Raw genomic sequence first — 103,927 nt, forward strand, 5'->3', positions numbered from 1 at the left:
CCCCCCCCCCCCCCCCCGGGGTGGTCAGCAACTGACTGGCGTAGGTGTGCCGGCACTGCCCGGGTCCCCGGTAGCGAACGGCGGCAGCGAGCAAATGCGCCTTGAAGAAACGATCGCGCACCACGAAATCATTGGCGTGCGGCAGGCCGTTTTGGTGTTCAGGAACACAAAGTGCAGCTTGTCGTTTCTGGCGTCTGGATTTTAATCCGCTGCGCAAGTCATGCGCGCAAGTGCTCGGTCTGATGTGCCATCGCACATTACAATCGCCACTTTATCCGCAGAAAAAGGACGGTTCCCATGATCATCTCCACCACCCACGCCATCGAAGGCCGCCAGATCACCGCGTACCTGGACATTGTCAGCGCGGAGTCGGTGCAGGGCGTCAATGTGATTCGTGACCTGTTTGCCGGCATGCGCGACTTTTTCGGTGGGCGCTCGCAGACGCTGGAGCGGGCGTTGAAAGAGGCGCGGGTTCAGGCGACTGACGAGATCAAGGAGCGGGCTCGAGCTTTGCAGGCGGATGCGGTGGTCGGGCTGGATTTCGAGATCAGCATGCCGGCGGGCAAGGGCGGCATGGTTGTGGTGTTCGCGACCGGCACAGCGGTCAAGTTGCGTTGAGGTTGTGCAGGTCAGCACCATGGCTTGGATCCCACAAGCTTCAGGGCGTCTTCGGGTAATGGGATGTTGAAGAGGTGTAGGCCATTCGTCGGGCATCGGTCGAACTGAACCGCAAGTCCAGTAATGACCGGCTAGTCTCAAAAGCCTTGGAGGTCGATATTTTTTCGGGCAAAAGGGCTTTGCCGGTGTCGATCTATTGCAAAGGGGAGAGGCTATGACTGATCCGTATATCGAAGACGATGGAGCCGAGTTTTCATTCAATAACTGTGTCCGTTGCGGCCAGACGGAGTATCAATCGGGCTTTGGCGAGGACCCGGTGCAGACCGGCAAGATCAAGTCCACCACGCCCAAGGGGCCGAAAGCCAAATTCCTTCCGAAGGTTTCGGCCCGGTCAAGAAAGTAAGGTGAGACCAAACAACCCCGTCTATGAACGGGGTTTTTTATGCCTGATGTTTATGAAAGGAAATCTCCTACAAGTGATCGGGCAGATTCGGTTTTTTTTCACAAACTTTTCACGTCCACGGACGTAGGGTGAAGCCATCCGTTAGAAAGCAAGTCTCCAGCCCGTCTCCCCAGCGGGCTTTTTTTTGCCTGCGATAAAACCTTTTGCCAAATCGCTGTCCAATCGGCGCCAAGTGCTCGGCGGCAGCTGATTTTTCTGGACTTCAGCGCGTCGGCAGCTTTCAATCTCGGCCCCTTTTGATCTCCCTATTTTTGAGGTTTTTGTCATGCGTCTAACATTGCCCGCTCTGGTTCTGGGGCTTCTGGTTGCTCAAGGTGCGGTGGCTGGTGAAGGCACTGCGGCACTCGGCGGCGGTCTGGGTGGCGCGCTGGGTAATGTGGTCGGCCAGAAAATGGGCGGCAGCACCGGCGCAGCGATTGGTGCCGGTGTTGCAGGCGCGGCTGGCAGTGCGATGGCCGCCGGCAAAGGCAGCCGCACCAAGGCGGCTATCGGCGGTGGTGTCGGCGCGGCCGGTGGTTCGGTGATCGGCAACAGCCTGGGCGGCCGAAATGGCGCGACCATTGGCGCCGGCTTGGGTGGCGCTGCGGGTGGTGCCGTCGGCGCCAACCTGTCCAAAGGTCACAAGCGTCACTGATTGCGAATGTTTGTCAGAAAAAGCCCGGCTCGACGCCGGGCTTTTTCATGGCTGAACGTTTTTCCGAAAAATGTCTCCAATCTGACATAGGCCCTGTGGGCATACCGTCCCGATTCGGGAACTGTGAGGTTCAAATGCGTTTGTCATTATCTGCACTGTTTTTCGGATTACTGGTCGCCCAAGGTGCGATGGCCGCCGGCGATGGTAGCGCCGCCGTCGGTGGCGGACTGGGCGGTGTGCTCGGTAACGTGGTCGGTGGCCAGCTCGGCGGCAGCACTGGTGCCGCGGTTGGCGCAGGCGTCGGTGGCGCAGCAGGCAGCGCGGTCGGAGCGAATAAACACAATCGCACCGAAGCCGCCATCGGCGGTGGTCTCGGCGCTGCCGGCGGCTCGGTGGTTGGTAATAGCCTGGGCGGCTCCACCGGCTCCGCCATCGGTGCCGGTTTGGGCGGCGCAGCGGGTGGTGCGGTGGGCAACAACCTGGGTGACGACGGCGGAAGCGGGCATTCCGGCGGGGGTCACAAGCACAACAAGTACAAACACAAAAACCGCCATCATTGATTGAATATTCGAAAGCAAACCCGGCCTGGTGCCGGGTTTTTCGTGTCTGGCGGTCGGACACTGGAACGATTGGCTGTAGGGCTTCTCGAACGTTATACAACCCACCAGACGTAGAGGTTTGCCATGACGCCCGAAACCGAAGGCAAGGAAGAAAAAGGCCCGAGCGGTCTGCCGTTTATCAATGATCCTGGGAACGAGGATCCGGGGTCGCTGATGGATGATGCGACGGTGCCGTTGAATGATGCGGATGAGGCTTTGGATGATTATGAAGAGGAGGAGGATGAGCAGTGATTGCTTGTCTGTCCGAAGCCCGGCTTCTCAGTCGCGCACTCAAAAAAAAGTGCGCGGACTTTGCGGGGATCACGAGGTAAAAAAATCGGGAAATCAGGCGTTATCTGTAGGGCTTTTCGCTAAACATCAGCGAGTCATTCCACGGCTCGTAAACATTGCCCGTTGCTCAATGTCCGCTGGCCTCGCTATGCTGCTGAACCCATTAATCAGATCCAAGCAGCGGCGCCAGCTGGGCCGCCCGGGATGTTTTTGATAACGGATCCGATGATGAATGCACCGATGAAGACGTTTGGCCCGATCAAGGCCGTGATTTTCGACATGGACGGTTTGCTGCTGGACACCGAAGGCATCTACACCGAGGTCACCTCGCTCATTGCCGAGCGTTACGGGCGGACCTTCGACTGGAGCGTTAAACAGAACATCATCGGTCGCGGCGCCAATGATCTGGCGAACTACGTGGTGCAGGCGCTGGATCTGCCGATCAGCGCTGAAGAGTTTCTGGTGATCCGCGAGCCGCTGATGCGTGAACGCTTTCCCAGGGCCCAGGCGATGCCGGGCGCGGAGGAGCTGATTCGCCACCTCAAGGCACACAACATTCCGATCGCCGTGGGCACCAGTTCGTCGCGGCAGTCGTTCGGCCAGAAAACCACCCTGCACCGCGACTGGTTTGCGCTGTTCGACTTCATTGTCACGGCGGACGACCCGGAAGTCGGCGCAGCCAAGCCGGCGCCGGACATCTTCCTCACTGCGGCCCGGCGTCTGGGTGTCGCGCCTGAGGATTGCCTGGTGTTCGAGGATTCGCCGTTTGGCGTTACTGCGGCGAAAGCGGCGGGAATGACTGCCATTGCGATTCCCGACGCGGCCATGGCCGATGAAAAATACGCGCATGCCGACGGGATTCTGCGAACGCTCAAGGCGTTTACCCCGGGTGCCTGCGGTTTGCCGGCGCTGGAGTGGGCTTGATCAGCCAATAAGCGCCGATAAAAAACGCCGCCCTCTGCAAAGAGGTGCGGCGTTTTTTGTATCCGGGATTCAGCGCAATCAGGCGCCGAAACCACCGTCGATGGTCAGGCTGGCACCGGTGATGTAACCGGCTTCCGGGCCCACCAGATAGGCGACGAAACCGGCGATTTCATCGGCAGTGCCGTAACGGCCCACCGCCATCAGCGGGATCAGGCTTTCAGCGAAATCACCGTGCGCGGGGTTCATGTCGGTGTCGACCGGGCCGGGTTGCACATTGTTGATGGTGATGCCGCGCGGGCCGAGGTCGCGGGCCAGGCCTTTGGTCAGACCGACCAGTGCTGATTTGCTCATCGCGTACACACCGCCACCGCCGAAGGGCATGCGGTCAGCGTTGGTGCTGCCGATGTTGACGATGCGCGAGCCTTCGCTCATGTGCTTGGCGGCTTCCTGAGACGCGATGAACACGCTGCGTACGTTGATCGCCAGCGTCTGGTCGAAGTCTTCCAGTTTGAAGTCTTCCAGCGGCGCGATGGCCAGGACGCCGGCGTTGTTCACCAGAATATCCAGGCGGCCAAAGGCTTCGACGGTGGCGCTGACGGCGTTGCGGATAGCACCTTCGTCGGCGCTGTCGGCCTTGATCGCCAACGCTTTGCCGCCGTTGGCGGTGATGCTGTGCTGCAACTCTTCGGCCTTGGCGGTGGAGCTGACGTAGGTGAATGCGACAGCGGCGCCTTCGGCGGCCAGACGTTTGACGATGGCGGCGCCGATACCACGGGAACCGCCTTGAATCAGAGCGACTTTGCCGCTGAGGTGTTGAATGGTCATGTTCGATCTCCAGAAAATTCAAGGCGGGGTGCCTTGTTGTTGGAGCCGAGTATCGGCCTCGCATCGACAACCGTGTAGACCATGATTGCTATAGTCTGTGTAAACCAGAAGTTTATAGTGGCGATCATGGAAACTTTCAGCAGTATCGAATGCTTCGTGCGCAGCGCCGAAGTCGGCAGCTTTGCCGAAGCCGCCCGGCGCTTGAGCCTGACCCCGGCCGCCGTCGGCAAGAGTGTGGCGAAGCTCGAGGTGCGGCTCGGTGTACGGCTGTTCCAGCGTAGTACACGCAGCCTGACCCTGACCGAGGCCGGCCAGCTGTTTTTGAGTCAGGTCAGTGGCAGTCTGACGACGATTCAGAATGCGGTGGCCAATCTGTCGAGTGTGGAAGGACTGCCGGCGGGGACGTTGAAAGTCAGCATGGGCACGGTATTCGGGCGTTTGTACATCGTGCCGTTGCTGCAAGAGTTTTTACGTCGGTTTCCGGCGATCAACCCTGACTGGCATTTTGATAACCGTCAGGTCGACTTGATTGGGCAGGGTTTCGATGCGGCGATTGGCGGGGGCTTTGAATTGCCCCAAGGCGTGGTCGCACGCAGATTGGCACCCGCGCATCGTGTGTTGGTGGCGTCTGCTGACTACTTGCAAAAGCACGAGGCGATTGCCGAACCGGACGATCTGCAACGTCACGATGGCATCCTGATTCGTTCGCCGCAAACCGGTCGTGTGCGCTCCTGGCAGTTGATCAGTAGCGGCAGTCAGCTCTGTCAGCCCTTGACCCTGAAGACGCGAATGACCATGAGCGACTCCGAAGCCGCCTGCGCCACGGCAGCGCAGGGGCTGGGGATCGCGCTGGTTAGCATGCCGTTTGCCGTGGGGTATCTGGAGGCTGGCACATTGCAGCGCGTACTGCCGGACTGGTACATCGATGACGGCAACATTTCGATCTACTACGCCGAGCATAAATTGTTGCCAGGCAAGACTCGGGCGTTTGTCGATTTTGTGATTGAGCAGTTTGCGCAGCAGGGGTTGGCTCGGCGGTTCAGTGCTGTTTGAGCAGGACTTTGGGACCGAGGTGTGGCCATCGCGGGCAAGCCACGCTCCCACAGGTTCTTCGTCGTTCACATGATGGTGATACAACGCGAAACCTGTGGGCGCGAGGCTTGCCCGCGATGAACGATAACGCGGTCTACCGGGCAAACCGCTCCGCCCAGCCTATGATCTGCTTCGGCCGGGGCGTCGCATAAGTCCGCACCTTGGACGTCGACAACCCCAGTCGCACCAGCGATTCAGCAATGGTCACCGCCGCCGTCACGCCATCCACCACCGGTACCCCGGTACGGCGGCGGATCTGTTCGTCCAGCCCGGCCATGCCGCCGCAACCCAGGCAAATCACTTCGGCCTTGTCCTGGGTGACTGCCAGTTCCGCCTGTTGCACGATGGCTTCCAGCGCCCGTTGTGGCTCGTGCTCCAGTTCCAGCACCGCCAGACCGCTGGCCCGCACCGATGCACAGCGATCCCACAAGCCGGACAGTTTCAGCCGATCCTCGATCAGCGGCACAGTGCGATCCAGCGTCGTGACCACCGAATAGGCGTGGCCGAGAAACATCGCAGTGCTGGCGGCGGCGTCGGTGATGTCCACCACCGGCACGTTGAGCAGTTCCTGCAAACCTTCGCGACCGTGTTCGCCGTAACCCGCTTGAATCACCGCGTCGAAAGGCTGGTCGTAGGACATCACCCGATCCATCACGGCGATGGCCGCCAGATAACTTTCGAAATTGCCTTCCACCGAGTCGGCGCCGAAGAACGGCGTCAAGCCGACGATTTCCGTGCCGGGAGACGCGACCGTCTGCGCCGAGCGGGCGATGGCCTGGGTGATGGATTCGGTGGTGTTGACGTTGACCACAAGAATACGCATGAGAAGTCCTTATTGCGGGCAGTTCAGCGGCCCAAACCCGGGCCGCAAGGAAGTTAATGGCTGACGTTGTCGACGGCGATCGATTCGCCGCTGACGTCGGCGTAGTGCGGCTGACGTTTGGCGATGATCAGATAGAGCATCGCGGCAATGCCGGCACCCACCAGCCAGGAGAACGGCGAAATGCTGTGGAAACCCGGCACCAGCGCCAGGACAATGGCGATCAACGCTGCTGGAATGAACGCCGCCACCGCGCGGAAATTCACTCCGTGGCTGTAGTAATAAGCGCCGTTGGGATCTTCGCTGTACAACTGCGGGACGTTGATCCGGCCTTTGCGGATCAGCCAGTAGTCGACCATGATCACCCCGTACAGCGGGCCGAGCAGGGCGCCGAGACCTGAGAGGAAATACACGATCACCAGCGGGCTGTTGTAGAGGTTCCACGGCAGGATCAGCACGGCGATGGTCGCGCTGATCAGCCCGGCGCGGCGGAAGGTCAGGTACTTCGGCGCCAGGTTGCTGAGGACGAAGGCCGGGGCGACGAAGTTGGCCATGATGTTCACCGCAACGGTGACGATCAGGAACGCCAGGCAACCGAGCACCAGAAAGAACGTATTTGGAATCGAGGCGATGATTTCGGTCGGGCTTTCGATGATCCGCCCGTTGATCTGAAATTGCGCACCGCAGAGCAGGACGGTGATGGCAGCGAACACCAGAATATTCACCGGCAGGCCCCAGAAATTGCCGACCTTGATGGTCTTGCGGCATGGCGAGGAGCGGGCGAAGTCGCAGAAATTGAGGATCAGCGTGCCGTAGATCGCCAGCCACAGGGCGCCGCCGGCAAAGATATTGCGCCACATCTCGCCACCGGTCAGCGGGTCGCGGATCGACCAGGCAATGGTCGCGTTGGCCTGGGTGTACATCCACGCAGCGAGCGCCGCAACGGTCAGCAGAATCACCGGGCCGGCAAAAGCTTCGTAACGGCGGACCATTTCCATGCCATAGGCGAGGATCGCCAGTTGCACGAACCAGATCACCACGAAGCACACCCAGCCCAGCGTTGACAGGCCGAGAATCGAGTTGTGGTCGTAATCGGCGAACCCGGGGTGAATCGCTGTCAGCAACACGCGAAATACCACCGACGCCAGATACGTCTGAATGCCGAACCAGGCGATGGCGATCACCGCGCGAATCAACGCCGGAATCTGCGCGCCGTGAATGCCGAAACTGATCCGGCTGATCACCGGAAACGGCACCCCGGTTTTCTGCCCCATATAGCCGGACAGGTTCATGAAGAAGTACACCAGCGCCGCGCCGATCCCCAGCGACAGCAGAATCTGCCAGCCGCCCAGGCCCAACGCATACAGGCCGATGGCGAACGAGTAGTTGGCGATGTTGTGCACATCGTTGGTCCACAGGGCGAAGATGCTGTACTTGCCCCAGCGCCGCCCTTCGGCCCGGGTCGGTGCGAGGTCGCTGTTGTGCAGGCGTGGGCTCAGTTGACACGGGTCGGCCAGACCCGCGTCGGGCGATGGCTGGTCGAGGGCAGAGGCGGGCAGATTCAACGCGATGTTGTTGGAGAGACTTGTACGCATTCCGGCAGGCTCCTGATGGGCGGGGCCACGATGACTGTGCATGAGCTCAGGGCTCGACAAATCTTCGTCGCGGCCAGCAGACATCACTGGTTACGGGGCATCTGCAGCCTGTACGGGATAGGGCGCTTCAGGCTTGCGGATCGAAAGTGTGGATAGATGTTTTGCAGTTTTGTATACAAAACATGTATGCACCAAAGCCAGATCTGTGCCAGTTAGCGATCTATGGAGCGCTGCGCTCATTTCGAAAAGTTATCGATGAGCGCTAAGTGGTTGAAAATATTTGGTTATAAATTGACCGATTGAACAGGTATTTATTTTTTTCTGAGGATTTTGCGTAGGTGGAAGAGCGCAGGGGAATTCAGCAGGGATGTAACTTTTCAGGGCGTGAAAGCAAAAAGTGCACACATAAATGGCACCGATGGTGACATTCGTGTGTACACATTTTTTCATGGCACCACGAAGCAAATGTGGGAGCGAGCTTGCTCGCGAAGGCGTCTTTCCAGTCAACAAATCCGGTGACTGTCAGAACGCTTTCGCGAGCAAGCTCGCTCCCACAGGGGGCATCATTGAGGCAGAGATTTACGCCTTGCTGATGATATTCCCCGCATGCAGCCCGCACTCTTTCTGCGTGGCTTCTTCCCACCACCAGCGGCCTTCGCGTTCGTGCTGGTTCGGCAGGACCGGGCGGGTGCACGGTTCGCAGCCGATGCTGATGAAGCCGCGCTCATGCAGGCTGTTGTACGGCAGTTCGAGCATGCGGATGTAACCCCAGATCTCTTCGCTGGTCATTTGCGCCAGCGGGTTGAATTTGTACAGGGTGCGTTCCGGGGTGGAGAACGCGGTGTCGATCTCCAGCACCGCCACGGCGCTGCGGGTGCCCGGGCTCTGATCGCGGCGCTGGCCGGTGGCCCAGGCTTTGACGCCGGACAGTTTGCGGCGCAGCGGCTCGATCTTGCGGATGCCGCAGCATTCGCCATGACCGTCCTTGTAGAAACTGAACAGGCCTTTTTCCTTCACGAACGGTTCGAGTTTCGTGTAGTCCGGCGACACCAGTTCGATGTCGATCTTGTAGTGCTCGCGCACCTGATCGATGAAGCGATAGGTTTCCGGATGCAGGCGGCCGGTATCGAGGCTGAACACCTTGACGTTCTTGTTCAGCTTCCAGGCCATGTCCACCAGCACCACATCCTCGGCGCCACTGAAAGAGATCCACAATTCATCACCGAACTCGGCGAACGCGAGTTTCAGGATGTCCTGGGCGGATTTGTTGGCATAGGTCGTGGCGAGTTCCACGACATCGAACGTTGGGCTCATCAGGGCGGCTTCCTACAGGTCGGTGGCGCTGGGCGCTCTATATGGCGCCGATGGTAACAAAAAGCGGTGGAGTAAGGGGCGCCCGCTGCGTTGCGCGGTCGCGGGGGAGTCGCTAGAGTTCGGGCTCGCTCGACTCAATAATCACTACAAACGGGAGTGTCTTGTGGAAATTGCTTGCCTGGATCTTGAAGGGGTACTGGTACCGGAAATCTGGATCGCCTTCGCCGAAAAAACCGGAATCGAATCCCTCAAGGCCACGACCCGGGACATTCCCGATTACGACGTGCTGATGAAGCAGCGTCTGCGCATCCTTGACGAGCACGGCCTGAAACTCTCGGACATTCAGGAAGTGATCGCCACCCTCAAGCCGCTGGATGGCGCGGTGGAGTTCGTTGACTGGCTGCGCGAGCGCTTCCAGGTGGTGATTCTCTCGGACACCTTTTACGAATTCTCCCAGCCGCTCATGCGCCAACTGGGCTTCCCGACCTTGCTCTGCCATCGCCTGATCACTGACGACAGTGGGCGGGTGACCAGTTATCAACTGCGTCAGAAAGACCCCAAGCGTCAGTCGGTGCTGGCATTCAAGAGCCTGTACTACCGAGTGATTGCGGCAGGCGATTCGTACAACGATACGAGCATGCTCGGCGAGGCGGACGCGGGGATTCTGTTCCATGCGCCGGACAACGTGATTCGCGAATTCCCGCAGTTCCCGGCGGTGCATACGTTTGCCGAGTTGAAGCAGGAGTTCCTCAAGGCTTCGAACCGCGACCTGTCCTTGTAACCCTCAATCCCTCTGTAGGAGCTGCCGAAGGCTGCGATCTTTTGATCTTGATTGTTTAAAAACAGGATCAAAAGATCGCAGCCTTCGGCAGCTCCTACAGGGGTTGCGTCATTCAGAGGTTTTGCAGGGTTTCGAGGAGGATTCGGACCTTGGTAATCGACTCCTGATACTCCGCCTGCCAATCCGAATCAGCCACGATCCCGCCACCCCCCCAGCAACATACCTGCCCATCCTTGACCAACAGACTGCGAATCGCGATGGAGCTGTCCATCTCGCCGCGTACGTCCAGGTACAGCAGCGAGCCGCAATACAACCCGCGTCGCGTCGGCTCCAGTTCGTCGATGATTTGCATCGCGCGGATCTTCGGTGCGCCGGTGATCGAGCCACCGGGGAAACTGCCGGCGATCAGGTCGAGTGCGTCGCGGTCATCCGCCAGTTCCCCGGTCACGCTGCTGACCAGATGATGCACGTTGGGGTAGCTTTCCAGGCTGAACAGCTCCGGTACCCGCACCGAGCCGATGCGGCAGGTGCGGCCGAGATCATTGCGCAGCAGGTCGACGATCATCAGGTTTTCCGCGCGATCCTTGGGGCTGGCCAGCAGTTCGGCGGCGTTGGCCGCGTCTTCGGCAGGCGTCAGGCCGCGCGGGCGAGTGCCTTTGATCGGGCGGGTTTCCACCTGGCGCTGGCTGACTTTGACGAAGCGCTCTGGCGACAGACTCAACACCGCGTCGCCGTCGGGCAGGCTCTGGAAACCGGAAAACGGTGTCGGGCAAGCCTCGCGCAGCGCGCAGTAGGCCAGCCATGGATCGCCTTGGCAGGTTGCGCGGAAACGCTGGGCGAAGTTGACCTGATAGCAGTCGCCGGCCTGGATGTATTGATGAATGCGCTCCAGCGCTTGGCGATAGTCGTCCGGCGAAAGATCGGCAGTCATCGGCGTGTGCAACTTGAACGGCGTCAGCGGCGCTGAGGTCGGTTGGCTGAACAGCGCGATCAGCCTTTGCCGCTCGCTGTCGGCCAGTGACGGGTGAAACACCAATTGACTGGTGGCGGTCTGGTGATCGCTGATCAGCGCCCAGTCATACAGGCCGAACCGCGCGTCGGGCAGTTGCAGATCGTCCCGGGCCAGGCTCGGCAGATCCTCCAGATGTCGGCCGAAGTCGTAGCTCAGATAGCCGATCAGGCCACCGGCGAAAGGCAGGTCGTATTCGGCAGGCAGTTGCGCGTCGCCCAGGCGAGTCAGATTATCCCGCAGGCGTTGCAGGAAAACGTCGCCGCTCTCATCGGGCAACACCGCCAGTTGTGCCAGCGGCCAGGCGCTGAGCAGGTCATAACGGCCACGGTCGGCACTCGGCCGGCCGCTGTCGAGCAGCACCGCACCGGGCGCATGGCGGATGGCCGCGAAGTAATCGGCGGGGTTGGCACGGTAGGGCAGCGGGTGTACGGAACAGGTCAACATGGGCGGGGCAGATCGGCCATCGAGGCGGGGTGGGGATTGTAGTCCTCTGCGGGAATTGCTCCTAGAGGGGATGTCGGGGATTGGCAGATCCGCAGCGGCTGACGAGCAACCTGTGGCGAGGGAGCTTGCTCCCGCTGGAGTGCGAAGCGCTCCCCAAAAATCTTACGACTGCTGCGCAGCCGAGCGGGAGCGAGCTCCCTCGCCACGGGGATCAGCCCTCGACCGCCGGAATATGCCCAAACATCTCCTGAGTAAACGCCACCCGCTCTTCAACCGACTCGGTCACACCACGCGCCTTCAGCTCCTCCAGGTGTGCCTCGACCGCATGCGTACGCTGAGTCAGCCCGCAGTCGTTGGCAATCTGGATATTCAGCCCCGGCCGCGCATTCAGTTCGAGAATCAGCGGGCCTTTTTCCTGGTCCAGCACCATGTCCACACCGATGTAGCCCAGGCCGCACAGTTCATAACAGCCGGCGGCGAGTTTCATGAAACCGTCCCAGTAGGGCAGTTGCACGCCATCCACCGCGTTGGTGGTGTCGGGGTGTTTGTTGATGATGTTGTTCAGCCAGGTGCCGCGCAGGGTCAGGCCGGTGGCGAGATCGACACCGACGCCGATGGCGCCCTGGTGCAGGTTGGCCTTGCCGCCGGACTGACGGGTTGGCAGGCGCAGCATGGCCATCACTGGATAGCCCATCAACACGATGATGCGGATGTCCGGCACGCCTTCGTAGCTGATGCTCTTGAAGATCTGATCCGGGGTCACCCGGTATTCGATCAGTGCACGGTCGCGGTGACCGCCCAGCGAATACAGGCCGGTGAGAATGCTCGAGATGTGGTGCTCGAGCTCTTCGTGGGCAAGGATCTTGCCCGAGACCGTGCGATAGCGGCCTTCGAAGCGGTCGGCGATGACGATGATGCCGTCACCGCCCGCACCTTGAGCCGGCTTGATCACGAAATCGTTGCGCCCGCCGATGATCGCGTCGAGCTTGTCGATTTCCTTCTCCGTGGAGATCACGCCGTACAGTTCCGGCACATGAATGCCGGCCTCGATCGCGCGCTCCTTGGTGATGATCTTGTCATCGACGATCGGGTACAGGCTGCGCTTGTTGTACTTGAGCACGTAGTCGGCGTTACGCCGATTGATGCCCATGATGCCCCGCGCCTCCAGAGCCTTCCAGGTCTTCCAGAAACCGAACATCAGGCGTCAGCCTTCTTCAGGAAAGCCTTGAAGCGCACCAGTTCGGTCAGGCGGTAACCGCGATAGCGACCCATCGCCAGCATGAAACCGACCAGAATCAGCAGGATCGCCGGGAAGGTAAACACGAAGTACACCAGCTCCGGCACGGTCATGATCAGGTGGGCCAGCGAGGCGGCGAACAGGGTGCCGATCGCCACTTTCATGGCATGGCTGGCGCCGCGTTCTTCCCAGGTGATCGACAGGCGTTCGATGGTCATGGTCAGAATCACCATCGGGAACAGCGCCACCGACAAGCCACGCTCCAGCCCCAGCTTGTGGCTGAACAGGCTGATGGCGGCAATCAGCACCACCACGAAGGTCAACACCACCGACAGGCGCGGCAGCATCTGCAGCTTCAAATGTTCCAGATACGACCGCAAGGACAGGCCCAGCGCGGTGATCACGGTAAACAGCAGGATGCCGAAGCCCAGTTGCGTTTCGCGGAAGGCCAGGGCGATCAGCACCGGGGTAAAGGTGCCGAGGGTCTGCAGGCCGATCAGGTTGCGCAGGATCAGGATCACCAGCACGCCGATCGGGATCATCACCATGATCATGAACGTCTGCTGGGTCTGCAGCGGCAGGCCGTAGAGCGAGTATTCGAGGAAGTTGGCGTCGGTGTTTTCGTCGGTCAGCTTGGCCAGACGAATCGCGTTCATCTCGCTGTTGTTCAGGCTGAAGGTCACGTTGGCTTTCTTCGCGCCGTCGACGGTGATCAGGTTTTCATCACCGGTCCACCACAGCAGACGGTCGGTCGGCAGGCCTTGCTCACCGGTTTCCGGATTGAAGTACAGCCAGTCGTTGCCATTGAAGCTGCGCAGCCACAGCTCCGGGGTTTGCGGTTGATCGGCAACGAGGCGGATGGTGTGGACTTTTTCTACCGGTACGTGGGCGATCGACAACAGCAGTTCGACGATCTTCGCCTTGTGCGGCGTCGACGGATCGCCGGCCAGCAGCAGTTTGACGTTGTCGTCGTTGACGTTGTTGACGCGTTTGATCGCTTCGCCGATGAATGTCTCGACGTCGGCCGAGTGCTGGCGGATCGGTGCGAGCAGGGCTTCGGCGGCGATTTTTTCCGGGCCTTCGATGGCGATGCTGTCGCGGAAGGTCGGGCCTTTGATCTTGGATTTTTCTGCGGTATAGCGTTTGGTCAGCACCAGACGGTAATAAAGGGTCTGGTTGCCCTTGGCCCGGCGCGCCGACCAGGTGACCTTGCGGTTGCCGTCGACGCGGTTGACCGCCACGCCGTAATTATTGGAGATAAAGCTTTCGTTGAGGCTGACGTAATCGCGGCTCAGCGGCGGCACGAACATCTGGACTTTCACCGGATCCTTGGTGCTGGCGACGAACTCGACTTTGGCGTCGATGTTCCACAGGTCGTCGGTAGCGTCTTCGGTCACCGGGATGCCGAGCACGAAAATCTGATAGGCCGTAACCGAAACGCCCAAGAGCACCAGAATGGTGATCAGGATTTTCAGGTGGAAGGTTAGAGAACGCATGGAAATTACTCGGCGGTATGAGCGGCGATGGTGCAGGCGGGTTTGCCGGCAGCGTATTTAAGACTGGGGTCGACCAGCGCGTCGAAGCGTTTCAGCGCTTCGGAGCCGATCAAAAGCGGGTATTGGAACGCACTACGGTCGGTCAGGTTCACTTCGATGCTGCGCAACGCCGTGCCCATGCAGATGTCCAGCTCGATCACCGGACGCGCGGTGTATTTCTTGCCTTCTTCCGGGTCGTAGTCGCCGGCGCGGCGTTTGATCTTGCTGACCCGGGCCAGCGGCCGTTCGATCGGATGCGAATGCGCAGCGTCGATCGCCAGGTAGAAACGCACCCAGGACTCGCCGTTGCGTTTGAAGCGTTTGATGTCGCGGGCACTCAGTGAGGCGGTTTTGGCGCCGGTGTCGAGTTTGGCCGCGACTTGCAGATTGATGCCGTCAAGCGATGCATATTCGTTGAGGCCGTACACGGTTTTTTCCCCCGCCGCGGCGAGGCCGGGCAGGCAAAACAGCGCAAAAAATGTGGGGAAGGGCTTGAGTCTCATAAATCCTGGTGCGCAGCGTTCCGTTTTCGGTTCAGGTTCCTGGCAAAACTTGCGCAAGCGCCTGCGTGTGCCTATCAGCTTTTTATGACAAGCCGTACAAATGGCCAGCAAATGCGGGCGGCATTCTAGCACGGTGGTTTTATGGCGCCAGCGCTCGCGCCGGTCTATAACCCTTGGGGTTGTTGGAGAGGGTTATTAGACGATTGTCGACAATGTGGATTTACCCTTTGACTGATGCGGGCTAATTGGCTAGTTTTTGCCGCATTGGATTTGAAGGTGTCGACAATCATGCTGGATCAACTCGATCCCCCGGTCATCAGCGGCGACGATTCCGAGACGCTCTCGGAAAACGTCTTCCGGCGCATCCAGGCGGCCATCGTCAAAGGTGAGATCGCCCCCGGCAGCAAGATCTCCGAGCCGGAGCTGGCGCGCACCTACGGCATCAGTCGCGGGCCGCTGCGCGAGGCCATTCATCGGCTCGAAGGCCAACGCCTGCTGGTGCGCGTACCGCATGTCGGCGCGCGAGTGGTGTCGCTCAGCCACGCCGAATTGCTTGAGCTCTACGAAATCCGCGAATCGCTCGAAGGTATGGCCTGCCGTCTGGCGGCCGAGCGCATGAGCGTCGAAGACATCGACGAACTGCGCCGGGTGCTGGAAACCCACGAGCGCGACGCGGCGTTTCAGGCCGGCGTCGGCTATTACCAGCAGGAAGGCGATTTCGACTTTCACTATCGAATCATTCAGGGCAGCGGCAATCGCACCCTGACCCAGATGCTCTGCGGCGAGTTGTATCAACTGGTGCGCATGTACCGCATCCAGTTTTCCACCACGCCCAATCGGCCACGTCAGGCCTTTGCCGAACACCACCGGATTCTCGATGCCATCGCCGACCGTGACGGCGAACTCGCGGAATTGTTGATGCGCCGCCACATCGGCGCCTCGAAACGCAACATCGCCCGTCATTACCAGGACGGCGCCGACAATAAGACAGCCACTGAACGAGGTGAGTCATGAGTTCCAAGCAGAACACTCCAGGCCAGCGTTTCCGCGATGCGGTCGCCAGCGAGCATCCATTGCAGGTGGTCGGCGCGATCAACGCCAACCACGCGCTGTTGGCCAAGCGTGCCGGTTTCAAGGCGATCTACCTGTCCGGTGGCGGGGTGGCCGCAGGCTCGCTCGGCGTGCCGGACCTGGGCATCACCGGCCTGGATGACGTGCTCACCGACGTGCGGCGCATTACCGACGTCTGCGACTTGCCGCTGCTGGTGGACGTCGACACCGGTTTCGGCGCCTCGGCGTTCAACGTGGCGCGCACCGTGAAGTCGATGATCAAGTTCGGCGCGGCGGCGATTCACATCGAAGACCAGGTTGGCGCCAAGCGCTGCGGCCACCGTCCGAACAAGGAAATCGTCACCCAGCAGGAAATGGTCGACCGCATCAAGGCAGCGGTCGATGCCCGTACCGATGACAGCTTCGTGATCATGGCGCGCACCGATGCGCTGGCGGTGGAAGGTCTGGAGTCGGCACTGGATCGCGCCGCGGCGTGCATCGAGGCCGGCGCCGACATGATTTTCCCGGAAGCCATCACCGAGCTTGAGATGTACAAGCTGTTCGCCAACCGGGTGAAGGCGCCGATCCTCGCCAACATCACCGAGTTCGGCTCCACTCCGCTGTACACCACCGAGCAACTGGCTGGCGCCGATGTGTCGCTGGTGCTGTACCCGCTGTCGGCGTTCCGCGCGATGAACAAGGCAGCGGAAAACGTCTACACCGCGATCCGCCGCGACGGCACCCAGCAGAATGTCATCGACACCATGCAAACACGCATGGAGCTTTACGATCGCATCGACTACCACACCTTCGAGCAGAAGCTCGATGCGTTGTTTGCCGCTAAAAAATAAAGGCGAAGATCAAAAGATCGCAGCCTCGTTTCACTCGACAGCTCCTACAGGAACGCGGTCGATGTAGGAGCTGCCGAAGGCTGCGATCTTTTGCCTACAACACCGTAATTGCAGATTCCCTAACAAATTCAAGATTGGAGACAGCAATGGCCGAAGCAAAAGTACTCAGTGGCGCCGGGCTCCGGGGCCAGGTTGCCGGGCAAACCGCACTGTCCACCGTGGGCCAGGCCGGTGCCGGGCTGACCTATCGCGGCTACGACGTGCGTGATCTGGCAGCCGACGCGCAGTTCGAAGAAGTGGCGTACCTGCTGCTGTACGGCGAACTGCCGACCCAGGCGCAACTCGACGCTTACCAGCAAAAGCTGAGCAAGCTGCGCGACCTGCCGCCAGCACTGAAAGAAGTGCTCGAACGCATCCCTGCCGACGCTCACCCGATGGACGTCATGCGCACCGGTTGCTCGTTCCTCGGCAACCTCGAACCGGAAAAAGACTTCTCCGAGCAGCGCGACAAGACCGACCGTCTGCTCGCCGCTTTCCCGGCGATCATGTGCTACTGGTATCGCTTCAGTCACGACGGCAAACGCATCAACTGCGTCAGTGATGAGCCAACGATTGGCGGCCACTTCTTGCACCTGTTGCACGACAAGAAACCGAGCGAGCTGCACGTCAAAGTGATGAACGTGTCGCTGATCCTCTACGCCGAACACGAATTCAACGCCTCGACGTTTACCGCTCGCGTTTGCGCCTCGACCCTGTCCGACCTGTATTCCTGCGTCACCGCGGCCATCGGTTCGTTGCGCGGCCCGCTGCACGGTGGCGCCAACGAAGCGGCGATGGAAATGATCGAGCGCTTCTCGTCGCCGGAAGAGGCGATCAAGGGCACCCTCGGCATGCTCGAGCGCAAGGACAAGATCATGGGCTTCGGCCACGCGATCTATAAAGACAGTGATCCGCGCAACGAGGTGATCAAGGGCTGGTCGAAAAAACTCGCTGACGAAGTCGGTGACAAGGTGCTGTTCCCTGTCTCCGAAGCCATCGACAAGACCATGTGGGAGCAGAAAAAACTGTTCCCCAACGCCGACTTCTACCATGCCTCGGCGTACCACTTCATGGGCATCCCGACCAAGCTGTTCACGCCGATCTTCGTCTGCTCGCGCCTGACCGGCTGGGCCGCGCACGTGTTCGAACAGCGCGCCAACAACCGCATCATCCGTCCAAGCGCCGAGTACATCGGCGTCGAACAGCGCAAGTTCGTGCCAATCGAACGTCGCTGAATGGTGAGGACTGAACACTGATCCAGAGGTTCACCGAGGACCCTGTGGGAGCTGGCTTGCCAGCGATGACTGAGTCACATCCAACCTTGATGTCGACTGACCCACCGCTATCGCTGGCAAGCCAGCTCCCACAGGGTTTGGTGTGAACTTCAAGATCAGTGTCCAGCTCACCCTTTGAAACCACCGTGACCCGAGTCCTGACCCGATGAACACAGCATTCCGCAAAAACCTGCCCGGCAGTTCCCTGGATTATTTCGACGTCCGTGCGGCGGTCGAGGCGATTCAGCCCGGCAGTTACGACACCCTGCCGTACACCTCCCGCGTGCTGGCGGAAAACCTGGTGCGTCGCTGCGACCCGGCCACGCTCACCGATTCCCTCAAGCAACTGATCGAACGCAAGCGCGACCTCGACTTCCCGTGGTTCCCGGCGCGCGTGGTCTGCCACGACATTCTCGGCCAGACCGCGCTCGTGGACCTCGCCGGCCTGCGTGACGCGATTGCCCAGCAGGGTGGCGACCCGGCGCAGGTCAACCCGGTGGTGCCGACGCAACTGATCGTCGACCACTCGCTGGCGGTGGAAGCGGGCGGTTTCGACAAGCAGGCGTTCGAGAAGAACCGCGCCATCGAAGACCGGCGCAACGAAGACCGTTTTCACTTCATCAACTGGACCAAAAAGGCCTTCAAGAACGTCGACGTGATCCCGCCGGGCAACGGCATCATGCACCAGATCAACCTGGAGAAAATGTCCCCGGTGATTCAGGTGCGCGACGGCGTGGCGTTCCCCGACACCTGCGTCGGCACCGACAGCCACACCCCGCACGTCGATGCGCTGGGCGTGATCGCCATCGGCGTCGGTGGCCTCGAAGCCGAGAGCGTGATGCTCGGCCGCGCCTCGTGGATGCGCCTGCCGGAGAGCGTCGGCGTCGAACTGACCGGCAAGCTGCAACCGGGCATCACCGCCACCGACATGGTGCTGGCGTTGACCGAATACCTGCGCAAACAGAAAGTCGTCGGTGCCTGGCTGGAGTTCTTCGGCGAAGGCGCCTCGGCGCTGACCCTCGGCGACCGCGCAACCATCTCCAACATGGCCCCGGAGTACGGCGCCACCGCCGCGATGTTCTACATCGACCAGCAGACCATCGACTACCTGAAACTCACCGGTCGCGAAGACCAGCAAGTGCAGCTCGTCGAGCAGTACGCCAGACTCAACGGCTTGTGGGCCGACAGCCTGAAAGGCGCGCAATACGAGCGTGGCCTGACTTTCGATCTGTCGTCGGTGGTGCGCAACATGGCCGGCCCGAGTAACCCGCACGCCCGCGTCGCGGTGTCGGATCTGGCGGCCAAAGGCATTTCCGGGCAGTGGGATGACGTGCCGGGGCAAATGCCCGATGGCGCGGTGATCATCGCGGCCATCACCAGCTGCACCAACACCAGCAACCCGCGCAACGTGATCGCCGCCGGCCTCTTGGCGCGCAACGCCAATAAGCTGGGGCTGACCCGCAAGCCGTGGGTCAAATCCTCGCTGGCACCGGGGTCGAAAACCGTGGCGCTGTATCTCGATGAGGCGGGGCTGACCACGGAGCTGGAGCAACTCGGTTTCGGTGTCGTCGCGTTTGCCTGCACCACCTGCAACGGCATGTCCGGCGCCCTCGATCCGGTGATCCAGCAAGAGATCATCGACCGCGATCTGTATGCGACTGCCGTGCTCTCCGGCAATCGCAACTTCGACGGCCGCATTCACCCGTACGCCAAGCAGGCGTTCCTCGCGTCGCCGCCGCTGGTGGTCGCTTACGCCATCGCCGGGACCATCCGTTTCGACATCGAGAAAGATGTGCTGGGCGTGGTCGACGGCAAGGAAATCCGCCTGAAGGACATCTGGCCGAGCGATGAAGAAATCGACGCCGTGGTGAAGTCGTCGGTCAAGCCGGAGCAATTCCGTCAGGTCTACATTCCGATGTTCGCCATTCACGAAGACACCGGCCCGAAAGTCGCGCCGCTGTACGACTGGCGCGAGATGAGCACCTACATCCGCCGGCCGCCGTACTGGGAAGGCGCGCTGGCCGGCGCCCGTCCGTTGAAGGGCATGCGCCCGCTGGCGGTGCTGCCGGACAACATCACCACCGATCACCTGTCGCCATCGAACGCGATCATGCTCGACAGCGCCGCCGGCGAATATCTGGCGAAAATGGGCCTGCCGGAAGAAGACTTCAACTCGTACGCCACGCACCGTGGCGACCACCTGACCGCGCAGCGTGCAACCTTCGCCAACCCGAAACTGTTCAACGAAATGGTTCAGGAAAACGGCAAGGTCAAGCAAGGCTCGCTGGCCCGCGTTGAGCCGGAAGGCAAGGTGATGCGCATGTGGGAAGCCATCGAAACCTACATGGAGCGCAAGCAGCCGTTGATCATCATTGCCGGCGCCGACTACGGCCAGGGCTCGTCCCGCGACTGGGCGGCGAAAGGCGTGCGTCTGGCAGGCGTGGAAGCGATCGTCGCCGAAGGCTTCGAGCGTATCCACCGCACCAACCTGGTGGGTATGGGCGTGTTGCCGCTGGAATTCAAACCGGGCACCGACCGCAAGACCCTTGGCATCGACGGCAGCGAAACCTACGACGTGATCGGCGCCCGCACACCGCGCGCCGACCTGACGCTGGTGATCCATCGCAAGAACGGTGAGCGCGTCGAAGTGCCGGTGACCTGCCGCCTCGACACCGCCGAAGAAGTGTCGATCTACGAGGCCGGCGGCGTGCTGCAACGCTTCGCTCAGGACTTCCTCGAAGAGTCGGCGGTTGCCGTTTAAATCAACTGATGTGGGCATGGGACTTCAAGTCCCATGCCTTCGTTAAGGAGCACCATGGCTCACGCAGCTAAGTTCGCACCGCAGATCAAAATCCCCGCCACCTACATGCGTGGCGGCACCAGCAAAGGCGTGTTTTTCAGCCTCAAGGATCTTCCCGAAGCCGCGCAGATTCCCGGCCCGGCCCGCGATGCCTTGCTGCTGCGGGTAATCGGCAGCCCCGACCCGTACGACAAGCAGATCGACGGCATGGGCGGCGCCACCTCGAGCACCAGCAAAACCGTGATCCTGTCGAAAAGCATCAAGGCTGATCACGACGTCGATTACCTGTTCGGTCAGGTCTCCATCGACAAACCGTTCGTGGACTGGAGCGGCAACTGCGGCAACCTCTCGGCAGCGGTCGGTTCGTTCGCCATCAGCAACGGTCTGGTGGAGGCCAGCCGCATTCCCCACAACGGTGTGGCGGTGGTGCGCGTGTGGCAGGCCAACATCGGCAAGACCATCATCGCCCATGTGCCGATCACCAACGGCGAAGTGCAGGAGACCGGTGATTTCGAACTCGACGGCGTGACCTTTCCGGCCGCCGAAGTGCAGGTCGAATTCATGGACCCGGCGGCGGAAGAAGAGGGCGGCGGCGGTTCGATGTTCCCCACCGGCAACCTGATCGATCAGCTGGAGGTGCCGGGTGTCGGTACGTTCCAGGCGACCATGATCAACGCCGGGATCCCGACGATTTTCGTCAACGCCGTAGACATCGGCTACACCGGCACCGAGCTGCAAGGCGCGATCAACAGCGACCCGAAAGCGCTGCAGATGTTCGAGACCATCCGCGCCTACGGTGCGTTGCGCATGGGCCTGATTTCGAGTCTGGATGAGGCGGCCAAGCGGCAGCACACGCCGAAAGTCGCGTTTGTCGCCAAGCCTGCGGATTACGTCGCGTCCAGCGGCAAATCGATTGCTGCCGCTGATGTCGATCTGCTGGTGCGTGCGTTGTCGATGGGCAAACTGCACCACGCGATGATGGGCACGGCGGCGGTGGCGATTGGTACTGCAGCGGCCATTTCCGGCACTTTGGTGAACCTCGCGGCCGGTGGTGTTGAACGCAATGCCGTGCGCTTCGGGCATCCGTCCGGGACGTTGCGCGTCGGGGCTGAGGCCAGCCTGGAAAACGGTGAGTGGGTGGTAAAAAAAGCCATCATGAGCCGCAGTGCGCGGGTGCTGATGGAAGGCTTCGTCCGCATCCCCGGCGACTCCTTCTGAATCCAGCACCGAACAGAACTGTAGGAGCTGCCGCAGGCTGCGATCTTTTGATTTTGCTTTTCAAGATCAAAATCAAAAGATCGCAGCCTGCGGCAGCTCCTACAGAGATTGCTTTTCAAAAATAACAATCCATCGCCTGAACCGAGGTCCCATCAACGAACCACTGCAAGAGTGAATCGAACATGAGCGCCAACGTCGACCTGAACAACCGCCCCGACTACGACCGTGTCCTGCAGGACATCGCCGATTACGTCCTCACCTTCAACATCGAATCTGCCGAAGCCCTCGACACCGCCCGCAACTGCCTGATGGACACGTTGGGCTGTGGCCTGCTGGCGCTGCGGTTCCCCGATTGCACCAAACACCTCGGCCCCATTGTCGAGGGCACCGTCGTGCCATTCGGGGCGCGCGTGCCTGGCACTCCCTATCGCCTGGACCCGGTGAAAGCCGCGTGGGACATCGGCTGCATCGTGCGCTGGCTCGACTACAACGACACCTGGCTTGCGGCTGAATGGGGGCACCCGTCGGACAATCTCGGCGGGATTCTCGCGGTGGCTGATCACCTGTCGCAGAAACGTATCGCCAACGGCGAAGCGCCACTGACCGTGCGCAACGTGCTCGAAGCGATGATCATGGCCCACGAGATTCAAGGCGTGATCGCTCTGGAAAATTCGTTCAACCGCGTCGGCCTCGACCACGTTCTACTGGTGAAAGTCGCTTCGACCGCTGTCACCGCCAAACTGATGGGCGCCCGTCGCGAACAACTGCTGTCGGCGTTGTCCCATGCGTTCGCCGATGGTCAGGCGCTGCGCACTTATCGTCATGCGCCGAACGCCGGCTCGCGTAAATCCTGGGCGGCGGGGGATGCCACCAGTCGCGGTGTGCGTCTGGCCGACATTGCCCTGCGTGGCGAGATGGGGATTCCCGGGGTGTTGACGGCCAGACAGTGGGGCTTCTACGACGTATCGTTCAGCCACACCAACAACAATCTGGCGCTCAAGCAGGAAAGCAAACGCACCTTCAGTTTCTCGCGGCCCTACGGCAGTTACGTCATGGAAAACGTGCTGTTCAAGATCAGCTTCCCCGCCGAATTCCACGCGCAAACGGCCTGCGAAGCGGCGGTGACCTTGCATCCGTTGGTGCGCAACCGCTTGCATGAAATCGACCGCATCGTCATCACCACCCATGAGTCAGCGATTCGCATCATCTCCAAGGTCGGGCCGCTGGCCAACGCCGCCGACCGCGATCACTGCCTGCAGTACATGACCGCCGTGCCGCTGGCGTTCGGCAACCTGCTGGCCGAGCAGTACGAGGACGACTTCCACGCCGCGCACCCGATCATCGATGTACTGCGCGAGAAGATGGTCATCGTCGAAGATCCGCGTTTCACCCGCGAATACCTGGAGGCTGACAAGCGCTCGATTGCCAACGCGGTGCAGGTGTTTTTCAAGGACGGGACGAGCACCGAAAACGTGGTGGTCGAATACCCGATCGGTCACCGTCGCCGCCGCGCCGATGGCATCCCGTTGCTGGAGGACAAGTTCAAGGCCAACCTGGCGACGCGTTTCACCGCGCAGCGCAGCAACGAGATCTTCACCCTGTGCAAGGATCAGCAAGCGCTCGAAGCCACACCGGTCAATCGCTTCGTCGATCTGTTCGTGATCTAGACGCAGTGCCCGAGATGACGAGGGCTACAGGCTGCCCTCGACATCCTCCAGGCTGAAGGTTTCGGTGTGGTCGTCGTAGGAGAAAATTTCCGCGTAACGGCCCCAGGCGATCACCACTTCCAGGGTTTTCTCGACGAACGCTTCGGTCAGCGAATCCTGCAGTTCCTGCTCGAAACGCACCCGTGGCGCGCGGTGACCGTTGCGCTCCAGCAGTACCTGGCGGATGCGCGCGGCCAGCGGCACATGGCGAATCAGATGTTCGGCGAACAGGGTTTTGCGCTCTTGGGTGCCGTAGTCAGCGAACAGTTTGCCGGCCTCGGTCAGGGTGATGTCGGCGCCCTTGAGTTCGGCAAAACCGAGGTGTTCGATCATTTCGGCCACCGGAAACAGGTCATCGACCTCCAGCAAGCGCCGTTCGGCCACGGTGGGCAGGCCGGCATGGCCGTTGTAGGGTTCGGCGGCGATCGTTTCGATCAGGCCGGCCATCAGGTTGGTCGAGACCTCCGGCAGCGGGCTGCTCATTTTCAGCTCGGGCTTGCCGGCGCTGGCGTCGGCGCTGCGGCGGTCGGTCATCTGCGCGTAAATGTCATCGACCATCTGCCGGAAAGTCGGATCGAGACGATTGCGTGGGTGGGCGAACGGTACCTTGATTTCCGCCACTACACGTCCGGGGTTGGACGACAGCACCAGAATGCGGTCGCACATCAGCACCGCCTCCTCGATGTTGTGGGTGACGATCAGGATCGATTTGATTGGCAATTGCTTGCCGCTCCACAAGTCCAGCAGATCGGTCCTCAAGGTTTCGGCGGTCAGAACGTCCAGCGCCGAGAACGGTTCGTCCATCAGTAACAAAGTCGGGTTGACCACCAGGGCGCGGGCGAATCCGACGCGCTGGCGCATGCCACCGGACAGCTCGCGAGGGTAGGCGTTTTCGAAACCGTCGAGGCCGATCAGGTCGATGGCGGCCAGCGCGCGCTTGCGCGCAGCTTTGCGTTCGACCTGCAAGGCTTGCAGGCCGGCCTCGACGTTTTCCAGTACGGTCAGCCACGGGAACAATGCAAAAGTCTGGAACACCATGGCCACGCCTTCGGCCGGGCCATGCAGCGGCTGGCCGTTGTACAGGACTGTGCCTGACGACGGTTCGATCAGTCCGGCGATAATCCGCAGCAACGTCGACTTGCCGGAGCCGGAGCGGCCGAGCATGCCGACGATCTCGCCTTCGCGCAGGGTCAGATCGACCCCGCTGAGCACTTGCAGTTCTTCCTTGCCCTTGCCAAACACCCGGTTCACGTCGTTGAGCGCATAGATTTCCGGGCTGGCGGCGGTTGGTTCGGTGTAGGTATTCATCGCAGCGAATCCCGTTAATTCAGTCGGAGTTTGTTTTCGGCGACGGCGTACATCGGTCGCCAGACCAAGCGATTGAAGGCCACGACGAAGATCGCCATCACCACCACGCCCAGAGTGATTTTCGGAAAGTCGCCGGCGGCGGTGGTCTGGGCGATGTAGGCGCCCAGACCGTGGGCGACGACCTTGTCCTGCCCCCAGGAAACGAATTCGGAAACGATGCTGGCGTTCCACGCACCGCCCGAAGCGGTGATGGCGCCGGTCACGTAGTACGGGAAGATCCCCGGCAGCATCACCTTGCGCCACCACAGCCAGCCGCGAATGCGGAAGTTGGTTGCGGCCTCCTTGTAATCATTGGGGAAGGCGCTGGCCCCGGCGATCACGTTGAACAGGATGTACCACTGGGTGCCGAGCACGATCAGCGGGCTGAGCCAGATGTCCGGGTTCAACTGGTAGCGCAGGATGACGATGACGAACACCGGAAACAGCAAGTTGGCCGGGAACGCGGCGAGAAACTGCGCCAGCGGCTGGATCTTCTCCGCCAGCGCCGGGCGCAGGCCGATCATCACGCCAAGTGGCACCCAGATCAGCGAGGCGATGAAAATCAGCCCCGCCACCCGCAGCAGGGTGTAGAACCCCAGCAGCAACACGTGACCGACTTCGGCGATCGTCACCTCGGTGCCGACATACAGCACGATGTGGTACAGCGCATAAGCGGTCAGCAGCGCGATCAGCGCGCCCCAGATCCAGTCGATTCTCCTGGATGTCGCCGGGTTGTCAGAGGTCATCGCCTGACGCGCCGCGCGTGGCAGGTTCAAGCGCATGTTGCCCAGCCGGCTGATGGCGCGGCTGAACGGGCGCAGCAGGCGCTGGATCAAGCGGGTGCGCTGGATCAGGTTCAGTACCCAGGATTCGGGCGCGGCGGTCTGCGAGGCGGTGTTCTCCATGCGGAACTTGTCGGCCCAGGCCACCAGCGGGCGGAACAGGAACTGGTCGTAGATCAGGATCACTATGATCATCGTCAGGATCACGCAGCCCACCGCGTGCAGGTCTTTCTGTGCGATTGCCAACGCCAGATACGAGCCGATGCCTGGCAGGGTGATGGTCTGGTCACCGACGGTGATCGCTTCCGACGCCACCACGAAGAACCAGCCGCCGGACATGCTCATCATCATGTTCCAGATCAATCCGGGCATGGCGAACGGCACGTCGAGTTTCCAGAATCGCTGCCAGCCGGACAGTTGCAGGTTGGTCGACACCTCCACCAGATCCCGCGGCAGCATGCGCAGCGACTGGTAGAAGCTGAAGGTCATGTTCCACGCCTGACTGGTGAAAATCGCAAAGATCGCGGCGAACTCTGCGCCGAGCACCCGGCCGGGAAACAACAGCAGAAAGAAGGTCACGGTGAACGAGATGTAGCCCAGCACCGGCACTGATTGCAGGATATCCAGCACCGGCACCAGCAGCTTTTCCGCGCGGCGGCTTTTCGCGGCCAGGGTGCCGTAAAGCAGGGTGAACACCAGTGCCGCGACCATCGCCGCAAGCATGCGCAGGGTAGTGCGCATGGCGTATTCCGGCAGGTTGCCCGGGTCGAGGGAAATCACCTCGCTCTGCAAGGTGGCGATGGGCGCCCAGGTTTCCCGGGCGGTGATCGAGAAAAACAGCAGGAAGCCGATCACCAGCGGCATGGCGATCAGGTCCCAGCGATTGGGCAGCAAGCGCCGGGCCGTGGCCGGGATGTAGTGACGGAACACTTTCTTCATACGCAGTGATTCCAGCAGTTTCCAAAGGGCGCGGCAGTCTGAGCGTAGCTTCTGTCTGCACGACCCACCGAGAATGAGCGGATGCTCGTTCTTCAGGTTCAAGTGGGAAGTGAATGTTGCGGACCTGGCGCATTCGACAGGCCGGAAGGGCAGGCATAGCGGGGTTTTCAGCCCGGATGCGCTGCTTGCGCGGATTGTATGTTTTGCGATGTTACAAAGACGTAAAGAACCTGTCGGTTTTGGGTGAAGAAATTTTCACGTGCAGGGTGCCGCGTCGCGAGCCGCCGGACCGGCAGCGGCTTGATCGAGTGGAATGCTGACCAGTGTGGGAGCGAGCGTGCTCGCGAAGGCGCCAGAGCAGGCACCGCAACGCTATTTGAAACGCCGCTCGACGCCTTTCTCCACCAGAATCTTCGCCGAAATCTCTTCCACCGAAAAATGCGTGGAGTTGATGTGCGGGATGTTCTCGCGGCGGAACAGGTTTTCCACTTCGCGCACTTCGAATTCGCATTGGGCGTAGCTCGAATAGCGGCTGTTGGGCTTGCGTTCGTTGCGAATCGCGGTGAGGCGGTCCGGGTCAATGGTCAGGCCGAACAGTTTGTGCTGATGGGCGCGCAGGGCGGTTGGCAGGGTCAGACGCTCCATGTCGTCTTCGGTCAACGGGTAGTTGGCCGCGCGGATGCCGAATTGCATCGCCATGTACAGGCACGTCGGCGTCTTACCACATCGCGACACGCCCACTAGTATCAGGTCGGCCTTGTCGTAATAGTGGGTGCGTGCGCCGTCATCGTTGTCGAGGGCGAAGTTCACCGCCTCGATACGCTCCATGTAATTGGAGTTGTGGCCGATCGAATGCGACTTGCCGACGGTGTAGGAGGAATGCTCGGTCAGCTCCTGTTCGAGCGGGGCGAGGAAGGTCGAGAAGATGTCGATCATGAAACCATTGGACGTTGCGAGAATCTCACGGATGTCCTGATTGACGATGGTGTCGAAGATGATCGGGCGGAAGCCGTCGGTTTCAGCGGCTTTGTTGATTTGTTGTACCATGGCCCGCGCTTTGTCCGCGTTGTCGATATAAGGCCGCGTGAGCTTGGTGAAGGTAATGTTTTCGAACTGCGCCAGAAGGCTTTGACCCAGGGTTTCGGCGGTAATGCCGGTGCCATCGGAGATAAAGAAAGCAGATCGTTTCATTTGCACCTTGGGCCTTAAGCTAATGAGCATTCTTGGATATGATAGGCGCGATTTGCCGGCCGCCATTGGCCCGCATTCTCACTTATTTTCCAGGTCCAGGCCATACAGCCGGCCAACGCTCCCCCGAGCCGCCGGTTTCTGAGCTTTTCCAACACAGTTAGTGGAGAGATCACCTTGGTAGAGTACGTAGTTTCCCTCGATAAGCTCGGCAAACACGATGTTGAGCATGTGGGGGGCAAGAACGCATCCCTGGGCGAGATGATCAGCAACCTGGCGGGTGCCGGTGTGTCGGTCCCCGGCGGCTTTGCCACCACCGCGCAGGCCTATCGCGACTTTCTCGAACTGAGCGGCCTCAACGACCAGATCCACAAGGCTCTCGACGCCTTGGACGTCGATGACGTCAACGCGCTGGCCAAGACCGGTGCACAGATCCGTCAATGGATCATGGAAGCCGAATTCCCCGAAAAACTGAATACCGAGATCCGCACCGCGTTCGCTGCGCTGTCGGCCGGTAACCCTGACGTGGCCGTGGCCGTGCGTTCTTCCGCCACCGCCGAAGACTTGCCGGACGCCTCGTTCGCCGGTCAGCAGGAAACCTTCCTGAACATCCGTGGCGTGGAAAACGTTATCCGCGCCGCCAAAGAGGTGTTCGCTTCGCTGTTCAACGACCGCGCCATCTCCTACCGCGTGCACCAGGGCTTCGACCACAAGCTGGTCGCCCTGTCGGCTGGCGTGCAGCGCATGGTGCGTTCGGAAACCGGCACCGCCGGTGTGATGTTCACCCTCGATACCGAATCCGGTTTCCGTGACGTGGTGTTCATCACCGGCGCCTACGGTCTGGGCGAAACCGTCGTCCAAGGCGCGGTCAACCCGGATGAGTTCTACGTGCACAAAGGCACGCTGGAGGCGGGTCGCCCGGCGATCCTGCGTCGCAACCTGGGCAGCAAAGCCATCAAGATGATCTACGGCGACGAGGCCAAGGCCGGTCGTTCGGTGAAGACCGTCGATGTCGACAAGGCTGAACGCGCACGTTTCTGCCTGACCGACGCTGAAGTCAGCGAGCTGGCCAAGCAGGCGATGATCATCGAGAAGCACTACGGCTGCCCGATGGACATCGAGTGGGCCAAGGACGGTGACGACGGCAAGCTGTACATCGTGCAGGCCCGCCCGGAAACCGTGAAGAGCCGCACCCAGGCCAACGTCATGGAACGTTACCTGCTGAAAGAAACCGGCACCGTGCTGGTGGAAGGTCGTGCCATTGGCCAGCGCATCGGCGCCGGCAAAGTGCGGATCATCAAGGACGTCTCGGAAATGGACAAAGTCCAGGCCGGTGACGTGCTGGTCTCCGACATGACCGACCCGGACTGGGAGCCGGTGATGAAGCGCGCCAGCGCCATCGTCACCAACCGTGGCGGCCGTACCTGTCACGCGGCGATCATCGCCCGTGAACTGGGGATTCCGGCGGTGGTGGGTTGCGGCAACGCCACCCAACTGCTGAAGGATGGCCAGGGCGTGACTGTGTCCTGCGCCGAAGGCGACACCGGTTACATCTTCGAAGGCGAACTGGGCTTCGACGTCAAGAAAAACTCCGTGGACGCCATGCCGGAGCTGCCGTTCAAAATCATGATGAACGTCGGCAACCCGGACCGCGCCTTCGATTTCGCGCAGTTGCCGAATGCCGGTGTCGGCCTGGCCCGTCTGGAGTTCATCATCAACCGCATGATCGGTGTGCACCCGAAAGCGCTGTTGAATTACGACGGCCTGCCGCAGGAAATCAAGGACAGCGTCGACAAGCGCATCGCGGGCTACCACGATCCGGTCGGTTTCTACGTCGAAAAACTGGTGGAAGGCATCAGCACCCTCGCGGCCGCGTTTTGGCCGAAGAAGGTCATCGTGCGTCTGTCGGACTTCAAGTCCAACGAGTACGCCAACCTGATCGGCGGCAAGCTGTACGAGCCGGAAGAAGAAAACCCGATGCTCGGCTTCCGTGGTGCTTCGCGTTACATCAGCGAATCGTTCCGCGATTGTTTCGAGCTTGAGTGCCGCGCGCTGAAACGCGTGCGCAACGAGATGGGCCTGACCAACGTCGAAATCATGGTGCCGTTCGTCCGTACCCTGGGCGAAGCCAGCCAGGTGGTCGATCTGCTCGCCGAAAACGGCCTGGCCCGTGGCGACAACGGCCTGCGCGTGATCATGATGTGCGAACTGCCATCCAACGCGATTCTCGCTGAAGAATTCCTCGAATTCTTTGACGGTTTCTCCATCGGTTCCAACGACCTGACCCAGCTGACCCTGGGCCTGGACCGTGACTCCGGGATCATCGCGCACCTGTTCGACGAGCGTAATCCGGCGGTCAAGAAGCTGCTGGCCAACGCGATTGCCGCGTGCAACAAGGCCGGCAAGTACATCGGCATTTGCGGTCAGGGCCCTTCGGATCACCCGGACCTGGCCAAATGGCTGATGGAGCAGGGCATCGAAAGCGTGTCGCTGAACCCGGATTCTGTGCTGGAAACCTGGTTCTTCCTCGCTGAAGGTCAGGCCCAGGCTTGATACCTATGTGAACGGCCCGCTCCCACAAGGGGCGGGCTTTGAGATTTGAGTAGGGCGGGCTCCTGTAGATGCCGCCCTTTTTTGTGCAAGAGCATTATGCAAAGCAGCAGCAACCTGTTTCCTGTCGCCCTGATCAGCGCCGAGCGTCGCGGTGATCTGAGCGAAGACGTGTATCGACTCAAACCCGGCAACAGTCCCGACTGGTCCGTGGAAATCGCCGTGACCCGCTTGGGCATGGCGGATGACACGGCGCCGCGCGGCGTGCCGGTGATTTTGCTGCATGGCAGTTTTTCCAACCGGCGCTTCTGGTTTTCCCCCAAAGGCCTGGGCCTGGGCGCTTACCTGACGCGTCTGGGCTTCGACGTGTGGATCCCTGAGATGCGCGGCCACGGCCTGTCGCAGCGCAACGAGGACTACCGGCGCAACCGCGTGGCTGACTACGCCCGTTACGATCTGCCGGCGATTGCCGCGTTCGTCCGAGAGCAGAGCGGCCAGGTCCCGCACTGGATCGGCCATTCGCTGGGTGGCATTACCCTGGCGGCGGCGCTCGGTGGCGAATACCTCGGCGAGCCGGCGGTGGCCTCGGCAGCGTTTTTCGGCACGCAGGTCAGCCGCACTTATTGGCCGTTGAAGATCCCGCCGGTGGAGTGGAGCGGACGCTTCATTCTCAAGCGTTTTGCGCAATTGTCCGGCTCACGCCTCAAGCGCGGCCCGGAAGACGAGCCGATCGGTCTGGCGCTGGAAAGCATGCGCTGGTACGGCCTGTTCGGCCGTTTTGGCGACAAGGACAAGGATTGGTGGGCAGGGCTTGCCGAGGTTCAGGTGCCAGTGCTGGCCGTGACGGCGGCGGGGGATCACCAGGATCCGGCGTGGGCCTGTCGCAAACTGTTCGAGCAGATCGGCTCCGAGCACAAACAGTTCGTCAATCTGGGGCGCGAGCAGGGCTTCAGCGACAACTTCGGGCATGTCGAGATGCTGGTGAGCAAAGCGGCGCAGGCCGAGGTCTGGCCACTGGTGGCGCGTTGGTTGAGCGATCAGCAGACGCCGTTGCTCGGCGACAAGCCGGATCTTGCTGCTGCGGTCTGAGCCGGGTGCTCTGAAAAGGGCATTTCGTTCAGGTCGGCTTGCGGCTAAGATATGACGCATTGTGCGGTTCTGGTCATATTTGGTGGCTGTTTAGCTATTACGTTTCAGCGTTTGTTCAGGTTCGTTCAGCGACCATTGCATGAACTAAGGTAAACAGCGACCGCCGGGACTCGTTTCAACAGAGTGCGACATCCTAGATCGTCTTCCTTTTTACAGGAGTTTCTCGATGAACCATTACCTTACGCCTGACCTGTGCGACGCCTATCCGGAGCTGGTGCAGGTGCTGGAGCCGATGTTCAGCAATTTCGGCGGCCGTGATTCCTTCGGCGGCGAAATCGTGACCATCAAATGTTTCGAAGACAACTCGCTGGTCAAGGAGCAAGCCGAACTCAAGGGCAACGGCAAGGTGCTGGTGGTCGATGGCGGCGGTTCGCTGCGCCGCGCGCTGCTGGGCGACATGATCGCCGAGAAAGCTGCGAAAAACGGCTGGGAAGGGATGGTCATCTACGGTTGCATCCGTGATGTCGATGTTATTGCCCAGACCGATCTCGGCGTTCAGGCGTTGGCCAGCCATCCGATGAAGACCGAAAAACGTGGCATCGGTGATCTCAATGTAGCGGTGACTTTCGCTGGCGTGACGTTCCATCCGGGCCATTACATCTATGCGGACAACAACGGCGTGATCGTTTCGCCGAGCCCGCTGCAGATGCCTGAATAAGTTTTTCGACAAAGGGATGCGGATGTTCGAGGAAGAAAACGCGCAGTGGGGGCTGGTGCACGCCCTGGTGCTGGACGGTAAAGGCGGTGCGCGTTCGATTGCCCGGACTGAACTCGACGATCTGCAGCTGCAGGCCCATGAGAGCCTGTGGCTGCATTGGGATCGCAGTCATCCGCAAACCCAGACCTGGCTGCGCAAATCCAGCGGCCTGAATGAATTCGCCTGCGACCTGCTGCTGGAAGAGAACACTCGGCCGCGCCTGCTGCCGTTGCCGGATGCCGAGTTGCTGCTGTTTCTGCGCGGGGTCAACCTCAACCCGGGGGCCGAGCCGGAAGACATGGTCTCGGTGCGGATTTTCGCCTCCGCCCAGCGCGTCATCTCGCTGCGTCTGCGCCCGTTGCGCGCCACCGATGAACTGCTGGCGCTGCTGAGCGAAGGCAAAGGCCCGAAAACCTCCTCTGAGCTGATCCTGTACCTGGCGCAATTCCTCACCCACAAGGTGCAGGATCTGGTCACGTGCCTGTCGGAACTGGTCGATGAAGAGGAAGAAAAGCTCGATGCCGACGAACGGTATACCCCCGAACATGGCTCGATTTTGCACATCCGTCGCAGGGCGGCCGGACTGAAGCGTTTTCTGGCGCCGCAGCGGGATATTTTCGGACAACTTACGCGGATAAAACTGCCGTGGTTTGTCGATGATGATGCTGACTACTGGAACGAATTGAACAACAGCCTGACCCGCTATCTCGAAGAGCTGGAACTGACCCGAGAGCGCATGGGGCTTGTGCTGGAGGCCGAAGACCGGCGTTTGAACGTGCGTATGAATCGCACGATGTACCGCTTCGGCATCATCACCTGCATCTTCTTGCCGATGAGTTTTCTCACCGGTCTATTGGGTATCAACGTGGGCGGCATTCCGTTCTCGAGCAGCCCTTATGGTTTCCTGATTGCCTGTCTGACAGTGCTGGCGATGGCCATCGGTCAATGGTGGTTATTCCGCCGTTTGCGCTGGGTGTGAATATGCAACATGTGACCCGACCAAATTTGCCCGCGTCTTTCACAGACATCACGAGAGGTGCGTATGCACGATCCGTTTGAACAGTCTTTGCGCGACATGCTCAACGCCTCGCCGTCCAGCCGTGACGACGACGCATGCCTGGGTCGCGTACTCAAAACCGCCAACCGCCAGGTGGGCGCCGGTGATCTGTTCAGCCTGCTGGGCCGCTGGCTGCCCGCGCTGATGATCGCCCTGAATAACGGATCGGCCCACGTTTCGCCGGTTTCCCGTCTTCGTAAAACTACTGCACGCACTGCTGATAAGGCTGATTGAATATGGAACTTGATCTCTGGACTCAGAGCCTCGTCACGGCAATGACTGCGTTGTGGACCAAAGTCGCCAATTTCATCCCGAACCTGTTCGGCGCACTGGTGGTGCTGCTGTTGGGCTTCGTGGTGGCCAAGTTGCTCGATACCCTGCTGTCCAAGCTGCTGGCCAAGCTGGGCCTTGATCGCCTGATGGGCGGCACCGGTCTGACCAAATTGATGTCGCGAGCCGGCCTGCAAGTGCCGATTTCGACTTTGATTGGCAAGATCGTTTACTGGTTCGTTCTGCTGATTTTTCTGGTTTCTGCAGCAGAGTCCCTTGGACTTGAGCGAGTTTCAGCTACGCTGGACATGCTGGCGTTGTATTTGCCGAAAGTTTTCGGCGCCGCGCTGGTGTTGCTGGTGGGTGTTTTGCTCGCGCAATTGGCCAATGGCCTGGTGCGCGGGGCGGCAGAAGGCGTAGGGCTGGACTACGCTTCGGGTTTGGGCCGTATTGCCCAGGGGCTGGTGATCATCATCAGCATCTCGGTCGCGATCAGTCAGCTTGAGGTCAAGACCGACCTGCTGAACCATGTGATCGTCATCGTATTGATTACCGTTGGTCTGGCCGTAGCGCTGGCCATGGGGTTGGGAAGCCGGGAAATAGCCGGTCAGATTCTTGCGGGAATCTATGTGCGTGAGTTGTACCAGGTTGGGCAACAAGTGCGTGTTGGTGAGGTCGAAGGCCAGATCGAAGAGATCGGCACGGTTAAAACCACATTGCTGACCGATGAGGGTGAGCTAGTCTCACTTTCCAATCGGATCCTGCTGGAACAGCATGTGAGTAGCCGCTAACCCGGCAAACCCTGCTAATGTATGCCGCCGCAAAATGCCCTGAGAGGGGTGCGGCGGACATTGACCTGACTGTCGGCACGACTTGTTTTGAATAAAGCCCAAACGCTATCCACGCGCTATGACCCCCGTGAGCTCTCTGATGAGGAGCTGGTTGCGCGCTCGCATACCGAGCTGTTTCACGTGACGCGCGCCTATGAAGAGCTGATGCGGCGTTACCAGAGAACATTATTTAACGTTTGTGCGAGATATCTTGGGAACGATCGCGACGCAGACGATGTCTGTCAGGAAGTGATGCTTAAGGTGCTGTATGGCCTGAAGAACTTCGAGGGGAAATCGAAGTTCAAAACCTGGCTCTACAGCATCACGTATAACGAATGCATCACGCAGTATCGGAAAGAACGGCGAAAGCGTCGCTTGATGGACGCCTTGAGTCTGGACCCGCTGGAAGAAGCGTCGGAAGAAAAGGCGCCGAAACCCGAGGAGAAGGGCGGACTCGATCGCTGGCTGGTGTATGTGAACCCGATTGACCGTGAAATTCTGGTGCTACGATTTGTCGCAGAGCTGGAGTTTCAGGAGATCGCAGACATCATGCACATGGGTTTGAGTGCGACAAAAATGCGGTACAAACGTGCTCTAGACAAATTGCGTGAGAAATTTGCAGGCATTGCTGAAACTTAGTTCAGCGCAAATATCTCTTACGTGTAGGCAAGTTCTGATAGACTTGCCGCCGAGTTGTCCCCCGGTTTGCGGGACTGCTTCACAATCACCAGATGGGGATTTAACGGATGAAACTGAAAAACACCTTGGGCTTGGCCATTGGTTCTCTTATTGCCGCTACTTCGTTCGGCGCACTGGCACAAGGCCAAGGCGCAGTTGAAGGCGAGATCAACTACAAGAAGCAGTACAACGACAGCATTGATCATGTCGAAGACGGCTTCAACCCAGGCGCCAAAATCGGTTACTTCCTGACCGATGACGTCTCGATCAACTTCGGCTGGGATCGTAACAACCACACCCGTTCGAACGACGGTACCGGCAGCCAGAAACTGCGTGGTGACAACTTCGGTCTGACCGCTCAATACCACTTCAACAACGCTGGCGACGCTCTGCGTCCATACGTTGAAGGTGGCGTTAAGCACGGCAACCTGACCAACGTAGCTGCTGACGGCCACACCGGTCGCGACCAGTCGACTTTCCTGACTGCTGGCGCTGGCGTTAAGTACTACTTCGCCGAAAACTTCTTCGCCCGTGCTGGCGTAGAAGCTGACTACAAACTGGACAACGGCCGTTGGGACTACGCTCCATCGGTTGGTCTGGGTGTGAACTTCGGTGGCGGCGGCAAGCCAGCTGCTGCTCCAGTTCCAGCTCCGGCTGAAGTCTGCTCCGACAGCGACAACGACGGCGTTTGCGACAACGTTGACAAGTGCCCGGACACCCCAGCCAACGTAACTGTTGACGCTGATGGCTGCCCAGCAGTTGCTGAAGTTGTTCGTGTAGAGCTGGACGTGAAATTCGACTTCGACAAGTCGGTCGTCAAGCCAAACAGCTACGCTGACATCAAGAACCTGGCTGACTTCATGAAGCAGTACCCAGCCACTCACACCACTGTTGAAGGTCACACTGACTCCGTCGGTCCTGACGCTTACAACCAGAAACTGTCCGAGCGTCGTGCAAACGCCGTTAAGCAAGTTCTGACCCAGCAGTACGGTGTTGAGTCGTCCCGCGTTCAGTCGATCGGCTACGGCGAATCCCGCCCAGTTGCTGACAACAAAACTGAAGCTGGCCGTGCTGTTAACCGTCGCGTAGAAGCGCAGGTTGAAGCTCAAGCTAAGTAATTAGCTGCCGCTACGAGAAAAGCCCGGCTCAGGCCGGGCTTTTCTTTGCCTGCGATTTGGCTTTGAAGCTATAAAGATCGCAGCCTGCGGCAGCTCCTACACGGTATCCGCACACATCCTGTAGGAGCTGCCGAAGGCTGCGATCCTTTGATCTTCTGCAAAGGCAGCCACTGCACCAATGACCAGAATGGCCGGGCTCTTCAGTCCAAACCTGCAAGCGTCGTCACCCATGCTCATCAGATCACTGCGGCACTCGCGCTGTTCTGGCAGAGAGGCATTTTCGATCATCGCCACTGGCATATCCGCCGCCATACCGCCCGCCAACAACTGATTGCGGATCTCGTCCAGTTTGGCCACCCCCATGTAGATCACCAGTGTCGTACCGCCTTGCGCCAGTGCCTGCCAGTTCAATTGGCTATCGTCCTGGGTATGCGCGGTGACCAGCGTCACCCCGCGCGCCACGCCGCGCAACGTCAGCGGAATATCACACTGTGTCGCGCCAGCAAGGCCGGCGGTAATGCCGTTGACCAGCTCGACCTCAACCCCACGTTCGCGCAACCACTGCGCCTCCTCACCACCACGGCCGAAAATGCACGGATCACCGCCTTTGAGCCGCACCACGCATAGGCCTTGGCGGGCATAACGCAGCATCAGCCGATGGATGAAGGCCTGCGGCGTCGAGCGACAGCCACCGCGCTTGCCCACGGCAATGATTCGCGCCGTAGGGCAATGCTCCAGCACGGCGTCATTGACCAGGTCGTCAATCAACACCACCTTTGCTTCGCGCAACGCGCGTACCGCTTTGAGCGTCAGCAACTCGGGATCACCGGGGCCTGCGCCCACCAGCCAGACTTTTGCATTCATGGTGTTTTCCTTCAGATGACCGGTACCGGCTGCAGATCAGCGGCCAGCAAACGCTTGATTTCAGGGACACACGAGCCGCATTGCGTGCCGCACCCCAGTTGTTGTTTGAGACCTTGCAGATCCAGGCCCTGGCGAATTCCGGCACACACCGCGCTGTGACTGACGTTTTTGCAGTTGCACAGGGTTTTGCCCGGATTGGCCTGAATGCCGGCATTGCCGGGTGGCGCACTCATCGGCGCCAGAAGCCAGCGGCGCAGTTGTTCATCGGCGCGACCCTCCAGCCACAAGCCTTGCAGCCAGTGCTGAGCCAGGGTTTCGCCCGCGAGGCGGATTGCGGTGATTCGGCCGTTTTCGATGCGTACCCGTTTGCCAATGGCGCGGCGCGGGTCGTCGTAGGCCAGCACTGGACCGTCGAGCAGCGCCAGGCACTGGTCGATGTCGCGCAGCCGTTGCGGCTCTGGCGGCGTGACGCTGGCAGCGCGTATCAGCAGCGCGGGCCGCTCACGTCCGACAAGGCTGAGGCTCACATAGGAAAACGCCTCGCAGAGAGGTCGTAGCGTCTCGAAATGCCGTTGAACATCGCCCTCGATCAGGGCGAACAAGTGCCATGGCAGATTTACCGCTTCCAGACGCACGCCGCTGTGTTTGAGTTCGGGCTGCTTCGACAAAGGATCGAAGGCCGGCAAGGTCAGACTGTTGACCCCGCCCTTGAGAAACCGGTCGCCCCAATGCATCGGCAGAAATGCCTGACCGGGGCGCACGCCGTCATCGCTGTCGACCGCGACGATCACGGCACCGCGCCGACTCTTCAGGTTGACCAGATCCCCCGGCTGCAAGCGCTGCCGGCGTAACTCGTCCGGGTGCAGGCTTAACACGGCTTCGCTGACATGTCCGAACAATTGCGCTGCCGTGCCGGTGCGGCTCATGCCGTGCCATTGATCGCGCAGGCGACCGGTGATCAGCGTCAGTGGGAACCGTGCATCGCGTTGTTCTTTGGCGGCGCGATAAGGATCGGCGACGAACTGCGCACGACCGTTAGTTGTTGGAAAAATCCCGTCGCCATACAAGCGTGCCGTGCCTTGCCGGGCGCCGGCCGGAAAAGGCCATTGCTGCGGTCCCAGTTCATCAATCAATTGATGGCTGAGGCCCGACAAGTCCAGATCGCGTCCACGGGTCAGTTGTTTGTATTCGTCGAACAACTGCGCCGGCTGCTCGAAAGCAAACAGGCTCGGCTGAAGTGGGCGCAGACGTTTCTCCAGCCGCTGTGCGAAATCCACGGTGATCGCCCAGTCCGGCCGTGCTTCGCCCGGTGGGAGAATGGCCTGCCGTACGTGGGAAATGCGCCGTTCGGAGTTGGTCACTGAGCCTTGCTTCTCGCCCCAACTGGCTGCGGGTAACAACAGGTCGGCGAAGGCGGCGGTCTCGGTGGTGCGGAAGGCTTCCTGCAACACCACGAACGGGCAGGTCTGCAGCGCCTCGCGCACCGCCTGTTGATCAGGCATGGACTGTGCGGGATTGGTGCAGGCAATCCACAGCGCCTTGATCTGCCCGCTGCGCATCCGCTCGAACAGCTCGATAGCGCTGAGGCCGCTGGTTTGAGGCAGTTGATCGACACCCCAACAGGCTGCCACTTCGTCGCGATGCTTAGGATTGGCCGCTTCACGATGACCGGGCAGCAAATTGGACAGGCTGCCGGTTTCCCGCCCGCCCATGGCATTTGGCTGACCGGTCAAAGAGAAAGGTCCTGCACCCGGGCGGCCGATTTGCCCGGTGGCCAGGTGCAGATTGATCAGCGCGCTGTTTTTTGCGCTGCCAGCGGTGGACTGATTCAGGCCCATGCACCACAGCGACAGGAAACTTGGCGCGGTGCCCACCCATTCGGCGCACTGCTGCAATTGCTCGACACTGATCCCGCACAGTTGCGCAACCATTTGCGGGGTGTAGTCGCGCACCAGATTTTTCAGCTCAGGCAAACCGTCGGTGTGCGCCTTGATGAAGTCGCGGTCGATCCAGTCTTCCCACAGCAGCAGATGCAAAATCCCATGGAACAGTGCGACATCGGTGCCGGGCAGAATCGCCAGATGCAAGTCGGCCAACTCACAGGTATCGGTGCGCCGGGGATCGATGACGATGACCTTCATCTGCGGCCGGCGCGATTTTGCCTCTTCCAGGCGTCGGAAAAGGACTGGATGGGCGTAGGCCATGTTACTGCCGGCGATCATCACGCAATCGCTCAGCTCCAGATCCTCGTAACTGCACGGCGGCGCATCGGCGCCGAGGCTGCGTTTGTAACCGACCACCGCCGACGACATGCACAGCCGGGAATTGCTGTCGATGTTGTTGGTGCCGACCAGCGCTCGTGCCAATTTGTTGAAGGCGTAATAGTCCTCGGTCAGCAACTGCCCGGAAATGTAAAACGCCACGCTGTCCGGGCCGTGTTCGGCGATGGTCTCGGCAAAAACCTGGGTCGCGTGATCCAGCGCCGTGTCCCAGTCGCAACGGCTGCGGGCCAGGCCTTTGCCCAGGCGCAGCTCCGGGTACAGCGCCCGGGCAGCCAGATCGCCGGTCACGTGCAGGGTCGAGCCTTTGCTGCACAGTTTGCCGAAGTTGGCCGGATGCGCCGGATCGCCGCTGACGCCGAGGATGCGCTCGCCGTCATGCTCGATCAGCACGCCGCAGCCGACGCCGCAGTAGCAGCAGGTCGAGGCGGTCGTCTGGCGGTTCATCAGACCGCTTCCCGCAGGGCCAATTGCACGCGGCCGTTTTCGACCCGGGCCGGATGATGGTGCGCGCAGCCGATGTCCGGAGCCTGGGCCTCGCCGGTTTGCAGGTCGATCTGCCAGTTGTGCAGCGGGCAGGCCACGCGTTTGCCGTAGATCAAACCTTGTGACAGCGGCCCACCCTTGTGCGGGCAGCGGTCGTCAAGGGCGAAAACCTCGTCATCGCTCGTCCGAAAAATCGCGATGTCACCTTTCGGCCCGGCAATGATCCGCGAACCAAGGGCATTGATCTCTTCCAGGGCACAGATATCGAGCCAGTTCATGCCGGCACCTCCAGGTTTTTCACGGGGATCACGTCGAATTCTTTCTTCAGTTGCGGCTGCGCGAGGCGCTCTTTCCACGGGTCTTGTTCGAACGACAGGGAGAACTGCAGGCGCTCATTCAGGGCCTTGCGGCGCTCGGGGTCTTCCAGCACGGCTTTCTTGATGTGCTCCATGCCAACCCGTTGCAGGTAGTGCACGGTGCGTTCGAGGTAGAAGGCTTCTTCGCGATAGAGCTGCAGAAACGCGCCGTTGTACTCGCGGACTTCCTCGGCGGTTTTCAGCTTGACGAAGAACTCGGCGACCTCCGTCTTGATCCCGCCGTTGCCGCCGATGTACATCTCCCAGCCGGAGTCGACGCCGATGATTCCTACGTCCTTGATCCCCGCTTCCGAGCAGTTGCGTGGGCATCCGGAGACAGCGAGTTTCACTTTGTGTGGCGACCACATGTTGAACAGGTCGTGCTCAAGCTCAATGCCCAACTGCGTCGAATTCTGCGTGCCGAAGCGGCAGAACTCGCTGCCGACGCAGGTTTTCACGGTGCGGATGGATTTGCCGTAGGCGTGGCCGGAGGGCATGTCGAGGTCCTTCCAGACGCCGGGCAAGTCCTGTTTCTTGATGCCGAGCAAGTCAATGCGCTGACCGCCGGTGACCTTGACCATGGGTACGTTGTACTTGTCGGCCACGTCGGCGATGCGCCGCAATTCCGAAGGGTTGGTCACGCCGCCCCACATCCGTGGCACCACCGAATAGGTGCCGTCCTTCTGAATGTTGGCGTGGGCGCGTTCGTTGATCAGGCGCGATTGCGGATCGTCCTTGGCTTCGCCGGGCCAGGTGGAAATCAGGTAGTAGTTCAGCGCAGGACGGCAGGTGGCGCAGCCATTCGGGGTGCGCCAGTTGAGGTAGCTCATGGTGCCGGCGATGCTCAGCAGATGCTGTTCGCGGATCGCCTGGCGGATCTGCCCGTGGTTGAGGTCGCTGCAACCGCAGATGGCTTTTTCGCTTTTCGGTTTGACGTCCGCCGCGCCGCCGACGGTGTTGATCAGGATCTGCTCGACCAGCCCGGCGCAGGAGCCGCAGGAACTTGCAGCCTTGGTGTGCTTCTTCACGTCATCGACGCTGAACAAGCCGTGTTCCTGAATCGCCTTGACGATGGTGCCCTTGCACACGCCGTTGCAGCCGCAGACTTCGGCGGTGTCGGCCATGGCCATGGCTTTGTCCTGGCCCTGATGTCCTACGTCGCCGATAGAATTTTCACCGAACATCAGGTGATCGCGGATCTCGCCGATGGCGTGATTCTCACGAATCTGTCGGAAATACCAACCGCCATCTGCCGTATCGCCGTACAGACAGGCGCCGACCAGCACGTCATCCTTGATCACCAGTTTTTTGTACACGCCGCCGATTGGATCGGAGAGGGTGATGGTTTCGGTGCCTTCGCCGCCCATGAAATCGCCGGCGGAAAACAGGTCGATGCCGGTGACTTTCAATTTGGTCGAGGTCACCGAACCCTGATACCGGGCGAAACCCAGTTGCGCGAGGTGGTTGGCGCACACCTTGGCCTGTTCGAACAGCGGCGCCACCAGGCCATAAGCGATGCCGCGATGGCTGGCGCACTCGCCAATGGCATAGATGCGCGGATCGTAGGTTTGCAGGGTGTCATTGACCAGAATCCCGCGATTGCACGGGATGCCGGCGCGTTCCGCCAGTTCGGTGTTGGGGCGGATGCCGGCCGCCATCACCACCAGATCGGCAGGGATGATCTCGCCGTTCTTGAACTGCACCGAGCCGACCCGGCCATTGCCCGCGTCGTGCAGAGCCTGGGTCTGCTCGCACAGACGAAAGTGCAGGCCACGGGCTTCGAGGGCGCTTTGCAGCAGTTGCCCGCTGGTCTTGTCCAGTTGCCGCTCCAGCAGCCATTCGCCGATGTGCACCACCGTGACGTGCATGCCGCGCAGCATCAGGCCGTTGGCGGCTTCGAGGCCAAGCAGGCCGCCGCCGATGACCACCGCGTGCTTGTGGGTTCGGGCGGTGTCGATCATGGCCTGGGTGTCGGCGATGTCGCGGTAACCGATCACCCCCTGCAAGTCATTGCCGGGGATCGGCAGAATGAACGGTGTCGAACCGGTGGCGATCAGCAGGCGATCATATTCGGCCTCGGTGCCGTCTTCGGCGATCACCCGGCGTTTGACCCGGTCGATCTGTACCACCTTGCGGTTGAGCAGCAATTTGATGTGGTTTTCCAGGTACCAGTCGAGGTCGTTGAGGACGATCTCTTCGAAGGTCTGCTCACCGGCCAGCACCGGCGACAGCAGGATGCGGTTGTAGTTGGTGTGCGGTTCGGCACCGAAGACCGTGATGTCGTACAGCTCGTTGCTCAGCTTGAGCAGTTCTTCCAGGGTGCGAACCCCGGCCATGCCATTGCCGATCATCACCAGTTTGAGTTTTTTCATCAGGTTCTCCGGGGAGCGGTGGCTGGCCTCTTGTGGGCAGTCAGGCCGTGCTCGACAAAAGTTGCGCAAACAAAAAAAGGCGTCCCGCTAGTTGCCTAGCGAGGACGCCTTTGTCCTGGTCCCGTTCTCTCGGGAAGCGCAACCTTCGTCGTTGAAGGTTGGGCTTTATGTATGGTGAAACGGGTAATGCAGTGGTTGTGCCAAGTGGCAGGATGGCGTGTTTATTAGGCGGAAGCGGTTATAGACGGGATTTTTTGCACCGAATCGACGCGGGTTGCTCGTTCGCGGGGCATTCAGGCAGACAGAATTGCTGTGATTGGGGTGGTCTCTTCGCGAGCAGGCTCGCTCCCACAGTGGATCGGTGTCGTTCACAAATCCCCTGTGGGAGCGAGCCTGCTCGCGAATGACGCGACGCGGTCTCAGCCGTGAAACAACACCACCAGCAACACAAGATTTCCCAACAGCGCCAGCAATGCCACCGTCCGCCAGACCTTCAACGGCTCGCGCTCCAGCAAAGGCCTGGGCCGCACACTCAAACTGCGTCGCTCGCCTTGCTCCAGCACCAGCAACCATTCTTCAGCCGTTTCAAAGCGCTGTTGCGGATCGGCAGCCACGCCTCGCTCCAGACTCTGCGCAAGCCATTCCGGCATGTCCGGGCGGTAGCGACCGGCACTCACCGGCACACCGAAGCGCGGCCGTTGAAAGGCTTCGATTTCGCCATAGGGAAAATGCCCAGTGAGCAGGAAATACAAGGTCACGCCCACCGCGTACAGATCCTGTTGCGCACTCGGTGGCTCGCCGCGAAACGCTTCCGGGGCGATATAACTCGGGGTTCCCGGCAGCGTTGACGGTGCGTCTTCGGACAGGCCGGGGCAATACGCCAGACCGAAATCCAGCAGGCGCAACTCGCCATCGTCGCCCAGGTGCAGATTCTCCGGTTTGATGTCGCGGTGCAGAATCTGCCGTCGATGCAGCAGACCCACCGCCCGCAGCAGACGCTCGGCGATGTCCTGCCACTGTACCAACGGTAACGGGCTGCTGTGTTGAAACAGCCGCGCCAGGGTCATCCCGGAATATTCGCGCATCACATAGTACAAATGCTGACGCTGGGTGCCGCTGTGGACTTCAGGAAAATGCCGCCCGGCGACACGCCTGAGGAACCATTCTTCCGACAACAAGGCTTGCCCGGCCTGGGGATCGTCGGCCAGCCGTGACGGCAGGGTTTTCAACAACCAGCTCCGACCTTGCCCGTCCAGCACGCGATACAGCAGCGATTGCTGGCTCTGAGCGACAACGTTCTGCACCTGCCAGCCTTCGAACATCTGCGCGGTTTTCAACGCTGGCGGTAGTGGCCATTGCTGTAGGTGAATCAGCGCATCACCGATGCTCGCCTCACCGAGCGCATCGACCCGCACCAGCAGTGCACTGGCGTTGTCCTGACTGCCGGCCAGATGCGCGGCGTTGACCAGCGTGTGTGCGGCGCTGTCGAGATTCGGTTGATCGCGCAGGATCGCTGCAATCGCGGTATCGCCCACAGTCGACCACACGCCGTCGCTGAGCAGCACGAAACATTCACCCTCGCGCAACTCGCCGTCGAGAAAGTCCAGCACCAGATGCTGATCCAGCCCCAGCGCACGCTTGAGCACGTGCTGCATGCCCGGCTGCTCCCAGACATGATCCTGCGATATCCGCTGCAAAGCGTCGGCGTGCCAGCGATAGACCCGACAATCGCCGACGTGGGCCAGTGTGAAACGCTGGCCGCGCAGGATGAGCGCGCTGACGGTGGTGAGCAGTGGCTGTCCGCCGCCGTTGGCCTGTAACCAGCGGTTTTGTGCGAGCAGCAGGCGATCCAGTGCCTGGGCCACGCTCCAGGTTTGCGGCGTGGCGTAGTAGTCCAGCGCCAGTGCTTGCAGGGTCGAGCGTGCGGCCAGGCCGCCGTCGGCGCACTGGCTGACCCCATCGGCAATGGCGACCAGATAGCCTTTGCTCGCGGCCAGCGCCGGGGCGGGTGTCACCAGGCGCAGGGCGTCCTGGTTTTCCGCGCGCGGTCCGGTGGCGCTGGCCTGGGCAAAGCTCAGTTGCAGGGGCATTGCCGCCTCACACGCGCGCAGCAGTGACCGCCGCCGAACCCCAGGTGGTTCTCCAGCGCCGCTTGACCCCGTGCAGGCCGAACCACGCCAGCACGCCGAGGCTGGCGAACAACCACAGCGCCAGTTGATAGCTGCCGGTGCTTTGCTTGATCGCGCCCATGCCGGCCGCCAGGGCAAAGCCGCCGATGCCACCGGCCATGCCGATCAGTCCGGTCATCACGCCGATCTCCAGACGGAAGCGTTGCGGCACCAACTGGAACACCGCGCCATTGCCGGCGCCGAGCCCGAGCATGGTGCAGACGAACAGCGCCAGGGCGGCGTAGGAACTGGGCAGGTTGAAACCGACGGCAGCGATGCAGATCGCCGCCACGGTGTACATCGCCAGCAAGGTGCGGATGCCGCCGAAGCGATCCGCCAACGCGCCGCCCAGCGGACGCATCAGGCTGCCACCGAACACGCAGGCAGCGGTGTAGTAACCCGCCGTGACAGGACTCAGACCGTATTGGTCGTTGAAGTAGCCGGGCAGGGCGCTGGCCAGGCCGATGAAGCCGCCGAAGGTCACGCTGTAGAAAAACATGAACCACCAACTGTCGCGGTCGCCGAGGGCCTTGAAGTAGTCGGCCATGGCTTTGGCCTTGGGCCGCTGCGGGGCGTTTTTCGCCAGCCAGGCGAACAGCACCAGCGTCAGGATCAACGGAATCAGGGCAAAACCGAACACGTTGCTCCAGCCGAACGACGCGGCCAGCACCGGGGCTATCAGCGCGGCGAACACGGTGCCGGAGTTGCCGGCGCCAGCGATGCCCATCGCCTTGCCTTGATGTTGCGGCGGATACCATTGCGAGGCCAGCGGCAGGGCCACAGCAAACGAGGCACCGGCCATGCCGAGGAACAGCCCCAGCAGCAGAGCCTGTTCATAACTGTGGATACCGAGTTTCCACGCACCGAACAGCGCGCAGATCACGATCACCTGGCCGATCAGCCCGGCGGTCTTCGGCGACAGACGATCGGCCAGCATGCCCATCACAAAGCGCAGCACCGCACCGGCGAGTATCGGCGTCGCCACGACCAGCCCGCGTTGTTGGGTGCTCAGGTGCAGGTCGGCGGCGATCTGCACCGCCAATGGGCCGAGCAGGTACCAGACCATGAAGCTCAGGTCGAAATACAGGAACGCTGCGAACAGGGTCGGGGTGTGGCCGGATTTCCAGAAGCTTGAATTCATCGCGCACCTCAGCTGAAAAGAGTCTCGAAAGGAGTCACAGCAGGTGGAGCGCCGCCACGGCCGCACCACCGGCCCCGGGCTGTGGGGCCAAAACGCAAAAACGCCGCTACCTGGTTCGCCGATGGGGCGAGCGGGGTGAGCGACGTCTTTGTCGTGGGTGGGGCAACCGCCGTTGGTTACCTGTGCGGAATGCTTAGCCAGATTTGTGCCAAGGATCAAAAGATCGCAGCCTTCGGCAGCTCCTACAGGAAATTGCGTGCCTTTGTAGGAGCTGCCGAAGGCTGCGATCTTTTGCTCTTCAATCAGCCGAGCAACTCACTCATGGCAATGATTTGCTCCGCCACCTGAATCAGTTTCTGCTGGCGGCTCATGGCCTGGCGGCGCATCAGGGTGTAAGCCTCTTCTTCGTTGCAGTCCTTCATTTTCATCAGCAGCCCTTTGGCCAGCTCGATGCGTTTGCGCTCGGCCAGTTGCTGGTCGCGGGCCAGCAGTTGCGCGCGCAAGGCCTGATCGCTTTCGAAGCGGGCCATGGCCACATCGAGAATCGGCTGCAGGCGCTGGGCGTGGATGCCTTCGACGATGTAGGCGCTGACCCCGGACTTGATCGCCTGACGCATCACCCCCGGGTCGTGTTCGTCGGTGAACATCACGATCGGCCGGGGCTGGTCACGGCTGACCAGCACCACTTGCTCCATCACATCGCGGCCCGGTGACTCGGTATCGATCAGGATCACGTCCGGGCGCACCGTTTCGACGCGGGCCGGCAGGTCGATGATCAGGCCGGACTCATCGATGACCTCGAAACCCGCCTCGGTGAGCGCGGCTTTCAGGCGCCCGACTTTTTTCGCGGTGTCGTTGATCAGCAGAATGCGCAGCATATTGGCGGTCTCCTGTCAGCGGCGGGCGAGCAGAGGAGCGGCGTCGCTCAGGGCGTGCAGCTTGAAACTGCGGGCGTATGCGGCCGGATCGCTGCCGTCCCAGACTTTGCCATCGAGCAACTGGCTGCTGCGCATCTCCTTGCCCCACGCGGCGACACCGACGGCGGTGGCGGCTTCGCGGTAGATGTCCAGTTGCTGAACCTGGCGGGCCACCGCGAGGTAGTCGGGATCCTCGCGCAACAGGCCCCAGCGGCGGAATTGGGTCATGAACCACATGCCGTCGGACAGGTACGGCAGATTTACCTCGCCGTTGCTGTGAAAACGCAAGGCGTGCGGATCCTGCCAGCGATTGCCGAGGCCGTCGGCGTAATCACCGAGAAAACGCGGTTCGATGCAGGACAGCGGGGCGTCGAGGTATTCCGGGGCGCTCAGCAACTGCGCGGTGCTGCGGCGGTTTTCCGCGCTTTGTTCAATGAAGCGGCTGGCCTCGAGAATCGCCATTACCAGCGCCCGGGCGCTGTTGGGGTATTGCTCGACGAACGCGCGGGTGCAGCCGAGGACTTTCTCCGGATGATCGGGCCAGATGCTCTGGCTGGTCGCCAGGGTGAACCCCAGATCCTGTTGCACGGCAGCCGCCGACCATGGCTCACCGACGCAGAAACCATCGATGCGCCCGGCTTGCAGGTGCGCGACCATTTGCGGCGGCGGCACCACCACGCTGTCGACGTCCTGCAACGGATGAATGCCCTGACTCGCCAGCCAGTAATACAGCCACATCGCGTGGGTACCGGTGGGAAAAGTCTGGGCGAAGGTCAGTTTTGCGCGGGTTTGGTGCGCGTGCCGATCCAGCGCTTCAGGACTGGTCACGCCCAGTTGCTGCAAACCGTGGGACAGGTTGAGGCTCTGGCCATTCTGGTTCAGCCCCATCAGCACCGCCATGTCACTCGGCGCCACGCCGCCGATGCCCAGATGCACTGCGTAAATCAGCCCGTACAGGCTGTGGGCGACATCCAGTTCACCGCTGACCAGTTTGTCGCGCAACGTCGCCCAGGACGCCTGGCGCTTGAGGTTGATTGTCAGGCCGTAAGGCTGGGCAAAGCCTTGCGTGGCGGCCACGACCACCGAGGCGCAATCGCTCAGGGCCATGTAGCCGAGGTTGATCACACTCTTTTCCGGGGCATCACTGCCGTTGACCCAGGCCAGCGGCCCTACGGACGAATCACTCATATAAAGCCACCTTGAAAAAAAACGCCGTCCCAGTTTTTGCTCAGGCAAAACCTGCGAACGACGCCATTGTCCGTGCCCGCCCGCCGTCATTGGCCTGGGGGCTGATAACCCTGAAAGTGCAAGGCATATGCCAGTCAGGCTGATTTGCCTGTGCGCCTCGCGCCGGGGGGCGATGCCCGGCTATAATCGCCGCCTCTTTTCGCCGCCCGAGTCATCGCCGCCCATGTACACCCTGGCCCGTCAGCTGTTGTTCAAACTTTCCCCGGAAACCTCCCACGATCTGTCGCTGGATCTGATCGGCGCGGGTGGGCGTTTGGGCCTCAACGGCATGCTGTGCAAGAAGCCGGCGAACCTGCCGGTGACGGTCATGGGCCTGGACTTCCCGAATCCGGTGGGTCTGGCGGCCGGTCTGGACAAGAACGGCGCGGCCATCGACGGTTTCTCGCAACTGGGTTTCGGCTTTGTCGAAATCGGCACCGTGACCCCGCGTCCGCAACCGGGCAACCCGAAACCACGGATCTTCCGCCTGCCGGAGGCCGAGGCGATCATCAATCGCATGGGCTTCAACAACCTCGGTGTGGATAACCTGCTGGCGCGGGTCGCTGCAGCCAAATACAAGGGCGTGCTGGGGATCAACATCGGCAAGAACTTCGACACTCCGGTCGAACGCGCCGTGGATGACTACCTGATTTGCCTGGACAAGGTGTATGCCCACGCCAGCTATGTCACGGTCAACGTCAGCTCGCCCAATACCCCGGGCCTGCGCAGCCTGCAGTTCGGTGATTCGCTCAAGCAGTTGCTGGCGGACTTGGCCACGCGCCGTGCCGAACTGGCCCTGCGTCACGGCAAACATGTACCGCTGGCGATCAAGATCGCTCCGGACATGACCGACGAAGAAACCGCGCAAGTGGCTCAGGCGCTGATCGAAACCGGAATGGACGCAGTGATCGCCACCAACACCACCCTGAGTCGCGTCGGCGTCGAAGGCATGGAGCACGGTGACGAGGCGGGCGGTTTGTCCGGCGCCCCGGTGCGCGACAAGAGCACGCATACCGTGAAGGTGTTGGCTGAGGAGCTGGGTGGTCGGTTGCCGATCATTGCGGCGGGTGGCATCACTGAAGGCAAGCATGCGGCCGAGAAAATCATGGCGGGTGCGAGTCTGGTGCAGATTTACTCGGGCTTCATCTACAAAGGCCCGGCCTTGATTCGTGAATCGGTCGACGCGATTGCCGCGCTGCGCAAATAACCCAGGCTGACCCGGTCAATGTAGGAGCTGCCGAAGGCTGCGATCTTTTGAAGTTGTTTTTTAATATCAAAAGCAAGATCAAAAGATCGCAGCCTGCGGCAGCTCCTACATGAGATGTGTGTCATTTCAGGCAAGCATAAAAAAGGGCTCCTCGAAGGAGCCCCTGGGCCGTAGCCCGCCGTCCGGGAAGGACGTGCATGGTAAGTCGCTAAAAATTCAGATTGTCGTGTTGCAATAAGTGCCCTGTGTCAGCCGACGGCGTGAAGTTCGTTGAGTCTGTGGATCCCCGCAGTGCCGGTCATACCGTCCCAGTTGTCGCCGCGTCCTTCTCGCCAGCCGTTGATCCAGGCTTGACGTACCGACGGTAGAGTAAATGGGCAAAGCTCGCGGGATTTGCCACCAACGCCATATTGATATCCGCGCAAAAATGCTCTTTCCAACGGATCACGCTTAAGTCTTCTCATAGGGTGTTTCCCTCACTTGTTGACTGTTTTCGTCGCGTTGACCTCAATCGAGGTCTGGCAGAAAAACTCTGCCGTTGGGCGGCTCGCTGCCGGCGTGGCGAGCCAAGGTGTTGACGCCGTTGCGACGTCAACCTGTGGTCAGTTCTAACCAATGAGTCACAGCGAGGGAATGATCGTTTTGTCATAAGGACGTAACGAAAGTAGTGCTACAGCCATAAGTAACGACGGGTTTCATGAAGGTTTCTGCAGCAAACCCCGGTATGATCGGCCCCGCGCTGGATGATGGAGTTAATCCTTTAGTGAGAATGACCCACGTTTGCGCTGGGGTAATATGCGACGAAGGGTCGCTTTAAGACTTTTTGTTTCATCAACTTTTTTATCTGTCCCGGCATCTAAGCTCTTTTAACCCGAGCAGCGGGGATGGAACGGCACACCTTCGTGCCACGCGGGCGTTCTTTTGGAAAAGCGCCTGATTGAAAACCGGATCGGCAATGCGTTGCCGGTTCACTAGCCAAAGGCTCTGGAAATACCATGTCCGATCGTTTCGAACTCTTCCTCACTTGCCCCAAAGGCCTTGAAGGCCTGCTCATCGAGGAAGCCGTCGGGCTTGGCCTTGAAGAGGCCCGCGAGCACACCTCCGCCGTGCGTGGCATGGCGACCATGGAAACCGCTTATCGCCTGTGCCTGTGGTCGCGTCTGGCCAACCGGGTGCTGCTGGTGCTCAAGCGCTTCCCGATGAAAGACGCTGAAGACCTGTACCACGGCGTGCTTGACGTCGAGTGGCAGGATCACATGCTCGCCGACGGCACTCTGGCCGTGGAATTCAGCGGTCACGGCTCGGGCATCGACAACACCCACTTCGGCGCGCTGAAAGTCAAAGACGCCATCGTCGACAAACTGCGTACCCCGCAAGGCGACCGTCCGTCGATCGACAAGCTCAACCCGGATCTGCGCATTCACCTGCGCCTGGATCGCGGCGAAGCGATTCTGTCCCTCGACCTGTCCGGTCACAGCCTGCACCAGCGTGGCTACCGCCTGCAGCAGGGCGCGGCGCCGTTGAAGGAAAACCTCGCGGCAGCGATCCTGATCCGTTCCGGCTGGCCGCGCATTGCGGCCGAAGGCGGCGCGCTGGCTGACCCGATGTGCGGTGTCGGTACGTTCCTAGTCGAAGCCGGGATGATCGCCGCCGACATGGCGCCGAACCTGCGCCGTGAGCAGTGGGGCTTCACCGCCTGGCTGGGGCACGTTCCGGCGCTGTGGAAAAAACTCCATGAAGAAGCCGTCGAGCGTGCCGCTGCCGGTCTGGCCAAGCCGCCGCTGTGGATTCGCGGTTACGAAGCCGACCCGCGCCTGATTCAACCGGGTCGCAACAACGTCGAGCGTGCCGGTCTGAGCGAGTGGATCAAGATCTATCAGGGCGAAGTCGCGACCTTCGAGCCGCGTCCGGACCAGAACCAGAAAGGTCTGGTGATCTGCAACCCGCCGTACGGCGAGCGTCTGGGCGACGAAGCCAGCCTGCTTTACCTCTATCAGAACCTTGGCGAGCGCCTGCGTCAGGCCTGCCTGAACTGGGAAGCGGCGGTGTTCACCGGCGCGCCGGATCTGGGCAAGCGCATGGGCATTCGCAGCCACAAACAGTATTCGTTCTGGAACGGCGCGTTGCCGTGCAAACTGCTGTTGATCAAAGTGCTGCCGGATCAGTTCGTCACCGGCGAGCGGCGGACCCCGGAACAGCGTCAGGCCGAGCGTGAGCAAGCCGCTTACGATCAAACCCCGAACGAGCCGCAAGAGCGCAAGTTCAACAAGAACGGCAACCCGATCAAACCGACGCCAGCCCCGGCCCCGGTGATCGAGCAGCCGCGCCTGAGCGAAGGCGGGCAGATGTTTGCCAACCGCCTGCAGAAAAACCTCAAGGCAATGAGCAAGTGGGTCAAGCGCGAAGGCATCGACTGCTACCGCGTCTACGATGCCGACATGCCGGAATACGCCATGGCCATCGACCTGTATCACGACTGGGTGCACGTGCAGGAATACGCCGCGCCGAAGTCGATCGATCCGGAAAAGGCCTCGGCACGCATGTTCGACGCCCTGGCCGCGATCCCGCAGGCGCTGAACGTCGACAAGAGCCGCGTGGTGGTCAAACGCCGCGAGCGTCAGAGCGGCACCAAGCAGTACGAGCGTCAGGCTGCGCAAGGCAAGTTCAATGAAGTCAGCGAGGGCGGCGTGAAGTTGCTGGTCAACCTCACCGACTACCTCGATACCGGCCTGTTCCTCGATCACCGTCCGATGCGCATGCGTATTCAGAAAGAGGCTGCCGGCAAGCGCTTCCTCAATTTGTTCTGCTACACCGCGACGGCCAGCGTACACGCGGCCAAGGGCGGCGCGCGCAGCACCACCAGCGTCGACCTGTCGAAGACTTACCTCGACTGGGCGCGGCGCAACCTGTCGCTGAACGGCTTCTCCGACAAGAACCGTCTGGAGCAGGGCGACGTGATGGCGTGGCTGGAAAGCAGCCGCGACGAATACGACCTGATCTTCATCGACCCGCCGACCTTCTCCAACTCCAAGCGCATGGAAGGTATCTTTGACGTGCAGCGTGACCAGGTGCAGTTGATCGACCTGGCCATGGCGCGCCTGGCTCCGGGCGGCGTGCTGTACTTCTCCAACAACTTCCGCAAGTTCCAGCTGGAGGAGAACCTCGCCGAGCGTTACGCAGTCGAGGAAATCAGCGCGCAGACCATTGATCCGGATTTCGCCCGCAATATCAAGATTCACCGCGCCTGGAAAATCACGGCGCGTTGACACTTGCCGTGGTTGGATCCACAGAGCCTTGATTTTTAAAGGCTCTTGGATCCGATCAGCGCTAGCCAAATTAATGGCTAATAGCTATAACTCAACGCATGGCCAATGGGGTTTTCCCCCGAAACAATGGCGTCGTGAGTTGCCCCTATGTCGTTGCACCCCGTGCGCCCAAAGATTCTGGGTTTTATCAGTGAAGACGTCTCGGCCTGGCTGGTCGCGATACTGGTATTGCTCGCCGGCGGGATTCTCACGGGGCTGCTCGCCTGGGCCACCCTCAATCAGTTTCACCATCAACTGCGCCAACGCTTTCAGCTGCTGGCCAATGAGCGTTACAGCCGCATCGAAGAACGTTTCCAGGATCAGGAACAGCGTCTCGACGGCCTGCGCCGTTTTTTCGCCAACTCCGATTCGGTCTCACGCAGCGAATTCGACGGCTATGCCAAACCGCTTCTGTTACGCACCCAGGCCTATTCCTATGCGCCGCGGGTCAGCCGTGCCGAGCGTCCGGCGATCGAACAAGCGGTGCGTAGCGAAGGGTTCAGCACCTTCACCTTTCGCGAGCTGAATGCTGACGGCCAGTTGCAGACCGCCGGTGATCGTCCCGAATACGTTCCGGTGATCTACACCCAGAGCCAGAGCCGCTTGCCCACCCCGCTGGGCTATGACCTGCTGGCGCAACCGTTGCGCCGGGCGACGCTGGAACGCGCCGACCGCAGCGGGCACATGGCGGTGTCGCAGCCGCTGCATCTGGTGGGGATTGATCCGGCCTATGCCCGGGGCGTCTTGCTGCTGGCGCCGGTCACCGAGGAGGGCGCGGCGAAAGGTTCTGCGCAAGGGTACGTGATGGCGGTGATCAGCATGCAGCAGTTGCTGGCCGACGGACTGCCGGAGGAAACCCAGGATTTCCTCACGGTGCGTATTCTCGACCTGTCCACCGACGATCAGCATGAAGTGCTCTACGAGTCCGCCAACAAGGCCGGGGCCAGCGACCTGTCCGCCACACGCTTGGTTCGCATGGCCGACCATGATTATCAAGTGGACATTCAGCCCAGCGAGGCATTTTTACAGGCCAACCATTCTTCCATCAGCAGCCTGGTGGTGCTGGGCGCGCTGCTGAGCCTGTTGCTCAGCGCGTTGCTGTATGTGCTGGTCAGTCAACGCCAGCGCGCCCTGCGCATGGTCGAACTGCGCACGCAGGAGCTGCACGCCCGCGAGCAGGAGTTGCGCGGCACCCACGGTCAGTTGCGCGGCGTGCTGAATGCCGCGACCCAGGTGGCGATCATTGCCACGGATCTGCGCGGGGTGATCAACACCTTCAACCCCGGCGCGGAACAGATGCTTGGCTACAGCAGCGCCGATGTGGTCGGGCACATGACCCTGGAAAACCTGCATCTGCCGCGAGAGCTGGCGGCGCGTTCGGCGGAGTTGAGTGCGCGTTACGGCAAGAGCATTCCGACCTGCCACGCGATGCTGGTCGAGGGCGGCGAGGTCGGCGGTCATGAGGCGCGCGAATGGACGCTGGTGCGCAGCGACGGCAGTCATCTGCCGGTGAACATGCTCGCCACCCCGGTGCTCGATGAGCAGGGTTTGTGGGTCGGGCATCTGGCGATCTGCATCGACATCACCGAGCGCAAGCGCGTGCACGAAGCGCTGGCGGCGCGCGATGTATTGCTGAAAAAGCTCAGCGCCCATGTGCCCGGCGGCATCTACCAGTTCAAGATGGAATTCGACGGGCGCTTCAGCGTGATCTATGCCAGCGACGGCATCCGCGAGATCTACGAGCTGGAGCCGGACGTGCTGCTGCTCAATGCCGAGGCGATTTTCACCCGCATCCATCCACAAGACGTCTCGCGAGTGCGCAGCTCGATCCGTGCTTCGGCGGACAGCCTCAGCCCATGGCGCGAGGAATACCGTGTGCAGTTGCCCGAGCGCGGCCTGCGCTGGGTGCGCGGCGAGGCGACGCCGGAGGAATTGCCGGGCGGCGGCGTGCTGTGGCACGGCTACATCTCGGACATTTCCGACTTGAAACGGGTGGAAGAGGAATTGCGGGCGCTGTCGGTCACCGACTCGCTGACCGGCATCCACAACCGCCGCTACTTCCAGGAGCGCTTGACCACCGAAATGGCCCGGGTCGAGCGCGGCGGCGGTGAGCTGTCGGTGATCATGCTCGACATCGACCACTTCAAACGCATCAACGACCAGTACGGCCATGCCGTAGGCGACCGGGTGCTGCAGGCGGTGTGCGAGCGCATCGGCCATCGTTTACGGCGGACTGATGTGTTCTGTCGTCTCGGTGGTGAAGAGTTCATGGTGCTGTGCCCAGACATCGACGGCGAGCATGCGTACATGCTGGCGGTGGAGTTGTGGCAAGGCCTGCGCAGCGCGCCGGTGGACGTGGTCGGGGTGGTGACGGCCAGTTTCGGCATCGCCAGCTGGCGTCCGGGGGAAGGCGCGGATGCGCTGCTGCTGCGGGCGGATTCCGGGGTGTATGCGGCGAAGCAGGGCGGGCGCGATCGGGTGGAGCAGATGAGCTGAGATTCAATACACCACAATCCTTTGGGAGCTGGCTTGCCAGTGATAGGGGCGTTTCAGTCAGCATCTTCGGTGGCTGACATTCCGCTATCGCTGGCAAGCCAGCTCCCACAGGGTTTGGTGGTGTTCGCAGTATCGTATTACAGCGCCGAAGCGGTCTGCGGCAGGCGCGGCTGCTTGTACAGATCCAGCAGCACCTGATCCAGCACCGACGACGCGCCGAACGGGGCTTTGTCGTTGAGGATCGCCACCACCGCCCAGGTATTGCCGTTGACGTCGCGGCTGAAGCCGGCGATGGCGCGCACGGTGTTCAGGGTGCCGGTCTTGACGTGGGCTTCGCCGCGCATCGCGGTGGTCTTTAGGCGTTTACGCATGGTGCCGTCGGTGCCGGCAATCGGCAGCGAGCTGATGTACTCGGCAGCGTATGGGCTGTGCCAGGCGGCTTGCAGCATGTTGGCCATCTCGCGGGCGCTGACGCGTTCGGCGCGCGACAGCCCGGAGCCGTTTTCCATCACCAGGTGCGGCGCGGTGATGCCTTTCTTCGCCAGCCACTGGCGGACTACGCGTTGTGCGGCCTTGGCGTCGTCACCGTCGGCTTCGTTGCGGTACTTCTGACCGAGGCTCAGGAACAGCTGCTGGGCCATGGTGTTGTTACTGTATTTGTTGATGTCGCGGATGATTTCCGCCAGATCCGGCGAGTAGGCGCGGGCCAGCAGCTTGGCGCTGCTCGGGGTCGCGGCGAGGCGATCCTTGCCCTGGATGCTGCCGCCCAGTTCTTTCCAGATCGCGCGCACGGCGCCAGCGGTGTAGGTCGCGTGGTCGAGCAGCGACAGGTAAGTCTGCGAGTTGCAGCCATCGCCCAACTGGCCGGCGACGGTCACGGTCACGCTGCCATCAGGCTGGGTCACCGGGTTGTAGCGCACGCCACCGGTGCACTGCTTGGAGTTGAGCGCCTTGACCGTGTTTTCGATGCGCACGCTGGCAATCGGCGGTTCCACCGAGATCAGCACCCGGCCACCGTCATTGCGCGCGACGAAGCGCAGGGCCTTGAGGTTGACCAGCAGCGAGTCGGGTTTGACCAGGAACGGTTTGTTCTCGTCGTTGCCGTCGTCGTTGAATTCCGGCAGTTGTGGCTGGATGAAGAAGCTGCGGTCGAGGATCAGGTCGCCGGTGACCTGGGTCACGCCGTTGGCGCGCAGGTCGCGCATCAGCAGCCAGAGTTTTTCCATGTTCAGTTTCGGATCGCCGCCACCCTTGAGGTACAGGTTGCCATTGAGGATGCCGCCGCTCAGGTCGCCATCAGTGTAGAACTCGGTTTTCCACTGATGGTTGGGGCCGAGCATTTCCAGCGAGGCGTAGGTGGTGACCAGTTTCATGGTCGAGGCCGGGTTGACCGAGACATCGGCGTTGTACACGGTCGGATTGCCCGGGCCGTCGAGCGGGATCATCACCAGCGACAGCGCGGTCGGCTGCAGTTTGCTGGCCTTTAGGGCTTTCTCGACGTTGGGGGTGAGGGCGGTATTGATAGTGGCAGCGGCAACCGGCAGGGCCAGGGGCAGAAGAAGGCCGGCAAGAAACAGAGGACGCAACGATTTGATCATATGAAATAAAACCCTGCAAAAGAGGGGAGAAATAACGAGGGCATGGATGAAAAAGCCCTCAGTGGTCATGAAAGTGTCGGCATTATGCCCCAAGGTGTAACAGCTTGTGCCTTGCCCGGGGCGGCCATTTCGTTATTTTTTTTACAGGCGGTCGGCCATAGCGCCCAGAGAGTCGGGCAATTGACGGCTTAAACTGGTAAAGTGCCGGCCGTTATTACTTAAGAGGATTGTTCCAATGGCGACTAACCGTTCCCAGCGTCTGCGCAAAAAACTGTGCGTTGATGAATTTCAAGAGCTGGGTTTCGAACTGAACCTGGACTTCAAAGAAGACTTGTCCGAAGAAGCCATTGACGCTTTCCTCGAAGCATTTATCAAAGAAGCCATGGAGGCCAACGGTCTGGGTTATGTCGGCGGCGATGACTTCGGTCTGGTGTGCCTGCAGAAGCGTGGCTCGGTCAACGAAGAGCAGCGCGCTGCCGTTGAAGCCTGGCTGAAAAACCGTAGCGAACTGACCGGCATGACCGTCAGCCCGCTGCTGGACGTCTGGTATCCGGAAAAGCCGATCAACGCGGCCAAGTGATACTGAAAAAAACGGCGACCTTCGGGTCGCCGTTTTTTTGCAAGATCAAAAGATCGCAGCCTTCGGCAGCTCCTACATCGGGATATGCGTTTCCCTGTAGGAGCTGCCGAAGGCTGCGATCTTTTGCTTTAAGCTTTACGCCAGTTGAGTATCAGCAAGGTCAGCACCCCCGCCACAATCCCCCAGAACGCCGAACCGATGGAAAACAGCGTCAACCCCGACGCCGTGACCATGAACGTGATCAGCGCCGCCTCGCGTTCTTTCACCTCGGTCATGGCAATGCTCAAACCGTTGATGATTGAACCGAACAGCGCCAGCGCGGCAATCGACAGCACCAGCTCTTTCGGCAGCGCGGCAAACAGCGCCGCCAATGTCGCGCCGAACACCCCGGCAATCCCGTAGAAAATCCCGCACCAGACCGCGGCGGTGTAGCGTTTGTTGCGATCTTCATGGGCGTGCGGCCCGGTGCAGATGGCTGCGCTGATCGCCGCGAGGTTGATGCCGTGGGAGCCGAACGGCGCCAGCAACAGCGAGGCGATGCCGGTGGTGGTGATCAGTGGCGAGGCCGGGACGTTGTAGCCGTCGGCGCGCAGCACGGCGATGCCGGGCATGTTCTGCGAGGTCATCGCCACCACGAACAGCGGAATGCCGATGCTGATGGTCGCGGCCAGCGAAAAGTGCGGCGTGGTCCAGACTGGCGTCGCCACTTCCAGATGAAAGCCGCTGAAATCCAGCAGCCCCATGAAGCCCGACAGCGCGGTGCCGATCAGCAATGCAGCGAGCACCGCGTAACGCGGCGACAGGCGCTTGACCAGCAGATAGGTGAAAAACATCCCCAGCACCAGCCCGGTACGGTGTTGTGCGGCGACGAAGATTTCGCTGCCGATCTTGAACAGAATCCCCGCCAGCAACGCCGCCGCCAGCGATGCCGGGATTTTTTTCACCAAGCGTTCGAAGCTGCCGGTCAGCCCACAAATGGTCACCAGTACTGCGCAAGTGATGTAGGCGCCGATGGCCTCACCGTAGCTGACACCGCCCAGGCTGGTGATCAGCAGGGCTGCACCGGGGGTCGACCAGGCGATGGTGATCGGTGTGCGATAGCGCAGCGACAAGCCGATCGAACACACCGCCATGCCGATCGAGATCGCCCAGATCCACGAGGAAATCTGTCCGCTGCTCAGGCCCGCCGCTTGCCCGGCCTGGAACATCAGCACCAGCGAACTGGTGTAGCCGGTCATCATTGCAATGAACCCGGCAACGATCGCTGAGGGCGAAGTGTCGGCGAGAGGGCGCAGGCGGGTGTAGGTGGCGTCGTTCATGACGGCGGTGTTCCTTATACAGATGAAGATCCCCGCAATTACGCTGAACTGTGTAGGAGCTGCCGAAGGCTGCGATCTTTTGATTTTGATGTTTGAAAGCAAGATCAAAAGATCGCAGCCTTCGGCAGCTCCTACATAAGAGCAGGTGTGCGCAAAGGCGGATTCTGCGATCAAGCCTAAACTCAATCGTAACGGATCGTTGCAATACAGCCGTGGTCACAAACAGCCATACAGTCGTGTTGCCACCATCCATTGTGTACAATCGCGCTGTTTTTTACGCGATACTTGCCAGCGACCTACTGTGCCGTATTACAGTCACGGTCTATTCGCCGCAGTTCTCCCGACTCGAGTGCCCATGAACGAACAGTTGCAACCCCTCAAGAAACAACCGCGAGCAGGCAAAGCCGGCCGCAGCGGAACCCAGGACGATATTGTCTACGCGCATATCTTCGAGGCCATCCTCGAACAGCGTCTGGCGCCCGGCACAAAATTGAGCGAAGAAGCGCTGGGGGAAATCTTCGGGGTCAGCCGCACCATCATTCGCCGCGCGCTGTCGCGTCTGGCCCATGAAGGCGTGGTGCTGTTGCGGCCGAACCGTGGCGCCGTCGTCGCCAGCCCGAGCGTAGAAGAAGCGCGCCAGGTGTTCATGGCCCGCCGTCTGGTGGAGCGCGCGATCACCGAACTGGCCGTGCAGCACGCCACCGCCGAGCAGATCGCCGAACTGCGCCAGATGGTCAACGACGAGCGTGACAGCTTCTCCCGTGGCGATCGTGGTGCCGGTATCCGTCTGTCCGGCGAATTCCACCTGAAACTGGCCGAAGCGGCGAAGAACGCGCCACTGATCAGCTTCCAGCGCAGCCTGGTCTCGCAGACCTCGCTGATCATCGCCCAGTACGAAAGCGGCAACCGCTCGCATTGCTCCTACGACGAGCACACCCAGTTGATCGACGCCATCGAAGCGCGCAACGGTGAGCTGGCGGTGGACCTGATGATGCACCACATGGATCACATCGACAGCAAGCTCAACCTTGATGAGGAAAGTGCGTCGGATGACCTGCATGCGGTGTTCTCGCATCTGTTGCAAACCAAGAAGCCTGGGCGCCCGGCGGCCAAGCTTTGAGCTGACACCGAGTCGCCCCAATCGCTGGCAAGCCAGCTCCCACAGGGATTTGTGGTGTTCACCGAATCTGCGATACACCGGAAAACCTGTGGGAGCTGGCTTGCCAGCGATAGCAATCTGACAGGCAACAAAAATCCCCCAGGCTGAAAAGCGCTGGGGGATTTTTTATGCCTTGGAACAACTCAGCGCTGATGCACCAAAGCCCCCGCCGCATACGTCTGCTGCACCGTGCGGTCATCCCCGAGCGTCATCAGCACAAACAACGTTTCGGCAATGTTGTTGGCCTGTTTCAGGCGATAGCTCAGCAGCGGCGTGGCGTTGTAGTCGAGTACCAGGAAGTCCGCATCAGAACCCGGTTGCAGGTTGCCGATCTTGTCTTCCAGGCGCAGTGCCCGCGCACCGCCCAGGGTCGCCAGGTACAGCGACTTGAACGGACTCAACCGCGCACCCTGCAATTGCATGACTTTGTAGGCTTCGTTCAGGGTTTGCAGCAGCGAGAAACTGGTACCGCCGCCGACGTCAGTGCCCAGACCGACGTTCAGTTTGTGCTTCTCGGCCATCGGCAGGTTGAACAGGCCGCTGCCGAGGAAGAAGTTCGAAGTCGGGCAGAACGAGATCGCCGAGCCGGTTTCCGCCAGCCGCGCGCATTCGTCGTCGCACAGGTGCACGCCGTGGGCGAATACCGAGCGCTCGCCGAGCAGCTGGTAGTGATCGTAGACGTCCAGATAGCCCTTGCGCTCCGGGAACAGTTCCTTGACCCACTCGATTTCCTTGAGGTTCTCGCTGATGTGGGTCTGCATGTACAGATCCGGGTATTCGGTCAGCAGTTGGCCGGCGAGGGTCAGTTGTTCCGGGGTGCTGGTCGGGGCGAAGCGCGGGGTAACCGCGTAATGCAGGCGGCCCTTGCCGTGCCAGCGCTCGATCAGCGCCTTGCTCTCGACGTAGCTGGATTCGGCGGTGTCGGTCAGATAGTCCGGCGCGTTGCGGTCCATCATCACCTTGCCGGCGATCATCCGCAGGTCGAGCTTCTCGGCGGCCTCGAAAAACGAATTCACCGACTGCGGATGCACGCTGCCGAACACCAGCGCAGTGGTGGTGCCGTTGCGCAGCAGCTCCTTGATGAAGATATCGGCCACGTCGTCGGCGTGGGCCTTGTCACCGAACTGGCTTTCGCACGGGAAGGTGTAGGTGTTGAGCCAGTCCAGCAGTTGTTCGCCGTAGGCTCCGACCATGCCGGTTTGCGGCAGGTGGATGTGGGTGTCGATGAAGCCCGGGGTGATCAGCGCGTCCTGATAGTGGGTGATCTCGATGTCCGCCGGCAGGGTCGGCAGCAATTCACTGGCGTGGCCGAGGGCGCTGATCTTGCCGCCATCGACCACCAGCAGGCCGTCCTCGAAATATTCGTAGGAGGCTTCGATCCCGACTTCGGCGGGGTCGGCGATGCTGTGCAGGATGGCGGCGCGGTAGGCTTTGCGAGTCAGAGGCATGAGGGTTCTCTAATCAGTTTGAGGCTTTGAGTTTGGCGGCCTGACTGCGCCGCGAAACCGGCAGCAGTTTGGCAATCGGTTCGGCGCTGGCGGTGTGCTGGCCGAAATTGGCGTTATAGGTGGCGATGATTTCGCCGGCGATGGAGATGGCGATTTCCACAGGCAGTTTGCCTTTGACTTCGCCGATGCCCATCGGGCAGCGCATGCGTTGCACGACGCCACTGTCGAAACCGCGATCCCGCAGGCGATGTTCGAATTTGACGCGTTTGGTCTTCGAACCGATCAGGCCGAAGTAAGCGAAGTCGTTGCGCTTGAGGATCGCGGCCGTCAGTTCCAGGTCGAGCTGATGGTTGTGGGTCATGACGATGCAGTAGCTTCCCGCGGGCAGGTCGTCGATTTCATCCACAGGCTCTTCGGCGACGATTTTACGCACGCCGTGGGGGATCTGTTCCGGGAATTCCTCTTCCCGCGAATCGATCCAGCGTACCCGGCACGGCAGGCTGGCGAGCAGCGGCACCAACGCCCGGCCAACATGCCCGGCGCCGAACACGGCGATCTGCGCCTGCACCTGGCCCATCGGTTCGAACAGCAACACGGTGGCGCCACCGCAGCACTGGCCGAGGCTGGCACCAAGGCTGAAACGCTCCAGATGAGTGTCCTGCTTGCCGCTGGCGAGCATCTCGCGGGCGATCTGCATGGCTTTGTATTCCAGGTGCCCGCCACCGATGGTGTCGAAGGTCTGACGGGCGCTGACGACCATTTTCGAGCCGGCATTGCGCGGGGTCGAGCCGAGTTCTTCGATGATCGTCACCAGAACACAGGGTTCGCCCTGGTTCTGCAGGTCGGCGAGGGCGTCGATCCAGTTGTACATATGTCACCCCTACAACATCGTTGTCTGTTCAGGCCTCATCGCTGGCAAGCCAGCTCCCACAGGTTTGTGGTGTACCGCAAATCCTGAAATCACCACAGATCACTGTGGGAGCTGGCTTGCCAGCGATTGGCCGCGCCTCGGTCTAGAGCGGAGCCAACTCGGTTTCAGCTTCGACCGCTTTCACAGTCTTGAGCTGGCGCATCTGCTCACACCCCCACAACACCCGCTCCGGGGTCGCCGGCGCATCGATCTGCGGTTGATGCTTATAGTCACCGAGGCTCGCCACCGCGTCCTTGATCGCGCACCACGCGGCAATCCCGAGCATGAACGGCGGCTCACCCACAGCCTTGGAATGGAACACCGTGTCTTCCGGGTTCTTGCGGTTTTCCACCAGGTTCACCCGCAGGTCCAGCGGCATGTCCGCCACGGCCGGGATCTTGTAGCTGGCCGGGCCGTTGGTCATCAGCTTGCCCTTGTTGTTCCAGACCAGCTCTTCCATGGTCAGCCAGCCCATGCCCTGGATGAAACCGCCCTCGACCTGACCGATGTCGATGGCCGGGTTCAGCGAGGCGCCGACGTCGTGGAGGATGTCGGTACGCAGCATCTTGTACTCGCCGGTCAGGGTGTCGACGATCACTTCGCAGCACGCCGCACCGAAGGCGAAGTAGTAGAACGGTCGGCCCCGGGCCTGGCTGCGGTCGTAGTAGATTTTCGGGGTCTTGTAGAAGCCGGTGCTCGACAGCGAGACCTGATTGAAATACGCCAGTTGGATCAGCGCCTCGAAGGTCATGATGTGGTCACGCACGCGCACATGGCCGTTGTGGAATTCCACGTCTTCTTCGCTGACCTTGTAGTGCCGCGCCGCGAACTCCACCAGACGTTGCTTGATGATCTCGGCGGCATTCTGCGCGGCCTTGCCGTTGAGGTCGGCGCCGCTGGAGGCAGCGGTCGGCGAGGTGTTTGGCACTTTGTCGGTGTTGGTCGCGGTGATCTGCACCCGATCCATTTCCACCTGGAACACTTCGGCCACCACCTGTGCGACTTTGGTGTTGAGGCCTTGGCCCATTTCCGTGCCGCCGTGGTTCAAGTGGATGCTGCCGTCGGTGTAGACGTGGATCAGCGCGCCGGCCTGGTTGAGGAAACTGGCGGTGAAGGAAATGCCGAATTTCACCGGGGTCAGCGCCAGGCCTTTTTTCAGGATCGGGCTGTTGGCGTTGTAGCGGCGGATTGCCTCGCGGCGCTCGGCGTACTGGCTGCTTTCTTCCAGTTCGGCGGTCATCTCTTCGAGCATGTTGTGCTCGACGGTCTGGTAATAGTGAGTGACGTTGCGCTCGGTCTTGCCGTAGTAGTTAGCCTTGCGCACGGCCAGTGGATCGAGGTTGAGATGGCGGGCAATCGCGTCCATCACTTCTTCGATGGCGACCATCCCTTGCGGGCCGCCGAAACCACGGTAAGCAGTGTTCGACGCGGTGTTGGTCTTGCAGCGGTGACCGTTGATGGTCGCGTCGCCGAGGTAATAAGAGTTGTCCGAGTGGAACATCGCCCGGTCAACGATCGAGGCGGACAGGTCCGGCGAGCAGCCGCAGTTGCCGGCCAGGTCCATGGCGATGCCGTGCAGGCGCCCGCTGCTGTCGAAGCCGACGTCGTACTCGACATAGAACGGGTGGCGCTTGCCGGTCATCAGCATGTCTTCGACCCGTGGCAGGCGCATCTTGGTCGGCTGTCCGGTGAGGTGCGCGATCACCGCGCACAGACACGCCGGGCTGGCGGCCTGGGTTTCCTTGCCGCCGAAACCACCGCCCATGCGGCGCATGTCGACGACGATCTTGTTCATCGACACGTCGAGCACTTCGGCCACCAGCTTCTGCACTTCGGTGGGGTTCTGCGTCGAGCAGTAGACGATCATGCCGCCGTCTTCGGTGGGCATTACCGAGGAGATCTGCGTCTCCAGATAAAAGTGTTCCTGGCCGCCGATGTGCAGCGTGCCTTGAATGCGGTGTTCAGCGGTGGCCAATGCCGAAGCCGAATCGCCACGCTGATGGGTGTGGCTGTCGAGCACGAAGTGGCGTTTGCGCAGGGCCTCGACCACGTCCAGCACCGGCTCCAGATCTTCGTACTCGATGATCGCCGCCATGGCCGCTTTGCGTGCGGTTTCCAGGTCTTTCGCGGCCACGGCCAGTACCGGTTGCCCGACGAACTGCACGTCATCGATCGCCAGCAGCGGATCGCCCGGCAGCAGCGGACCGATGTCTTTCAGGCCCGGCACGTCTTCGTGGGTGATCGCAATGCGCACGCCTTCGAAGGCGTAGCAGGGCTTGGTGTCGATGCTGATGATCTTCGCGTGGGCGCGATCCGACAGCCGTGCGTAAACGTGCAGCTGATTGGGGAATTCCAGGCGATCATCGATGTACTGCGCTTCACCGGACACATGCTTGGCGGCGCTGTCGTGCTTGACGCTGCGGCCGACGCCGGTGGTCAGGTCCCTGGCGAACAGTTCCGCCAGTTCGGCTTGAGTCTTCTCTACGGCGTGATGGTTAGACATAAGCGGTCACCCGAGTCTCGATGTGCGGTGTTTGCAGTTCGATGAAGTATTTGCGCAGCAGGTTCTGCGCGCTGAGCAGGCGATATTCCTTGCTGGCGCGGAAGTCCGAGAGCGGCGTGAAGTCTTCGGCCAGTGCGGCGCAGGCGCGTTCGATCACAGCGTTGTTGAACGGCTGGCCGAGCAGTACGGCTTCGCAATGCGCGGCGCGTTTGGGGATCGCGGCCATGCCGCCGAACGCCACGCGTGCGTCAGTGATCACGCCGTTTTCGACGCGCAGATTGAAGGCGGCGCAGACGGCGGAAATGTCATCGTCCAGACGCTTGGAGACCTTGTAGGCGCGGAAGCGCTGCTCGGCCGTGGCGCGTGGGACGATGATTTTTTCGATGAATTCGCTTTCCTGACGGGCGGTGACCTTGTAGTCGATGAAGTAATCTTCCAGGTTCAGCGTGCGCCGGGTTTCACCTTTGCACAGCACCACCTGCGCGCCGAGGGCGATCAGCAGCGGTGGCGAATCACCAATCGGCGAGGCGTTGCCGATGTTGCCGCCGAGGGTGCCCTGGTTGCGGATCTGCAGCGAGGCGAAGCGGTGCAGCAGTTCGCCGAAGTCCGGGTATTCGGCAGTCAGCGCTTCGTAGCAGTCGGAGAGCGCGGTGGCGGCGCCGATTTCGAGGCGGTCATCGAAGCTTTCGATGCGCTTCATTTCGGCGACGTTGCCGACGTAGATCATCACCGGCAGGGTGCGGTGAAACTGGGTGACTTCCAGCGCCAGATCGGTGCCGCCGGCCAGCAGTCGCGCTTGTGGGTAAGCGTCATACAGATCGGCCAGATCGGCGACGGTCAGCGGCACCAGGCAGCGCTTGTCGCCACTGTTGAGTTCACCGATATCGGTCGGGGCGATGGCTTTGAGGCGGGCGATGGTCTCGGCTTCGCGGGCGTCGAACTGGTCCGGTTGCTTGCCACAGCACGATTGCTCGGCGGCGGCGAGAATCGGCCGGTAGCCGGTGCAGCGGCAGAGATTGCCGGCCAGCGCTTCGTGCGCCTTGGCCGGATCCGGTGCATCGCTGTTCTTTTGCAGGGCGAACAGCGACATGACGAAACCGGGGGTGCAGAAGCCGCACTGCGAGCCGTGGCACTCGACCATGGCTTTCTGCACGCTGTGCAGTTCGCCCTGGTGCTTGAGGTCTTCGACGCTGATCAGTTGTTTGCCATGCAGCGACGACACAAAGGTCAGGCACGAGTTGAGGCTGCGATAGCGAATGTATTCGCGGCCGGCGTCATCGGTTTGCAACTCGCCGACCACCACCGTGCAGGCGCCGCAGTCGCCGCTGGCGCAGCCTTCTTTGGTGCCGGATTTACCTACATGCTCACGCAGGTAATTGAGCACGGTCAGATTCGGGTCCAGGGCGTGCTCGCTACGGAGTTCCTGGTTAAGTAAAAACTGGATCACGGAAGGCCTCGCAGACTCATTATTGTTGTTAACCGACTTGAGCCGAATTTAGCAGGTCTGACTTTTCGGTCAATGGTTTTCTGACTTAAAGGTCAGGAAAAGCGTTTTTGTCGATTAACGCGTGCTCTATTGAGTATTGACCCTGAGCGGATCCACTGCCTTTTTGCTTGAATCGTGCCAAAAAGCGCCATGCGGGCACTCCGCCATGCACCTGCATTTGCGCTACACTGCGCCGCTTGTGCAGATCGAAGAGTTTGAAGGACAACCATGACGTTCAAGGCGCCGGACAGCCTCGCCGAGCAAATCGCTCACCACCTCGCCGAACGCATCATTCGCGGCGAAATGAAGCCGGGAGAGCGCATTCAGGAACAGAAGGTCACGCTGGCCCTCAATGTCAGCCGCGGATCGGTCCGCGAAGCCCTGCTGATCCTCGAACGCCGTCACCTGATCGCGATCCTGCCGCGACGTGGCGCCCATGTCACCGAACTCACCGCGCACAAGGTGCAGAGCCTGTGCACGCTGATGAGCGAGCTGTACATCCTGCTCGGCAATGCAGTCGCCAATGGCTGGCAGACTCAGGCCGATATGGCGCCGTTCGTGCAGATTCAGCAGCGCCTGACCGCCAGCTACGAGCGTCAGGACATCCGCACCTTCGTCGACGACAGCTTCGCCGTGATGCGCGCTGCGTACCCGTTTGCCAACAACCCGTACCTGCAAGAGACCGTCGAGAACCTGCAGCCGGCCATGAGCCGTGCGTACTTTCTCGCCCTCGAACAGCGCAAGGCCGAAATGAGCGAGTTCCTCGAACTGTTCGAACGCCTGCTGGCCGCTGTGCTCGCCCGTGATTTGCCGCAGATTCGCATCGTGCTGACGGCTTATGCCCAGCGCAGCAGCGATCTGGTGGTCTCCGCCCTGACGGTTGCCTGAGCGTGCGGCTAAAGTGCATCAAACTGGCGGGGTTCAAGTCCTTCGTCGACCCGACCACGGTGAACTTCCCCAGTAACATGGCGGCGGTCGTCGGGCCGAACGGTTGCGGCAAGTCGAACATCATCGATGCCGTACGCTGGGTGATGGGCGAGAGTTCGGCAAAGAACCTGCGTGGCGAGTCGATGACCGACGTCATCTTCAACGGCTCGACCAGCCGCAAACCGGTGAGCCAGGCGAGCATCGAACTGGTGTTCGACAACTCCGACGGCACCCTGGTCGGCGAATACGCGGCGTACGCCGAGATTTCCATTCGCCGCAAGGTCACCCGCGACAGCCAGAACAGCTATTTCCTCAACGGCGCCAAGTGCCGCCGTCGCGACATCACCGACATCTTCCTCGGCACCGGCCTCGGCCCGCGCAGCTACTCGATCATCGAGCAGGGGATGATCTCCAAGCTGATCGAAGCCAAGCCGGAAGACCTGCGCAACTTCATCGAAGAAGCGGCGGGCATCTCCAAGTACAAGGAGCGTCGGCGCGAGACCGAAAACCGCATCCGCCGCACCCACGAAAACCTGGCGCGTCTGACCGACCTGCGTGAAGAGCTTGAGCGTCAGCTCGAACGTTTGCACCGTCAGGCCGAGTCCGCCAAGAAGTATCAGGAATACAAAGCCGAAGAGCGCCAGCTCAAGGCGCAACTGTCGGCCCTGCGCTGGCAGGATCTGAACGATCAGGTCGGCCAGCGCGAGTCGATCATCGGCACCCAGGAAGTCAGTTTCGAAGCGCTGGTCGCCGAGCAGCGCAATGCCGATGCCGCCATCGAGCGCCTGCGCGACGGGCACCATGAATTGTCCGAACGCTTCAATCTGGTGCAGGGACGCTTCTATTCGGTCGGCGGCGACATCGCCCGGGTCGAGCAGAGTATCCAGCACGGCCAGCAACGCTTGCGTCAGTTGCAGGACGACCTTAAGGAAGCCGAGCGCGCGCGTCTGGAAACCGAATCGCACCTGGGCCACGACCGCACGTTGCTGCTGACCCTCGGCGAAGAGCTGGACATGCTTATCCCCGAGCAGGAAGTCACCAGCGCCGCCGCCGAAGAAGCCGCCGCCGCACTGGAAGATTCCGAGAGCGTCATGCACGGCTGGCAGGAACAGTGGGACACCTTCAACCTGACCGCCGCCGAACCCCGGCGTCAGGCCGAAGTGCAACAGTCGCGGATCCAGCAACTGGAAACCAGCATGGAACGGCTGGCCGATCGGCAAAAGCGTCTCGCCGAGGAGCGCGACTTGCTCTCCGCCGACCCGGAAGACGCGGCGATCATGGCGCTCAACGAGCAGCTCGCCGAATCCGAGGCGACCCTCGAAGATTTGCAGACCAGCGAAGAAGCGCAGGTCAAAAAACTTGAACAACTGCGTCAGGAATTGCAGCAGGCACTGACTGCGCAACAACAGGCGCAGGGCGATCTGCAACGGCTCAACGGGCGACTGGCGTCGCTGGAAGCCTTGCAGCAAGCTGCGCTCGATCCGGGCACCGGCACCGCCGAATGGCTGAAAGAACACCACCTCGCCGAACGGCCGCGTCTGGCCGAAGGGCTGAAGGTTGAAGCCGGTTGGGAGCTGGCGGTGGAAACCGTGCTCGGCGCCGATCTGCAAGCGGTGCTGGTGGATGACTTCAGCGGCTTCGATCTGTCCGGTTTCACCCAAGGGGATTTGCGCCTGCTCAGCCCCGCCAGTGATGGCGTGCGCGTCGCGGGCAGTTTGCTGGATAAAGTCGAGGCGCAGATCGATCTGTCGCCATGGCTCGGCCAGGTCAAACCGGTCGACAGCCTCGAACAGGCGCTGGCCCTGCGCGGGCAGTTGAGTGCCGGGCAGAGCCTGATCAGTCGCGACGGTTACTGGGTTGGTCGACACTTTCTGCGCGTACGTCGCGCCAGTGAAGCCGAGAGCGGCATGCTCGCCCGTGGTCAGGAAATCGAGACGTTGCAGGCCGAGCGCGAAGAGCGCGAAGCCACGGTCGAAGCCATGGAAACCCGCTTGCAGACCTTGCGTGCGCAACAGCGTCAGCAGGAAAACGGCCGCGAACATTTGCGTCGCCTGCTGCAGGATGAAGCCCGCTCACAAGGTGAATTGAAAGCCCAGTTGTCTGCCGGTAAAGCCAAGGCTGAACAACTGACGCTGCGCCGCACGCGGCTTGACGAAGAGCTGATCGAACTCGGCGAGCAGCGCGAGCTGGAACACGAACAGGTTGGCGAAGCGCGCATGCAATTGCAGGAAGCGCTCGATGCCATGGCGCTGGACACCGAGCAGCGCGAGTTGCTGCTGGCCCAGCGTGACAGCCTGCGCGAACGCCTTGATCGCGTGCGTCAGGAAGCCCGCCAGCACAAGGATCACGCCCATCAACTGGCGGTGCGTCTCGGTTCGCTGCGTGCGCAGCACGATTCCACGCGCCAGGCGTTGGAACGTCTGGAGATGCAGGCCGAGCGCCTGAGCGAAAAACGCGAACAGCTGAGTCTGAATCTGGAGGAGGGCGAGGCACCGCTGGAAGAGCTGCGCCTGAAACTCGAAGAGCTGCTCGACAAGCGCATGACCGTCGACGAAGAACTGAAGACCGCGCAGATCGCGCTGGAAGACGCCGACCGCGAACTGCGCGAGGCGGAAAAGCGCCGGACCCAGGCCGAGCAGCAATCGCAACTGATCCGTGGTCAGCTCGAACAGCAGCGCATGGAATGGCAGGCGCTGACCGTGCGGCGCAAGGCGTTGCAGGATCAATTGCTCGAAGACGGCTACGATCTCAATGGCGTGCTCGCGACATTAACGCCTGAGGCCAGTGAACGCGCCGCCGAAGAAGAACTCGAACGGATCAATGCGCGGATTCAGCGCCTGGGCGCGATCAACCTCGCGGCCATCGACGAATACACGCAACAATCCGAGCGTAAACGTTATCTGGATGCGCAGGACGCCGATCTGGTCGAAGCATTGGAGACCCTGGAAAACGTCATTCGCAAGATCGACAAGGAAACCCGTAACCGCTTCAAAGATACCTTTGATCAGATCAATGGCGGTTTACAGGCGCTTTTCCCGAAAGTTTTCGGTGGCGGCAGCGCGTATTTGGAACTGACGGGCGAAGATCTACTCGATACAGGGGTGACGATCATGGCGCGGCCGCCAGGAAAGAAGAACAGCACCATCCATTTGCTCTCCGGCGGGGAAAAAGCCCTGACCGCGCTGGCACTGGTTTTTGCGATCTTCAAATTGAATCCGGCGCCGTTCTGCATGCTCGATGAAGTTGACGCGCCACTGGATGACGCTAACGTTGGACGCTACGCACGATTGGTTAAAGAGATGTCGCAGACCGTGCAGTTCATCTATATCACCCACAACAAGATCGCCATGGAAATGGCCGATCAACTGATGGGCGTGACGATGCACGAGCCGGGTTGTTCGCGACTGGTTGCAGTGGATGTCGAGGAGGCGATGGCGATGGTGGACGCCTGAGTCAGCGTGGTGTCGGAAGGGTATGAGTAGTCTGTAGGACTTTTTTACCGACTTCGACTTGCTGGCCAATCGACATATTCGCGCGAGCCAATGTGACAGACGGTGTAAAGTTGTCTTTGGTCGTGCTAGTTTAATGTCAATTTTTCGTATACGTGGGCAAAACGCCTGTCAGAACATAGAGTTGGCGCCACGTTTTAAAGCGGTTTGCACAATGTAAACCCCTTATTTTTCAGCATTTTTTATAGAGGCACGGGATTACATGGAAATCGGTCTGCGCGAGTGGCTGATCGTCATCGGCATCATTGTGATAGCCGGTATTCTTTTCGATGGCTGGCGCCGTATGCGCGGCGGCAAGGGAAAACTGAAATTCCGTCTTGACCGAAGTCTGTCCAACCTGCCGGACGAGGACACCAGCGCTGAGCTGTTGGGCCCGGCCCGCGTGCTGGATACGCATAAAGAGCCGCAACTGGACGAACACGACCTGCCGTCGGTGAGCGTGCCGGCCCGCGAAGCACGCGAGCCTCGCGAATCCGGTTCGAAGCGTGGCAAGCGCGGCAGCAACGGTCCGGCCCAGGGCGACCTGAACCTTGATCTGGATCTGGACGGCGGCCCGAGCTTCAGCAGCCGTGATGATGACTTCGTCGACGACAGCAAGCCTGCGCCAGCGGTGGCCGACAAGGATCAGCCGCAAGCCGAAGAAGTCCTGGTAATCAGCGTGATCTGCCGCGACGCCGCCGGCTTCAAAGGCCCGGCCCTGCTGCAGAATATTCTGGAAAGCGGTCTGCGGTTTGGCGAGATGGATATTTTCCACCGCCACGAAAGCATGGCCGGCAACGGTGAAGTGCTGTTCTCCATGGCCAACGCGGTCAAGCCGGGGATCTTTGATCTGGACGACATCGACCATTTCAGCACCCCGGCGGTGAGCTTCTTCCTCGGTCTGCCAGGCCCGCGTCATCCGAAGCAGGCCTTCGACGTGATGGTGGCGGCAGCGCGCAAGCTGTCCCAGGAGCTGAACGGCGAGCTGAAAGACGACCAGCGTAGCGTGCTGACCGCGCAGACTATCGAGCACTACCGTCAGCGCATCGTCGAATTCGAACGCCGCGCCCTGACCCAGAAGCGCTAAGGCCAGAGCGCAGTTGTGGCGAGGGAGCTTGCTCCCGCTCGGTGGCGAAGCCGCCGTGATTTTGGGGCTGCTGCGCAGCCCGGCGGGAGCAAGCTCCCTCGCCACAATGTCCATAGCCCTGAGCCACTGTGATTTAGAAATTGAGCAGCCTCGGCTGCTCTTTTGCTTTATGAGAGAACACCCATGACCGCCGCCAAAAACCGCATTCTAGAGCTGCGCGCTGAACTCGATCAGCACAACTACCGGTACCACGTCCTCGACGAGCCGAGCATTCCGGACGCCGAGTACGACCGGTTGTTCCACGAGCTCAAGGCGCTGGAGGCGGCCAATCCCGAACTGATCACCAGCGACTCGCCGACCCAGCGTGTCGGCAGCGTGGCGTTGACTGCCTTTACCCAAGTGCGTCACGAAGTGCCGATGCTCAGCCTCGGCAACGCCTTCGAAGAAACCGACATGCGCGAATTCGACCGCCGGGTGACCGAAGGTCTGGATCTGCCGGCCGGTGATCTGTTCGGTGGCGGTGCGGCGGTGGAATACAGCTGCGAGCCGAAACTCGATGGCCTGGCGGTCAGCCTGCTGTATCAGGACGGCGTGCTGGTGCGCGGCGCCACCCGTGGCGACGGCACCACCGGTGAAGACATCAGCGTCAACGTGCGCACCGTGCGCAACATCCCGTTGAAGCTGCACGGCACAGGCTGGCCGGCGACCCTCGAAGTGCGCGGGGAAGTGTTCATGTCCAAGGCCGGTTTCGAGCGCCTCAACGCCTCGCAACTGGAAGTCGGCGGCAAGACCTTTGCCAACCCGCGCAACGCCGCTGCCGGCAGCCTGCGTCAGCTGGATTCGAAGATCACCGCCAACCGCCCGCTGGAATTCTGCTGCTACGGCATCGGTCAGGTCTCCCACGATATCTCCGATACTCACATCGGCAACCTCAAGCAGTTGCAGAAGTGGGGCATGCCGATCAGTCATGAACTGAAACTGGCCAAAGGCATCGGCGAGTGCCTGGATTACTACCGCGACATCGGTGAGCGACGTAACGCGCTGGCCTACGAAATCGACGGTGTGGTGTTCAAGGTCAACAGCATCGCCGATCAGCGTGAGCTGGGCTTCCGTGCCCGCGAACCGCGCTGGGCGATTGCGCACAAATTCCCGGCCATGGAAGAGCTCACCGAACTGCTCGACGTGGAATTCCAGGTCGGCCGTACCGGCGCCGTCACTCCGGTGGCACGGCTGAAACCGGTCAAGGTCGCCGGCGTCACCGTCGCCAACGCGACCCTGCACAACATGGACGAAGTGGCGCGCCTGGGCCTGATGATCGGCGACACGGTGATCATCCGCCGCGCCGGAGACGTGATCCCGCAGGTGGTGCAAGTGGTCACCGAGCGTCGCCCCGAGAATGCGCGTCCTGTAGCGATTCCAGAGAGCTGCCCGGTCTGTGGCTCCCATGTCGAACGCACGCAATTGGTCAAACGCAGCAAGGGCAAGGAAACAATCAGCGAAGGCGCGGTGTACCGTTGCGTTGGCCGTCTGGCCTGTGGTGCGCAACTGAAGCAGGCGATCATTCACTTTGTCTCGCGTCGGGCAATGGACATCGAAGGCCTTGGCGACAAGAGCGTCGAGCAACTGGTCGACGAAGGTCTGGTCAATTCGCCGGCCGATCTGTATGCGCTGAAGTTCGACGACATTGTTGATCTGGAAGGCTTCGCTGAAGTCTCCAGCAACAAGCTGCTGGCGGCGATTGAAGACAGCAAGCAGCCGGGGTTGGCGCGTTTCATCTACGCCCTTGGCATTCCCGATGTCGGCGAAGAGACGGCCAAAGTCCTGGCGCGCTCGCTGGGTTCGCTGGAGCGCGTGCAACAGGCGCTGCCACAGGTGCTGACCTACCTGCCGGACATCGGTCTGGAAGTGGCGCACGAGATTCACAGCTTCTTTGAAGATGCGCACAACCAACAGGTGATCAGCGAGTTGCTGGGGCATGGCCTGCAGATTCAGGATCAGGGCGATCTGGGCGCCGAATTTGCCGCCAGCACCACCCTCGGCGGTCTGCTCGACAAACTGCACATTCCCTTTGTCGGCCCGGGCGGCGCGCAGAAACTGGCAGACAAGTTCGGTTCGCTGGACGCGGTGATGAATGCCGACTGGCTGGACATGCGCCAGGCGCTGCCGGAGAAGCAGGCCAATTCGGTGCGCGAGTTTTTTGCTGTGCCCGAGCATCGGCAGATTGCCGAAGCGGCGGAGAAACAGCTGCGTGATTTCGGCATGCACTGGCTGAGCGAGAAGAAAGTCGTCGAAGGCTTGCCGCTGTCCGGCGAAACCTGGGTGTTGACCGGCAAGGTCGAGCTGATGAGCCGCGATGTGGCCAAGGAACACCTGGAAAGCCTCGGCGCCAAGGTCGCCGGCTCGGTATCGGCGAAAACTCATTGCGTGGTCGCAGGGCCCGGTGCCGGCTCGAAACTGACCAAGGCCAATGAGCTGGGCGTGAAGGTGATGGATGAAGAGGCGTTTATCGCTTTCCTGAAGGGACACGGCCTGTCCGTTTAAGAACAAAAGATCGCAGCCTGCGGCAGCTCCTACAGAATTAGTGTCTTGCCACATTGATCCCCTGTAGGAGCTGCCGAAGGCTGCGATCTTTTGCTTTTCCCCACACAAAGCGTGGGAACGATCCGCGCACGAGGATGATCTAGTCTTGGCAAGCCCCAGGGAGAGATCGCCATGTACCGCTTTTTCGAGCAGCTCAGTTCTCGCATCGTCGCGCCGTTCATGGGCGAATCTTCACGCAACAGCAAAATCTGGCCGTGCCGCTGCGGCCAGTCGCTGTTCTTTCGCAACAGCCAGTGCCTGGCTTGCAGCGCCATGCTCGGCTATCAGCCTGAAGCAAGTCGCCTGACCTCGCTGCAGCCCGGGCCGCAGGACGGTAGCTGGACACTCGATGCCGATCCCGACGCCGGATTGTTTCGTCGCTGCGCCAATCTCGACACCCCCGCCGCCTGCAATTGGCTGCTGCCGGAAAACGGCCGCGACAGCCTGTGCGTCGCCTGCAGCCTCAATCGCACCATCCCCGACCTCTCGGTGCCGGAAAACCCTGAGCGCTGGCGCAAAGTCGAAATCGCCAAACGCCGGCTGGTGGCGCAACTGATCACCCTCGGGCTGCCGGTCATCCCGAAAACCGAGGATGAAGAGCGCGGCCTGGCCTTTGATTTCATCGGCGTCGACCTCGAAGGCAACGCGCCAATGACCGGCCACGCCAACGGCTTGATCACCCTCGACATCAAAGAGGCCGACGACGCCCACCGCGAGCAGGTGCGGGCGGCGATGCATGAACCTTATCGCACGCTGCTCGGGCATTTCCGGCATGAGGTCGGGCATTATTATTGGGATCGTCTGATCGCCAACGGCCCGTGGCTCGAAGCCTTCCGCAACCTGTTCGGCGACGAGCGCGCCAGTTACGCCGAAGCGCTCGACCGTCACTATCAACAGGGTGCACCGTTGGACTGGCCGCAACACTACGTCAGCGCCTACGCGACCATGCACCCATGGGAAGACTGGGCGGAAACCTGGGCGCATTACCTGCACATGATGGACGCGGTGGACACTGCACTGGGTTTCGGCATGAGTGCACGGGAGATGGACTTCGACTATCAGCCGTTTCCACCGAGCACGCTGTATGACCCGGAGCATCCCGGCGGCGCGGCGTTCCTGTCGTTCGTCAATGCGTGGATCGAACTGGCGGGCATGCTCAATGAGCTGTCACGCAGCATGGGCCAGCCGGATTTCTACCCGTTCGTGTTGCCGGCGGCGGCGATTGCCAAGCTGCACTTCATCCATCTGGTGATCCAGCAGGCGGGCGGCAAGGCGGATGAGGTGCTGACCCTGTAGGAGCTGCCGCAGGCTGCGAACTTTTCAGGCTCAGCGCATGTCCTTGAACCCGTTCATATTTTTAATCTGAAACCAACGGTTGTAACTTCGCTTCAGATAGGTACAATGGCGCGGCTCGCCGACAGGTGAGTGTCGTTATGGTGACCCCATCGGTCCCCCCGCAACGATTACCCGTGAACCTGGTCAGAGCCGGAAGGCAGCAGCCACAGCGGGAACATTGTGTGCCGGGGTGTGGCTGGTGGGGTTACCACCTTAACGAACGAAGAACGCTTCAACAGAACTGCATGGGTTTCGCCCACTGCGGTTTTTTTATGCCCGCGATTTGGGCTTTCACGCCAGCCCCTGTGGGAGCGAGCCTGCTCGCGAAGGCTGCCCCCCGATGCCTGTTCAGTCACCAAGGTTGAACAGTGGCATACTCCACCGTCTTGCTGCGCGCGTCGTTGACAAGTTCGCGCCCTGGCTACGAGGTTGTATGCACCCGGAACATCACGATTTATCCACCGCCGTGTACTTGCCCGTGACGGATGAGACCTGCGCGAGCCTGTTGCAGCCCGATGGCGCAAAAAACCTCGGCGAGTTGACGGATGCGCAGCTGGCCGCCGTGCTGGTCATCCAGAATCTGGCTCAGGCCACCGAAAAGGATCTCACCGCCGCAGCGGCGGAGAAGGTGCTGGCGCGCCTGATCGCCTGGGCGGTCGATGGCGGGGCAGGGCTGCTGTCCGAAGCGCAACGCCTGTTCGATCCGCGTCAGCTGTATTTCGGCCTGAACGCCATCAGGGGATTGAATCTGCGTTTGCTGTTGGCTGACGAGGTGTCGGCGCAGGATTACCTGCTGCCCGATGGCAAGTGGGATGATGAGTTCAAAACGCGCCACCACGCGGCCAACAATCCGTTCAGCCAGCAGATGATCAGCCCGGCACACCGCGAGCGCTGGCTCAGCGCCGCGCAAGACAAACTGGTCAGAACCTTCCGCGCCAACCTCGATGAAGACCTGCACGTGCAAGGCTATGCCGGGATCGGCAAGAGCCACTTGGTCGGTGCCTTGACCGAGTGCCTGGACCCCGGGAAAACCCTGTTGTTGGCACGCACCCCGGAAAAACTTGCGACCCTGTGCCAGCGCATGGGCGTTACCGGTGACCGTAAACCCGGCATCACCTTTGAAGCGTTCGCGCGCGGGCTGATTTATGGGCGCAAGCTGCCGCCCGCAAGCGCCGCCGGCCGGGTCGCGAGCAAACAGAGTCTGGCGCAGGCGCTGAACATCCTCGGCTTTCGCGAGCACGATGCGCAACGCACCCTGAGCGTCTGTCTGGAAACGCTCGAGCGCTATTGCCATTCCCGGGACTACAGCCTGTCGGCGCATCATCTGCCGCATTTCAAGCTGTCGCTGTCCAGCCTTGAGTCCAAGGTGTTGCTGGAGTATTCGAGCCGCGTCTGGACTTACCTCGAGGCCAACCCGGCGTGGGGCCGGCAGAGCGGCTTCGAAGCCTTGTTGCTGATCAAGCGGGCAAGCCTCGCGGGTTGCGTGGTGCCGCCGCGTTATACCCACGTGCTGATCGACGAGAGCCAGGACATTCCTGCGTCGCTGCTGCAGATCATCGAGCGCGGCCGGCAGGTGCTGATCACGCTGGGCGATGAGTATCAGCACGCCGAGCGTGATCTGGTGAAAAGAAAGCGTGAAGTGCGCCAGAGCGATATCACCTACTCGGTGCGTTCGGGGCGCAACGTCGAGCGTCTGGTCAATCCGCTGATTTCCCGGCACTCGGAGAAGAGCAAGGTGCCGTTCGAAGGCGCGCGTGAAGCTGACGTCGGCATCGAGTTTTATCCGCAGGGCTTTGTCCCGCCCGAAGGTTGCGTGGTGCTGACGGCGTCCCCTTGGGACACCATGAAGTGGGCGATGCAGCTGCACGATGCCAATTGCCCGTTCAGCTTTGCCGACATGAAAGCGCAGCGCGACCTCGAACACTTCATGACCAGCGCCATCGAGTTGTTCAAGGTCGATTACTACAGTTCCACGCACAGCGAGAAGGGCCCGCATCGCTATTTCAGCGACGTGCCGAAGTGGCAGCAGGTGCGCGAGGCCAACCAGTACGACGAGGCGTTTCTGTGGGTCGAGGCCGAGCTGGAGAAGGGCTTCAAGGTGGCTGACCTGACCCGGCTCAACCGGATGATCGGCAGCCCCGGCAAAAGCTGCCTGTTGATGCAGGCCCAGGAGGCGGGCGGCATGGAGTTCGACCGCGTTCTACTGACGCCCGAGCTGCTGACCAACGTGCAGTTCAAGGACGCCTACGCGTTCGATCAGCGGATCTGCGCCGTGTACATCGCCATCTCCCGCGCCCGGCAGCAGCTTTATCTGCCGTACGATGTGGTCGAGTGGATCGAATTTCACGACTACCAGAAATTCCGCGAGTCGCACGGTTACTGAATAATTCTCTGTGGGAAATATCCCCCCAAAAAGGGGGTTATGGGGTGGTTTGAGAGGATCCGGTATACAACCGGATGATGTCATCAATCTCCCCCGACATTTTCATCCGCAGCAACGTGCGCAGGATCCGCTGCACCGGCACCTGCGGGTCATTCCTCACATAGCAGCCGACATGCTGTTCCTGCAGCACCGCCACCCCCTGCAGTTGCTGCGTGGGCAGCAGGCGCTGATTGAACCAGTCCAGTGTCCATTGATTGCTCACCGCATAGCGATAACGCCCGGCCAGGAGTTTTTCCAGCACTTGTTCCTGATTGCGCGCGTCGTCGCGTTGCAGGTGGTCGGCGTCGAACAGCGGTTGCAGAGTCGGGTAGGTGTAGCCGAGCACGGTGCCGATCGATTGCCGGGGCAGGCGGGCGGGATCGACGTGGAGCGGTTGATTGTCGCGGCTGATCAGCAGATCGCGCTGGAACAGCAGCGGGAGGCTCCAGATGTAGTCTCCGGACTGATTCGGCAACCATGATTGTGCGGCATAGCAGCGCACGTCGACTTCACCGTGTTCCATGGCGTTCTGCACCCGGGCGCGCGGCAGCACATGGAATTCGGCCGGCACGCCGACCTGTGTCGCCAGGCTGAGCATGATGTCGTGGAGGATGCCCTGGGTCGGGCGGCCATGGTCGATCTGCACCATCGGCATCGCCCAGCTGTCGGCCACGACGAAGCGCAGCGGCGGTTCGGCGGCGTTCACGCTCAGACTGATCCCCAACAAAGCTCCCAAGGCCCAACGCATAAATGCTCCGATGAGTCCCGACCACGAGCGAAATTTCCTCGCCAACAGCAGCTTAGCCAGATTAGACGAGCACACCGGATGCAATTTTGCCCTTGCTCCGCTAGCATTAGCCGCTTCAGCTTCCTTCGTTGCGACGGTTTTCGATGAGTTATCAGGTTCTTGCACGTAAATGGCGTCCGCGCTCGTTCCGCGAAATGGTCGGCCAGACCCATGTGCTCAAGGCTCTGATCAATGCCTTGGACAGCCAGCGGCTGCACCACGCGTACCTGTTCACCGGTACCCGCGGGGTCGGCAAGACCACCATTGCGCGGATCATTGCCAAATGCCTGAACTGTGAGACAGGTATCACTTCCAGCCCCTGCGGCGAGTGTTCGGTGTGCCGCGAGATCGATGAAGGGCGCTTCGTCGACCTGATCGAGATCGACGCCGCGAGCCGGACCAAGGTCGAGGACACCCGCGAGCTGCTCGACAACGTGCAGTACGCGCCGAGCCGTGGGCGCTTCAAGGTCTATCTGATCGACGAAGTGCACATGCTCTCCAGCCATTCCTTCAATGCGCTGCTGAAAACTCTCGAAGAGCCGCCGCCGTACGTCAAGTTCATCCTGGCGACCACTGATCCGCAGAAACTTCCGGCAACGATTTTGTCGCGCTGCCTGCAGTTCTCGCTGAAGAACATGACGCCCGAGCGCGTGGTCGAGCATCTGACCCACGTCCTGGGCGCCGAAAACGTGCCGTTCGAAGACGACGCGCTGTGGCTGCTGGGCCGCGCCGCTGACGGCTCGATGCGTGACGCCATGAGCCTGACCGACCAGGCCATCGCCTTCGGTGAAGGCAAGGTATTGGCCGCCGATGTGCGGGCGATGCTCGGCACGCTGGATCACGGCCAGGTCTTCGACGTGCTGCACGCACTAATCGAGGGCGATGCCAAGGCGTTGCTTGAAGCCGTGCGTCACTTGGCTGAGCAGGGGCCGGACTGGAATGGCGTGCTCTCGGAAATTCTCAACGTGCTGCACCGTGTCGCCATCGCCCAGGCCTTGCCTGAAGGTGTCGACAACGGTCATGGCGACCGTGATCGCGTATTGGCTTTGGCTCAAGCGCTGCCGGCCGAAGACGTGCAGTTCTATTACCAGATGGGCCTGATCGGCCGCCGCGACTTGCCGCTGGCGCCGGACCCGCGTGGCGGTTTCGAGATGGTGCTGCTGCGGATGCTGGCCTTCCGGCCGGCGGATACGGCGGACGCCCCGAGGCAACCGCTAAAGCCAGTGGGGATCAGCCAGGCCACAGTTGATTCCGCAAACTCCGTGGCTGCCGCGCCCAAGCCTGCGCCGGTGGTCGTTGCGGCTGTTGCGCCAACACCAGCGGCGGTTGCTGCGCCGGCACCGGAGCCAGCGCCTGTGGTGACCGCCGCGCCGGCACCTGCGCCGGAAGCAGAACCAGAGCCAGAGCCAGTCGCCGAAGCGGTGGTCGATCTGCCGTGGAACGATCCGGTCGAACCTGAGCCGGAACCCGCACCTGTGCAGCAACCGGCCGTCGAGCCGGTACTGGAAACCGCCAGCGAGCAGCCCGAATTGCCGCCGATGCCGCTGCCGACCCCGGACAGCGTGGTGCCGGATGCGCCGGAGTGGGCCGCTGCGCCGATTCCCGAACCGTCGGTCGCCGACGTCGATGCCGCCACGCCGGGCATGGACCTCGACGACGAGCCGCCGCTGGACGAAGACTACATCGAGCCGGACATGGATTCGGCCTACAGCTACCTCGACGACCTGGCCAGCGAGCACACCGCCGAGCCAGCCCCGGAACCCGAGCCGGAGCCTGCCGCCGCGCCAGCCACCGGTCTGGCGTTGCAATGGCTGGAGCTGTTCCCGCAACTGCCGATCTCCGGCATGACCGGCAGCATCGCCGCCAACTGCACGTTGATCGCGGTCGATGGCGACCATTGGCTGATGCACCTGGACCCGGCGCACAGCGCACTGTTCAACGCCACGCAACAGCGGCGCCTGAACGATGCGCTGAACCAGTTCCACGGTCGCACGCTGACCCTGACCATCGAGCTGATCAAGCCCGAGCAGGAAACCCCGGCGCAGGCCGCGTCCCGTCGCCGGGCCAACCGTCAGCGCGAGGCGGAGGAATCGATCCACGGTGATCCGTTCATCCAGCAGATGGTCCAGCAGTTCGGTGCGGTCGTGCGACACGATACTATTGAACCTGTCGATGCCTTGGTCGCCCAAGGCTAATAACTGAGGGCGTTCGGCGTTAAGCGCCGGGCGCTGTTTTGATCCAAGTACTTTTGAGGTGATTCCCATGATGAAAGGTGGCATGGCCGGCCTGATGAAGCAGGCGCAGCAGATGCAGGAAAAAATGGCCAAGATGCAGGAAGAACTGGCCAACGCCGAAGTCACCGGCAAGGCCGGTGGCGATATGGTCACCGTGGTGATGACCGGTCGTCACGACGTGAAAAGCGTCAGCATCGACCCAAGCCTGGTTGAAGGCCTGAGCGAAGACGACAAGGAAATGCTCGAAGCCGTGGTCGCCGCCGCCGTCAACGATGCCGTGCGCAAGATCGAAGCCAACAGCCAGGAAAAAATGGGCAGCATGACCGCCGGCATGAACCTGCCAGCGGGGATGAAATTGCCATTCTGATTCGCCATCGTGAGTTGGATGAGCTACACAAAATGCCAGGCATCGCGTCTGGCATTTTTGTTTCCGTTTCTCGGGCGTTCGGAATTCGTTTGTGGCGAGGGAGCTTGCTCCCGCTCGGCGACGAAGTCGTCGTAAACCCTGAAAACCCGGTATACCTGAAAGAAAGCAGGGGGAGCGCTTCGCACTCCAGCGGGAGCAAGCTCCCTCGCCACAGGCGTCTGTAGAAACATCGAACGCTGTGATGCCACCAAGGTCTGCTCCCTATACCCCCGAATTCATCATTCACAGGAGACGCTGACATGTCCGACCCTCTGACTCTCAATCAACGCTTTGTGCTCGCTTCGCGCCCGGTCGGTGCGCCGACCCCGGAAAACTTCCGTCTGGAGCGCGAAGCGTTGCCGGATCTCGAAGACGGCCAGGTGCTGCTGAAAACCCTGTACCTGTCGCTGGACCCTTACATGCGCGGACGCATGAGTGACGCACCGTCCTATGCCGCGCCGGTACAAATCGGCGAAGTGATGACCGGCGGGGCTGTCAGCCGAGTCGAGGATTCGCGTCATCCGAAATTCCACCAGGGCGATCTGGTGGTCGGCCTCACCGGCTGGCAAAGCCACAGCATCAGCGACGGCCGCAACATCATGCCGATTCCGTCCGGTCTGCCGAGCCCGTCGATGGCGCTCGGCGTGTTGGGCATGCCGGGGATGACCGCGTACATGGGGCTGATCGACATCGGTCAGCCGAAAGAAGGCGAAACCCTGGTGGTGGCTGCAGCGTCCGGTGCGGTCGGTTCAGTGGTTGGTCAAGTGGCAAAGATCAAAGGCCTGCGCGCCGTGGGTGTGGCCGGTGGTGCCGACAAATGCAAATACGTGGTCGAAGAGCTGGGTTTCGATGCCTGCATCGATCACAAGGCGCCGGACTTTGCCGAGCAACTGGCCAAAGCCTGCCCGAACGGCATCGATATCTATTATGAAAACGTTGGCGGGCATGTGTTCGATGCGGTGGTGCCGCTGCTCAATCCCAAGGCGCGCATTCCACTGTGCGGGCTGATCGCCGGTTACAACGCCACTGAGGTGCCGCAAGGCCCGGATCGTCTGCCAATGCTGCAGCGTACGTTGCTGACCAAGCGTGTGCGGATTCAGGGCTTCATCGTGTTTGATGACTACGGCGACCGTCAGCCGGAATTCATCAGCCACATGGTGCCGTGGGTGCGCGACGGCAAGGTCAAATTCCGCGAAGACGTGGTGGAAGGTCTGGAGCAGGCACCCGAGGCGTTTATCGGTCTGCTGGAGGGGCGCAACTTCGGCAAACTGGTGGTAAAGGTCGCCCAGGACTGAGCATTTGACGCTGGCCAGAGGCGCGGGTATAAACCGCGTCTCGTTGTTTTGTCGGACTTTTTACCCATGAGCTTCAGCCCTTTGATTCGCCAACTGATCGACGCCCTGCGCACCTTGCCCGGCGTGGGTCAGAAAACCGCCCAGCGCATGGCGTTGCAGTTGCTCGAGCGTGATCGCAGCGGCGGCACGCGCTTGGCCCAAGCCTTGAGCCAGGCCATGGAAGGGGTGGGTCACTGCCGTCAGTGCCGCACGCTGACCGAAGACGATCTGTGCCCGCAATGCGCCGACACGCGCCGCGACGACACGCTGCTGTGCGTGGTGGAAGGGCCGATGGACGTGTATGCGGTGGAGCAGACCGGTTTCCGTGGACGTTACTTCGTGCTCAAGGGCCACCTGTCGCCGCTCGATGGTCTGGGGCCGGAAGCCATCGGTATTCCGCAGTTGATGGCGCGCATTGAAGAGGCCGGCACCTTTACCGAAGTCATCCTCGCCACCAACCCGACGGTGGAAGGTGAGGCGACCGCGCATTACATCGCCCAGCTTCTGGCCAACAAAGGCCTGATCGCCTCGCGGATTGCCCACGGTGTGCCGCTGGGTGGTGAGCTGGAGTTGGTGGATGGCGGGACGCTGGCGCATTCGTTTGCAGGGCGTAAACCGATTTCCCTCTGACAGGTGTATCGCCTGATCTGGCCCCATCGCTGGCAAGCCAGCTCCCACAGTGATTTCGGTCGTTCACAAATGTTGTACACACTAAAGAAACCTGTGGGAGCTGGCTTGCCAGCGATGGGCGCACCTCGATTTGGCTGATTCACACAATTGTGTTGAAAACCAAGCAAGCGCTCGGTTAACGTCGGCCAACCCTTCGATGGAGTTCGCCGATGCCTGCCTTCCAGGAATACTTCGACCCCAGCCACCAAATGGTTCGCGACAGCGTCAGACGTTTCGTCGAGCGCGAGATCCTGCCGGACATCGACGCGTGGGAAGAAGCCGAAGGCTTTCCCCGTGAGCTTTACCTGAAGGCAGGGGCGGCGGGGATTCTTGGCATCGGTTATCCCGAAGCGCTGGGTGGCAGCCACGAAGGTGATCTGTTCGCCAAGGTCGCCGCCAGCGAAGAACTGATGCGCTGCGGTTCCGGTGGTCTGGTCGCGGGCCTCGGCTCGCTGGATATCGGCCTGCCACCGATCGTCAAATGGGCCCGGCCCGAGGTGCGCGAGCGCGTCGTGCCGCAAGTGCTCAGCGGCGAGAAAATCAGTGCGTTGGCGATTACCGAACCCGGCGGTGGTTCCGACGTCGCCAACCTGCAAACCCGCGCCGTGCGTGACGGCGACGTTTATTGGGTCAGCGGCAGCAAGACCTTCATTACCAGTGGCGTACGCGCCGACTTCTATACCGTCGCCGTGCGCACCGGAGCGCCGGGTTTCGGCGGCATCAGCCTGCTGTTGATCGAGAAGGGAACCCCCGGCTTCACCGTCGGCCGCCAGTTGAAAAAAATGGGCTGGTGGGCCTCGGACACCGCTGAGCTGTTCTTCGACGATTGCAGGGTGCCTGTGGGCAATCTGATCGGCGCCGAGAACATGGGCTTCGCCTGCATCATGGGCAATTTCCAGAGCGAACGGCTGGCGCTGGCGCTGATGGCCAACATGACCTCGCAGCTCGCGCTCGAAGAAGCGCTGAAATGGGCGCGCGAGCGTGAAGCATTCGGCAAGCCGATCCGCAAGTTTCAGGTGATCAAACATCGGTTGGCCGAAATGGCCACGGCGCTGGAAGTATCGCGCGAGTTCACCTATCGGCAAGCGGCGAAAATGGCGGCGGGGCAGAGCGTGATCAAGGAGATTTCCATGGCCAAGAACGTCGCCACGGACACCTCGGACCGGATCACCCGCGAAGCGGTGCAGATCCTCGGTGGCCTGGGTTACATGCGCGAGAGCCTGGTGGAGCGGCTGTATCGGGATAACCGCATTCTGTCGATCGGCGGCGGGACGCGGGAGGTGATGAACGAAATCATCAGCAAGCAGATGGGGCTTTGATTCTTTGGTGAGGCTACTGGCCCCTTCGCGAGCAAGCTCGCTCCCACAGGAGAATGCATTCAACTGTGGGAGCGAGCTTGCTCGCGAAGGCGGCCTGAAGGGCGCTACTTATTTATCGGTCAAAGCAAACTGCGTCAGGCAGAAGGTAGGGATGCCCATATCTTCCAGACGCTGCGAACCGCCCAGCTCCGGCAGATCAATGATCGCCGCTGCCTCATGCACCCGCGCGCCCATGCGGCGAATCAGGTTGGCCGCTGCGATCAGCGTGCCACCGGTGGCAATCAAGTCATCGAACATCACCACCGAATCACCTTCGCACAGGCTGTCGGCGTGGACTTCGAGGAACGCTTCGCCGTATTCGGTCGCGTAACCTTCGGCCAACACGTCCGCCGGCAGTTTGCCCTGCTTGCGGAACAGCACCAGCGGTTTGTTCAACTGATAGGCCAGCACCGAACCGATCAGGAAGCCGCGCGCATCCATCGCGCCGATGTGGGTGAAGTCGGCTTCCACATAGCGGTGGGCGAAGCTGTCCATCACCAGGCGCAGGGCCTTGGGCGACTGGAACAGCGGGGTGATGTCGCGAAAGATCACGCCCGGTTTCGGGAAGTCGATCACGGGGCGGATCAGGGATTTGATGTCGAAGGAGTCGAAGACCATCGTCGAGGTGTCCTGGCAGGGCTGCAAACGGCGCAGTATACCCGCGGCTGAAACGCTTCGCTCAACCGCGGATCGAGATCAGCCTTCGAGCGAGCCGCCGGCCAGGGCGCAGAGCTGGATCGGGTCGAGGATGTGGATCTCCTTGCCCTCGGCGGCGATCAGTTCGTTCTGCTGGAAGCGGGTGAACACCCGCGACACGGTTTCCACCGCCAGGCCCAGGTAATTGCCGATTTCGTTGCGCGACATGCTCAGGCGGAACTGGTTGGCCGAGAAACCGCGAGCGCGGAAGCGGGCCGACAGGTTGACCAGGAACGTGGCGATGCGCTCGTCGGCGGTTTTCTTCGACAGCAACAGCATCATTTGCTGATCGTCACGGATCTCGCGGCTCATCACCCGCATCAGCTGCCGGCGCAGCTGCGGCAGTTGCAGGGCCAGTTCGTCGAGGCGTTCGAAAGGGATTTCACAGACCGAGGTGGTTTCCAGCGCTTGGGCCGACACTGGATGTTTCTCGGTGTCCATGCCGGACAGACCGACCAGTTCGCTCGGCAGGTGGAAACCGGTGAGCTGTTCTTCGCCGGTGTCGCTCAGGCTGAAGGTCTTCAGGGCGCCGGAGCGTACTGCATAAACGGAATCGAAGGTGTCACCCTGGCGGAACAGGAACTCACCCTTTTTCAACGGGCGACCACGTTTAACGATTTCGTCCAGCGCATCCATGTCTTCCAGATTCAGAGAAAGTGGCAGGCAGAGAGGGGCCAGGCTGCAATCCTTGCAATGGGCCTGGTTGTGAGCGCGCAGTTTGACTGGCTCGGACATTTCTTAAATCCTTGTGGGAAAACACACATAAGCCGTAAGGGTAACCCACGGGAGGACATTCAGGCCAGTCTGGGGCGAGATTGCCCTGCGGGCATAAGGCCGCAGGGCAAACAAAGACACGGGGCATTCGCGATACATCGGTTTCATGAGCAGGACGTTTCAGATCACCCGCGAGAAGCGCTGGCGGTTCTGTTGTTCCAGGTACGCGTCGAACACCATGCACACCGAACGCACCAGCAGGCGTCCGGCCGGCAACACTTCGATGCGCTCGCGCTCCAGCTTGATCAGCCCGTCGTTGGCCATGCCCTGCAGTTGCGGCCACAGCGCGCCGAAATAACCCTGAAAATCAATGTTGAACGCTTGCTCGATTTCGGCGAATTCCAGGCTGAAATTGCAGATCAGTTGCTGGATCACCGCGCGGCGCAGGCGATCGTCGGCATTGCACACCAAGCCCCGGCTGGTCGCCAGTTGCGCGGCGGCGAGGGTGTTCTGGTACTGGTTCAGATCGCTGTTGTTCTGGCAGTAGAGATCGCCGATCTGACTGATCGCCGACACCCCCAGACCAATCAAGTCGCAATGGCCGTGAGTGGTGTAGCCCTGGAAGTTGCGCTGCAGGGTCTGTTCTTCCTGGGCAATCGCCAACTCATCGTCGGGCAGGGCGAAGTGATCCATGCCGATGTAGCGATAACCGGCGGCGGTCAGTTGTTCGATGGTGCGCTGGAGCATTTGCAGTTTTTGCGCAGGGCTTGGCAGCTCGTGGCTGTTGATCCGCCGCTGTGGCATGAAGCGCTCCGGCAGGTGCGCATAGTTGAATACCGAGAGCCGGTCCGGTTGCAGGCTGATGACTTCCTCGACGGTACGCGCGAAATTCTCCGGAGTTTGCTTCGGCAGGCCGTAGATCAGGTCGATGTTGATCGAGCGAAATTGCAGGGTGCGCGCCGCGTCGATCACTGCACGGGTTTCTTCCAGGCTCTGCAGGCGATTGACCGCCCGTTGCACCGCCGGATCGAGGTCTTGCAGGCCGATGCTGACCCGGTTGAAACCCAGTTCACGCAGCAGGCCCATGGTCGACCAGTCGGCCTCGCGCGGGTCGATCTCGATGCCGTAGTCGCCGGAGTCATCATCCAGCAGATTGAAGTGTTTGCGCAGGTGCGCCATCAACTGCCGCAGCTCGTCATGGCTGAGGAAGGTCGGGGTGCCGCCGCCGAAGTGCAACTGCTCGACTTTCTGTGCCGGTTCCAGGTGACAGGCAATCAACTGGATTTCCTGTTCCAGGCGTTGCAGATACGGCTGTGCCCGCCCGCGATCCTTGGTGATGACCTTGTTGCAGGCGCAGTAGTAGCAAATATTCGCGCAGAACGGCACATGCACGTACAGCGACAATGGGCGCAGCGCCTTGCGACTTTCGCGCAGGGCGTGAAACAGGTCGAAGGTGCCGACCTGACTGTTGAATTGCACGGCCGTCGGGTACGAGGTGTAGCGCGGCCCCGCCAGGTCGTAGCGGCGGATCAGATCAGTGTCCCAACGAATGGCGTCGAGCATGCGGGCATTCCCCCGGATAGGCTGGCAGTGTGGCGAGTCTATCGGGGTGCGGCGACGGGGCTGTTGATTTGCATCAACGGCGGATTGGTAGTGACTGCTTTTGTGGCGAGGGAGCTTGCTCCCGCTGGACTGCGCAGCAGGCCCCTGGTTTGTTGTCAAATCGCGAGGGGGCGCTTCGCACCCCAGCGGGAGCAAGCTCCCTCGCCACCGTTTTAGTGACCCATCAACCAATGTTGATGCGGCCCCGGCAAAGTCCAGATCCCGAACAGAATCACCAGCAAGCCACCGGCCACGCGCACACTGCGTTTACGCAGCAACGCCGTCACCCGCTCGGCAGCCAGTCCGGTGGCGAGTAGCACCGGCCAAGTGCCCAGCCCGAACGCCAGCATCAACAACCCACTGTCCAGCGCATTGCCCTGGCTCGCCGACCACAGCAGCGTGCTGTAAACCAGTCCGCACGGCAGCCAGCCCCACAGTGCGCCGAGCAGCAGGGCGCGGGGCAAACTCGACACCGGCAGCAAGCGGTTGGCCACCGGCTGAATGTAACGCCACAAGCCACGGCCGAGGCTTTCGATACGGGTCAGGCCGCTCCACCAGCCGGCCAGATACAGGCCCATGGCAATCAGCAGCAACCCGGCGAGAATACGCATGAACATCGCCGCCGGACTGTTTGCCACCGCCCAGCCAGCCAGCCCGATCAGCAAACCGGCCGTCGCGTAACTGAGGATCCGTCCGAGGTTGTACGCCAGCAGCAGACGAAAGCGTCGGCTGCGTTGTTCCTTGGGAATCGCCAGGGTCAGCGCGCCCATCAGGCCGCCGCACATGCCCAGGCAATGCCCGCCACCGAGCAGGCCGAGGATCAGCGCGGAAACCAGGAGAGGCGCCAGCTCAAGCATGGGGTGGCGCCTTGTCCTGCGGCTGGTCGGATTTGGCTTCGTCGACGGCGGCGGTGTGGTTCGGGTCCTGATCATCGAACAGGATGCTGTGGGCCGGGCCATCAAGGTCGTCGTACTGACCGCTGTCCACCGCCCAGAAGAAGATGTACACAGCGATGGCCACGATCAGCAGGGCGGCGGGGATCATCACGTAAAGAGCTGGCATCGGTACTCCAGGCCCGCGCGGCTCAAGCCGGCAACGGGCGGGTTTCTGAACGGGTGCCGGCAACCGGCGCGCTCGGCAGGCGAGTCAGGCGCAGGGCGTTGAGCACCACGGTCAACGAACTGATCGACATGCCGACCGCAGCCCACACCGGGGTGATCCAGCCGAGGGCGGCGAACGGCAACATGAGGCCATTGTACAGCGCCGCCCACAGCAGGTTCTCGATGATTACCCGACGGGTTCTGCGCGCTAACGTGAAGGCGTGTACCAGCGCATCGAGGCGGTTGGACAGCAGCACCGTGTCGGCACTGGTTTTCGCCAGATCAGTGGCCGAACCCATGGCCACGCTGATGTCGGCAGCGGCCAGCACCGGCACGTCGTTGACCCCGTCACCGAGCATCAACACCTTGCGTCCTTGTTGATGCAACTGCTGCAACACGTGCAGTTTGTCGTCCGGACGCAAACCGCCACGGGCTTCGTCGATGCCCAGTTCGGCGGCGACGCTGGCGACCATCGGCGAGCTGTCGCCGGACAGCAGCAATGTGCGCCAGCCACGCGCCTTGCACGCGGCGAGCAGGGCGGGCGCATCGTCGCGCAGGCGATCGTCGAGGACGAACCACGCCAGCGCTGCCGAGTCATCACCGAGCAGCAGCCACTGACCCGGCTCATCCGGCATCGCCGGCAACGGCGCACCGCTGAGGGCGCAGACAAACTCCGCCTGACCAATGCGCAAGCGCTGTGTACCTACCCGTCCTTCGAGACCGAGTCCCGGCGTGCTGTGCACATCTTCAGCGGCCAGTGGCGCACGACCGAAGGCGCGGGCAATCGGGTGTTCCGAACGGTTTTCCAGGGCGGCGGCAAGGCTCAGGCACTGGTCGCTGCTGAGTGTGCCCAGCGGGCGAATCGAGCGCAGGACCAGGCGGCCTTCGGTGAGTGTGCCGGTCTTGTCGAAGATCACCGTGTCGATCTGGTTCAGGCCTTCCAGCACATGCCCGCGCGTCAGCAACAGGCCGAGTTTGTGCAGGGTGCCGGTGGCGGCGGTCAACGCCGTCGGGGTTGCCAGCGACAGCGCGCAAGGGCAGGTCGCGACCAGCATCGCCAGGACGATCCAGAACGCCCGCGACGCATCCAGTTCCCACCACAACAGGCCGATGGCTGCCGCCGCAATCAGCGACAACAGCAGGAACCACTGCGCCGCGCGGTCGGCGATTTCCGCCAGGCGCGGTTTTTCCGCCTGGGCGCGATCGAGCAGGCGGACGATGGCCGACAGGCGTGTGTCCTGACCCAGTGCCAGTACTTCGACGGTGAGCGCGCCTTCGACATTCAGCGTGCCCGCGGTGACCGCATCGCCCAGCGTGCGCGGTTGCGGCAGGTATTCGCCGGTCAGCAGCGATTCGTCGATGCTTGACTGGCCATCGAGAATCCTGCCATCCGCCGGCAGGATCGAACCCGGTTGCACCAGCACCCGGTCACCCAGGCGCAGTTCGCTGAGCAGGATGCGTTCGCTCTGGCCGTCGGTGTCGAGACGCAGGCACGAGGCCGGCAGCAGGTTTACAAGCTGCGCGGTGGCGGCGGCGGTGCGTTCGCGGGCACGGCGTTCCAGATAACGCCCGGCGAGCAGGAACAGCGCAAACATCCCGACCGCATCGAAATACAGCTCACCGACGCCGGTGATCGATGTCCAGATCCCGGCGATGTAGGCGCTGCCGATGGCCAGCGACACCGAGACGTCCATGGTCAGGTGGCGGGTGCGCAGATCGCGCATCGCGCCCTTGAAGAACGGCGCGCAGCTATAGAACACGATCGGTGTTGTGAGAAATAGCGCGACCCAGCGCAGGATCGTGTGCAATTCGGGGCTGAGGTCGATGTTGAATTCCGGCCAGGTGGCCATGGTCGCCATCATTGCCTGAAACCACAGCAATCCGGCGACGCCGAGCTGGCGCAACGCGAGGCGATTTTCGCTGGCCAGTTGCTCGCTGGCGCGGTCGGCCTGATACGGGTGGGCGACGTAACCGATGTGGCGCAGCTCGGCGAGGATCTGGCTCAGCGGCAATTGCGCGTCGGCCCATTGCACATGCAGGCGATGGTTGGACAGATTCAGTCGCGCCTCGGCCACTGCCGGCAGGGTGCGCAGGTGTTTCTCGATCAGCCAGCCGCAGGCGGCGCAACTGATGCCTTCCATCAACAGCGTGGTTTCGGCGAGTTCGCCCGCGTGACGGACGAAGGATTTTTGCACGTCGGCGCGGTCGTACAGCGCCAATTCATCGGTCAATTGCACCGGCAAGGCTTCGGGGTTGGCCGAGGCTTCGCTGCGATGCTGGTAATAGCTTTCCAGACCACCGGCGACGATGGCTTCGGCCACGGCCTGACAGCCGGGGCAGCAGAACTCGCGGGACTCCCCGAGCACGACGGCGGTAAAGCGACTGCCCGACGGAACGGGCAGGGCGCAGTGGTAGCAGGGGAGTGGGGTGGTCATGGCATCGTTGAGGGGGTAAGCCCTTGCATTGGGGTTGTCCGCTTGCCCTCACCCCAGCCCTCTCCCGGAGGGAGAGGGAGCCGATTGATGGAGGCCGGAAAAGAGGTGCATCCACGGATATCGTCACTGCCATACACAAGGCATGCGAGCGGCCGAAATCAGTCCCCTCTCCCTCCGGGAGAGGGTTAGGGTGAGGGGCTTCTGCAGTTTATTTATTTATCCAGGTCTTCAGCGCCCTGCAACGGTTCGTCACCGAGCAGCAGATCCTTGTCATGGCTGACCTGTTCTTCTTCGAACATGCGCCACACGTGGTCGTCCTGAGTGCCCAGCAATTCGACAAAACGCCGACCTTCGACCTTGTCGCCCAACTGGCCGATGTAACGGCCGGCTTCGGTTTCACTGCGGGTCAGGACAATCTTGCGATCCTTCTCCGGCTGGGTCGGCGAGATCAGGTTCAGTTCCAGGGTTTTCGGCTGGCTGTCACCGCTGAGGCGCAGGTCGACTTCGCCGGTGAGTTCATCCAGATGGACGTTGGCGCGCATCTTCAACTCCTGCGCCAACAGTTCACGGTCCAGCGAGCGGTTGATGCCTTTGCCGGCCTCGTAATAGTTGTCGTTGACCAGGTTGTCCGGGTTGTTCACCGCAATGGTCACCATTGACAGGGTCAACGTCACCGAGCAGGCCAGGATACCGATGATGATCCATGGCCAGAGGTGCTTGTACCAAGGGCTTGCGGCGTTTGCGGCGGGCATGTTCAGTTCTCTCAACGGGTTTGTGGGCCGATGAATCGGCTCTTGGCTTCAACGTGGACGCTGTCGTCGTCGGCGTCCTTGAGGATGAATTTCACCTCGTTGGTGCTCGACGGCAATTGTTCCGGTGCGCTCGACAACTCCACCGGCATGCTGAAGATTTCGCCGGCCGGGACCTTGATCTCGCGTTTGCCTTGCAGGCGCAGATCCGGCAGGCCGACGGCCTCCAGCACGTAGGTGTGGTCGCGCTGATCCTTGTTCATGATCTTCAGGCTGTAGACGTTTTCGATCCGGCCTTCGGCGTTCTCGCGGTACAGCACGCGGTCCTTGCTGACGTCGAAACCGACCAGCGAGCGCATGAAGAATGCGGTCACCAGCAGGCTGATCATCGCCAGCAGCACCACCGCATAGCCGATCAGGCGTGGCCGCAGTTTATGGGTTTTCTGGCCCGAGAGGTTGTGTTCGGTGGTGTAACTGATGAGGCCGCGCGGGTAGTCCATCTTGTCCATGATCGCGTCGCAGGCGTCGATGCACGCGGCGCAACCGATGCACTCGATCTGCAGGCCGTCACGGATGTCGATACCGGTCGGGCACACCTGAACGCACATGGTGCAATCGATGCAGTCGCCCAGGCCCATAGCCTTGTAGTCGACACCTTTCTTGCGCGGGCCACGGCTTTCGCCGCGACGCGGGTCGTAGGACACGATCAGGGTGTCCTTGTCGAACATCACGCTCTGGAAACGTGCATAGGGGCACATGTAGATGCACACCTGCTCGCGCAGCCAGCCGGCGTTGCCGTAGGTGGCGAGGGTGAAGAAACCGACCCAGAAATACGACCAGCCATCGGCCTGGCCGGTGAAGAACTCGATCACCAGTTCGCGGATTGGCGAGAAGTAGCCGACGAAGGTCATGCCGGTGACGAAGCCGATCAGCAGCCACAATGAATGCTTGGCGAGTTTGCGCAGGAACTTGTTGCCGCTCATCGGCGCTTTATCGAGCTTGATCCGCTGGTTGCGGTCGCCTTCGGTGACTTTCTCGCACCACATGAAAATCCACGTCCACACGCTTTGCGGACAGGTGTAGCCGCACCAGACGCGGCCGGCGTAAACGGTGATGAAGAACAGACCGAACGCGGCAATGATCAGCAGGCCAGACAGCAGGATGAAGTCCTGCGGCCAGAAGGTCGCACCAAAGATGAAGAACTTGCGTTCCGGCAGGTTCCACCACACCGCCTGATGCCCGCCCCAGTTCAGCCACACCGTACCGAAATACAACAGAAACAGCGCAGCGCCGCCGATCATCCGCAGATTGCGGAACAGGCCAGTGAAAGCACGGGTGTAGATTTTTTCTCGAGAGGCGTAAAGGTCGACGCTGTTGTTCGCGTTTTTGCTCGGCGGTGTGACGTCGTGTACCGGAATCTGGTTGCTCATCATTGCATCCCACGGCAGTGGACAAATGCCTCGGTCGATACGTGCCGACCGCGGTCAGAAAGGGGTGTTGCAGTGGCGCAATGATACGCCTGTCGCTCTAACTCAAGGGTGCGACCTTTGGTCGCGTTGGGAAAAAAGCATTATTGGTGTAGCGAATGCAGCAAAGCCTGATGCAGATCAATTGACTTGTTGAGTATGGACGGTTTTGCAGTGGCGGCTAATTCATTGCTCCCATGGGTTGATCAGGGCGACGCCGCTCGAGCGGAAATCATCGACATTGCGCGTGACCACCGTGAGTCCATGCACCAGGGCCGTGGCGGCGATCAACGCATCGCTTTCATTGGCCTGGTCGGGCACATGCAGGCTGGCACAACGCAGCGCTACTGCAGCATCAACCGGCAGGATTCGGGCTTCGAATGCGGGCATGACGTGACGCGTCAGCCAACTGCGCAACAGCTTTCCTTGAGCAGGATCACGCCGTTCCATTCGCAGGACTCCGGTTTCCAGTTCTTTCAGAGTAATGGCGGAAATGTACAGACGCGGGGCGATGACGCCTTTGGCCCAACTGACCACATTGGCATCGGCTTGCGGCTTGCGAAGTTCGGAAATCACATTGGTGTCGAGTAAATACATCAGGACAGGTCTACGGGACGATGAATGATGACTGCGCGCTCGGTTTCGAAATCGATGTCGGCAGCCTCCGGCATGACCAACCAATCGACAATGCTTGTGTTTGCGCCGCTCAGTTTCTGATATTCCTCAATGCTCAAAAGGACATGAGAGGCCTTGCCACGGTCTGTGATGATCACTGGACCCAGACGCGCAGCCTTTTTGGCGCTGCTGGTGTCCTGATTGAATTCACGGCTGGAGATGGTGGTGATTGCCATCATGGTTGACCTCTTGCAATACAGATGTAGCAACGTTACTACTTCGCCTTGGGGGCGGCAATCGAGGAAGACAGGACTCAGCCGTCCGTTGGTCGGTCCATGGCTGGCATAAGTCGAGCCAGCCCCGCACAAGGCGCAGGCTGGCTCAGGTTGATACAGACGTGCCTTCAAGACTCAGGGCAGCCTGCCACCGCCCAGGCTATCGAGACTGCCGGTATTTCGATGGCGTTTTGTGGTGCTTTTGGAATCGGGTTGTGACGGACTGTCGAATGTCGCGGTAATGGTTTCCACGGTTTTTTCCGATGATTCGGTTGGATGATCAGATTCAGTAAGAGGCTGATCAACCAGGAGACAGGTTTTGTCGTCATTCAACATAGCGGCTTCATCCTTGAAGTGGCTCCGATGCGGGTCACCGGGCCTTTGGCAGACCCTACAGAGCAAGCTGAAACGAGTCCATCTGGCATGTGTCTCAAAGTATTAATTTCAACGGCTATGCCCATGCTGTAGAAATATAATTAGTTAATTGAAGACTTTTAATTTTTTATTAATTTCGAATAGTTTGGTGTCTGTTCTGCAGCATGCTAGTTGCATGTTCGTGTTTTGAAAGTTAATGGAATAATGGAGTGTTATGAAAATCAAGGAAGTTAAAAAGCTTTTCGCTTGTCTGTGCCTGTTATCGCTGAGTTCTCTTGCCAGTGCCAATGAAGGTGTTCCGCTGCACATGGTATTTGCCTCGGACCCGCAATACCCGTGGACGGAAAAATCGGACGGTGGTGAAGATGAGCCGAGCGCGGACTTTGAAAAACGCTCGAAATGGCTGGTCGAGAGCCAGTTTGCGAGTATTGCGCAGTTTCGCAACGAAATGGGCGGCCAGGCCGCCGTGCCGCTGATGATCAACGGCGACATCACTGCGTTCGGCCATGGCTGGCAGCGCTCCTTCATGAAGACGATGCTGAACAAACACTTTGGCGATCAATTTCTCTATGGGTTGGGTAATCATGATTACCAGAACAACGTGAATGACTGTTTCAGTGAGAGTTGCGCGGCGGGCAGTATTGTCGATTATCGTGATCATCACGTGGATAAGGTCGATCAGTTCGATCTTGAAGTGAGTGGCAGCTTTTTGAATAAGCACTATCTCGGCAGTCTGGCGTATTCAAAGAATATTGGTGAAGTACATCTGGTGCAGTTGAACAATGAGCCGACTTACCAGGTGAAGATTTCCCATGCGCTGAATCCGACCTCGTTCGATATCAAACAGTCACTGGACTGGCTGGAAAATGATTTGCGAATAGCGCGAGCGCAGGGCTACGCGATCATTATCAATATGTACAAACCCTATGACTGGACAGGCAGTTGGGAGCAACAGAAGCGCTTTCGCGAAATGCTTGAAAAATATCAGGTGACGGCGATGTTTGCTGGCCATTACCACGGCGAGGGTGGCAGCCAGACCTACATAGGCAGTGTGCCGATGTTCCTCAGCGGTGCGGCCTCTCAACAGACGTACCTGACGGCCAGCTTTTCCAAAGACCGCAAGCAACTTGAGGTGAGTCTGGTCGAGGGTAATCAGTGGCGCCATCGTCAACCGGTGGCCACAGTACCGGTGAAATCGATCTGGGCCAGTCGCCCATAAAAAAGCCCCCGCCAGAGCACTGGTGGGGGCTTTATTTTGCGTCAGCCGTTGGCCTTATTGGGCCTCGGCTTCAGCGGGTTTGTCACCGTGAGACAGACTGTAAACATACGCTGCCAGCAAGTGCACCTTATCGTTGCCTTGCAGTTGTTCCTGCGCAGGCATCTGGCCCTGACGGCCGTAACGGATGGTCTGCTGCAGTTGGGCGAAGCTCGAACCGTAGATGAACGCGGCCGGGTGGGTCAGGTTCGGTGCGCCCATCGCCGGGGTGCCTTTGCCTTCCGGTCCGTGGCAGGCCACGCAGTTGGCGGCGAACAGTTTCTGGCCGTTGGCCGGGTCAGCCTTGGTGCCTTCCGGCAGTTTGCGGCCATCAAGTTGAGTGACCACGAAGGCTGCGACGTCGGCGACGCCTTGCTCGCCAATGACGTCGGCCCAGGCCGGCATCACCGCGTGACGACCGCCCATGATGGTGGTCTTGATGGTTTCCGGCTCGCCGCCCCAGCGCCAGTCGGCGTCGGTCAGGTTCGGGAAGCCATAGGCGCCTTTGGCGTCGGAGCCGTGGCACACCGAGCAGTTGGAGGCGAACAGACGGCCGCCCATCTTCAGTGCTTGTGGATCTTTGGCGACTTCCTCGATCGGCATCGCCGCGAACTTGGCGAAGATCGGACCGAACTTGGCGTCCGAGCGGGCCATTTCCTTTTCCCACTCGTGCACGCCTGTCCAGCCGGTCTGGCCGTTGGCGAACGCGGTCTGCTTGTCGTTATCGAGGTAGTTGTAGCCCGGCAACAGGCCTTTCCAGTTGCCCAGACCCGGGTACAGCACCAGATAACCGAGAGCGAACACGATGGTGCCCACGAACAGCATGAACCACCATTTCGGCAGCGGGTTGTCGTACTCCTCGATCCCGTCGAAGGAGTGGCCCACGGTCTCTTCCGTCTGCTCGCTGCGCTGGCCCTTGCGGGTCGACAGCAGCAGCCAGGTCAGGGAAAAGATCGTACCGAGACTGAGGACTGTGACGTACAGACTCCAGAATGTAGTCATTCTTTGTTACTCCTAGAAGCTTGCTCGACGTGCTTGATGGCTTCGGGATCATCCGCAAAAGGCAGCAAGGTTGCGTCTTCAAACTCCGACTTGCGCTTGGGGCTGAACACCCACAACGCCAAACCGATGAAGGCCACCATCACGACAACGGTGCCCAGGCCGCGAATCATCCCGATATCCATAAAGAATCACCGTTTGCTTTTGATGATGGTGCCCAGGCCCTGAAGGTAGGCCACCAGCGCGTCCATTTCGGTTTTGCCCTTCACGGCCTCTTTTGCACCGGCGATGTCTTCGTCGGTGTAAGGGACGCCGAGCGTGCGCAACACTTCCATTTTCCTGGCTGTGTCTTTGCCGTCGAGCTTGTTTTCCACGAGGAACGGGTAAGCCGGCATTTTCGACTCAGGCACTACGTTGCGCGGGTTGTACAGGTGCGCACGCTGCCAGTCATCGGAGTAACGACCGCCCACGCGAGCCAGATCCGGACCGGTACGTTTGGAACCCCACAGGAACGGGTGGTCCCAGACGCTTTCACCAGCGACCGAGTAGTGGCCGTAGCGTTCGGTTTCGGCGCGGAACGGACGGATCATCTGCGAGTGGCAGCCGACACAACCGTTGGCGATATAGACGTCGCGGCCTTCCAGTTCCAGTGCCGAGCGCGGCTTCATGCCTTCGACCGGCTTGTTGGTGACGTCCTGGAAGAACAGCGGAACGATCTGGGTCAGGCCGCCAATGCTGACGGCGATAACCATGAAGAAGGCCAGCAGGCCAATATTCTTCTCGACAGCTTCATGCTTCATCAGTGAGCTCCAACGACAGCGATCTGGGCGGCGGCTTCGGTTTCAACCGGGTTCGAGGCGCGCACGGTGCGCCAAACGTTGTAAGCCATCAGGAACATGCCGCTGGCGAAGAATGCACCGCCCAGGGCACGGACAATGTAGCCCGGGTGGCTGGCCTGCAGCGCTTCGACGAACGAGTAGGTGAGGGTGCCGTCATCGTTGATTGCACGCCACATCAGACCCTGAGTGATGCCGTTGACCCACATCGAGGCGATGTACAGCACGGTACCGATGGTCGCGAGCCAGAAGTGTGCGTTGATCAGGCCGACGCTGTGCATCTGCGCGCGGCCGAACAGTTTCGGGATCATGTGGTAGATCGCGCCGATCGAAATCATCGCCACCCAGCCCAGAGCGCCGGCGTGTACGTGGCCGATGGTCCAGTCGGTGTAGTGCGAGAGCGAGTTGACGGTCTTGATCGCCATCATCGGACCTTCGAAGGTCGACATGCCATAGAACGCCAGCGACACCACAAGGAAGCGCAGGATCGGGTCGGTGCGCAGCTTATGCCAGGCACCCGACAGGGTCATCATGCCGTTGATCATGCCGCCCCAGCTTGGCGCCAGCAGAATGATCGACATCGCCATGCCCAGCGATTGTGCCCAGTCCGGCAGTGCGGTGTAGTGCAGGTGGTGTGGGCCGGCCCAGATATACAGGGTGATCAGGGCCCAGAAGTGCACGATCGACAGGCGATAGGAGTAGATCGGGCGTTCGGCCTGTTTCGGCACGAAGTAGTACATCATCCCGAGGAAGCCGGTGGTCAGGAAGAAACCCACGGCGTTGTGGCCGTACCACCACTGGATCATCGCGTCGGTCGCGCCCGAGTAGGCGGAGTAGGACTTGAAGAAACTCACCGGCAGGGAGGCGTGGTTGACGATGTGCAGCATCGCGGTCACGACGATGAACGCGCCGTAGAACCAGTTACCGACATAGATGTGCTTGGTCTTGCGCTTGGTGATGGTGCCGAAGAACACCAGCCCGTAGGAGACCCAGACAATGGCCAGCAGAATGGCGAGCGGCCATTCCAGTTCGGCGTATTCCTTGGTGGTGGTGTAACCCAGCGGCAAGGTAATGATTGCGCCGACGATAACCGCCTGCCAGCCCCAGAAGGTGAAGGCTGCGAGGCTGTCGGAGATCAGTCGCGTCTGGCAGGTTCGCTGCACGACATAGTAGGAAGTGGCAAACAGTGCACAACCACCGAAGGCGAAAATCACCAGGTTTGTGTGCAACGGGCGCAGGCGTCCAAAGCTCGTCCACGGCAGACCGAAGTTCAACTCCGGCCAGACCAGTTGCGAGGCGATGAAGACACCAAGCCCCATGCCAAGGATCCCCCAGACCACCGTCATGATGGCGAACTGGCGGACTACCTTATAGTTATAAGCAGTCGGACTGATTGCTGTGCTCATTCTAAGGTTCCACGGTTTGGGTGTTTTATTAGGATTAAAATCGGCCGCAAGTATGCAGAGAGCAGGGGGTCATTGCAACGCGCCATGACCTGGGTCAATGCTTTCCAACGCTGATTCTGCGGCCTTTCCATACGCCGCGTAAGGACAAAATCGGCCTCGGACAAAATGTCGCAGCGGACGAAAAAAGCGAGGGGTTCAGGTCAGATGTAACGAGGTGTGTTCCAACGCAGTGATCGGGTGACGGACGGTCATCGACGCGACAGCCGGTATCTACCGGGCTTTGCGCCCTGTCAGTCAGGCGATTTGTCGAACACATCGCTCAAGGTCGACCTGGAACCGGCACGGGCCAGTCCGCATCGAGCAAGCGTAGACCCGAATTGGAGGATTCGAAAGGAGAGGGTGTGACGGGGTGCGACAATGCGTCGCAAAGGGGCGGGGTGCTGCCGCACCGAGAACGATGCGGCAGAGGTGTGCGCAATACTTATTGCTTGTTGTCTTCGGTAATCAGTTTTTCTGTATTCAATCCGTGTGACAGGCTGTACACATAAGCGGCCAGCAATTGCACTTTATCGTTGCCCAGCAATTCGTTCTGCGCTGGCATATGGCCTTGGCGACCATGGCGAATGGTCTGCTCAAGCTGCGTCAGGCTGGTGCCGTAGATAAATCCGGCCGGGTGCGTCAGGTTCGGCGCACCCATGGCTTCAGTGCCTTGGCCGGTTGCCCCATGACAGGCTACGCAGGTGGTGCTGAACGCTTGCTGTCCGGCCTGCAGGTCAGCCTTGCTGTCGGCCGGCAGCGGCAGGCCGGCCAGTTCGTGACGCACATACGCCGCGACGTTCTTTACACCTGTCTCGCCGAGCACTTCGCCCCAGGCCGGCATCGCCGCCATCCGCCCACCCATGATGGTGGTCTTGATGGTCTCGGCACTGCCGCCCCAGCGCCAGTCCTTGTCCGCCAGGTTGGGGAAACCGAACGCGCCCTTGGCGTCGGAACCGTGGCACACCGAGCAGTTGGAGGCGAACAGTCGGCCACCCATTTTCAGCGCCTGCGGATCCTTCGCCACTTCTTCCACCGGCATGGCGGCGAACTTGGCGAAGATCGGCCCGAATTTGGCGTCGGCCTTGCTCATTTCCTTTTCCCATTCGTGGACGCCGGTCCAGCCGTCCTCGTAGCCGGGCAGAATGCCTTTCCAGTTGCCCAGGCCCGGATACAGGATCAGATAGCCCACGGAAAACACCAGCGTGCCGGCGAACAGCATGAACCACCACTGCGGCAGCGGGTTGTCGTACTCCTCGATGCCGTCGAAGCTGTGGCCCATGGTCTGGTCGACGCTGCCCTTGGTCTCGCCCCGGCGCGTGCCGATCAGCAGCCAGGTCAGGCCGATCAGGCTGCCGATGGTCAGTACGCAGATCCACGTACTCCAGAAGGTGGTCATGGCCGGGTACTCCTTGTTTCAGATGCGGGGGTAGTGTCGGGTTGCGGCTCGTCGGCGAACGGCAGCAGACGTGCTTCGGCAAACTCCGGGGTGCGCTTGCGATTGAATACCCACAAGGTCAGACCGACGAAGGCGACGAACACCACGACCGTGCCGAGGCCACGTATGAGGCCTGTGCTCATTTCAATGACCATGGCTCACCTCTTGCTCTTGATCGCAGTGCCAAGCACTTGCAGGTAGGAGACGAGGGCGTCCATCTCGGTCTTGCCCTTGAGGCTGGCGACCGCGCCGCTGATGTCATCGTCGGTGTACGGCACGCCGAGGGTGCGCATGGTCTTGAGCTTGGTTTCGGTGTGGCTGCTGTCGACCGCTTGCGTGACCAGCCACGGGTAGGCCGGCATTTTCGACTCGGGTACCACGTTGCGCGGGTTGTACAAGTGCGCGCGGTGCCAGTCATCCGAGTAACGCGCGCCGACGCGGGCCAGGTCCGGCCCGGTACGCTTGGAACCCCAGAGGAACGGGTGATCCCACACGCTTTCGCCGGCCACCGAGTAGTGCCCGTAGCGTTCGGTTTCAGCGCGGAACGGGCGGATCATCTGCGAGTGGCAACCGACGCAGCCTTCGCGGATGTAGATGTCGCGGCCTTCCAGTTGCAGCGCGGTGTAGGGCTTCATGCCTTCCACCGGTTTGTTGGTGACGTCCTGGAAGAACAGCGGGACGATCTGGGTCAGGCCGCCGATGCTCACGGCAAACACCATCAGCAGCATCAGCAGGCCGACGTTCTTTTCAATCGTTTCGTGTTTCATGGCGGACTCCTCAGGCCATCTGCGCGGCAGCAACGACGTCAGCAGGCTGCGAGGCCCGCACGGTGCGCCAGGTGTTGTAAGCCATCAGGAACATGCCGCTGAGGAAGATCGCCCCACCCACCAGACGTACGATGAAGCCTGGGTGGCTGGCCACCAGGGTTTCGACGAAGGAGTAGGTCAGCGTGCCGTCCTCGTTGACTGCGCGCCACATCAGGCCCTGGGCGATACCGTTGACCCACATCGAGGCGATGTACAGCACGGTGCCGATGGTCGCGAGCCAGAAGTGCGCGTTGATCAGGCCGATGCTGTGCATCTGCTCTTTGCCGAAGACTTTCGGGATCATGTGGTACAGCGCGCCGATGGAAATCATCGCTACCCAGCCGAGCGCGCCGGCGTGAACGTGGCCGATGGTCCAGTCGGTGTAGTGGGAGAGGGCGTTTACAGTCTTGATCGCCATCATCGGACCTTCGAAGGTCGACATGCCGTAGAACGCCAGCGACACCACGAGGAAGCGCAGGATCGGGTCGCTGCGCAACTTATGCCAGGCGCCCGAGAGGGTCATCATGCCGTTGATCATGCCGCCCCAGCTCGGTGCCAGCAGAATCAGCGACATCACCATGCCCAGCGACTGTGCCCAGTCCGGCAGCGCGGTGTAGTGCAGGTGGTGCGGGCCGGCCCAGATGTACAGGGTGATCAGCGCCCAGAAGTGCACGATCGACAGGCGATACGAATACACCGGACGTTCGGCCTGTTTCGGCACGAAGTAGTACATCATCCCGAGGAAACCGGCGGTGAGGAAAAAGCCTACGGCGTTGTGGCCGTACCACCATTGCACCATCGCGTCGGTCGCACCGGCGTACACCGAGTAGGACTTGGTGAAGCTCACCGGCAACTCGAGGTTGTTGACGATGTGCAGGATCGCCACGGTGATGATGAACGCGCCGAAGAACCAGTTGCCCACATAAATGTGCTTGGTCTTGCGCTGCATGATCGTGCCGAAGAACACGATGGCGTAGGCGACCCAGACGATGGTGATCAGGATGTCGATCGGCCATTCCAGCTCGGCGTATTCCTTGGAGCTGGTATAACCCAGCGGCAGGCTGATCGCCGCCAGCAGGATCACCAGTTGCCAGCCCCAGAAGCAGAACGCGGCGATTTTCGGCGCGAACAATTGCGTCTGGCAGGTGCGCTGCACCGAGTAGAACGAACTGGCGAACAGCGCACAGCCACCGAAGGCGAAGATCACCGCGTTGGTGTGCAGCGGGCGCAGACGGCCGAAACTGGTCCAGGGCAAATTGAAGTTGAGTTCAGGCCAGACCAATTGGGCCGCGAGAAAAACCCCGAGCCCCATGCCGACGATGCCCCACACCACCGTCATAATGGCGAATTGGCGGACCACCTTGTAGTTGTAGGCGGTACTGATAGAAGTGTTCATGGTTCCCCATCCACGGTTCAGCCGAAGTGAGCGCGCGCAGAAAACGCCGCGAATCCTTCGCCTGGAGTTATAGGCAGACTAAAAGCGAGGCAAGCATGGACAAACAGCACAAGGCCAGTATTGACGGGGATCAATGGGCGCAGTGCGTGCGGGATCATGGGTGGCTTTGGGATGCTGCGTCGGGCAAGGCTTCGGCGACATTGATCCTGGCCCATGGGGCGGGTGCGCCGATGGACAGTGACTGGATGACGGATATGGCTGGGCGCCTTGCTGGATTGGGCGTGAACGTGTTGCGGTTTGAGTTTCCTTATATGGCGCAGCGGCGGGTTGATGGCAGTAAACGCCCGCCGAATCCGGCGCCGAAACTGCTTGAGTGCTGGCGCGAAGTGTTCGCTGAAGTGCGACGTCATGTCGCTGGGGTTTTGGCGGTTGGCGGGAAGTCGATGGGGGGGCGGATGGCCAGTCTTTTGGCCGATGAGTTGGGGGCTGATGCGCTTGTCTGTCTTGGATATCCGTTTTATGCGGTTGGGAAACCGGAGAAACCTCGGGTTGAGCATCTGGCTTCTTTGCGGATTCGGACGTTGATTGTTCAGGGGGAGCGGGATGCTCTTGGCAATCGGGACGCTGTCGAGGCTTACGATCTATCGCCGAGTATTGAGGTGTTTTGGTTGGCCTCTGGGGATCATGATTTGAAGCCGCTCAAGGTTTCTGGGTTTACGCATTCGGACCATTTGGCTTCGGCTGCGGAGACGGTTGCCGGGTTTCTTCGGTGAGGTTTGGTTTTGGGGTGTATATCCGTTGCTGCGGTTATGGCTGCTTAGGGTTCCGCCCTTACGGCGGGTCACTTTTGGCAAACGCCCCAAAAGTAACCAAAAGGTCTTGCTCCTACGTCCGGCCCGCTCGCTGAGGCTCGGGGTCCCTTCGCTCCGGGATTGATCCGGGGGCAGCGCCTACGGTTTGCTTCGCTGCACCTCCTCTCGCTGTGTTTGGCTGCGCCAAACGGTCGCTGCGCTCCCACCCCCGGATCAATCCCTCCACTCAGCCTGCCGA

Annotated in this window: 86 protein-coding genes, 1 other RNA gene and 1 pseudogene; 41 read left to right on the top strand and 47 right to left on the bottom strand. The window is 60.9% G+C overall.

Features of this window, described 5'->3' with window-relative positions; translation table 11 throughout:
• Positions 1 to 189 (bottom strand): annotated as a pseudogene (locus tag OC71_RS28490) (site-specific integrase); the annotation flags it as partial.
• Positions 190 to 297: 108 nt separating this feature from the next.
• Here OC71_RS28490 and OC71_RS09300 point away from each other — a divergent pair.
• The 6 genes from OC71_RS09300 to OC71_RS09320 all read left to right on the top strand — a co-directional run bounded on the left by OC71_RS09300 (position 298) and on the right by OC71_RS09320 (position 3,529).
• Complete coding sequence (locus tag OC71_RS09300) at positions 298 to 618, top strand: YbjQ family protein (protein WP_007960724.1); 321 nt, start codon at positions 298 to 300, stop codon at positions 616 to 618.
• A 214-nt stretch (positions 619 to 832) separates the two neighbouring features.
• Entirely contained in the window at positions 833 to 1,021 is a 189-nt protein-coding gene (locus tag OC71_RS09305) for a hypothetical protein (RefSeq protein WP_041067596.1), read from the top strand.
• 325 nt (positions 1,022 to 1,346) lie between these two features.
• Complete coding sequence (locus OC71_RS09310) at positions 1,347 to 1,715, top strand: glycine zipper domain-containing protein (RefSeq protein WP_007960728.1); 369 nt, start codon at positions 1,347 to 1,349, stop codon at positions 1,713 to 1,715.
• Positions 1,716 to 1,849: 134 nt separating this feature from the next.
• Positions 1,850 to 2,275, top strand: coding sequence for a YMGG-like glycine zipper-containing protein (locus OC71_RS09315; protein ID WP_041067599.1), 426 nt, complete (start codon positions 1,850 to 1,852; stop codon positions 2,273 to 2,275).
• A gap of 123 nt (positions 2,276 to 2,398) precedes the next feature.
• A complete protein-coding gene (locus OC71_RS28360; RefSeq protein WP_174377150.1) occupies positions 2,399 to 2,566 on the top strand; it encodes a hypothetical protein in 168 nt (55 codons plus the stop codon).
• Positions 2,567 to 2,833: 267 nt separating this feature from the next.
• Positions 2,834 to 3,529 carry an HAD-IA family hydrolase gene (locus OC71_RS09320; RefSeq protein WP_041067602.1) on the top strand — a complete coding sequence of 232 codons (696 nt, stop codon included), beginning with the start codon at positions 2,834 to 2,836 and terminating at the stop codon, positions 3,527 to 3,529.
• A 78-nt stretch (positions 3,530 to 3,607) separates the two neighbouring features.
• Here OC71_RS09320 and OC71_RS09325 read toward each other — a convergent pair whose 3' ends face one another.
• Positions 3,608 to 4,354 (bottom strand): 3-oxoacyl-ACP reductase family protein, encoded by a 747-nt coding sequence (locus OC71_RS09325; RefSeq protein ID WP_041067605.1) that lies wholly within the window; start codon positions 4,352 to 4,354, stop codon positions 3,608 to 3,610.
• Between the two features lie 126 nt (positions 4,355 to 4,480).
• On the opposite strand from OC71_RS09325, the gene OC71_RS09330 reads away from it, so the two are divergent.
• A complete protein-coding gene (locus OC71_RS09330; protein ID WP_041067885.1) occupies positions 4,481 to 5,407 on the top strand; it encodes a LysR family transcriptional regulator in 927 nt (308 codons plus the stop codon).
• Positions 5,408 to 5,540: 133 nt separating this feature from the next.
• Here OC71_RS09330 and OC71_RS09335 read toward each other — a convergent pair whose 3' ends face one another.
• The 3 genes from OC71_RS09335 to OC71_RS09345 all read right to left on the bottom strand — a co-directional run bounded on the left by OC71_RS09335 (position 5,541) and on the right by OC71_RS09345 (position 9,175).
• Entirely contained in the window at positions 5,541 to 6,269 is a 729-nt protein-coding gene (locus OC71_RS09335) for an aspartate/glutamate racemase family protein (protein ID WP_041067608.1), read from the bottom strand.
• Between the two features lie 53 nt (positions 6,270 to 6,322).
• A complete protein-coding gene (locus OC71_RS09340) occupies positions 6,323 to 7,861 on the bottom strand; it encodes an NCS1 family nucleobase:cation symporter-1 (protein ID WP_041067611.1) in 1,539 nt (512 codons plus the stop codon).
• Positions 7,862 to 8,440: 579 nt separating this feature from the next.
• A complete protein-coding gene (locus OC71_RS09345; RefSeq protein ID WP_003223260.1) occupies positions 8,441 to 9,175 on the bottom strand; it encodes a phosphoadenylyl-sulfate reductase in 735 nt (244 codons plus the stop codon).
• A 163-nt stretch (positions 9,176 to 9,338) separates the two neighbouring features.
• Here OC71_RS09345 and thrH point away from each other — a divergent pair, with 163 nt between their 5' ends.
• The gene (gene thrH, locus OC71_RS09350; protein WP_041067615.1) at positions 9,339 to 9,956 is read left to right on the top strand and encodes a bifunctional phosphoserine phosphatase/homoserine phosphotransferase ThrH; all 618 of its coding nucleotides are present in this window, start codon (positions 9,339 to 9,341) and stop codon (positions 9,954 to 9,956) included.
• Between the two features lie 112 nt (positions 9,957 to 10,068).
• On the opposite strand, the gene pabB is transcribed toward thrH, so the two are convergent.
• The 4 genes from pabB to OC71_RS09370 form a co-directional block, all read right to left on the bottom strand.
• Entirely contained in the window at positions 10,069 to 11,412 is a 1,344-nt protein-coding gene (pabB, locus tag OC71_RS09355) for an aminodeoxychorismate synthase component I (RefSeq protein WP_041067618.1), read from the bottom strand.
• 211 nt (positions 11,413 to 11,623) lie between these two features.
• Positions 11,624 to 12,610 (bottom strand): alpha-L-glutamate ligase-like protein, encoded by a 987-nt coding sequence (locus OC71_RS09360; protein ID WP_041067621.1) that lies wholly within the window; start codon positions 12,608 to 12,610, stop codon positions 11,624 to 11,626.
• On the bottom strand, positions 12,610 to 14,145 hold the full coding sequence (locus tag OC71_RS09365) for an inactive transglutaminase family protein (protein ID WP_041067624.1): 1,536 nt from the start codon (positions 14,143 to 14,145) through the stop codon (positions 12,610 to 12,612). Before OC71_RS09365 ends, OC71_RS09360 begins: the two co-directional genes overlap by 1 nt.
• Positions 14,146 to 14,150: 5 nt before the next feature.
• The gene (locus tag OC71_RS09370; protein WP_025110318.1) at positions 14,151 to 14,687 is read right to left on the bottom strand and encodes an ATP-dependent zinc protease; all 537 of its coding nucleotides are present in this window, start codon (positions 14,685 to 14,687) and stop codon (positions 14,151 to 14,153) included.
• A gap of 291 nt (positions 14,688 to 14,978) precedes the next feature.
• On the opposite strand from OC71_RS09370, the gene OC71_RS09375 reads away from it, so the two are divergent.
• The 6 genes from OC71_RS09375 (at position 14,979) to prpD (ending at position 23,586) form a co-directional block, all read left to right on the top strand.
• Complete coding sequence (locus tag OC71_RS09375) at positions 14,979 to 15,701, top strand: GntR family transcriptional regulator (protein WP_174377155.1); 723 nt, start codon at positions 14,979 to 14,981, stop codon at positions 15,699 to 15,701.
• Entirely contained in the window at positions 15,698 to 16,588 is an 891-nt protein-coding gene (prpB, locus tag OC71_RS09380) for a methylisocitrate lyase (RefSeq protein ID WP_041067638.1), read from the top strand. The genes OC71_RS09375 and prpB overlap by 4 nt, the downstream gene beginning before the upstream one ends.
• Positions 16,589 to 16,734: 146 nt before the next feature.
• The gene (prpC, locus tag OC71_RS09385) at positions 16,735 to 17,862 is read left to right on the top strand and encodes a 2-methylcitrate synthase (RefSeq protein WP_041067641.1); all 1,128 of its coding nucleotides are present in this window, start codon (positions 16,735 to 16,737) and stop codon (positions 17,860 to 17,862) included.
• A 205-nt stretch (positions 17,863 to 18,067) separates the two neighbouring features.
• Positions 18,068 to 20,662: a Fe/S-dependent 2-methylisocitrate dehydratase AcnD gene (acnD, locus tag OC71_RS09390; RefSeq protein WP_041067644.1), complete on the top strand. Its 2,595-nt coding sequence runs from the start codon at positions 18,068 to 18,070 to the stop codon at positions 20,660 to 20,662.
• Between the two features lie 54 nt (positions 20,663 to 20,716).
• On the top strand, positions 20,717 to 21,919 hold the full coding sequence (prpF, locus tag OC71_RS09395; protein WP_041067647.1) for a 2-methylaconitate cis-trans isomerase PrpF: 1,203 nt from the start codon (positions 20,717 to 20,719) through the stop codon (positions 21,917 to 21,919).
• A 182-nt stretch (positions 21,920 to 22,101) separates the two neighbouring features.
• A complete protein-coding gene (prpD, locus tag OC71_RS09400; RefSeq protein ID WP_041067650.1) occupies positions 22,102 to 23,586 on the top strand; it encodes a 2-methylcitrate dehydratase in 1,485 nt (494 codons plus the stop codon).
• Positions 23,587 to 23,610: 24 nt separating this feature from the next.
• Here the strand turns inward: prpD and OC71_RS09405 are convergent, their stop codons facing one another.
• The 3 genes from OC71_RS09405 to OC71_RS09415 form a co-directional block, all read right to left on the bottom strand.
• Positions 23,611 to 24,933 carry an AAA-associated domain-containing protein gene (locus OC71_RS09405; protein ID WP_041067653.1) on the bottom strand — a complete coding sequence of 441 codons (1,323 nt, stop codon included), beginning with the start codon at positions 24,931 to 24,933 and terminating at the stop codon, positions 23,611 to 23,613.
• Positions 24,934 to 24,947: 14 nt separating this feature from the next.
• Positions 24,948 to 26,693, bottom strand: a complete 1,746-nt coding sequence (locus tag OC71_RS09410) for an ABC transporter permease subunit (RefSeq protein ID WP_041067656.1) — start codon at positions 26,691 to 26,693, stop codon at positions 24,948 to 24,950.
• A 372-nt stretch (positions 26,694 to 27,065) separates the two neighbouring features.
• On the bottom strand, positions 27,066 to 27,884 hold the full coding sequence (locus OC71_RS09415) for a pyruvate, water dikinase regulatory protein (RefSeq protein WP_007960912.1): 819 nt from the start codon (positions 27,882 to 27,884) through the stop codon (positions 27,066 to 27,068).
• Positions 27,885 to 28,058: 174 nt separating this feature from the next.
• Between OC71_RS09415 and ppsA the strand changes: the two genes are divergently transcribed.
• From ppsA to OC71_RS09455, 8 genes are all read left to right on the top strand, one after another.
• Positions 28,059 to 30,434, top strand: a complete 2,376-nt coding sequence (gene ppsA, locus OC71_RS09420; RefSeq protein WP_041067660.1) for a phosphoenolpyruvate synthase — start codon at positions 28,059 to 28,061, stop codon at positions 30,432 to 30,434.
• A 96-nt stretch (positions 30,435 to 30,530) separates the two neighbouring features.
• Positions 30,531 to 31,520, top strand: a complete 990-nt coding sequence (locus tag OC71_RS09425) for an alpha/beta fold hydrolase (RefSeq protein WP_041067663.1) — start codon at positions 30,531 to 30,533, stop codon at positions 31,518 to 31,520.
• 226 nt (positions 31,521 to 31,746) lie between these two features.
• Entirely contained in the window at positions 31,747 to 32,238 is a 492-nt protein-coding gene (rraA, locus tag OC71_RS09430; RefSeq protein ID WP_041067666.1) for a ribonuclease E activity regulator RraA, read from the top strand.
• Between the two features lie 22 nt (positions 32,239 to 32,260).
• A complete protein-coding gene (locus OC71_RS09435) occupies positions 32,261 to 33,256 on the top strand; it encodes a zinc transporter ZntB (protein WP_041067669.1) in 996 nt (331 codons plus the stop codon).
• Between the two features lie 63 nt (positions 33,257 to 33,319).
• A complete protein-coding gene (locus tag OC71_RS09440) occupies positions 33,320 to 33,568 on the top strand; it encodes a hypothetical protein (protein WP_003223293.1) in 249 nt (82 codons plus the stop codon).
• A 2-nt stretch (positions 33,569 to 33,570) separates the two neighbouring features.
• Entirely contained in the window at positions 33,571 to 34,395 is an 825-nt protein-coding gene (locus OC71_RS09445) for a mechanosensitive ion channel domain-containing protein (protein WP_007916401.1), read from the top strand.
• A gap of 87 nt (positions 34,396 to 34,482) precedes the next feature.
• The gene (gene sigX, locus OC71_RS09450) at positions 34,483 to 35,073 is read left to right on the top strand and encodes an RNA polymerase sigma factor SigX (protein WP_011333251.1); all 591 of its coding nucleotides are present in this window, start codon (positions 34,483 to 34,485) and stop codon (positions 35,071 to 35,073) included.
• A gap of 107 nt (positions 35,074 to 35,180) precedes the next feature.
• Positions 35,181 to 36,230, top strand: coding sequence for an OmpA family protein (locus OC71_RS09455; protein WP_027613290.1), 1,050 nt, complete (start codon positions 35,181 to 35,183; stop codon positions 36,228 to 36,230).
• Between the two features lie 96 nt (positions 36,231 to 36,326).
• Here OC71_RS09455 and cobA read toward each other — a convergent pair whose 3' ends face one another.
• From cobA to OC71_RS09495, 8 genes are all read right to left on the bottom strand, one after another.
• Entirely contained in the window at positions 36,327 to 37,094 is a 768-nt protein-coding gene (gene cobA, locus OC71_RS09460; protein ID WP_041067734.1) for a uroporphyrinogen-III C-methyltransferase, read from the bottom strand.
• Positions 37,095 to 37,105: 11 nt separating this feature from the next.
• On the bottom strand, positions 37,106 to 39,820 hold the full coding sequence (locus tag OC71_RS09465) for a nitrate reductase (protein WP_041067737.1): 2,715 nt from the start codon (positions 39,818 to 39,820) through the stop codon (positions 37,106 to 37,108).
• On the bottom strand, positions 39,820 to 40,137 hold the full coding sequence (gene nirD / locus OC71_RS09470) for a nitrite reductase small subunit NirD (protein WP_041067740.1): 318 nt from the start codon (positions 40,135 to 40,137) through the stop codon (positions 39,820 to 39,822). Before nirD ends, OC71_RS09465 begins: the two co-directional genes overlap by 1 nt.
• On the bottom strand, positions 40,134 to 42,587 hold the full coding sequence (nirB, locus tag OC71_RS09475) for a nitrite reductase large subunit NirB (protein WP_041067743.1): 2,454 nt from the start codon (positions 42,585 to 42,587) through the stop codon (positions 40,134 to 40,136). The genes nirD and nirB overlap by 4 nt, the downstream gene beginning before the upstream one ends.
• A 419-nt stretch (positions 42,588 to 43,006) precedes the next feature.
• Positions 43,007 to 44,677: a bifunctional protein-serine/threonine kinase/phosphatase gene (locus tag OC71_RS09480; protein WP_041067746.1), complete on the bottom strand. Its 1,671-nt coding sequence runs from the start codon at positions 44,675 to 44,677 to the stop codon at positions 43,007 to 43,009.
• A gap of 7 nt (positions 44,678 to 44,684) precedes the next feature.
• A complete protein-coding gene (locus OC71_RS09485) occupies positions 44,685 to 45,896 on the bottom strand; it encodes a NarK/NasA family nitrate transporter (protein ID WP_041067749.1) in 1,212 nt (403 codons plus the stop codon).
• Positions 45,897 to 46,198: 302 nt separating this feature from the next.
• Positions 46,199 to 46,774, bottom strand: a complete 576-nt coding sequence (locus tag OC71_RS09490; RefSeq protein WP_041067751.1) for an ANTAR domain-containing response regulator — start codon at positions 46,772 to 46,774, stop codon at positions 46,199 to 46,201.
• Between the two features lie 15 nt (positions 46,775 to 46,789).
• Positions 46,790 to 48,001: a CmpA/NrtA family ABC transporter substrate-binding protein gene (locus OC71_RS09495; RefSeq protein ID WP_041067754.1), complete on the bottom strand. Its 1,212-nt coding sequence runs from the start codon at positions 47,999 to 48,001 to the stop codon at positions 46,790 to 46,792.
• A 223-nt stretch (positions 48,002 to 48,224) separates the two neighbouring features.
• On the opposite strand from OC71_RS09495, the gene OC71_RS09500 reads away from it, so the two are divergent.
• Entirely contained in the window at positions 48,225 to 49,247 is a 1,023-nt protein-coding gene (locus tag OC71_RS09500; RefSeq protein ID WP_041067757.1) for a quinone-dependent dihydroorotate dehydrogenase, read from the top strand.
• 248 nt (positions 49,248 to 49,495) lie between these two features.
• Here the strand turns inward: OC71_RS09500 and rmf are convergent, their stop codons facing one another.
• On the bottom strand, positions 49,496 to 49,711 hold the full coding sequence (rmf, locus tag OC71_RS27000) for a ribosome modulation factor (RefSeq protein ID WP_003223300.1): 216 nt from the start codon (positions 49,709 to 49,711) through the stop codon (positions 49,496 to 49,498).
• Between the two features lie 531 nt (positions 49,712 to 50,242).
• Between rmf and rlmKL the strand changes: the two genes are divergently transcribed.
• Complete coding sequence (gene rlmKL, locus OC71_RS09505; RefSeq protein WP_041067760.1) at positions 50,243 to 52,513, top strand: bifunctional 23S rRNA (guanine(2069)-N(7))-methyltransferase RlmK/23S rRNA (guanine(2445)-N(2))-methyltransferase RlmL; 2,271 nt, start codon at positions 50,243 to 50,245, stop codon at positions 52,511 to 52,513.
• 147 nt (positions 52,514 to 52,660) lie between these two features.
• Entirely contained in the window at positions 52,661 to 55,048 is a 2,388-nt protein-coding gene (locus tag OC71_RS09510; RefSeq protein WP_041067763.1) for a diguanylate cyclase, read from the top strand.
• A 137-nt stretch (positions 55,049 to 55,185) separates the two neighbouring features.
• Here OC71_RS09510 and dacB read toward each other — a convergent pair whose 3' ends face one another.
• Complete coding sequence (gene dacB / locus OC71_RS09515) at positions 55,186 to 56,646, bottom strand: D-alanyl-D-alanine carboxypeptidase/D-alanyl-D-alanine-endopeptidase (RefSeq protein ID WP_041067766.1); 1,461 nt, start codon at positions 56,644 to 56,646, stop codon at positions 55,186 to 55,188.
• A gap of 235 nt (positions 56,647 to 56,881) precedes the next feature.
• On the opposite strand from dacB, the gene OC71_RS09520 reads away from it, so the two are divergent.
• Positions 56,882 to 57,226 carry a YggL family protein gene (locus OC71_RS09520; RefSeq protein ID WP_003223308.1) on the top strand — a complete coding sequence of 115 codons (345 nt, stop codon included), beginning with the start codon at positions 56,882 to 56,884 and terminating at the stop codon, positions 57,224 to 57,226.
• A gap of 128 nt (positions 57,227 to 57,354) precedes the next feature.
• On the opposite strand, the gene OC71_RS09525 is transcribed toward OC71_RS09520, so the two are convergent.
• Positions 57,355 to 58,545, bottom strand: coding sequence for a benzoate/H(+) symporter BenE family transporter (locus tag OC71_RS09525; RefSeq protein ID WP_041067769.1), 1,191 nt, complete (start codon positions 58,543 to 58,545; stop codon positions 57,355 to 57,357).
• 355 nt (positions 58,546 to 58,900) lie between these two features.
• On the opposite strand from OC71_RS09525, the gene OC71_RS09530 reads away from it, so the two are divergent.
• A complete protein-coding gene (locus tag OC71_RS09530; RefSeq protein ID WP_007961054.1) occupies positions 58,901 to 59,665 on the top strand; it encodes a GntR family transcriptional regulator in 765 nt (254 codons plus the stop codon).
• A gap of 182 nt (positions 59,666 to 59,847) precedes the next feature.
• Here the strand turns inward: OC71_RS09530 and guaD are convergent, their stop codons facing one another.
• From guaD to xdhA, 4 genes are all read right to left on the bottom strand, one after another.
• Entirely contained in the window at positions 59,848 to 61,152 is a 1,305-nt protein-coding gene (guaD, locus tag OC71_RS09535) for a guanine deaminase (protein WP_041067772.1), read from the bottom strand.
• A 13-nt stretch (positions 61,153 to 61,165) separates the two neighbouring features.
• Positions 61,166 to 62,023 carry a xanthine dehydrogenase accessory protein XdhC gene (gene xdhC, locus OC71_RS09540; RefSeq protein ID WP_041067775.1) on the bottom strand — a complete coding sequence of 286 codons (858 nt, stop codon included), beginning with the start codon at positions 62,021 to 62,023 and terminating at the stop codon, positions 61,166 to 61,168.
• A gap of 142 nt (positions 62,024 to 62,165) precedes the next feature.
• A complete protein-coding gene (xdhB, locus tag OC71_RS09545; protein WP_041067778.1) occupies positions 62,166 to 64,565 on the bottom strand; it encodes a xanthine dehydrogenase molybdopterin binding subunit in 2,400 nt (799 codons plus the stop codon).
• A complete protein-coding gene (gene xdhA / locus OC71_RS09550; RefSeq protein ID WP_041067781.1) occupies positions 64,558 to 66,012 on the bottom strand; it encodes a xanthine dehydrogenase small subunit in 1,455 nt (484 codons plus the stop codon). Before xdhA ends, xdhB begins: the two co-directional genes overlap by 8 nt.
• A gap of 267 nt (positions 66,013 to 66,279) precedes the next feature.
• On the opposite strand from xdhA, the gene OC71_RS09555 reads away from it, so the two are divergent.
• From OC71_RS09555 to OC71_RS09580, 7 genes are all read left to right on the top strand, one after another.
• Entirely contained in the window at positions 66,280 to 66,939 is a 660-nt protein-coding gene (locus tag OC71_RS09555; protein ID WP_041067784.1) for a GntR family transcriptional regulator, read from the top strand.
• A 2-nt stretch (positions 66,940 to 66,941) separates the two neighbouring features.
• A complete protein-coding gene (smc, locus tag OC71_RS09560; protein ID WP_041067787.1) occupies positions 66,942 to 70,430 on the top strand; it encodes a chromosome segregation protein SMC in 3,489 nt (1,162 codons plus the stop codon).
• A gap of 259 nt (positions 70,431 to 70,689) precedes the next feature.
• Positions 70,690 to 71,553, top strand: a complete 864-nt coding sequence (gene zipA / locus OC71_RS09565; protein ID WP_041067790.1) for a cell division protein ZipA — start codon at positions 70,690 to 70,692, stop codon at positions 71,551 to 71,553.
• A gap of 183 nt (positions 71,554 to 71,736) precedes the next feature.
• A complete protein-coding gene (ligA, locus tag OC71_RS09570; RefSeq protein WP_041067793.1) occupies positions 71,737 to 74,094 on the top strand; it encodes an NAD-dependent DNA ligase LigA in 2,358 nt (785 codons plus the stop codon).
• Between the two features lie 171 nt (positions 74,095 to 74,265).
• A complete protein-coding gene (locus tag OC71_RS09575) occupies positions 74,266 to 75,429 on the top strand; it encodes a putative zinc-binding metallopeptidase (protein ID WP_041067796.1) in 1,164 nt (387 codons plus the stop codon).
• Positions 75,430 to 75,576: 147 nt separating this feature from the next.
• Positions 75,577 to 75,673, top strand: an RNA gene (gene ffs / locus OC71_RS26845) — signal recognition particle sRNA small type.
• Positions 75,674 to 75,901: 228 nt separating this feature from the next.
• Positions 75,902 to 77,851, top strand: a complete 1,950-nt coding sequence (locus tag OC71_RS09580; protein WP_041067799.1) for a hypothetical protein — start codon at positions 75,902 to 75,904, stop codon at positions 77,849 to 77,851.
• Between the two features lie 37 nt (positions 77,852 to 77,888).
• Here the strand turns inward: OC71_RS09580 and OC71_RS09585 are convergent, their stop codons facing one another.
• Entirely contained in the window at positions 77,889 to 78,638 is a 750-nt protein-coding gene (locus OC71_RS09585) for an ABC transporter substrate-binding protein (protein ID WP_041067802.1), read from the bottom strand.
• A 143-nt stretch (positions 78,639 to 78,781) separates the two neighbouring features.
• On the opposite strand from OC71_RS09585, the gene dnaX reads away from it, so the two are divergent.
• The 5 genes from dnaX to OC71_RS09610 all read left to right on the top strand — a co-directional run bounded on the left by dnaX (position 78,782) and on the right by OC71_RS09610 (position 84,639).
• The gene (dnaX, locus tag OC71_RS09590; RefSeq protein ID WP_041067805.1) at positions 78,782 to 80,872 is read left to right on the top strand and encodes a DNA polymerase III subunit gamma/tau; all 2,091 of its coding nucleotides are present in this window, start codon (positions 78,782 to 78,784) and stop codon (positions 80,870 to 80,872) included.
• A 67-nt stretch (positions 80,873 to 80,939) separates the two neighbouring features.
• Complete coding sequence (locus OC71_RS09595; RefSeq protein ID WP_003223337.1) at positions 80,940 to 81,278, top strand: YbaB/EbfC family nucleoid-associated protein; 339 nt, start codon at positions 80,940 to 80,942, stop codon at positions 81,276 to 81,278.
• Between the two features lie 299 nt (positions 81,279 to 81,577).
• Positions 81,578 to 82,612 carry an NADP-dependent oxidoreductase gene (locus OC71_RS09600; protein ID WP_041067808.1) on the top strand — a complete coding sequence of 345 codons (1,035 nt, stop codon included), beginning with the start codon at positions 81,578 to 81,580 and terminating at the stop codon, positions 82,610 to 82,612.
• Between the two features lie 66 nt (positions 82,613 to 82,678).
• Entirely contained in the window at positions 82,679 to 83,281 is a 603-nt protein-coding gene (gene recR, locus OC71_RS09605) for a recombination mediator RecR (protein WP_007965550.1), read from the top strand.
• A 209-nt stretch (positions 83,282 to 83,490) separates the two neighbouring features.
• Entirely contained in the window at positions 83,491 to 84,639 is a 1,149-nt protein-coding gene (locus tag OC71_RS09610; RefSeq protein WP_041067811.1) for an acyl-CoA dehydrogenase family protein, read from the top strand.
• 108 nt (positions 84,640 to 84,747) lie between these two features.
• On the opposite strand, the gene OC71_RS09615 is transcribed toward OC71_RS09610, so the two are convergent.
• From OC71_RS09615 to OC71_RS27010, 11 genes are all read right to left on the bottom strand, one after another.
• Complete coding sequence (locus tag OC71_RS09615; RefSeq protein WP_003223345.1) at positions 84,748 to 85,296, bottom strand: adenine phosphoribosyltransferase; 549 nt, start codon at positions 85,294 to 85,296, stop codon at positions 84,748 to 84,750.
• A 78-nt stretch (positions 85,297 to 85,374) separates the two neighbouring features.
• Entirely contained in the window at positions 85,375 to 86,109 is a 735-nt protein-coding gene (fnr, locus tag OC71_RS09620) for a fumarate/nitrate reduction transcriptional regulator Fnr (RefSeq protein WP_025110355.1), read from the bottom strand.
• A gap of 159 nt (positions 86,110 to 86,268) precedes the next feature.
• Positions 86,269 to 87,651 carry an oxygen-independent coproporphyrinogen III oxidase gene (hemN, locus tag OC71_RS09625; protein WP_041067816.1) on the bottom strand — a complete coding sequence of 461 codons (1,383 nt, stop codon included), beginning with the start codon at positions 87,649 to 87,651 and terminating at the stop codon, positions 86,269 to 86,271.
• A gap of 212 nt (positions 87,652 to 87,863) precedes the next feature.
• Entirely contained in the window at positions 87,864 to 88,547 is a 684-nt protein-coding gene (locus OC71_RS09630) for a sulfite exporter TauE/SafE family protein (protein ID WP_041067819.1), read from the bottom strand.
• On the bottom strand, positions 88,540 to 88,752 hold the full coding sequence (gene ccoS, locus OC71_RS09635; RefSeq protein ID WP_041067822.1) for a cbb3-type cytochrome oxidase assembly protein CcoS: 213 nt from the start codon (positions 88,750 to 88,752) through the stop codon (positions 88,540 to 88,542). The genes OC71_RS09630 and ccoS overlap by 8 nt, the downstream gene beginning before the upstream one ends.
• Before the next feature lie 22 nt (positions 88,753 to 88,774).
• A complete protein-coding gene (locus OC71_RS09640; RefSeq protein WP_041067825.1) occupies positions 88,775 to 91,225 on the bottom strand; it encodes a heavy metal translocating P-type ATPase in 2,451 nt (816 codons plus the stop codon).
• A gap of 212 nt (positions 91,226 to 91,437) precedes the next feature.
• Complete coding sequence (locus OC71_RS09645) at positions 91,438 to 91,977, bottom strand: FixH family protein (protein ID WP_041067828.1); 540 nt, start codon at positions 91,975 to 91,977, stop codon at positions 91,438 to 91,440.
• Positions 91,978 to 91,988: 11 nt separating this feature from the next.
• Positions 91,989 to 93,404 (bottom strand): cytochrome c oxidase accessory protein CcoG, encoded by a 1,416-nt coding sequence (gene ccoG, locus OC71_RS09650; RefSeq protein WP_041067830.1) that lies wholly within the window; start codon positions 93,402 to 93,404, stop codon positions 91,989 to 91,991.
• A 222-nt stretch (positions 93,405 to 93,626) separates the two neighbouring features.
• On the bottom strand, positions 93,627 to 94,037 hold the full coding sequence (locus tag OC71_RS09655; protein ID WP_041067833.1) for a type II toxin-antitoxin system VapC family toxin: 411 nt from the start codon (positions 94,035 to 94,037) through the stop codon (positions 93,627 to 93,629).
• The gene (locus OC71_RS09660; RefSeq protein WP_041067899.1) at positions 94,037 to 94,291 is read right to left on the bottom strand and encodes a type II toxin-antitoxin system Phd/YefM family antitoxin; all 255 of its coding nucleotides are present in this window, start codon (positions 94,289 to 94,291) and stop codon (positions 94,037 to 94,039) included. Before OC71_RS09660 ends, OC71_RS09655 begins: the two co-directional genes overlap by 1 nt.
• Positions 94,292 to 94,465: 174 nt before the next feature.
• Positions 94,466 to 94,666: a hypothetical protein gene (locus OC71_RS27010; RefSeq protein ID WP_084234174.1), complete on the bottom strand. Its 201-nt coding sequence runs from the start codon at positions 94,664 to 94,666 to the stop codon at positions 94,466 to 94,468.
• A gap of 253 nt (positions 94,667 to 94,919) precedes the next feature.
• Between OC71_RS27010 and OC71_RS09670 the strand changes: the two genes are divergently transcribed.
• Entirely contained in the window at positions 94,920 to 95,924 is a 1,005-nt protein-coding gene (locus OC71_RS09670; RefSeq protein WP_041067839.1) for a metallophosphoesterase, read from the top strand.
• 54 nt (positions 95,925 to 95,978) lie between these two features.
• On the opposite strand, the gene ccoP (OC71_RS09675) is transcribed toward OC71_RS09670, so the two are convergent.
• The 8 genes from ccoP (OC71_RS09675) to ccoN (OC71_RS09710) all read right to left on the bottom strand — a co-directional run bounded on the left by ccoP (OC71_RS09675) (position 95,979) and on the right by ccoN (OC71_RS09710) (position 102,877).
• On the bottom strand, positions 95,979 to 96,962 hold the full coding sequence (gene ccoP, locus OC71_RS09675) for a cytochrome-c oxidase, cbb3-type subunit III (protein ID WP_041067842.1): 984 nt from the start codon (positions 96,960 to 96,962) through the stop codon (positions 95,979 to 95,981).
• A complete protein-coding gene (locus OC71_RS09680) occupies positions 96,959 to 97,144 on the bottom strand; it encodes a CcoQ/FixQ family Cbb3-type cytochrome c oxidase assembly chaperone (RefSeq protein ID WP_003175465.1) in 186 nt (61 codons plus the stop codon). Before OC71_RS09680 ends, ccoP (OC71_RS09675) begins: the two co-directional genes overlap by 4 nt.
• A gap of 6 nt (positions 97,145 to 97,150) precedes the next feature.
• On the bottom strand, positions 97,151 to 97,759 hold the full coding sequence (ccoO, locus tag OC71_RS09685) for a cytochrome-c oxidase, cbb3-type subunit II (protein WP_041067866.1): 609 nt from the start codon (positions 97,757 to 97,759) through the stop codon (positions 97,151 to 97,153).
• On the bottom strand, positions 97,759 to 99,201 hold the full coding sequence (ccoN, locus tag OC71_RS09690; protein WP_041067869.1) for a cytochrome-c oxidase, cbb3-type subunit I: 1,443 nt from the start codon (positions 99,199 to 99,201) through the stop codon (positions 97,759 to 97,761). The genes ccoO (OC71_RS09685) and ccoN (OC71_RS09690) overlap by 1 nt, the downstream gene beginning before the upstream one ends.
• A gap of 481 nt (positions 99,202 to 99,682) precedes the next feature.
• Positions 99,683 to 100,636 carry a cytochrome-c oxidase, cbb3-type subunit III gene (gene ccoP / locus OC71_RS09695; protein WP_041067872.1) on the bottom strand — a complete coding sequence of 318 codons (954 nt, stop codon included), beginning with the start codon at positions 100,634 to 100,636 and terminating at the stop codon, positions 99,683 to 99,685.
• On the bottom strand, positions 100,633 to 100,830 hold the full coding sequence (locus OC71_RS09700; protein WP_041067875.1) for a cbb3-type cytochrome c oxidase subunit 3: 198 nt from the start codon (positions 100,828 to 100,830) through the stop codon (positions 100,633 to 100,635). Before OC71_RS09700 ends, ccoP (OC71_RS09695) begins: the two co-directional genes overlap by 4 nt.
• Positions 100,831 to 100,833: 3 nt before the next feature.
• Positions 100,834 to 101,442 carry a cytochrome-c oxidase, cbb3-type subunit II gene (gene ccoO / locus OC71_RS09705; protein ID WP_003223389.1) on the bottom strand — a complete coding sequence of 203 codons (609 nt, stop codon included), beginning with the start codon at positions 101,440 to 101,442 and terminating at the stop codon, positions 100,834 to 100,836.
• A 10-nt stretch (positions 101,443 to 101,452) separates the two neighbouring features.
• Complete coding sequence (gene ccoN / locus OC71_RS09710) at positions 101,453 to 102,877, bottom strand: cytochrome-c oxidase, cbb3-type subunit I (protein ID WP_041067879.1); 1,425 nt, start codon at positions 102,875 to 102,877, stop codon at positions 101,453 to 101,455.
• A 95-nt stretch (positions 102,878 to 102,972) separates the two neighbouring features.
• Here ccoN (OC71_RS09710) and OC71_RS09715 point away from each other — a divergent pair, with 95 nt between their 5' ends.
• Positions 102,973 to 103,650, top strand: coding sequence for an alpha/beta family hydrolase (locus OC71_RS09715; protein ID WP_041067882.1), 678 nt, complete (start codon positions 102,973 to 102,975; stop codon positions 103,648 to 103,650).
• Positions 103,651 to 103,927 lie beyond the last annotated feature (277 nt).

The organism is Pseudomonas sp. W15Feb9B (genome assembly GCF_000828175.1).
GTDB lineage: Bacteria > Pseudomonadota > Gammaproteobacteria > Pseudomonadales > Pseudomonadaceae > Aquipseudomonas > Aquipseudomonas parakoreensis.

Excerpts from the sequence above, each read along its gene's own strand:
- OC71_RS09415 (WP_007960912.1), bottom strand. The coding sequence starts at position 27,884 with ATGAAACGATCTGCTTTCTTTATCTCCGATGGCACCGGCATTACCGCC.
- pabB (WP_041067618.1), bottom strand. The coding sequence starts at position 11,412 with ATGTTGACCTGTTCCGTACACCCGCTGCCCTACCGTGCCAACCCCGCC.
- OC71_RS09580 (WP_041067799.1), top strand. The coding sequence starts at position 75,902 with ATGCACCCGGAACATCACGATTTATCCACCGCCGTGTACTTGCCCGTG.
- ccoG (WP_041067830.1), bottom strand. The coding sequence starts at position 93,404 with ATGAGCAACCAGATTCCGGTACACGACGTCACACCGCCGAGCAAAAAC.
- ccoO (WP_003223389.1), bottom strand. The coding sequence starts at position 101,442 with ATGAAACACGAAACGATTGAAAAGAACGTCGGCCTGCTGATGCTGCTG.
- OC71_RS09585 (WP_041067802.1), bottom strand. The coding sequence starts at position 78,638 with ATGCGTTGGGCCTTGGGAGCTTTGTTGGGGATCAGTCTGAGCGTGAAC.
- OC71_RS09610 (WP_041067811.1), top strand. The coding sequence starts at position 83,491 with ATGCCTGCCTTCCAGGAATACTTCGACCCCAGCCACCAAATGGTTCGC.
- OC71_RS09330 (WP_041067885.1), top strand. The coding sequence starts at position 4,481 with ATGGAAACTTTCAGCAGTATCGAATGCTTCGTGCGCAGCGCCGAAGTC.
- OC71_RS09520 (WP_003223308.1), top strand. The coding sequence starts at position 56,882 with ATGGCGACTAACCGTTCCCAGCGTCTGCGCAAAAAACTGTGCGTTGAT.
- OC71_RS09305 (WP_041067596.1), top strand. The coding sequence starts at position 833 with ATGACTGATCCGTATATCGAAGACGATGGAGCCGAGTTTTCATTCAAT.
- cobA (WP_041067734.1), bottom strand. The coding sequence starts at position 37,094 with ATGAATGCAAAAGTCTGGCTGGTGGGCGCAGGCCCCGGTGATCCCGAG.
- nirD (WP_041067740.1), bottom strand. The coding sequence starts at position 40,137 with ATGAACTGGCTCGATATCTGTGCCCTGGAAGAGATCAATGCCCTTGGT.
- ccoS (WP_041067822.1), bottom strand. The coding sequence starts at position 88,752 with ATGCCAGCTCTTTACGTGATGATCCCCGCCGCCCTGCTGATCGTGGCC.
- OC71_RS09645 (WP_041067828.1), bottom strand. The coding sequence starts at position 91,977 with ATGCCCGCCGCAAACGCCGCAAGCCCTTGGTACAAGCACCTCTGGCCA.
- OC71_RS09365 (WP_041067624.1), bottom strand. The coding sequence starts at position 14,145 with ATGCGTTCTCTAACCTTCCACCTGAAAATCCTGATCACCATTCTGGTG.
- OC71_RS09440 (WP_003223293.1), top strand. The coding sequence starts at position 33,320 with ATGCACGATCCGTTTGAACAGTCTTTGCGCGACATGCTCAACGCCTCG.
- rraA (WP_041067666.1), top strand. The coding sequence starts at position 31,747 with ATGAACCATTACCTTACGCCTGACCTGTGCGACGCCTATCCGGAGCTG.
- guaD (WP_041067772.1), bottom strand. The coding sequence starts at position 61,152 with ATGCCTCTGACTCGCAAAGCCTACCGCGCCGCCATCCTGCACAGCATC.
- xdhB (WP_041067778.1), bottom strand. The coding sequence starts at position 64,565 with ATGTCTAACCATCACGCCGTAGAGAAGACTCAAGCCGAACTGGCGGAA.
- OC71_RS09640 (WP_041067825.1), bottom strand. The coding sequence starts at position 91,225 with ATGACCACCCCACTCCCCTGCTACCACTGCGCCCTGCCCGTTCCGTCG.
- OC71_RS09345 (WP_003223260.1), bottom strand. The coding sequence starts at position 9,175 with ATGAGCCCAACGTTCGATGTCGTGGAACTCGCCACGACCTATGCCAAC.
- ccoN (WP_041067879.1), bottom strand. The coding sequence starts at position 102,877 with ATGAACACTTCTATCAGTACCGCCTACAACTACAAGGTGGTCCGCCAA.
- hemN (WP_041067816.1), bottom strand. The coding sequence starts at position 87,651 with ATGCTCGACGCCATTCGTTGGGACACTGATCTGATCCGCCGCTACGAC.
- zipA (WP_041067790.1), top strand. The coding sequence starts at position 70,690 with ATGGAAATCGGTCTGCGCGAGTGGCTGATCGTCATCGGCATCATTGTG.
- OC71_RS27010 (WP_084234174.1), bottom strand. The coding sequence starts at position 94,666 with ATGTTGAATGACGACAAAACCTGTCTCCTGGTTGATCAGCCTCTTACT.
- OC71_RS09340 (WP_041067611.1), bottom strand. The coding sequence starts at position 7,861 with ATGCGTACAAGTCTCTCCAACAACATCGCGTTGAATCTGCCCGCCTCT.
- OC71_RS28360 (WP_174377150.1), top strand. The coding sequence starts at position 2,399 with ATGACGCCCGAAACCGAAGGCAAGGAAGAAAAAGGCCCGAGCGGTCTG.
- OC71_RS09300 (WP_007960724.1), top strand. The coding sequence starts at position 298 with ATGATCATCTCCACCACCCACGCCATCGAAGGCCGCCAGATCACCGCG.
- rlmKL (WP_041067760.1), top strand. The coding sequence starts at position 50,243 with ATGTCCGATCGTTTCGAACTCTTCCTCACTTGCCCCAAAGGCCTTGAA.
- OC71_RS09680 (WP_003175465.1), bottom strand. The coding sequence starts at position 97,144 with ATGGATATCGGGATGATTCGCGGCCTGGGCACCGTTGTCGTGATGGTG.
- acnD (WP_041067644.1), top strand. The coding sequence starts at position 18,068 with ATGAACACAGCATTCCGCAAAAACCTGCCCGGCAGTTCCCTGGATTAT.
- OC71_RS09425 (WP_041067663.1), top strand. The coding sequence starts at position 30,531 with ATGCAAAGCAGCAGCAACCTGTTTCCTGTCGCCCTGATCAGCGCCGAG.
- OC71_RS09335 (WP_041067608.1), bottom strand. The coding sequence starts at position 6,269 with ATGCGTATTCTTGTGGTCAACGTCAACACCACCGAATCCATCACCCAG.
- ccoP (WP_041067872.1), bottom strand. The coding sequence starts at position 100,636 with ATGACCACCTTCTGGAGTACGTGGATCTGCGTACTGACCATCGGCAGC.
- nirB (WP_041067743.1), bottom strand. The coding sequence starts at position 42,587 with ATGAAAAAACTCAAACTGGTGATGATCGGCAATGGCATGGCCGGGGTT.
- OC71_RS09670 (WP_041067839.1), top strand. The coding sequence starts at position 94,920 with ATGAAAATCAAGGAAGTTAAAAAGCTTTTCGCTTGTCTGTGCCTGTTA.
- OC71_RS09410 (WP_041067656.1), bottom strand. The coding sequence starts at position 26,693 with ATGAAGAAAGTGTTCCGTCACTACATCCCGGCCACGGCCCGGCGCTTG.
- prpB (WP_041067638.1), top strand. The coding sequence starts at position 15,698 with ATGAGTTCCAAGCAGAACACTCCAGGCCAGCGTTTCCGCGATGCGGTC.
- OC71_RS09480 (WP_041067746.1), bottom strand. The coding sequence starts at position 44,677 with ATGCCCCTGCAACTGAGCTTTGCCCAGGCCAGCGCCACCGGACCGCGC.
- OC71_RS09555 (WP_041067784.1), top strand. The coding sequence starts at position 66,280 with ATGACGTTCAAGGCGCCGGACAGCCTCGCCGAGCAAATCGCTCACCAC.
- OC71_RS09660 (WP_041067899.1), bottom strand. The coding sequence starts at position 94,291 with ATGGCAATCACCACCATCTCCAGCCGTGAATTCAATCAGGACACCAGC.
- OC71_RS09615 (WP_003223345.1), bottom strand. The coding sequence starts at position 85,296 with ATGGTCTTCGACTCCTTCGACATCAAATCCCTGATCCGCCCCGTGATC.
- OC71_RS09435 (WP_041067669.1), top strand. The coding sequence starts at position 32,261 with ATGTTCGAGGAAGAAAACGCGCAGTGGGGGCTGGTGCACGCCCTGGTG.
- OC71_RS09360 (WP_041067621.1), bottom strand. The coding sequence starts at position 12,610 with ATGTTCGGTTTCTGGAAGACCTGGAAGGCTCTGGAGGCGCGGGGCATC.
- prpC (WP_041067641.1), top strand. The coding sequence starts at position 16,735 with ATGGCCGAAGCAAAAGTACTCAGTGGCGCCGGGCTCCGGGGCCAGGTT.
- OC71_RS09595 (WP_003223337.1), top strand. The coding sequence starts at position 80,940 with ATGATGAAAGGTGGCATGGCCGGCCTGATGAAGCAGGCGCAGCAGATG.
- OC71_RS09405 (WP_041067653.1), bottom strand. The coding sequence starts at position 24,933 with ATGAATACCTACACCGAACCAACCGCCGCCAGCCCGGAAATCTATGCG.
- OC71_RS09490 (WP_041067751.1), bottom strand. The coding sequence starts at position 46,774 with ATGCTGCGCATTCTGCTGATCAACGACACCGCGAAAAAAGTCGGGCGC.
- ccoN (WP_041067869.1), bottom strand. The coding sequence starts at position 99,201 with ATGAGCACAGCAATCAGTCCGACTGCTTATAACTATAAGGTAGTCCGC.
- OC71_RS09465 (WP_041067737.1), bottom strand. The coding sequence starts at position 39,820 with ATGAACCGCCAGACGACCGCCTCGACCTGCTGCTACTGCGGCGTCGGC.
- OC71_RS09700 (WP_041067875.1), bottom strand. The coding sequence starts at position 100,830 with ATGGTCATTGAAATGAGCACAGGCCTCATACGTGGCCTCGGCACGGTC.
- OC71_RS09315 (WP_041067599.1), top strand. The coding sequence starts at position 1,850 with ATGCGTTTGTCATTATCTGCACTGTTTTTCGGATTACTGGTCGCCCAA.
- rmf (WP_003223300.1), bottom strand. The coding sequence starts at position 49,711 with ATGAGAAGACTTAAGCGTGATCCGTTGGAAAGAGCATTTTTGCGCGGA.
- xdhC (WP_041067775.1), bottom strand. The coding sequence starts at position 62,023 with ATGTACAACTGGATCGACGCCCTCGCCGACCTGCAGAACCAGGGCGAA.
- OC71_RS09530 (WP_007961054.1), top strand. The coding sequence starts at position 58,901 with ATGAACGAACAGTTGCAACCCCTCAAGAAACAACCGCGAGCAGGCAAA.
- dacB (WP_041067766.1), bottom strand. The coding sequence starts at position 56,646 with ATGATCAAATCGTTGCGTCCTCTGTTTCTTGCCGGCCTTCTTCTGCCC.
- OC71_RS09715 (WP_041067882.1), top strand. The coding sequence starts at position 102,973 with ATGGACAAACAGCACAAGGCCAGTATTGACGGGGATCAATGGGCGCAG.
- OC71_RS09325 (WP_041067605.1), bottom strand. The coding sequence starts at position 4,354 with ATGACCATTCAACACCTCAGCGGCAAAGTCGCTCTGATTCAAGGCGGT.
- prpF (WP_041067647.1), top strand. The coding sequence starts at position 20,717 with ATGGCTCACGCAGCTAAGTTCGCACCGCAGATCAAAATCCCCGCCACC.
- OC71_RS09445 (WP_007916401.1), top strand. The coding sequence starts at position 33,571 with ATGGAACTTGATCTCTGGACTCAGAGCCTCGTCACGGCAATGACTGCG.
- OC71_RS09485 (WP_041067749.1), bottom strand. The coding sequence starts at position 45,896 with ATGAATTCAAGCTTCTGGAAATCCGGCCACACCCCGACCCTGTTCGCA.
- OC71_RS09310 (WP_007960728.1), top strand. The coding sequence starts at position 1,347 with ATGCGTCTAACATTGCCCGCTCTGGTTCTGGGGCTTCTGGTTGCTCAA.
- OC71_RS09600 (WP_041067808.1), top strand. The coding sequence starts at position 81,578 with ATGTCCGACCCTCTGACTCTCAATCAACGCTTTGTGCTCGCTTCGCGC.
- dnaX (WP_041067805.1), top strand. The coding sequence starts at position 78,782 with ATGAGTTATCAGGTTCTTGCACGTAAATGGCGTCCGCGCTCGTTCCGC.
- fnr (WP_025110355.1), bottom strand. The coding sequence starts at position 86,109 with ATGTCCGAGCCAGTCAAACTGCGCGCTCACAACCAGGCCCATTGCAAG.
- OC71_RS09320 (WP_041067602.1), top strand. The coding sequence starts at position 2,834 with ATGAATGCACCGATGAAGACGTTTGGCCCGATCAAGGCCGTGATTTTC.
- ligA (WP_041067793.1), top strand. The coding sequence starts at position 71,737 with ATGACCGCCGCCAAAAACCGCATTCTAGAGCTGCGCGCTGAACTCGAT.
- ccoP (WP_041067842.1), bottom strand. The coding sequence starts at position 96,962 with ATGACTACATTCTGGAGTCTGTACGTCACAGTCCTCAGTCTCGGTACG.
- OC71_RS09525 (WP_041067769.1), bottom strand. The coding sequence starts at position 58,545 with ATGAACGACGCCACCTACACCCGCCTGCGCCCTCTCGCCGACACTTCG.
- OC71_RS09655 (WP_041067833.1), bottom strand. The coding sequence starts at position 94,037 with ATGTATTTACTCGACACCAATGTGATTTCCGAACTTCGCAAGCCGCAA.
- OC71_RS09630 (WP_041067819.1), bottom strand. The coding sequence starts at position 88,547 with ATGCTTGAGCTGGCGCCTCTCCTGGTTTCCGCGCTGATCCTCGGCCTG.
- OC71_RS09500 (WP_041067757.1), top strand. The coding sequence starts at position 48,225 with ATGTACACCCTGGCCCGTCAGCTGTTGTTCAAACTTTCCCCGGAAACC.
- recR (WP_007965550.1), top strand. The coding sequence starts at position 82,679 with ATGAGCTTCAGCCCTTTGATTCGCCAACTGATCGACGCCCTGCGCACC.
- OC71_RS09455 (WP_027613290.1), top strand. The coding sequence starts at position 35,181 with ATGAAACTGAAAAACACCTTGGGCTTGGCCATTGGTTCTCTTATTGCC.
- OC71_RS09575 (WP_041067796.1), top strand. The coding sequence starts at position 74,266 with ATGTACCGCTTTTTCGAGCAGCTCAGTTCTCGCATCGTCGCGCCGTTC.
- OC71_RS09510 (WP_041067763.1), top strand. The coding sequence starts at position 52,661 with ATGTCGTTGCACCCCGTGCGCCCAAAGATTCTGGGTTTTATCAGTGAA.
- OC71_RS09495 (WP_041067754.1), bottom strand. The coding sequence starts at position 48,001 with ATGAGTGATTCGTCCGTAGGGCCGCTGGCCTGGGTCAACGGCAGTGAT.
- ccoO (WP_041067866.1), bottom strand. The coding sequence starts at position 97,759 with ATGAAGCATGAAGCTGTCGAGAAGAATATTGGCCTGCTGGCCTTCTTC.
- prpD (WP_041067650.1), top strand. The coding sequence starts at position 22,102 with ATGAGCGCCAACGTCGACCTGAACAACCGCCCCGACTACGACCGTGTC.
- OC71_RS09370 (WP_025110318.1), bottom strand. The coding sequence starts at position 14,687 with ATGAGACTCAAGCCCTTCCCCACATTTTTTGCGCTGTTTTGCCTGCCC.